The sequence below is a fragment of the Streptomyces sp. NPDC043176 genome (assembly GCF_056436715.1).
In genome coordinates this window covers 113,019-194,339 of sequence record NZ_JBWKCA010000014.1, presented here as the reverse complement: position 1 = coordinate 194,339, position 81,321 = coordinate 113,019, and the positions used below count along the sequence as shown (strand labels likewise).

At 72.4% G+C, this 81,321-nt stretch carries 68 protein-coding genes (1 of these 68 cut by a window edge); 47 read left to right on the top strand and 21 right to left on the bottom strand.

Features of this window, described 5'->3' with window-relative positions; genetic code table 11:
* The first annotated feature begins 144 nt into the window (after positions 1-144).
* The 6 genes from AC067A_RS23675 (at position 145) to AC067A_RS23650 (ending at position 6,731) form a co-directional block, all read left to right on the top strand.
* On the top strand, positions 145-1,143 hold the full coding sequence (locus tag AC067A_RS23675; RefSeq protein ID WP_033204495.1) for an ABC transporter permease: 999 nt from the start codon (positions 145-147) through the stop codon (positions 1,141-1,143).
* Entirely contained in the window at positions 1,140-2,243 is a 1,104-nt protein-coding gene (locus AC067A_RS23670; RefSeq protein WP_479244455.1) for an ABC transporter ATP-binding protein, read from the top strand. Before AC067A_RS23675 ends, AC067A_RS23670 begins: the two co-directional genes overlap by 4 nt.
* A gap of 8 nt (positions 2,244-2,251) precedes the next feature.
* Positions 2,252-3,292 (top strand): ABC transporter ATP-binding protein, encoded by a 1,041-nt coding sequence (locus AC067A_RS23665; protein ID WP_479244454.1) that lies wholly within the window; start codon positions 2,252-2,254, stop codon positions 3,290-3,292.
* A gap of 96 nt (positions 3,293-3,388) precedes the next feature.
* Positions 3,389-4,066, top strand: a complete 678-nt coding sequence (locus AC067A_RS23660) for a trimeric intracellular cation channel family protein (protein WP_479244453.1) — start codon at positions 3,389-3,391, stop codon at positions 4,064-4,066.
* Positions 4,067-4,107: 41 nt separating this feature from the next.
* Positions 4,108-4,977, top strand: coding sequence for a thioesterase family protein (locus AC067A_RS23655; RefSeq protein WP_479244467.1), 870 nt, complete (start codon positions 4,108-4,110; stop codon positions 4,975-4,977).
* Between the two features lie 590 nt (positions 4,978-5,567).
* Positions 5,568-6,731, top strand: a complete 1,164-nt coding sequence (locus AC067A_RS23650; RefSeq protein WP_479244452.1) for a cysteine desulfurase family protein — start codon at positions 5,568-5,570, stop codon at positions 6,729-6,731.
* On the opposite strand, the gene AC067A_RS23645 is transcribed toward AC067A_RS23650, so the two are convergent.
* Complete coding sequence (locus AC067A_RS23645) at positions 6,724-7,392, bottom strand: N-acetylmuramoyl-L-alanine amidase (protein ID WP_479244451.1); 669 nt, start codon at positions 7,390-7,392, stop codon at positions 6,724-6,726. The genes AC067A_RS23650 and AC067A_RS23645 overlap by 8 nt on opposite strands.
* A 61-nt stretch (positions 7,393-7,453) precedes the next feature.
* On the opposite strand from AC067A_RS23645, the gene mnmA reads away from it, so the two are divergent.
* The gene (mnmA, locus tag AC067A_RS23640) at positions 7,454-8,581 is read left to right on the top strand and encodes a tRNA 2-thiouridine(34) synthase MnmA (protein ID WP_479244450.1); all 1,128 of its coding nucleotides are present in this window, start codon (positions 7,454-7,456) and stop codon (positions 8,579-8,581) included.
* 207 nt (positions 8,582-8,788) lie between these two features.
* Here the strand turns inward: mnmA and AC067A_RS23635 are convergent, their stop codons facing one another.
* On the bottom strand, positions 8,789-9,601 hold the full coding sequence (locus AC067A_RS23635; RefSeq protein ID WP_479244449.1) for an alpha/beta fold hydrolase: 813 nt from the start codon (positions 9,599-9,601) through the stop codon (positions 8,789-8,791).
* A 98-nt stretch (positions 9,602-9,699) separates the two neighbouring features.
* Between AC067A_RS23635 and AC067A_RS23630 the strand changes: the two genes are divergently transcribed.
* The 14 genes from AC067A_RS23630 (at position 9,700) to AC067A_RS23565 (ending at position 27,520) form a co-directional block, all read left to right on the top strand.
* Positions 9,700-10,239: an LOG family protein gene (locus AC067A_RS23630; RefSeq protein ID WP_479244448.1), complete on the top strand. Its 540-nt coding sequence runs from the start codon at positions 9,700-9,702 to the stop codon at positions 10,237-10,239.
* A gap of 7 nt (positions 10,240-10,246) precedes the next feature.
* Entirely contained in the window at positions 10,247-10,945 is a 699-nt protein-coding gene (locus AC067A_RS23625) for an SDR family oxidoreductase (protein WP_479244447.1), read from the top strand.
* A gap of 2 nt (positions 10,946-10,947) precedes the next feature.
* On the top strand, positions 10,948-11,988 hold the full coding sequence (locus AC067A_RS23620) for a methionine synthase (RefSeq protein ID WP_479244446.1): 1,041 nt from the start codon (positions 10,948-10,950) through the stop codon (positions 11,986-11,988).
* Positions 11,989-12,020: 32 nt separating this feature from the next.
* On the top strand, positions 12,021-14,201 hold the full coding sequence (ligA, locus tag AC067A_RS23615) for an NAD-dependent DNA ligase LigA (RefSeq protein WP_479244445.1): 2,181 nt from the start codon (positions 12,021-12,023) through the stop codon (positions 14,199-14,201).
* 253 nt (positions 14,202-14,454) lie between these two features.
* On the top strand, positions 14,455-16,569 hold the full coding sequence (locus AC067A_RS23610; RefSeq protein ID WP_479244444.1) for a putative bifunctional diguanylate cyclase/phosphodiesterase: 2,115 nt from the start codon (positions 14,455-14,457) through the stop codon (positions 16,567-16,569).
* A gap of 94 nt (positions 16,570-16,663) precedes the next feature.
* A complete protein-coding gene (gene gatC, locus AC067A_RS23605; RefSeq protein ID WP_015036350.1) occupies positions 16,664-16,960 on the top strand; it encodes an Asp-tRNA(Asn)/Glu-tRNA(Gln) amidotransferase subunit GatC in 297 nt (98 codons plus the stop codon).
* Positions 16,961-16,966: 6 nt separating this feature from the next.
* Complete coding sequence (gene gatA / locus AC067A_RS23600) at positions 16,967-18,466, top strand: Asp-tRNA(Asn)/Glu-tRNA(Gln) amidotransferase subunit GatA (RefSeq protein ID WP_479244443.1); 1,500 nt, start codon at positions 16,967-16,969, stop codon at positions 18,464-18,466.
* 5 nt (positions 18,467-18,471) lie between these two features.
* Positions 18,472-18,705, top strand: coding sequence for a hypothetical protein (locus AC067A_RS23595; protein ID WP_030693796.1), 234 nt, complete (start codon positions 18,472-18,474; stop codon positions 18,703-18,705).
* A gap of 16 nt (positions 18,706-18,721) precedes the next feature.
* On the top strand, positions 18,722-20,233 hold the full coding sequence (gatB, locus tag AC067A_RS23590; RefSeq protein WP_479244442.1) for an Asp-tRNA(Asn)/Glu-tRNA(Gln) amidotransferase subunit GatB: 1,512 nt from the start codon (positions 18,722-18,724) through the stop codon (positions 20,231-20,233).
* A gap of 400 nt (positions 20,234-20,633) precedes the next feature.
* Positions 20,634-22,874, top strand: coding sequence for an MMPL family transporter (locus AC067A_RS23585; protein ID WP_479244441.1), 2,241 nt, complete (start codon positions 20,634-20,636; stop codon positions 22,872-22,874).
* The gene (locus AC067A_RS23580) at positions 22,852-23,418 is read left to right on the top strand and encodes a GNAT family N-acetyltransferase (RefSeq protein WP_479244440.1); all 567 of its coding nucleotides are present in this window, start codon (positions 22,852-22,854) and stop codon (positions 23,416-23,418) included. The genes AC067A_RS23585 and AC067A_RS23580 overlap by 23 nt, the downstream gene beginning before the upstream one ends.
* Before the next feature lie 35 nt (positions 23,419-23,453).
* Positions 23,454-24,098, top strand: a complete 645-nt coding sequence (locus tag AC067A_RS23575) for a hypothetical protein (RefSeq protein WP_479244439.1) — start codon at positions 23,454-23,456, stop codon at positions 24,096-24,098.
* A gap of 160 nt (positions 24,099-24,258) precedes the next feature.
* Entirely contained in the window at positions 24,259-24,456 is a 198-nt protein-coding gene (locus AC067A_RS23570) for a hypothetical protein (RefSeq protein WP_479244438.1), read from the top strand.
* A gap of 7 nt (positions 24,457-24,463) precedes the next feature.
* Complete coding sequence (locus AC067A_RS23565; protein ID WP_479244437.1) at positions 24,464-27,520, top strand: helix-turn-helix transcriptional regulator; 3,057 nt, start codon at positions 24,464-24,466, stop codon at positions 27,518-27,520.
* Here AC067A_RS23565 and AC067A_RS23560 read toward each other — a convergent pair.
* From AC067A_RS23560 to AC067A_RS23550, 3 genes are all read right to left on the bottom strand, one after another.
* Positions 27,404-27,709: a DUF6191 domain-containing protein gene (locus tag AC067A_RS23560; RefSeq protein ID WP_479244466.1), complete on the bottom strand. Its 306-nt coding sequence runs from the start codon at positions 27,707-27,709 to the stop codon at positions 27,404-27,406. The two genes, AC067A_RS23565 and AC067A_RS23560, sit on opposite strands and share 117 nt — an antisense overlap.
* 14 nt (positions 27,710-27,723) lie before the next feature.
* Positions 27,724-28,857, bottom strand: a complete 1,134-nt coding sequence (locus AC067A_RS23555; protein WP_479244436.1) for a PQQ-dependent sugar dehydrogenase — start codon at positions 28,855-28,857, stop codon at positions 27,724-27,726.
* A 98-nt stretch (positions 28,858-28,955) separates the two neighbouring features.
* Positions 28,956-29,966, bottom strand: a complete 1,011-nt coding sequence (locus AC067A_RS23550) for an aldo/keto reductase (protein WP_479244435.1) — start codon at positions 29,964-29,966, stop codon at positions 28,956-28,958.
* A 75-nt stretch (positions 29,967-30,041) separates the two neighbouring features.
* On the opposite strand from AC067A_RS23550, the gene AC067A_RS23545 reads away from it, so the two are divergent.
* From AC067A_RS23545 to AC067A_RS23515, 7 genes are all read left to right on the top strand, one after another.
* Positions 30,042-31,007 carry a 2-hydroxyacid dehydrogenase gene (locus AC067A_RS23545; RefSeq protein WP_479244434.1) on the top strand — a complete coding sequence of 322 codons (966 nt, stop codon included), beginning with the start codon at positions 30,042-30,044 and terminating at the stop codon, positions 31,005-31,007.
* A gap of 524 nt (positions 31,008-31,531) precedes the next feature.
* Positions 31,532-34,369, top strand: a complete 2,838-nt coding sequence (locus AC067A_RS23540) for a putative bifunctional diguanylate cyclase/phosphodiesterase (protein WP_479244433.1) — start codon at positions 31,532-31,534, stop codon at positions 34,367-34,369.
* A 230-nt stretch (positions 34,370-34,599) separates the two neighbouring features.
* Positions 34,600-36,450: an acetolactate synthase large subunit gene (locus AC067A_RS23535; protein ID WP_479244432.1), complete on the top strand. Its 1,851-nt coding sequence runs from the start codon at positions 34,600-34,602 to the stop codon at positions 36,448-36,450.
* Between the two features lie 31 nt (positions 36,451-36,481).
* Complete coding sequence (ilvN, locus tag AC067A_RS23530; RefSeq protein ID WP_030216183.1) at positions 36,482-37,009, top strand: acetolactate synthase small subunit; 528 nt, start codon at positions 36,482-36,484, stop codon at positions 37,007-37,009.
* Between the two features lie 120 nt (positions 37,010-37,129).
* Positions 37,130-38,131, top strand: a complete 1,002-nt coding sequence (gene ilvC, locus AC067A_RS23525; RefSeq protein ID WP_017236010.1) for a ketol-acid reductoisomerase — start codon at positions 37,130-37,132, stop codon at positions 38,129-38,131.
* 269 nt (positions 38,132-38,400) lie between these two features.
* On the top strand, positions 38,401-39,990 hold the full coding sequence (gene serA, locus AC067A_RS23520) for a phosphoglycerate dehydrogenase (protein ID WP_479244431.1): 1,590 nt from the start codon (positions 38,401-38,403) through the stop codon (positions 39,988-39,990).
* 76 nt (positions 39,991-40,066) lie between these two features.
* Positions 40,067-40,657, top strand: a complete 591-nt coding sequence (locus AC067A_RS23515) for a TetR/AcrR family transcriptional regulator (protein ID WP_479244430.1) — start codon at positions 40,067-40,069, stop codon at positions 40,655-40,657.
* Here the strand turns inward: AC067A_RS23515 and AC067A_RS23510 are convergent.
* Together AC067A_RS23510 and AC067A_RS23505 are read right to left on the bottom strand one after the other, a co-directional pair.
* A complete protein-coding gene (locus AC067A_RS23510; protein ID WP_479244429.1) occupies positions 40,629-41,621 on the bottom strand; it encodes an NAD(P)-dependent alcohol dehydrogenase in 993 nt (330 codons plus the stop codon). The two genes, AC067A_RS23515 and AC067A_RS23510, sit on opposite strands and share 29 nt — an antisense overlap.
* Before the next feature lie 110 nt (positions 41,622-41,731).
* A complete protein-coding gene (locus tag AC067A_RS23505; RefSeq protein ID WP_479244428.1) occupies positions 41,732-42,844 on the bottom strand; it encodes a PucR family transcriptional regulator in 1,113 nt (370 codons plus the stop codon).
* 182 nt (positions 42,845-43,026) lie between these two features.
* Here AC067A_RS23505 and AC067A_RS23500 point away from each other — a divergent pair, with 182 nt between their 5' ends.
* The gene (locus AC067A_RS23500) at positions 43,027-43,953 is read left to right on the top strand and encodes a proline dehydrogenase family protein (RefSeq protein ID WP_479244427.1); all 927 of its coding nucleotides are present in this window, start codon (positions 43,027-43,029) and stop codon (positions 43,951-43,953) included.
* 30 nt (positions 43,954-43,983) lie between these two features.
* Positions 43,984-45,615: an L-glutamate gamma-semialdehyde dehydrogenase gene (gene pruA / locus AC067A_RS23495; RefSeq protein WP_479244426.1), complete on the top strand. Its 1,632-nt coding sequence runs from the start codon at positions 43,984-43,986 to the stop codon at positions 45,613-45,615.
* Positions 45,616-45,726: 111 nt separating this feature from the next.
* On the opposite strand, the gene AC067A_RS23490 is transcribed toward pruA, so the two are convergent.
* Entirely contained in the window at positions 45,727-46,608 is an 882-nt protein-coding gene (locus tag AC067A_RS23490) for an alpha/beta fold hydrolase (RefSeq protein WP_479244425.1), read from the bottom strand.
* Positions 46,609-46,723: 115 nt separating this feature from the next.
* On the opposite strand from AC067A_RS23490, the gene AC067A_RS23485 reads away from it, so the two are divergent.
* Positions 46,724-47,269, top strand: a complete 546-nt coding sequence (locus AC067A_RS23485) for a GNAT family N-acetyltransferase (protein WP_479244424.1) — start codon at positions 46,724-46,726, stop codon at positions 47,267-47,269.
* Between the two features lie 256 nt (positions 47,270-47,525).
* Here AC067A_RS23485 and AC067A_RS23480 read toward each other — a convergent pair whose 3' ends face one another.
* Positions 47,526-48,245 carry a hypothetical protein gene (locus AC067A_RS23480; RefSeq protein ID WP_479244423.1) on the bottom strand — a complete coding sequence of 240 codons (720 nt, stop codon included), beginning with the start codon at positions 48,243-48,245 and terminating at the stop codon, positions 47,526-47,528.
* Positions 48,242-48,583 (bottom strand): PadR family transcriptional regulator, encoded by a 342-nt coding sequence (locus AC067A_RS23475; protein WP_017236000.1) that lies wholly within the window; start codon positions 48,581-48,583, stop codon positions 48,242-48,244. Before AC067A_RS23475 ends, AC067A_RS23480 begins: the two co-directional genes overlap by 4 nt.
* A 432-nt stretch (positions 48,584-49,015) precedes the next feature.
* Between AC067A_RS23475 and AC067A_RS23470 the strand changes: the two genes are divergently transcribed.
* From AC067A_RS23470 to AC067A_RS23460, 3 genes are all read left to right on the top strand, one after another.
* Positions 49,016-49,147, top strand: a complete 132-nt coding sequence (locus AC067A_RS23470) for a hypothetical protein (RefSeq protein ID WP_017235997.1) — start codon at positions 49,016-49,018, stop codon at positions 49,145-49,147.
* Positions 49,148-49,237: 90 nt separating this feature from the next.
* Positions 49,238-50,278, top strand: a complete 1,041-nt coding sequence (locus tag AC067A_RS23465; RefSeq protein ID WP_479244422.1) for a 3-isopropylmalate dehydrogenase — start codon at positions 49,238-49,240, stop codon at positions 50,276-50,278.
* Between the two features lie 259 nt (positions 50,279-50,537).
* Positions 50,538-51,626 (top strand): branched-chain amino acid aminotransferase, encoded by a 1,089-nt coding sequence (locus tag AC067A_RS23460; RefSeq protein WP_479244421.1) that lies wholly within the window; start codon positions 50,538-50,540, stop codon positions 51,624-51,626.
* Between the two features lie 3 nt (positions 51,627-51,629).
* On the opposite strand, the gene AC067A_RS23455 is transcribed toward AC067A_RS23460, so the two are convergent.
* Positions 51,630-53,051, bottom strand: a complete 1,422-nt coding sequence (locus AC067A_RS23455) for a cytosine permease (protein WP_479244420.1) — start codon at positions 53,049-53,051, stop codon at positions 51,630-51,632.
* Between the two features lie 134 nt (positions 53,052-53,185).
* Between AC067A_RS23455 and ureA the strand changes: the two genes are divergently transcribed.
* The 8 genes from ureA (at position 53,186) to AC067A_RS23415 (ending at position 62,396) form a co-directional block, all read left to right on the top strand.
* Positions 53,186-53,872, top strand: a complete 687-nt coding sequence (gene ureA / locus AC067A_RS23450; protein ID WP_479244419.1) for an urease subunit gamma — start codon at positions 53,186-53,188, stop codon at positions 53,870-53,872.
* A complete protein-coding gene (locus tag AC067A_RS23445) occupies positions 53,872-55,554 on the top strand; it encodes an urease subunit alpha (protein ID WP_479244418.1) in 1,683 nt (560 codons plus the stop codon). Before ureA ends, AC067A_RS23445 begins: the two co-directional genes overlap by 1 nt.
* Positions 55,555-55,564: 10 nt before the next feature.
* Entirely contained in the window at positions 55,565-56,614 is a 1,050-nt protein-coding gene (locus tag AC067A_RS23440) for an agmatine deiminase family protein (RefSeq protein WP_479244417.1), read from the top strand.
* 12 nt (positions 56,615-56,626) lie between these two features.
* A complete protein-coding gene (locus AC067A_RS23435; protein WP_479244416.1) occupies positions 56,627-57,052 on the top strand; it encodes a hypothetical protein in 426 nt (141 codons plus the stop codon).
* A 96-nt stretch (positions 57,053-57,148) separates the two neighbouring features.
* Entirely contained in the window at positions 57,149-57,694 is a 546-nt protein-coding gene (locus AC067A_RS23430; RefSeq protein ID WP_479244465.1) for a TetR/AcrR family transcriptional regulator, read from the top strand.
* 75 nt (positions 57,695-57,769) lie between these two features.
* Positions 57,770-59,098, top strand: a complete 1,329-nt coding sequence (locus AC067A_RS23425) for an MFS transporter (RefSeq protein WP_479244415.1) — start codon at positions 57,770-57,772, stop codon at positions 59,096-59,098.
* Positions 59,099-59,380: 282 nt separating this feature from the next.
* Complete coding sequence (gene cimA / locus AC067A_RS23420) at positions 59,381-60,997, top strand: citramalate synthase (RefSeq protein ID WP_479244414.1); 1,617 nt, start codon at positions 59,381-59,383, stop codon at positions 60,995-60,997.
* Between the two features lie 43 nt (positions 60,998-61,040).
* The gene (locus tag AC067A_RS23415; protein WP_479244413.1) at positions 61,041-62,396 is read left to right on the top strand and encodes a hypothetical protein; all 1,356 of its coding nucleotides are present in this window, start codon (positions 61,041-61,043) and stop codon (positions 62,394-62,396) included.
* A gap of 45 nt (positions 62,397-62,441) precedes the next feature.
* On the opposite strand, the gene dnaN is transcribed toward AC067A_RS23415, so the two are convergent.
* Positions 62,442-63,545: a DNA polymerase III subunit beta gene (gene dnaN, locus AC067A_RS23410; RefSeq protein ID WP_479244412.1), complete on the bottom strand. Its 1,104-nt coding sequence runs from the start codon at positions 63,543-63,545 to the stop codon at positions 62,442-62,444.
* Between the two features lie 169 nt (positions 63,546-63,714).
* Here dnaN and AC067A_RS23405 point away from each other — a divergent pair, with 169 nt between their 5' ends.
* On the top strand, positions 63,715-64,866 hold the full coding sequence (locus AC067A_RS23405; protein WP_479244411.1) for a serine hydrolase domain-containing protein: 1,152 nt from the start codon (positions 63,715-63,717) through the stop codon (positions 64,864-64,866).
* Between the two features lie 142 nt (positions 64,867-65,008).
* On the opposite strand, the gene AC067A_RS23400 is transcribed toward AC067A_RS23405, so the two are convergent.
* Positions 65,009-65,620 (bottom strand): YceI family protein, encoded by a 612-nt coding sequence (locus AC067A_RS23400; protein ID WP_479244410.1) that lies wholly within the window; start codon positions 65,618-65,620, stop codon positions 65,009-65,011.
* 225 nt (positions 65,621-65,845) lie between these two features.
* Here AC067A_RS23400 and AC067A_RS23395 point away from each other — a divergent pair, with 225 nt between their 5' ends.
* The 4 genes from AC067A_RS23395 to AC067A_RS23380 all read left to right on the top strand — a co-directional run bounded on the left by AC067A_RS23395 (position 65,846) and on the right by AC067A_RS23380 (position 72,372).
* On the top strand, positions 65,846-66,355 hold the full coding sequence (locus AC067A_RS23395; RefSeq protein WP_479244409.1) for a hypothetical protein: 510 nt from the start codon (positions 65,846-65,848) through the stop codon (positions 66,353-66,355).
* Positions 66,356-66,481: 126 nt separating this feature from the next.
* Positions 66,482-70,342 carry an endo-alpha-N-acetylgalactosaminidase family protein gene (locus AC067A_RS23390; protein ID WP_479244408.1) on the top strand — a complete coding sequence of 1,287 codons (3,861 nt, stop codon included), beginning with the start codon at positions 66,482-66,484 and terminating at the stop codon, positions 70,340-70,342.
* A gap of 236 nt (positions 70,343-70,578) precedes the next feature.
* Positions 70,579-72,162: an acyl-CoA carboxylase subunit beta gene (locus tag AC067A_RS23385; protein ID WP_367823041.1), complete on the top strand. Its 1,584-nt coding sequence runs from the start codon at positions 70,579-70,581 to the stop codon at positions 72,160-72,162.
* Between the two features lie 15 nt (positions 72,163-72,177).
* Positions 72,178-72,372, top strand: a complete 195-nt coding sequence (locus AC067A_RS23380; protein ID WP_479244407.1) for an acyl-CoA carboxylase subunit epsilon — start codon at positions 72,178-72,180, stop codon at positions 72,370-72,372.
* A 172-nt stretch (positions 72,373-72,544) separates the two neighbouring features.
* Here the strand turns inward: AC067A_RS23380 and AC067A_RS23375 are convergent, their stop codons facing one another.
* The 8 genes from AC067A_RS23375 to AC067A_RS23340 all read right to left on the bottom strand — a co-directional run.
* The gene (locus AC067A_RS23375; protein WP_017235983.1) at positions 72,545-73,126 is read right to left on the bottom strand and encodes a GTP-binding protein; all 582 of its coding nucleotides are present in this window, start codon (positions 73,124-73,126) and stop codon (positions 72,545-72,547) included.
* Positions 73,107-73,658 (bottom strand): DUF742 domain-containing protein, encoded by a 552-nt coding sequence (locus tag AC067A_RS23370; protein ID WP_479244406.1) that lies wholly within the window; start codon positions 73,656-73,658, stop codon positions 73,107-73,109. The genes AC067A_RS23375 and AC067A_RS23370 overlap by 20 nt, the downstream gene beginning before the upstream one ends.
* 92 nt (positions 73,659-73,750) lie before the next feature.
* On the bottom strand, positions 73,751-74,164 hold the full coding sequence (locus AC067A_RS23365; protein WP_026057603.1) for a roadblock/LC7 domain-containing protein: 414 nt from the start codon (positions 74,162-74,164) through the stop codon (positions 73,751-73,753).
* Positions 74,165-74,171: 7 nt separating this feature from the next.
* The gene (locus tag AC067A_RS23360) at positions 74,172-77,426 is read right to left on the bottom strand and encodes a sensor histidine kinase (RefSeq protein ID WP_479244405.1); all 3,255 of its coding nucleotides are present in this window, start codon (positions 77,424-77,426) and stop codon (positions 74,172-74,174) included.
* 349 nt (positions 77,427-77,775) lie between these two features.
* Complete coding sequence (locus AC067A_RS23355; protein WP_017235981.1) at positions 77,776-78,357, bottom strand: GTP-binding protein; 582 nt, start codon at positions 78,355-78,357, stop codon at positions 77,776-77,778.
* Positions 78,338-78,742 (bottom strand): DUF742 domain-containing protein, encoded by a 405-nt coding sequence (locus AC067A_RS23350; protein WP_024756254.1) that lies wholly within the window; start codon positions 78,740-78,742, stop codon positions 78,338-78,340. Before AC067A_RS23350 ends, AC067A_RS23355 begins: the two co-directional genes overlap by 20 nt.
* 150 nt (positions 78,743-78,892) lie before the next feature.
* A complete protein-coding gene (locus AC067A_RS23345; protein WP_030496942.1) occupies positions 78,893-79,306 on the bottom strand; it encodes a roadblock/LC7 domain-containing protein in 414 nt (137 codons plus the stop codon).
* 9 nt (positions 79,307-79,315) lie between these two features.
* Positions 79,316-81,321: the 3' portion of a sensor histidine kinase gene (locus tag AC067A_RS23340; RefSeq protein WP_479244404.1), read on the bottom strand. It continues 1,921 nt past the right edge of the window; 2,006 of the gene's 3,927 nt are visible here — the last part of the coding sequence; its start codon lies off the right edge, out of view; it ends in the stop codon at positions 79,316-79,318.

Below are 81,321 nucleotides of genomic sequence, written 5' to 3'. Positions count from 1 at the left end.
TAACAGGCTTCCCCGGTCGTCTAAAATTAAGCCCCCCGCCACCCCGCCCCCCCCACCCCCCGCAACCCCCTAGGGCCTGTTCGGGGCGGGGGGGGGGGGGGGGGCCCCCGCCGGGGCCCCCCCGCCCGCCGACCGGCCGACCGCATGCTTGCATACATAATCCGACGGCTCTTCGCAGTCGTCGTGATGCTGCTCGTCGTCACGCTCGTGACGCTCAGCATCTTCTTCCTCATCCCCAAGATGACCGGCAGCGACCCTGCCGCGATGTTCGTCGGCAAGCAGGCGGATCCGGCTTCCATCGAGGCCGTCCGGCAGAAGCTGGGCCTGGACGAGCCGATCCTGGTGCAGTTCTGGCACTTCGTCTCCGGCATCTTCGTCGGCCGGGACTACACCGGCGGCGGCGACACGATCCACTGTGCCGCGCCGTGCTTCGGCTACTCGTTCCGCACCGAGCAGGACGTCTCGACGATGCTCGTCGACGCCTTCCCGGTCACCCTCTCCATGGTCATCGGTGCCGCCGTGCTGTGGCTGGTGCTCGGCGTCTCCACCGGTGTCGTCTCCGCGCTCAAGCGGGGCACGATCATCGACCGCGCGGCGATGATCACCGCGCTGGCCGGCGTCTCGCTCCCGATCTTCTTCACCGCCATGCTGGCGATGCTCGTCTTCCGCACCCAGCTGGGCTGGCTCAACGCCTCGTACGTGCCGATCTCCGAGTCCTTCGGCGGCTGGTTCGGCGGTCTGCTCCTGCCCTGGGTCACCCTCGCCTTCCTGTACGCGGCGATGTACGCGCGACTCACCCGCGCCACCATGCTGGAGGTCCTCGGCGAGGACTACATCCGCACCGCCCGGGCCAAGGGCCTGCCGGAGCCCGTCGTGCTCGGCAAGCACGCCATGCGCTCCACCATGACCCCGATCCTGACCATCTTCGGCATGGACCTCGGCGCCCTCGTCGGCGGCGCGATCCTGACGGAGACCGCGTTCAGCCTCCACGGCCTCGGCGGCCTCGCCATCAAGGGCGTCAGCGAGCGCGACCTTCCGCTGATCCTGGCCGTCACCCTCATCACCGCCGCGTGCGTCGTCATCGCGAACCTCGTGGTGGACCTGCTGTACGCGGTGATCGACCCCCGAGTGAGGCTCGCATGACGGACAAGCTGACGAAGACGGGCGCGGCGGTGGGAGAGCCCGTCGCCACCGGCTCCGCACCCTCCGACGCCTTCCTCGACGTGCGCGACCTGAAGATCCACTTCCCGACCGACGACGGTCTGGTCAAGTCGGTCGACGGGCTCAGCTTCCAGCTGGAGAAGGGCAAGACCCTCGGCATCGTGGGCGAGTCCGGCTCCGGCAAGTCGGTCACCTCGCTCGGCATCATGGGTCTGCACACCGTCGGCCAGTACGGCCGCCAGAAGGCCCGGATCTCCGGCGAGATCTGGCTGAACGGCCGCGAGCTGCTCTCCGCGGACCCGGACGAGGTCCGCCGGATGCGCGGCCGCGAGATGGCGATGATCTTCCAGGACCCGCTGTCCGCGATGCACCCGTACTACTCGGTCGGCAACCAGATCGTGGAGGCGTACCGCATCCACAACGACGTCGACAAGAAGACGGCGAAGAGGCGGGCCGTCGAACTCCTCGACCGGGTCGGCATCCCCGAGCCCGCCAAGCGGTTCGACAACTACCCGCACGAGTTCTCCGGCGGTATGCGCCAGCGCGCGATGATCGCCATGGCGCTCGTCAACAACCCCGAGCTCCTCATCGCCGACGAGCCCACCACGGCGCTCGACGTCACCGTGCAGGCGCAGATCCTCGACCTGATGCGGGACCTCCAGCAGGAGTTCGGCTCAGCGGTCGTCATCATCACCCACGACCTCGGCGTCGTCGCCGAGCTCGCCGACGACATCCTCGTCATGTACGGCGGCCGCTGCGTCGAGCGCGGGCCGGCCGAGTCCGTCTTCTACGAGCCGCAGCACCCCTACACCTGGGGCCTGCTCGGCTCGATGCCGAGGATCGACCGCGATCAGACCGAGCGGCTCATCCCGGTCAAGGGCAACCCGCCCAGCCTCATCAACATCCCGAGCGGCTGCGCCTTCAACCCCCGCTGCCCGTACGCGGACGTCCCCAAGGGCGGCATCACGCGCACCCGGCGACCGGAGCTGACGCCGGCCGGGGACCGCCACTTCTCGGCGTGCCACATGCCGCAGGAGGAGCGGACCCGCATCTGGACCGAAGAGATTGCGCCGAAACTGTGAGCGACAACATGGAACCTCTGCTCAAGGTCAGCGGCCTGAAGAAGCACTTCCCCATCAAGAAGGGGCTTCTCCAGCGCCAGACCGGCGCGGTCAAGGCGGTCGACGGGATCGACTTCGAGGTCTACCCCGGTGAGACCCTCGGCGTCGTCGGCGAGTCCGGCTGCGGCAAGTCCACGATGGGCCGGCTCATCACCCGGCTCCTCGAACCCACGGACGGCACCGTCGAGTTCCTGGGCAAGGACATCTCCCACCTCGGCGTCGCGGGCATGCGCCCGTTCCGCCGGGACATCCAGATGATCTTCCAGGACCCGTACGGCTCGCTGAACCCGCGCCACACGGTCGGCACGATCGTCTCCGCGCCCTTCAAGCTCCAGGGCGTCGAGCCCGAGGGCGGCGTGAAGAAGGAGGTCCAGCGCCTCCTCGGCCTCGTCGGCCTCAACCCCGAGCACTACAACCGCTACCCGCACGAGTTCTCCGGCGGCCAGCGCCAGCGCATCGGCATCGCCCGCGCGCTCGCCCTCAAGCCGAAGCTCGTCGTCGCGGACGAGCCCGTCTCCGCCCTGGACGTCTCCATCCAGGCGCAGGTGGTCAACCTCCTGGACGACCTCCAGCAGGAGCTCGGCCTCACGTACGTGATCATCGCGCACGACCTCTCGGTCATCCGGCACGTCTCGGACCGCATCGCCGTCATGTACCTCGGCAAGATCGTCGAGCTCGCGGACCGCAAGTCGCTGTACGAGAACCCCATGCACCCGTACACCCGCGCCCTCATGTCGGCGGTCCCGATCCCGGACCCCCGCCGCCGCGGCGCCAAGAACGAGCGCATCCTCCTCACCGGCGACGTCCCCTCCCCGATCGCCCCGCCGCCCGGCTGCCGCTTCAACACCCGGTGCTGGAAGGCGACCGACCTCTGCCGGACCCAGGAGCCCCCGCTCGTCGAACTCCGCCCCGGTCAGCGGGTGGCCTGCCACCACCCCGAGAACGCCGAATCGCTCCCCATCCCCGCGGCCCGCGAGTCCCTCGAGGCCGGCGAGACCCCCAAGGCGTGACCCGAAGGCCCCTGCCGCCCCGCGGCCAGGGGCCTTCGCCGTTCCCCCACGAGGCCCGGAGCGGGAGGACGTGGGGACAAGCGTGACAATGGGCGCGTGCTCCACGATCTGTTCAGCCCCGACGTCCAGCACGCCCTGGACCTCGTCGGCATCTTCGTCTTCGCCATCTCCGGCGCCCTCCTCGCCGTCCGCAAGAACTTCGACGTCTTCGGCATAGCCGTCCTCGCGGAGGTCACCGCCCTCGGCGGCGGCCTCTTCCGGGACCTGATCATCGGTGCGGTGCCGCCCGCCGCGTTCACGGACCTCGGGTACTTCCTGATGCCGCTGATCGCCGCGGTGCTGGTGTTCTTCCTGCACCCGGAGGTCGAACGCACGCAGACCGCGGTGAACGTGTTCGACGCGGCCGGTCTGGGGCTGTTCTGCGTGACGGGGACGACGAAGGCGTACGACTACGGGCTCGGTCTGACGTCGTCGGCGGCCCTGGGCCTGGCGACGGCCGTCGGCGGCGGTGTGCTGCGCGACGTGCTGGCGAACGAGGTGCCGTCGCTGCTCCGCTGGGACCGTGACCTGTACGCCGTGCCGGCGATCGTCGGGGCCACGATGGTGGTGCTCTGCATCCGGTTCGACATGCTGAACGCCTTCACCAGCGGCGCGGCCGTCCTGACCGCCTTCGTGCTGCGGCTGTTCGCGATGCGCTACCACTGGCGGGCGCCGAGGGCCTGGAACCGCCGGTCGTCCGCGCGCGAGGAGCCGGAAAAAGCTACCGCTCAGTAATTACCTGCGGTACCGTCGATCGCATGAGCACGAGCACCGAGATGAGCACCGAGACGCGCGCCGAGGCGAGCACGCCGTCGACCGCCGTCGCGACCGGCGAGTTCGACCGCGACACCGCCGTCACCCTCCGGGAACCCGGCGTCTACGACGCGGACCTCTCCGCCGGCTGGACGATCATCCACGCCGTCAACGGCGGCTACCTCCTCGCCCTGCTCGGCCGCGCCCTCGGCGACCACCTCCCGCACCCCGACCCGTTCACGATCTCGGCGCACTATCTGACGCCGTCCGTGCCCGGCCCGGCGGTGATCCGCACGGAGACCGTCCGCACGGGCCGGTCGCTCTCCACCGGCCAGGCGTCGCTCTTCCAGTACGCCGAGGACGGCACCGAGGTGGAACGCATCCGCGTCCTCGCCTCGTACGGAGACCTCGACGCCCTCCCGGACGACGTCCGCACCACCGCGACGCCCCCGGCGATGGCCGCGATCGAGAACTGCTTCAGCGCCGCCGACAACCCGGCCCCCCGGATCCCCGGCTCGTCCGCCATCGCCGACCGCCTCGACCTCCGCCTCGACCCCTCCTGCGTCGGCTGGGCCGTCGGCGCCCCGTCCGGCAAGGGCGAGATGAGGGCGTGGTTCGGCCTCGCCGACGGCCGCGAGCCCGACGCGCTGTCCCTGCTGCTCACCGTCGACGCCCTGCCGCCGACCTCCTTCGAGCTGGGCCTCAAGGGCTGGACCCCGACCGTCGAGCTCACCACCCACGTCCGCTGCCGCCCGGCCCCCGGCCCGCTGCGCGTCTCGATCACGACCCGCAACCTCGCCGGCGGCTTCCTCGAAGAGGACGCCGAGGTCTGGGACAGCGCCGACCGCCTCGTCGCCCAGTCCCGCCAACTCGCCCGCGCCCCCCGCGACTGACACCCACACCGGCGCGGACCCGGCGCGGACCCGACACCGAGGGCCCGCGCCCGCGGCGCGTGCCCGCGCCTGCGTGGCTCGGGTCCGCGGTGCACGCCTCCCGCGCCCACCCCGCGTGGTCCCTGCCCGCGGTGCGTGCCTCCGCCCGCGATGCGTGCACCCCGCCCGCCCCGCGTGGTCCCCGCCCGCGATGCGCCCCCGCGCCCGTGCCGAGGGGCCCCTGCTGCCCCCCCGTGTAGGCAATCGTCCTGCTGGGGCGGGACGGGTGGGCACACGGGACGGCGCCCCCTGCCGGGCCCAGGCTTCCGCGCCTGAGCCCGCACCCCGTGCGCGCCGCCCGAGGAGGCATCCCGAGCGCCGCGCCTGAGCCCGCACCCCGAGCGCGCCGTCCGAGGAGGCACCCCGAGCGCCGCGCCTGAGCCCGCACCCCGCGCGAGCCGCCCGAGCAGGCACCCCGAGCGCGGGCCCCCAGGGGCTCCCCGGCGCCGCGCCCCAGAAGGCACCCGGAGGGGCCCCGCGACGAGGCACGCCCGCGCCCCCGCGAGGGCCACGCCGACCCCGACGCGACGGGCTCGTAGAATCGACCCACCATGGCTTACCTCGACCACGCCGCGACCACGCCCATGCTGCCCGAGGCGATCGAGGCGATGACCGCCCAGCTCGCCGTCGCGGGCAACGCCTCCTCCCTGCACGCCGCCGGCCGACGGGCCAGGCGGACCGTCGAGGAAGGCCGCGAGACGCTCGCCGCGGCGCTCGGCGCGCGACCGAGCGAGGTCGTGTTCACCTCGGGCGGCACGGAGGCCGACAACCTCGCCGTGAAGGGCCTGTACTGGGCCCGCCGCGACGCCGACCCCCGCCGCACCCGCGTCCTGGCCAGCCCCGTGGAGCACCACGCCGTGCTCGACGCCGTCGACTGGCTCGCCACGCACGAGGGCGCCGACGTGGAGTACCTGCCCGTCGACCGGCACGGCCGGGTGCATCCCGAGGCGCTGCGCGAAGCGATCGCCCGCGACCCGGGCTCGGTCGCCCTCGCCACCGTCATGTGGGCCAACAACGAGATCGGCACCGTCATGCCGGTCCGCGAACTCGCCGACGTGGCCGCCGAGTTCGACGTGCCGCTGCACGCGGACGCCGTCCAGGCCGTCGGCCAGGTCCCGGTCGACTTCGCCGCGTCGGGCCTCGCCGCCATGACCGTGTCCGGCCACAAGATCGGCGGCCCCTACGGCATCGGCGCGCTGCTCCTGGGCCGCGAGCACACCCCCGTACCCGTGCTGCACGGCGGCGGCCAGGAGCGGCACGTCCGCTCCGGCACCCTCGACGTGCCGGCGGTCGCCGCCTTCGCGGTCGCGGCCCGGCTCGCCACCGAGCGGCGCGCGGAGTTCGCCCACGAGGTGGGCGCCCTGCGGGACGAGCTCGTCGCCGCGGTCCGCGCGATCGTGCCCGACGCCGTCCTCGGCGGCGACCCCGTCGAGCGGCTGCCCGCCAACGCGCACTTCACCTTCCCGGGCTGCGAGGGCGACTCCCTGCTCCTGCTGCTCGACGCCGCCGGCATCGCCTGCTCCACCGGCTCCGCCTGCACCGCCGGCATCGCCCAGCCCAGCCACGTGCTCCTCGCCACCGGCACCGACCCGGACCTCGCCCGCGGCACCCTGCGCTTCTCGCTCGGCCACACCTCCACCCAGGAGGACGTGGCCGCCGTCGCCGGGGCGATCGGCCCGGCCGTGGAGCGCGCCCGGACCGCCGGCCTCACGTGACCGTCTTCGACGCCTCGCGCACGAGCCGCAGATAGCGGTCCCAGTCCCAGTGCGGCCCGGGGTCGGTGTGGTCCGTGCCCTCGACCTCCACGTGCCCGATGATGTGCTCCCGGTCCACGGGTATCCCGTACCGGGCGCATATCCCGGCCGTCAGCCGCGCGGACGACGCGTACATCGCGGCCGTGAAGCCCCGCGGGCGGTCGACGAAGCCCTCGTGCTCGATGCCGATGCTCCGCTCGTTCATGTCGCGGTTGCCGGCGTGGAAGGCGACGTCGAGCTCCCGGATCATCTGCGCCACGTGCCCGTCCTTGCGGACGACGTAGTGGGCGGCGGCTCCGTGCCCCGGGTTCTTGAAGACCTTCAGGGCGGTCGCGTAACTGCCCTGGACGACATGGATCACGACCCGGTCGATCCGGTAGTCGTCCGGCCGGTCGGCCCGGCGCCAGTTCGCCCGCGCCGCCGCCGTCCACTCGGCGCCCTTGTGGTCGAGCGCGCCGTCGACCCGCTTCTTCTCCATCCCGGGCAGCCGCCACCAGAAACGCGCGAGGTCGTCCCGGGCCAGCGCGGCGACACCGACCACCGCGGCACCGCCGCCGAGCAGCACCGCCCGCCGCCCCACCCGCCTGCCGGACCCGTCCGACCCTTCGTCCTTGCTCCCCATGCCCCAGAGAACGCTTGCTCCCGCGTCCCCGGTTCCCGGCTGCCCGTACCCTGGTAGGGCTATGACTCAGACTCCGCCCCCGCGCCCCCTTCGTGTCCTCGCCGCCATGTCGGGCGGAGTGGACTCCGCCGTCGCCGCCGCCCGTGCCGCCGAGGCGGGCCACGACGTCACCGGCGTGCACCTCGCCCTCTCCGCGAACCCGCAGTCCTTCCGCACCGGAGCCCGCGGCTGCTGCACGATCGAGGACTCGCGCGACGCGCGCCGGGCGGCCGACGTCATCGGCATCCCCTTCTACGTGTGGGACCTGGCCGAGCGGTTCCGCGAGGACGTCGTCGACGACTTCGTCGCGGAGTACGAGGCCGGCCGCACGCCCAACCCCTGCCTGCGCTGCAACGAGAAGATCAAGTTCGCGGCGCTGCTCGACAAGGCGCTCGCACTCGGCTTCGACGCGGTCTGCACCGGTCACTACGCCACCGTCGTCCTGAACGAGGACGGCACCCGCGAGCTGCACCGGGCCTCCGACATGGCCAAGGACCAGTCGTACGTCCTCGGGGTGCTGGACGAGAAGCAGCTGGCGCACGCGATGTTCCCGCTGGGCGACACGCTCACCACCAAGGAGGAGATCCGGGCCGAGGCCGAGCGGCGCGGACTCGCGGTCGCGAAGAAGCCCGACAGCCACGACATCTGCTTCATCGCCGACGGCGACACGCAGGGCTTCCTCGCCTCCCGCCTCGGCAAGGCGGAGGGCGACATCGTCGACGAGGCCGGCACGAGGGTCGGCACCCACGAGGGCGCGTACGGTTTCACGATCGGCCAGCGCAAGGGCCTGCGGATCGGCCACCCGGCCGCGGACGGCAAGCCCCGCTACGTCCTCGACATCTCGCCCGTGAACAACACCGTCACGGTCGGCCCCGCCGAGGCCCTCGACGTCACCGCCCTGACCGCGATCAAGCCCCGCTGGTGCGGCACCGCCCCGGACGGCCCGGGCCGCTACACCGCGCAGCTCCGCGCCCACGGCGGCGAGACGCCGGTGGACGCGGTGATGGAGGACGGCGAGCTGAAGGTCACCTTCGACGAGCCCGTCCGCGGCGTCGCCCCGGGCCAGGCGATCGTCCTCTACGACGGCACCCGCGTCGTCGGCTCCGCCACCATCGCCACCACCGTCCGCCGCACGCCGACCCCGGCGTGACCCCCTGAGCCCACCGCCCGGCACGGCCGGGCGGCCGTCTCACGCCCGCCCGGCGCCCGGCCCCTACCCGTCCGGTGTCCGTCCGGTGCTTGGCCCATGCCCGTCCGGCCGGCCGGCGCCGGACGGTCCTGCGCCCTCACCGTCTCCGGACCGGTGCCGGAGGGCCCTACACCGCCCCTAACGTCTTCCGGTCAGCGCCGGACGTCCCTACACCGCCCCCGCCGCCTCGCGGTCCTCGCAGAGGAACTCCTCCACGACCGGGGCCAGGACGTGCGGCGCCACCTCGTGCGTCTGGCCCGTCAGGGTGCGGTGCCGGGCGCGGGGGAGCGCCGCGGTCAGGGCGCGCGCGGCCTGACGGGTCCCGGCCGGGCTGGCGCCGCCGTCGACCACCAGCACGCGCGCGTGGACGCGGGCGAGGCTCCGCTCGGGAAGCGTCCCGTCACCGAGGACGGCGAGGTCGTACGCGAGGGTGCGGGCCGGATCGGCGACGCCGGGCCGCAGCTGTGTCACCCCGGACGGCAGCCCCGCCGACCCCGCCGCGTCCGCCAGGAACAGGTCGAGCGCCGCCGCCCGCCGTCCCTGGCCGAGGAGCGCGGCCACCCGGCGCCGGCGTTCCCGCTCCTCCGCCGAGTACGGCGGCTCGTACACCGACACCGGCCCCGCCGAAACCCCGGCGGCCGCCGCCGCGAGCGCCAGCGCTCCCCCCGTGCCCGCCCCGTGCAGGGCCGCCCCGGCCCCCGCCACCCCGACGACCGCCGCCAGGTCCTCGATCTCCCGTTCCACCGCGTACGGCCCGGTGTCGCCGCTCGCGCCGCGACCCCTCCGGTCGTACGCCACGACCGAGAAGCGCCCGGCGAGCAGCCCGCCCAGCACCCGCTCGCCCGCGGCCGTGCCCAGCGCGCCGCTCACCAGGACGAGCGGCGGCCCGTCGGCGCCGTACCTCTCGTACGCGATCGGCGTCCCGTCCCGTGACGTGACCCGCCCCCGGACCCTGTTCGGCATGGTGCTCTCCTCGTCCATGGCAGGGCAGACCGGGGGCGTCACCGGAACTCATCGCCGGGAGGCGGGATTTCCCCGAGGAAATCGGAAACCCCTGGTCGGGGCCTACGGTGGAGGCCATGAACATCTGCGTCTTCCTCTCCGCCGCCGACCTCGACGAGCGCTACACGGCCCCCGCCCGCGACTTCGCCCGCCTCCTCGGCAAGTCCGGCCACACCCTCGTCTGGGGCGGCTCCGACACCGGCCTCATGAAGGTCGTCGCGGACGGCGTCCAGGAGGGCGGCGGCAGGCTCGTCGGCGTGTCCGTCGACTTCCTCGCCCACAAGGCCCGCCCCGACGCGGACGAGATGGTCGTCGCCGGGGACCTGGCCGCCCGCAAGGCCCTGCTGCTCGCCAAGTCCGACGCGATCGTCGTCATGGTCGGCGGCACCGGCACCCTCGACGAGGCCACCGAGATCCTGGAGCTCAAGAAGCACGGCAAGCACACCAAGCCGGTCGTCCTGCTCAACACGGCCGGCTTCTACGACGGCCTGAAGACGCAGTTCCACCGCATGGAGGCCGAGGGCTTCCTCCCGCTGCCCCTCACCGACCTCGTCTTCTTCGCGGACGACGGCCCGACCGCCCTCGCCCACCTGGAGGAGAACATCGCCTCCCGCTGATGCGAGCATGGTGACCATGGCTACTCATGTGATCACCGGAGCCGGTTCCGGCATCGGCGCCGCCGTCGCGCGCCGGCTGCACGCGCGCGGGGACGAACTCGTGCTGCACGCGCGCGACGCGGGGCGGGCGAAGGAGCTCGCCGGGCAGTTCCCCGGGGCGCGGACGCTGGTCGGCGACCTCGCCGACCCGGACCGGCTGTCGTGGGCGTTCTCGCACCAGACGATGCCCGAGCGGGTGGACACCCTGCTGCACATCGCGGGGGTCGTGGACCTCGGCCCCATCGGCGACCTGACGCCGAAGACCTGGCACCACCAGCTCAACGTCAACCTGGTCGCCCCGGCGGAGCTGACCCGGCACATGCTGCCCCAGCTGCGGGTCTCGCAGGGGCACGTCGTCTTCGTGAACTCGGGCGCGGGGCTCAACGCGCACGGTGAGTGGGGCGCTTACGCCGCCTCGAAGCACGGCCTGAAGGCCCTCGCGGACGCCCTGCGCCACGAGGAGCACGCGAACGGCGTCCGGGTCACGTCCGTCTATCCGGGGCGGACCGCCAGCCCGATGCAGGCGAAGGTGCACCAACAGGAGGGCAAGGAGTACGACCCCTCGAAGTGGATCGACCCCGAGTCCGTCGCGACGGCGATCCTGACCGCGATCGACCTGCCGAGGGACGCCGAGATCAACGACCTCACCGTCCGTCCGGGGCGGTAGACATGAGCGCGACGACAGACACGACGGACGGCGGCGCGACGGACATGGACGACACGAGGTTCTGGGGCCCGGCCACCGGCGTCGGGTCCCTGCCCGGCGGTGACGCCCGCGAGGCGGCGAGGGCCGCCACCGGATCCTTCGAGGACTTCCCGTTCCTCCCCGAGCTTCCCGCCCGCGGCCCGGGCGCCGACATGATCGGCCGCACCATCGGGATGCTCGTCGACCTCTACGCGCACGTGGAGCCCAGCGGCTGGCGGATCAGCGACCGGCCCGGACGCGACACCAAGCGCGCCCGCTCCTGGCTCGGCGAGGACCTGGACGCCCTGGAGGAGTTCACCCAGGGGTACGAGGGCCCGCTCAAGGTGCAGGCCGTGGGGCCGTGGACGCTCGCCGCCGCCCTGGAACTGCGGGGCGGGGAGGCCGCCCTGGGCGACGCGGGCGCCTGCCGCGACCTCGTCGGCTCCCTCGCCGAGGGACTCCACGGCCACCTCACGGAGCTGCGCAAGCGCGTCCCGGGGGCCCGGCTCGTCCTCCAGCTCGACGAGCCCTCGCTCACCGCCGTGCTGCGCGGCCACGTCCGTACGGCCAGCGGCTACCGGACCTACCGGGCCGTCGACCGCCAGGTCGTGGAGAGCGCCCTGCGGGACGTGGTCGCCGTCCACGACGGGCCGGTCGTCGTCCACTCCTGCGCCCCCGACGTGCCGTTCGCGCTGCTCCGGCGGTCCGGGGTCGCCGGCGTCTCGTTCGACTTCGGGCTGCTCACCGAACGTGACGAGGAGTCGATCGGCGAGGCCGTGGAGGCGGGGACGAAGCTCTTCGCCGGTGTGGTGCCGGCCACCGATACGGCATTGTCGGACCCGGGCGGTAGCGTCATGGGTGTCAGGACGCTGTGGCGCAGGCTGGGGCTGAATCCGGGGACTCTCGCCGAGTCCGTGGTCGTCACCCCCACGTGCGGGCTCGCGGGCGCGTCGCCCGCCTACGCCCGCGCGGCGCTCGCCCACTGCGCCCGGGCGGCGAGATCGCTCGCGGACAACCCAGAGTGACCGGGTTTCGAGGTACGGGAGGACGGACGAAGGTGGCAGTCGAACAGGGGGCCCCGCCCGCCGAGGCACGGGAGAAGCACGCCGACCTCGCCGAGCAGGTCGAGGAGCACCGCTTCCGGTACTACGTGAGGGACCAGCCGGTCATCAGCGACGGCGAGTTCGACAGGCTCCTGCGCGCGCTCGAAGCGCTGGAGGAGGAGTACCCGGAGCTGCGGACGCCCGACTCGCCGACCCAGAAGGTCGCGGGGCAGTACGAGACGGAGTTCACCTCCGTGGAGCACCGGGAGCGCATGCTCTCCCTGGACAACGCCTTCGACGACGAGGAGTTGGCCACCTGGGCCGAGCGGGTCGCGCGGGACGTCGGCACCCCCGACTTCCACTACTTGTGCGAGCTCAAGGTCGACGGCCTCGCGGTCAACCTCACGTACGAGCACGGGCGGCTGACCCGGGCCGCCACCCGCGGCGACGGCCGCGCCGGCGAGGACATCACGCCCAACGTGCGGACGATCGCCGACATCCCGGAGCGGCTGCGCGGCGACCGGATCCCCGAGCTCGTGGAGATCCGCGGCGAGGTCTACTTCCCGATGGAGGCCTTCGAGGGGCTCAACGCCCGTCTGGTGGAGGCCGGCGACAAGCCCTTCGCCAACCCGCGCAACGCGGCGGCCGGTTCGCTCCGCCAGAAGGACCCCAAGGTCACCGCCTCCCGCCCGCTCCACATGGTGGTCCACGGCATCGGCGCCCGCCGGGGCTTCGACATCTCCCGGCTCTCGGAGACGTACGAGCTGCTGCGCGAGTGGGGCCTGCCCACCGCCCGGCACAACAAGGTGGTCGGCTCGCTCGCCGACGTGCGCGAGTTCATCGCGTACTTCGGGGAGAACCGTCACTCCGTGGAGCACGAGATCGACGGCGTCGTCGTCAAGCTCGACGAGATCCCGCTCCAGGGCCGGCTGGGCTCCACGGCCCGCGCCCCGCGCTGGGCGATCGCCTGGAAGTACGCGCCGGAAGAGGTCAACACCAGGCTGGTCGACATCAAGGTCGGCGTCGGCAGGACCGGGCGCGTCACGCCGTACGCGCAGGTGGAGCCGGTGACGGTAGCCGGCTCCGAGGTCGAGTTCGCCACCCTCCACAACCAGGAGGTGGTGAAGGCCAAGGGCGTCCTCATCGGCGACACGGTCGTGCTCCGCAAGGCCGGCGACGTCATCCCGGAGATCCTCGGTCCGGTCGCCGACCTGCGGGACGGCACCGAGCGCGAGTTCGTGATGCCGGCGACGTGCCCGGAGTGCGACACGCCGTTGAAGCCCATGAAGGAAGGGGACATCGACCTCCGCTGCCCGAACGCCCGGGCCTGCCCGGCCCAGCTGCGCGAGCGGGTCTTCTTCCTGGCCGGCCGCCAGTGCCTGGACATCGAGAGCTTCGGCATGGTGGCCGCGGCGGCGCTGACCCGCCCGCTGGCGCCGACCGAGCCGCCGCTCGTGGACGAGGGCGACCTCTTCGACCTGACCATCGAGCAGTTGCTGCCGATCAGGGCCTACGTCCTCGACCAGAGCAGCGGCCTGCCTAAGCGGGACCCGAAGACCGGCGAGGAGAAGATCGTCACGGTCTTCGCCAACCAGAAGGGCGAGCCGAAGAAGAACGCCCTGGCGATGCTGGAGAACATCGCGGCGGCGAAGACCCGGCCGCTGGCCCGGTTCATCAACGGGCTCTCCATCCGGCACGTGGGGCCCGTCGCGGCCGAGGCGCTGGCCCGCGAGTTCCGCTCCCTGGAGCGGATCGAGCAGGCGAGCGAGGAGGAGTTGGCGGCCGTCGACGGGGTCGGCGGGATCATCGCGGCGGCGGTGAAGCAGTGGTTCTCCGAGGAGTGGCACCGCGAGATCGTGCGCAAGTGGCGCGCCGCCGGGGTCACCCTGGAGGACGAGGGCGCCGGGGAGGACGTGGGGCCGCGTCCGCTGGAAGGCCTCACGGTCGTGGTGACCGGCACCCTGGAGAAGTTCACCAGGGATGGCGCAAAAGAGTCCCTCCAGGGGCTCGGAGCGAAGGTGACCGGTTCCGTTTCGAAGAAGACCGACTTTGTCGTGGTCGGTGAAAACCCTGGTTCGAAGTACGACAAGGCGATGCAGCTGAAGGTTCCGGTTCTGGACGAGGAAGGCTTCTCCGTCCTGCTCGAACAGGGGCCCGAGGCGGCTCGGGAGGCCGCGGTGCCGGTCGCCGAGTAGTCGCCCACCGTCCCGCGAAACGTCACCCGTTCGGCGCATACCAGATCGTTACGGGTGGCCGGGTCGCATTCGGGCAAGACAAGGAGAGCGCTGCCCGTCGGAGCCCTCGGCGGCCTAGGGTGGTGACCGTGCGTCTCGTCCCGCACGGCCGCCCGAGGGTTCTGCCCCGCCGCGCGCCGCCGGACGACGGACGGCCGCTTCACCGCGACCCCGCGCACACCCGACGGCACCGCCGCCTGTGAGAGGGACGGGAATGGAACCGACCGAGAGCGCCGCCCCGGTCCCACGGCCACACGGCCGTGCGGTCACCCCGGGCTCCACCTCCCGGCTGCCCGCAGCCGTGGTGGTCATCGCAGCCGTCGTGCTCGTCGCCGGGCTCCAGCAAGCCCTGAGCACCGGTCACGGACTCTTCCCCGGCGGGATCCCCGGCTGGTCCCTCGCCGTCCTCGCCGGCCTGATCGTCGGCCACCTGGTCGCCCTCGGCCGCGACCGCTGGTGGGGCGGCACCGGCTCCGGCGCCGCCCTCACCCTCGCCGTCCTCCTCCTGTACGGCTGGGTCCCCGCCGGCCTCGTCTCGCTCACCGTCGTCACCCTGGTCGGCGCCGCCCGCCGGCACCGCTGGCGCCAGGGCGTGCTGCACGGCGCCACCGACGTCCTCGGCGTCGCCGCCGCCGCCCTCGTCCTCGGCCTCTTCGGAGACGTACCGACCGTCGAAGAGCCCTGGCAGCCCCTCGACTGGACCATCGGGGACCTCCCGGAAGTCGTCCTCGCCGCCGGCGCCTACCTCCTGGTGACCCGGCTCCTCCTGTGGTACACCCTCGCGCCCCAGGGCCGGGGCCTGCCCACCGTCGCCCGCAGCGCCCTCCTCCGGCAGGGCCTCGTCGCCGTCGCCCTGCTCGGCATCGCCCCGCTCATCTGCGTCGTCGCCGCCACCCGGCCCGTCCTGCTGCCGCTCTTCGCCGTCCCCCTCATCGCCCTCGACTCCACCCTCTGGATCGCCCGCGCCCGCGCCGAGGAACAGCTCCGCGACCCGCTCACCGGACTCCCCAACCGCCAGTGGCTCCTGGAACGGGCCTGGACCGCCCTGGAGGAGGCCGAAGGCCAAGGAGCCCGCGCCGCCCTCGTCCTGATCGACCTCGACCGCTTCCGATCGGTCAACGACACCCTCGGCCACCTCGCGGGCGACCGGCTGCTCCTCCAGATCGCCGAACGGCTCCGCCTCGCGCTGCCCCGCGGCGCCGAGGCCGCGAGACTCGGCGGCGACGAGTTCGCCGTCCTGCTGCCCACCGCCGACTCCACCACCAGCGCCCAGCGGGTCGCCCGCCACCTCGTCGCCGAACTCTCCTCCCCGCTCGACCTCGACGGCCTCACCCTCGTCCTGGAGGCCAGCGCCGGCGTCGCCGTCTTCCCCGACCACGCCCTCGACGCCGAAGGCCTGCTGCGCCGCGCCGACGTCGCCATGTACCAGGCCAAGCGGGACCGCACCGGCGTCGAGGTCTACGAGTCCAAGCGCGACTCCAACACCCCCGACCGGCTCGGCCTCCTCGGCGACCTCCGCCGCGCCCTCGACGCCGGCGAGGTCGAACTCCACTACCAGCCCAAGGTCCGCTTCGACGGCCAGGTCGCCGGCCTCGAAGCGCTCGTCCGCTGGGTCCACCCCGAGCGCGGCAAGGTCCCCCCGGACGAGTTCATCGCCATCGCCGAGTCCTCCGGCCTGATGCCGCACCTCACCGAGTACGTCCTGGAGACCGCGCTCGCCCAGGTCGCCCGCTGGCGCGCCCAGGGCCTCCACGTCCCGGTCGCCGTCAACGTCTCGCCGCGCGACGTCCACACCCCCGGCTTCGCCGGCGCCGTCGCCGCCCGGCTCGCCCGCCACGGCGTCCCGGCCGGCGCCCTGCAGCTGGAGATAACGGAGCACGTCCTCCTGGAGGACCCCCAGCGGGCCGCCGACACGCTCAACGGCCTCACCGGCCACGGCGTCAAGATGTCCCTCGACGACTTCGGCACCGGCTACTCCTCCCTCGTCCACCTGCGCCGGCTGCCCGTCAGCGAACTGAAGATCGACCGCTCCTTCGTCGCCCGGCTCGCCGTCGACACCGAGGACGCCGAGATCGTCCGCTGCACCGTCGACCTCGCCCACTCGCTCGGCCTCCTCGTCGTCGCCGAGGGCGTCGAGGACGACGAGACCTGGGAACGCCTCCGCGACCTGGGCTGCGACGCCGTCCAGGGCTGGCTCGTCGCCGCCGCCATGCCGCCCGTCGAGGCCACCGCCTGGCTCCTCGCCCGCGGCGAACACGGCTGGCGCCGCCCCGCCGACATGGTCGAGCCCGTCGATCTGGACCACCCCTCCGGCCAGGTCGTGCAGTGACCGTTCCCCTCCGGGGGCAAACCGTTTCACGGGCAGCGGTGTCGGCCCCATAGGATTGGGCCAACACCATCTAACTCACCCCGTGAGGATCCGCATGCCTGGCATCACGCGCGAGGAGGTCGCCCACCTCGCACGGCTGGCGCGTCTGGAGCTGAAGGGCGAAGAACTCGATCACTTCGCCGGCCAGCTCGACGACATCATCGGCGCGGTCGCCCGCGTCTCCGAGGTCGCCGACCAAGACGTACCGCCGACCTCCCACCCGCTGCCGCTGACCAATGTCATGCGCGCGGACGAGGTCCGTCCGTCGCTCACCCCCGAGCAGGCGCTCTCCGGCGCCCCGGCCCAGGAGCAGCAGCGTTTCAAGGTGCCGCAGATCCTGGGGGAGGACTAAGAAGTCATGACGGACAACATCATCATCAAGCTCACGGCCGCCGAGATCGCCGGGAAGATCGCCGCCGGCGAGCTCACCGCCGTCGAGGTCACCGAGGCCCACCTCGCCCGCATCGAGGCCGTCGACGAGAAGGTCCACGCCTTCCTGCACGTCGACCGCGAGGGCGCCCTCGCACAGGCGCGCGCCGTCGACGAGAAGCGTGCCCGGGGCGAGAAGCTCGGCCCGCTGGCCGGTGTGCCGCTCGCGCTCAAGGACATCTTCACGACCGTCGGCATGCCGACGACCGTCGGTTCGAAGATCCTCGAGGGCTGGATCCCGCCGTACGACGCGACCCTGGTCAAGAACCTCAAGGCCGCCGACGTCGTCATCCTCGGCAAGACCAACATGGACGAGTTCGCCATGGGCTCCTCGACGGAGAACAGCGCGTACGGTCCGACGGGCAACCCCTGGGACCTGACCCGGATCCCCGGCGGCTCCGGCGGCGGCTCCTCGGCGGCCCTCGCCGCCTACGAGGCCCCGCTCGCCATCGGCACGGACACCGGCGGCTCGATCCGCCAGCCCGCGGCCGTCACCGGCACCGTCGGCGTCAAGCCGACCTACGGCGGCGTGTCCCGCTACGGCATGGTGGCCTTCTCGTCCTCCCTCGACCAGGGCGGCCCCTGCGCCCGTACGGTCCTGGACGCGGCCCTCCTGCACGAGGCGATCGCCGGGCACGACCCGCTCGACTCGACCTCCATCGACGCGCCGGTGCCGCAGGTCGTCGAGGCCGCGCGGAACGGCTCGGTCGCCGGCATGCGCGTCGGCGTCGTCAAGCAGTTCCGCGGCGAGGGCTACCAGGCCGGCGTCGTGCAGCGCTTCGACGAGTCCGTCGAGCTGCTCAAGGAGCTGGGCGCCGAGATCGTCGAGCTGGACTGCCCGACCTTCGACCTCGCCCTCTCGGCGTACTACCTGATCGCGCCGTCCGAGTGCTCCTCGAACCTGGCCCGCTTCGACGCCATGCGCTACGGCCTGCGGGTGGGCGACGACGGCACGCGGTCCGCCGAGGACGTCACCGCCCTCACCCGTGAGGCCGGCTTCGGCGACGAGGTCAAGCGCCGCGTCATCCTCGGTACGTACGCGCTGAGCTCCGGCTACTACGACGCGTACTACGGCTCGGCCCAGAAGGTCCGCACCCTCATCACCCGCGAGTTCGAGAAGGCCTTCGAGGAGGTGGACGTGATCGTCTCCCCGACGACCCCCACCACCGCCTTCCCGATCGGCGAGCGCGCCGACGACCCGATGGCGATGTACCTCGCGGACCTGTGCACCATCCCGACCAACCTGGCCGGCAACGCCGCCATGTCGCTGCCCTGTGGCCTGGCGCCCGAGGACGGTCTGCCGGTCGGCCTGCAGATCATCGCTCCCGCCATGAAGGACGACCGGCTGTACAAGGTCGGCGCCGCCGTCGAGGCCGCCTTCGTGGAAAAGTGGGGGCACCCGCTGCTCGAGGAGGCTCCGTCGCTGTGAGTGCCATGGCAAAGAAGGCCAAGAACTTCAAGAAGTCGAAGACCGGCGTCTACGTCTCACTGGCGACCACCGCCTTCGGTGCCGTCAGCGTCGCGAAGCAGGCCAAGCTTGCCCGCAACGACAACGACACCCTGCGGCTGATCGACGCCGCGGTGTCCGCCGCCGCCATCGTTACCGGCCTGGCGATCCTCTACCGGGAGCTCAAGCGCCTGGGCGACGACGACGTCCTGCTGGGCTGAGAGGGAAAGTCTCACCGTGACTGTCACTGAACTGCTGTCGTACGACGCGGCCCTCGCGGCGTTCGACCCCGTCATGGGCCTCGAGGTCCATGTCGAGCTCGGCACCAAGACGAAGATGTTCTGCGGCTGCTCGACCGAGCTGGGCGCGGACGCGAACTCGCAGACCTGCCCGACCTGCCTCGGCCTGCCCGGCTCGCTGCCGGTCGTCAACGCCATCGGCGTCGAGTCCGCGATCAAGATCGGCCTCGCGCTGAACTGCGAGATCGCCGAGTGGTGCCGCTTCGCCCGGAAGAACTACTTCTATCCGGACATGCCGAAGAACTTCCAGACCTCCCAGTACGACGAGCCGATCGCCTTCAACGGCTACCTGGACGTCCAGCTGGAGGACGGCGAGATCTTCCGCGTGGAGATCGAGCGCGCCCACATGGAGGAGGACACCGGCAAGTCCACCCACATCGGTGGCGCGACCGGCCGCATCCACGGCGCCTCGCACTCGCTGCTCGATTACAACCGCGCCGGCATCCCGCTCATCGAGATCGTCACCAAGCCGATCGAGGGCGCGGGCGAGCGGGCCCCCGAGGTCGCCAAGGCGTACGTCGCCGAGCTGCGCGAGCTGATCCGTGCCCTGGGCGTCTCCGAGGCGCGCATGGACAAGGGCCAGATGCGCTGCGACGTGAACCTGTCGCTGCGTCCGAACGGCACCAAGACGTTCGGCACCCGCTCGGAGACGAAGAACGTCAACTCGCTCCGTTCGGTCGAGCGCGCGGCGCGCTTCGAGATCCAGCGCCACGCGGCCGTGCTCACCGCCGGTGGCACGATCGTGCAGGAGACCCGTCACTTCCACGAGGACGACGGCTCCACCACCTCCGGCCGCATCAAGGACAACGCCGAGGACTACCGGTACTTCCCGGAGCCCGACCTCGTCCCCGTCGCCCCGGCCCGCGCATGGGTCGAGGAGCTGCGTGCCGGGCTGCCCGAGCTGCCGCGCGTGCGCCGCAACCGGCTCCGCGAGGAGTGGGGCGCGTCCGAGCTGGAGATGCAGTCCATCCTCAACGCGGGCGCGGTCGACCCGATCGTCGCCACGATCGAGGCGGGTGCCGACGCGGCCTCGGCCCGCAAGTGGTGGATGGGCGAGCTCGCCCGCAACGCCAACGAGCAGGGCGTCTCGCTGGAGGAGCTGGCGATCACCCCGGCCGACGTGGCCCGGGTCTCGGCCCTGGTCGCCTCGGGTGACCTCAACGACAAGCTGGCCCGTCAGGTCATCGAGGGCGTCCTCGGCGGCGAGGGCACCCCGGACGAGGTCGTCGAGAAGCGCGGTCTGAAGGTCGTCTCCGACGACGGCGCGCTGGGCGCGGCCGTCGACGAGGCCATCGCGGGCAACGCGGCGATCGCCGACAAGATCCGCGGCGGCAAGGTCGCCGCGGTCGGCGCCCTGGTCGGCGCGGTCATGAAGGCCACCCGGGGCCAGGCGGACGCGGCGAAGGTCAAGGACCTGATCCTGGAGAAGCTGGGCGTCACCGAGGGCTGATCCCCTTCCCGTGCGCGTATGACGGCGGCCCCGTACCGGAACTCCGGTACGGGGCCGCCGTCATACGCGGCAGAGGGCCGCGCCGCCGGCGCCGACGGGACCAACGCCGACGGGGGCCCGCGTGCCGATGGCCGACCTGTACGACGAGGAGCGCGTCCTCGCGGCCGGCTTCGGCCATTGCGTCACCCCGACCGGGACCTGACGCCTCACGGGGGTGCCGTTCTTCGTCCGGACGCGAACGGCCCGGGGCCGAAGTCCCGGATACCGGACCACCTTGTGACCATCGACACGAAACGGGCAAACGATCACGTTTGCCTGTAAGAGTGGGTGCATATCGGTCACGCGTTCTTCTCGGGCTGCTCCCGTGCAAGATCCATGAACCACCCAGGGAGCACGTCCTTTGGCAGCCATCGCCCGATGGTGCGTCCGGCACCGTCTCGTCGTCGTTCTCCTCTGGCTCCTCGCCCTCGGCGGGGTCGGCACAGGGGCGGTCGTCGCCGGCAGCGCGTACTCGAACGACTACGAGGTCCCGGGGACCGAGTCCGGCCGGGCCACCGCGCTCCTCGACCGGGGCTTCCAGGGCCTCGGCGGCGACAGCGACACCATCGTCTGGCACACCGACGACGGCAGCGTCCGCGCCGACGCCGTCGAGCGGCGCATGACGGCGATGCTCGACGAGGCCGCCGACCTGCCCGGCATCGCGGCCGTCACCTCGCCGTACGGGGACGCCCCGGGGCAGATCAGCGAGGACGGGCGCACCGCCTACGCGACGGTCACCTTCGACGAGCAGGCCGACGACATCCCCGAGGCCCAGGCCCGCGCGCTCGTCGACACCGCGAAGGCGGCGGCGGACGAGGGACTCCAGGTCGAGCTCGGCGGCAGCGCCGTCGCGCTCACCGAGGCGCCCGGCGGGCACGTGGCCGAGGTCGTCGGCGTCGCGGTCGCGGCCGTCGTCCTCTTCCTGGCCTTCGGCTCGCTCGCCGCCTCCGCGCTCCCCATAGCGACCGCGCTCGTCAGCGTCGGCATCGCGTACTCCGGGATCGTGCTCCTCGGCCATCTGATGACCGTCGCCGACTTCGCCCCGATGCTCGGCATGCTCGTCGGCCTCGGCGTGGGCATCGACTACGCGCTGTTCATCGTGACCCGGCACCGCAGGGGCCTCAAACGGGGGCTCTCCGTCGCGGAGGCCGCCGAGAACGCCGTCGCCACCACGGGCCGCGCCGTCGTCTTCGCCGGGGCGACCGTCTGCATCGCGCTGCTCGGCATGCTGATCCTGCGGCTCAGCTTCCTCAACGGCGTCGCCATCGCCGCCTCCCTCACCGTGGTCCTCACCGTCGCGGCCTCGGTGACGCTGCTGCCCGCGCTGCTCTCGTTCATCGGCGCGCGGGCGCTGTCCCGGCGCGAGCGGCGGACGCTCGCCGAGCGCGGCCCGCAGCCCGAGCTCCCCACCGGCTTCGCGGCCCGCTGGTCCGCCTTCGTCGAGCGTCACCCCAAGCTCCTGGGGGCCGTCGCCGTCGTCGTCATGGGCGTCCTCGCGCTGCCCACCCTCTCGCTCCACCTGGGCACCTCCGACCAGGGCAACAACCCGGCCACGGCGACCACGCGGCAGGCGTACGACCTGATCGCCGAGGGCTTCGGGCCGGGCGTCAACGGGCCCCTCACGCTCGTCGCCGGTCTCGACGGCGCCGACGACCGGGTCGCCCTCGACCGGCTGCCGGCCGCGCTCTCCGCGACCCGCGGGGTCGCCTCCGTCTCCCCGGTCACCTACAACGGCTCCGGCGACACCGCCGTCCTGACCGTGGTCCCCGACTCCTCGCCCCAGTCCAAGGACACCAGCGAGCTCGTCGACCGGCTCCGCCAGGACGTCCTCCCGGAGGCCGAGGCCGGCACCTCGCTCCAGGTGCACGTCGGCGGCGTCACCGCCTCCTACGACGACTTCGCCGAGATCATCGTCGGCAAGCTGCCGCTCTTCGTCGGCGTCGTCATCGCCCTGGGCTGTCTGCTGCTCCTGCTGGCCTTCCGCTCGATCGGCATCCCGCTCAAGGCCGCCGCCATGAACGTCGCCGCCGTCGCCGCCGCCTTCGGCATCGTCGTGGCGATCTTCCAGTGGGGCTGGGGGAGCGAGCTCCTCGGCCTCGGCAGCGCCGGGCCGATCGAACCGTTCCTTCCCGTGATCATGGTCTCGGTGCTCTTCGGCCTGTCCATGGACTACCAGGTCTTCCTGGTCAGCCGGATGTACGAGGAGTGGCTGGAGACCGGGGACAACCGGCGGGCGGTCCGGGTCGGACTCGCCGAGACCAGCCGGGTGATCAACTCCGCCGCCGTCATCATGATCTCGGTCTTCCTCGCCTTCGTGCTCTCCGGCGACCGGGTGATCGCGATGTTCGGGATCGCGCTCGCGGCGGCCGTCGCCCTCGACGCGTTCGTCCTGCGCACGCTCCTCGTCCCCGCCCTCATGCACCTGCTCGGCGGGGCGAACTGGTGGCTGCCGAGGCGACTCGACCGGATCCTGCCGAGGATCAGCATCGAGCCGCCCGAGTGCCGCGAGGCCGCCGACATGCGTGCGAAGATCCCCCTGCAGCGTGTGACGGCTCCGGCCGCCGAGGAGAGGAACGACGATGTTCGCGATACCGCTGGGTGACGACGGCGCCGAGCTGCGTCCTCTGGAGCCCTGGCAGGCCGAGGAGCTCCTCGCCCACATGAACCGGGGCCGGGACTTCGTCGGGCAGCACATCGCCCTCCCGGACTTCGTCGCGGACCTCGACTCCGCCCGCGCCTACCTCACCTCGTACGCCGAGAAGACCGCGAACGACACCGGCCGCCTCTACGGCGTCTGGACCGGTGGCACCCTCGTCGGCGGCGTGCTCTTCCGGACCTTCGACGCCGCGAACGGCACCGCAGAGGCGGGCTGCTGGCTGGAGCCCTCCGCCGCCGGCAAGGGCCTGATCACCCGGGCCTGCCGGGTCATCATCGACTGGGCGATCGAGGAGCGGGGGATCCACCGCGTCGAGTGGCTGGCCTCGTCGAGGAACGCGCCGAGCATCGCCGTGGCCCGCCGCCTGGGCATGACGAAGGAGGGCGTGCTGCGGGAGAACTACCTGTACCGCGGCACCCGCTCCGACACGGAGGTCTGGGCCGTCCTCGCCCCCGAGTGGCGCGCCGCGAAGGCGGCGTCCGCCTCTTAAGGCCGCTCTCATGTCGGCCCCCTAGCGTGCGCCGCATGGACATCAAGACGACCGAGAAGACCGAAGAGAACAACACGCCGCGGCCGGAGCCCGAAGCCGCGGAGGCCGCGGGGGGCGCCGTCACGGACCCGCTCGACCGGCCGGACGGCGCCCGGACCGGCGGGGCGAGCGGTGATGCCTCCGGCGACGTGAGCGGCGCTCACGGCGACGGGCCGGCCGACGAGCCCGACGACGACCGGCCCGACGACGACTTCGACGACGAGCTCGACGAGGCGGCGGCCGGGGCGGGGACGGCCGCCGAGGAGACGGGCATCGGAGCCGGCGCCGCCGCCGTGGTCTCCGCCGCCCTCGGCGCCGTCGCGCTCACCGGTACCTGGACCGGCAAGGTCGTCTCCGAGCGCGAGACGCTCGTCGGGCAGATCACCACCTCCCAGGGCGGCTCCACGGCCCAGCAGATCTCCGAGATCTACGGCGACGCCTGGCACAGCACCGCCCTGGTGAACGGCCTCTTCGCCCTGCTCGCCCTGATCGTCGCCCTCGTCGTGCTCGCCCTTCCCCGCCGCGCCGGCCGGGTGCGCGTGGTCGCCGTGGCCGGCGCCGTGCTGGGCGGCCTGGGGCTGCTCCTGTCGGTCGGTACCTACTTCGACCTGTTCCTGAGCCTCCCGACCGCCGGGTCCTGAGGCGGTCCCCGGCTCGCCTAAGGCCCCCCTGGGACCCGTCTAAGTACCTCCGTACCCCGAACATGCGGCACTCGCCCGATGTGGCCGCACCCCCTGGGAAACGAAAGTGGAGGCATCGCAAGAAGCGATACCGAAACCGAGAAGAACCGGGGAGCACACCATGTTCGAGTACGAACTCCAGCGCATGAACCACGCCGAGCTCGTCCGCGAGGCCGCCGCCCAGCGCCTCACGCACGAGGCCGCCGAGGCCGTCGGCGCGACCCTGGGCCTGCGCCTCTTCGGCCGCCGGCACGGGCACCACGGCACGGAGGGACAGGTGGACGGCGGCGACCGCGGCCGCTTCGCCCGGGCCGCGTGACCCCCTTATGAGCGACAACGCGGACGGTTGTGCGATGCTCGGCGCCGTGGAGACCAGGTCAGTCAGCCCCGTCTTCGTCGGCCGGGCCGGCGAACTCACCGCCCTCACCGAGGCGCTCTCCCGCGCGACCGCGGGAGAGCCCCAGGCCCTGCTCATAGGAGGGGAGGCGGGCGTCGGAAAGACCCGCCTCATCGAGGAGTTCCTCGACACGGCCTGCGACCGGGGCGCCGTCGCCGCCGTCGGCGGCTGCCTCGAACTCGGCGCCGACGGACTGCCCTTCGCGCCCTTCGCCACCGCCCTGCGCTCGCTCCACCGCAAGCTCCCCGGCGAACTGACCGCCGCCGCCGACGGCCACCAGGGCGAACTCGCGCGCCTGCTGCCCGAACTGGGCGACCCCGGCAGCCACGAGCCCGCCGACGAGGACTCCACCGCCCGCCTCTTCGAACTGACCGTACGGCTCCTGGAACGGCTCGCCGCCGACCGTACGATCGTGCTCGTCCTGGAGGACCTGCACTGGGCCGACACCTCCACCCGGCACCTGCTCACCTACCTCCTCCGCACCCTCCGCCGCGGCCGGATCGTGGTCGTCGCCAGCTACCGCGCCGACGACATCCACCGCCGCCACCCGCTGCGCCCCCTCCTCGCCGAACTCGACCGGCTCCGCACCATCCGCCGCATCGAGCTCGCCCGCTTCACCCGCACCGAGGTCCACCGCCAGCTCACCGGCATCCTCGCCGCCGAACCCGACCCCGGCCTCGTCGACGAGGTCTTCGAACGCTCCGACGGCAACGCCTTCTTCGTCGAGGAGCTCGTCGTCTCCCACGAGGCCGGCTGCGCCGTCGGCCAGCTCAGCGACTCCCTGCGCGACCTCCTGCTCGTCCGGGTCGAGACGCTCCCCGAGGACGCCCAGCGGGTCGCCAGGATCGTCGCCGAAGGCGGCTCCACCGTCGAGCACGGCCTGCTCGCCGCCGTCGCCCGGCTCGCCGAGGACGAACTCATCGAGGCGCTGCGGGCCTGCGTCGGCGCCAACATCCTGCTCGCCGTCCCCGACGGCGACGCCTACCGCTTCCGCCACTCCCTGGTCCGCGAGGCCGTCAGCGACGACCTGCTGCCCGGCGAACGCTCCCGCCTCAACCGGCGCTACGCCGAGGTCCTGGAGGCCGACCCCGCGCTCGTCCGCCCCCACGAGCGGACCACCAGGCTCGCCACGTACTGGTACCACGCCCACGCCCCGGAGAAGGCCCTCCCCGCCGTCCTCCAGGCCGCCGTCGAGACCCGCAAGCGCCACGCCTACGCCGAGCAGCTCAGCCTCCTCGAACGGGCCATGGAGCTGTGGGACAAGGTCCCGGGCGAGACGCGCGACTCGCTGCGCCCCATCGACTACGCCGACGCGTACCCCGCCTGCGGCTGCGACCCCGAGACCACCTCGCTGCGCTACCTCGACCTGCTCGCCGAGGCCGCCGTCGCCGCCCGGCTCAGCGGAGAGCGGGAGCGGGCCGCGAAGATCTGCCGGACGGCGCTGAGGATCCTCGACAGCGACGAGAACGACCCGCTGCGGGCCGCCTGGTTCTGGACGGAGATGGCCCGGCTCCAGTCCAACCTCGGCCGGGGCGACGGCTGGCCCGAGATCGCCCGCGCCCAGGAACTCGTCAAGGGCCTCCCGCCGTCCGCCGTGCACGCCACCGTCCTGGTCGGCGCGGCCGGCTGGGGCATGCTCCGCAATCCCGGCCCCGAGGCGCTCGCCGCCGCCGAACGCGCCGTCGAGTACGCGCGGTTCGTCAAGGCCGAGCCGATCGAACTGAACGCCCGCATCACCCTCGGCACCATCATGGTGTCGGCCGGCGACGTCGAGGGCGGACTCGCCGCCATGGCCGAGGCACTGGAACGGACCACCGCCCTCGGCCAGTTCCACGAGGCCGCCCGCGCCCATGTGAACCTCTCCTCCTCCATGGAGGCGCTCGGCCGCTCCCGGGAGGCCGTCGAGACGGCCACCACCGGCATCGAACTGGCCCGCTCCCGCGGCCTGCTCGACAGCGCGGGCTGGATCCGCGCCAACCTCGCCGAATCGCTCCTCTCGCTCGGCGCGTGGGACCGGAGCAAGGAGGAGGCCGAGCTGCTGCTCCGCTCCGGGGCGGGCAGCACCAAGCCGGGCGGCACGGCCCTGCTCCAGCTCGCCCACCTCGCCACCTTCCGCGGCGAACCGGCCAGGGCCGCCGAGCACCTCGCCGAGGCCCGCACGCGCTACGGCACCCGCGACCCGATCCCGCAGTACACCCTCCCCATGGCGCAGGCCGAGATCGCCGTCGCCGCCGCCGAAGGGCGCCTGGCGGACGTACGGGGCCACCTCGCCGCCACCGCCGAGACCGGCTTCCCGCCCGGCACCCACCGCTACGGCTGGCCGCTCGTCCTCACCGCCGTCACCGCCGAGGCCGACAGCCGGGGGCTGCCCGCCGCCGACGAGGGCCGCGACGAGGCGCTCGCCGTCGTCCGCCGCTGCGTCCGCGCCCTCGCCGTCCCGGCCCCGATCTGGGAGGCCTACTCCCGGCAGGTGTCGGAGGAGCTCGCCCGCGCCGAGGGCCGGGAGAGCGCCGCGCGCTGGGCCGAGATCGTCGCCGCCTACGAGTCGCTCGAACGGCCGTACGAGCTCGCCCGTGCCCGCCGGCGCCTCGCCGACGCGCTGCTCGTCGAGGGCGGCCACCGGGAGGAGGCCACGGCCCAGCTCCGCGAGGCCCACGCCATCGCCGTCCGCCTCGGCGCCCGCCCGCTGCGCGAGGACGTGGAACTCCTCGCCGCCCGCGCCCGCCTCTCCCTCGCCCCCGAGAAGCAGGCCCCGGCCCCGGCGGATCCCGGGGACGACACCTTCGGCCTCACCCCCCGTGAGCAGGACGTGCTGCGGCTGGTCGCGGCCGGCCGCACCAACCGTCAGATCGCCGAGGAGCTGTTCATCTCACCCAAGACGGCCAGCGTCCACGTCTCCAACATCCTCGCCAAGCTCGGCGTCGCCGGCCGCGGAGAGGCCGCCGCCCTGGCCCACCGCCTCCACCTCCTCGACCCGGTCCTCTGACCCCGGCCGGGGGACCGGCACCGCCCCGGCACCGGGAACCCGTATCGTCACGCGACCCGAGGACAGGTCTATCGGGCCGCGCGCCGGGTCCGCGTCCCCCGGGTCCTCCCGGGTGAGGGCCTGCCGCCGCAGCTCCTCCTCGGCGTGCCTGCGCCCGGGTGCGAAGATCTCCTCCAGTCCGCCGAACACGGTCACCGCCTCCCTCACCTCACCTCCAGCCGGAGGATCCGGTCGTCCCCCGCCCCGGGCGTCCCCCGGGTGTCGGTCTCGCTGGTCACCAGCCAGAGCCGGTCGCCGCCCGCCGGGACCACCGTGCGCAGACGTCCGTACTCACCCCTCAGGAACGCCTCGGGCTCCCCGGAACGTTCCGCTCCGGAAAGCGGCACGCGCCACAGCCGCTCGCCCCTCAGCCCGGCCATCCAGATCGCGCCCCGCGCGTAGGCGATCCCGCTCGGGGAGGCCTCCGAGGTCGGCCACTGGGCCACCGGGTCCACGAACCCGGACCGCCCCGTCCGTCCCTCGGCCTGCGGCCAGCCGTAGTTCCGGCCGGGCTCGATCAGGTTCAGCTCGTCCCAGGTGTTCTGCCCGAACTCGGCCGCCCACAGGCGTCCCTCCGCGTCCCAGGCGATCCCCTGCACATTGCGGTGGCCGTACGAGTAGACGACCGATCCGGGGAAGGGATTGCCCGGAGCCGGTCTGCCCTCCGGGGTCATGCGCAGGATCTTCCCACCCAGCGAGGACCGGTCCTGGGAGAGCCCGGTCCGGCCCGTCTCGCCCGTCCCCGCGTACAGCATGCCGTCCGGCCCGAACGCGATCCGCCCGCCGTCGTGCACGAAGCCCTTCGGGATGCCGGTCAGCACCGGCTGCGGCGCGCCCAGCCGGTCGCCGTCCCCGCCGTCGTACCGCATGCGCACGATCCGGTTGTCCGAGGCGGCCGTCAGATACGCGTACACCCAGCCGTCCCGGACCGCGAGGCCCAGGAGCCCGCCCTCTCCGCCCGGGACGACCCCCGGCACCTCGCCGAGCACGGTCTTCGCGCCGGTCCGCCCGTTCACCCGGGTGATCGTCCGCTCGTCCCGCGAGGACACCAGCAGGTCGCCGCCGGGCAGCTCGGCGACCCCCCACGGCGACTTCAGCCCCTCGGTCAGCGTGCCCGCCACCGTCACCCGCCCGCCGGAGGGCGCGGCCCCGGAACCGGCGGAGGCGGACGCGGAGGCCGACGCCGGGGCCGACGGGGCCGCGCCCGGCCGCTCCTCGGAGCCTCCCGAGGAGCAGCCGGCCACGAGGACCAGCACGGCGGCGCCCCACAGGGCCTTCACAACAGCAGGACGGCTCATGGTCCGGTCCCCTTCGACGAGTCGAGCGGCATCCCTTCACCCTTGATACACCGCTCGACCCGATCGGGTTCCCGACCGCCGCCGATCGCGCGCGGTCTTCAGTCCCAGGAGCCCCGCGGCGCCGGGAGCCCCGCGATCTCCGTCAGATCCTCCGCCGTCAGCCGCAGCCCCGCCGCCCCGGCGTTCTCCACCGCCCACCGCTCCCGCTTGGCCCCCGGCACCGGCACGACGTGCCGGCCGCGGCCCAGCACCCACGCCAGCGCCACCTGCGCCGGCGTGACGTCCGCCCCGTGCCGCGCGGCCACCCGCCGCAGCCCCGCCACGAGCGGCTGGTTCGCGGCCATCATCTCCGCGGTGAAACGGGGGTGGCGGGCGCGCGGATCGTCCGGCTCGAACCCGCCGCCGGGAGTCAGCGTCCCGGTCAGGAACCCGTTCCCCAGCGGCATCGCCGCCAGGAAGCCGACGCCGCGCGCCGCGCACCAGGGCAGCAGCCGCGCCAGCGCCTCCTGGGACCACACCGACAGCTCGGCCTCGACCGCCGCCACCGGGAAGACCTGCTGGATCCGCTCCAGTTGGCGGATCGTTCCGTCGTATCCGTCGCGGCCGGCGCCGGCCGCGCCCCGGCGGGCCGACCTGGCACCCACCGCGCACAGACCGAGCGCCCGCACCTTGCCCGCCGACACCAGTTCGGCCATGGCGCCCCAGGTCTCCTCGACGGGCACCTCGGGGTCGGCGCGGTGCAGCTGGTAGAGGTCGATCACATCGGTCTGGAGCCGCCGCAGCGACGCGTCGCAGGCCCGACGCACGTACCCCGGCCTGCCGTTGGCGACCACGTGCCCGTCGCCGACGAGCAGTCCGCACTTCGTCGACACGAAGGCGTCCGCCCGACGCTCCTTCAACACCCGCCCCAACATGAGCTCGTTGGTGAACGGTCCGTACATGTCGGCGGTGTCGAGCAGGCTCACCCCGGCGTCGAGCGCCGCGTGCACGGTCCGCAGCGAGCGGTCCCCCCGCTGCTGCGAACGGCTGTACGCCCAGCTCATCGGCATGCACCCCAGGCCGATCGCACCCACGTCGAGCGCCGTCGCCCCGATAGTCCTGCGCTCCACCTGCCGGTACCCCTCCCTGTGCCGTGTCCCAAAGTAACCAATGGCGCACGGGATTCTTCGCATAGCCTCCCGGTCATGAGATTCGAAGACACGGCCGCCGACGTGTGGCTTCCGGTTCCCGCGGACGAGGTCGAGGGGCTCCCCGCCCCGGACGCGTCGGGCCTGAACTACCGCTTCTGGGACGGCGGCCCGGAGTTCCCCGCCGACCCGGCGCGCTGCGCCTTCTACGTGGTGCCGTACATGAAGGGCCCGGAGATCGCCGTACGGCCGCTGGCCGCGATGACCTCGCTGCGGGCCGTGCAGACCCTGTCCGCGGGCATCGACCACGTCACGCCCGGCCTCGGCCTGCTGCGGCCCGGCGTCGCCCTGTGCAACGCGAAGGGCGTCCACGAGGCCAGCACGGCCGAGCTCACGCTCGCGCTGATCCTCGCCTCGCTGCGCGGCATCCCCGGATTCGTGCGAGGCCAGGACGCCGAGGAATGGCGGGCGGGCTTCTACCCGGCCCTCGCCGACAAGTCCGTCCTGATCGTGGGGTACGGGTCGATCGGCGCCGCCATCGAGGACCGGCTCGCGCCCTTCGAGTGCGCGCGGGTGTCGCGCGTCGCACGCTCCGCGCGCACCACAGAGCGCGGCCCGGTCCAGGCGCTCGCGGAGCTGCCCGCCCTGCTGCCGGAGGCCGACGTGGTCGTCCTCTCCACTCCGCTCACGCCCGACACCCGGCACCTGGCCGACGCGGGGTTCCTGGCGCGGATGAAGGACGGCGCGCTCCTGGTGAACGTCGCCCGGGGGCCGGTCGTCGACACGTCCGCGCTGCTCAAGGAGGTCGAGAGCGGCCGGATCACGGCGGCGCTGGACGTCACCGACCCGGAACCGCTGCCGGCCGGGCACCCGCTGTGGCACGCTCCCGGTGTCCTGATCAGTCCCCATGTGGGAGGTTCCACCTCGGCGTTCATGCCGCGGGCGAAGCGGCTGATCGCCGGACAGCTGCGGCGGTTCGCGGCCGGCGAGGAGCTGGCCAACGTCCTGCTCACCACCGGCTGAGCGCGGCCCCCTCCGGCATGCCGGAGGGGGCCGGACGGGTGAACCGCGCCCCCGACACGCGCCGCGCGCAAGCCCCCTGGTCGTCACTGAGAGTACTGCGACCCTGTCCCTGAGTGACGGTCCTGGTGTATTGTCCCGGATCGGGGGACTGCGTCGAGTACGGGCTGACGCTGGGGAGCGAAGTGACGGGACATCAGATTCCGAGGGGGGTGACGGGTGAGGCACGGCCGAAAGACCGGCGATCCGACGCGGCGACGCCGCCGGCAAGCCTTCCGCGCCTCGCCGCCGGCCTCACACGATCGGTACCGGACCAGGCCGCGCCCCACCGCGCGCCCCACGCCGCCGGACCGTCCGACACCGGGCCGCCACCGACGGCCGGGCGGAGCGGCGCCGAGAGCCACGGCGGCGCGCTCCCGGACGCGGCTCCCGGCGACTGCGACGGACACGCCCCGGGGACTCTCGACGAGCCCTCGGCGCGCCCGCACGAAGCGGCCGCCTGCGGTGGCGCGACGCCGGAGGATCCGGTGAGCGCGCCCGGGGCGGTCCTCACCCGCCGTCCCATCGGCGGTGGCGGCGGCCCCGGGCACCCGGACACCGAGCGCCCCGGCCCGGGCGCGGTCCTCGCCCAGATCGCCCTCGGCCTGATCTGCGCGGGCTACACAACCGGCGCCTCGCTCGGCTGGGGCTCCCCGAGGCTCGCGCTGTTCATGGGCGACTTCGGACTCAGCGCCGCAGCGCTCACCGCCGCGGTCTCCTGCTTCCTCTACGGCCGCGCCCACCGCGGCAGCGCCCGCCCGGCCTGGCTGCTCTTCGCCTTCTCCTCGTTCATGGCCGCCTCGGGCAACGCGGTCTGGGGCTGGTACGAGGTGGTGCTCCGCGCCGAGGTGCCGGACTCCTCCGTCGCCGACCTCTTCTTCCTGCTCTTCGCCCCGCCCGCCATCGTCGGCCTCCTCGTCCTCGCCAAGAAGCCCGTCACCCGGGCCGGCTGGGTCTGCCTGGGGCTCGACGCCTGGCTCATCGGGGGCTCGCTCCTCACGCTGTCCTGGAGCCTGGCCCTCGCCCGTACCGCCCACTTCGAGGGCGAGTCCGTCGCCCAGGCCGCGCTGTCGCTCGCGTACCCGCTGCTCGACATCGTGCTCGTCAGCATGGTCCTGGTCCTGCACTTCCGGCGCTCGCAGGCGAACCGCTCGGCGACCAACACCGCCATCGCCGCACTCGCCCTGACCGTGCTGTGCGACGCCCTGTTCACCTCGCCGCTGCTCCGCGAGAACTACGCCTCGGGCCAGCTGCTGGACGCCGGCTGGTTCGCCGGCTCGCTCCTCCTCGCCTACGCGCCCTGGGGGGTGCGCCGGCTGCCGGACGGCGCGGCGCCCGCCCACGGCCCCCTGCTGCACAGCCGGCCGGTCGCCGGGTCGCTCGCCGCCCTCACGCCGTACCTCGCCGCCGCGGTCTGCACCCTCGGCATCCTGTACAACGTGGTCGAGGGGCGCAGGGTCGACCGGGTGGTCGTCCTGACCGGCTGCACGGTGGTGCTCGCCCTCGTCGTCCGGCAGGGCATCATGCTCCTCGACAACATCGCCCTCACCCACGAACTGGCCCAGAAGGAGAACCACTTCAGGTCGCTCGTGCAGGGCTCCAGCGACGTGATCATGATCGCCGCGCCGACCGGGATGCTGCGCTACGTCAGCCCGGCCGCGACCGGGGTCTACGGGCGCGAGGCCGAGGAGCTCATCGGCTCCGAGCTGGCGTCCCTCATCCACCCCGAGGACCTCGGCGCCGTCGTCCACGAGGTGCGGCGCTTCCTGGCCGCCTCGCCCGCCGAGGAGCCCACCACCCGGATCGAGTGCCGCTTCCGCTCCGGCCGCGGCGACTGGCTCAACGTCGAGTCGACCGTCAACCGGCACCAGGGCGGCCTGATCTTCAACAGCCGGGACGTCACCGAACGCGTCCGCCTCCAGGCCCAGCTGCAGCACAACGCCGAACACGACCCGCTCACCGACCTGCCCAACCGGGCCCTCTTCACCCGGCGGGTCCGGCAGGCGCTGAGCGGCCGCCGTTCCTCCGACCCCGGCACCGCCGTGCTCTTCATCGACCTCGACGGGTTCAAGGCGGTCAACGACCGCCTCGGCCACCAGGCGGGCGACGACCTGCTCGTCCAGGCGGCCCGCCGCCTCCACGACTCCGTGCGGGCCGGGGACACCGCCGCCAGACTCGGCGGCGACGAGTTCGCCGCCCTGATCCTCGGTGACGGCGGACGCGAGAGGAAGGCCCGCGAGAGCCAGGTCCAGGAGATCGCCGACCGGCTCCGGCTCACGCTCTCCCAGCCGTACCACGTCGACGGCGGCAACGAGGTGCGGGTCGCCGCCTCCATCGGCGTCGCCTTCGCCGAGCCCGGCATGGAGGCCGGCGACCTCCTGCGCAACGCCGACCTCGCCATGTACCGAGCCAAGGCCGCCGGCAAGGACCGCGTCGAGCTCTACGCGCCGCAGATGCAGGCCGAGGTGGTACGGCGCACGGAGCTGGCCGCCCGGCTGCGCACGGCCCTCCACGACGGCGAGTTCGCCCTCCTCCACCAGCCGGTCGTCGACCTCGCCACCGGCCGGATCTCCGCCGTCAGCGCCCAGGCCCGCTGGCGGTCGGCCCAGGGCATCCTCTTCACCCCCGCGGAGTACCTCCGGGTCACCGACGACGGGGAGCGCACCGCGGAGCTCGGCCGCTGGCTCCTGGAGGAGGCGGTGGAGCAGGCCGCCGAGCGGGCCGGGATCGGCCACCGCACGCCGGTCTCCATCCGCCTCTCCGCCCACCGGCTCCTGGACCGCTCGCTGCCGCTCGGCTCGGTCGAGTCCCTGCTCACCCGGCACGGTCTGCCGTCCGGCTCGCTGATCATCGAGCTCGCCGACAGCGGCGCCAGGACCCCGCTCGACGAACTCGAGCAGCGGCTGGTGACCCTGCGCCGCCTCGGCGTGCGGATCGCGCTCGACGGATTCGGCAGCGGACACGTGGCGATCAACGCCCTGCGCAGGCTTCCGGCCGACATACTGAAGCTGGACCGGGGCCTCGTGGAGGGCGTGGTCGAGTCGGCACGGCTCCGCAAGATCACGCGCGGCGTGCTGCGCATCGCCGGTGAGCTCGGCATGCAGACCGTCGCCGACGGTGTCGACGTGCCGGAGCAGGTGATCGCGCTGCGTGCGATGGGATGCGGCCACGCCCAGGGCATGGCCTTCTCGGGCCCGCTGGACGAGTACCGGCTGCGCAGGGCGCTGGTGCGGGACGACTATCCGCTGCCCGGCGGGGTCCCCGTACCGGCCGGAAACCGTCCCCCGATCCGCTCAAATGCTGAGACGCCCGTCCCACCCACTTGACAGTGATGAGGGCCGAGAGGGAGGGTCAGTGCCATGCGCACCCGAATTCTCGTACTTGGAAAGCGCGTCGGCTGAAGCAGGGCCATCGATCAGGCCCCGCTGAGAACGCACCCGACGCGCTCCCCTCGCTTGCCTCACGGCACGAGGGGTTTTTTGTTGCACCGGCTCACTCCAAAGTCGATGCAAACCCCCGCAAAACACCTCGCAAAAACCCTCTGCTTCGAGAAGAGATGCTGATGACCGACCAGGCCACCGGGCACCATCCGCAGCCGCGACCCCGCAACGGCGCGCAGCCCGCCATCGCCGTCGAGCACGTCACGGGCGCGCAGTCCCTCATCCGCTCTCTCGAGGAAGTGGGCGCCGACACCGTCTTCGGCATCCCGGGCGGCGCGATCCTCCCCGCCTACGACCCGATGATGGACTCGCAGCGGGTCCGCCACATCCTGGTCCGGCACGAGCAGGGCGCCGGCCACGCCGCCACCGGGTACGCCCAGGCGACCGGCAAGGTCGGCGTCTGCATGGCGACCTCGGGCCCGGGTGCGACCAACCTGGTCACCCCGATCGCCGACGCGCACATGGACTCGGTCCCGCTCGTCGCGATCACCGGCCAGGTCGCGTCCAAGGCGATCGGCACGGACGCCTTCCAGGAGGCGGACATCTGCGGCATCACGATGCCGATCACCAAGCACAACTTCCTCGTCACCAAGGCCGAGGACATCCCGCGGACGATCGCCGAGGCCTTCCACATCGCCGCCACCGGCCGTCCGGGCCCGGTCCTGGTCGACATCGCCAAGGACGCGCTCCAGGCGAAGACCACCTTCAGCTGGCCGCCGCAGACCGACCTGCCCGGCTACCGCCCGGTGACCAAGCCGCACGCCAAGCAGATCCGCGAGGCCGCCAAGCTGATCTCCGCCGCCAAGCGGCCCGTCCTGTACGTGGGCGGCGGCGTCATCAAGGCCGGCGCCACCGCCGAGCTGAAGATCCTCGCCGAGCTCACCGGCGCCCCGGTCACCACCACCCTGATGGCCCTCGGCGCCTTCCCCGACAGCCACCCGCTGCACGTGGGCATGCCGGGCATGCACGGTGCCGTCACCGCCGTCACCGCGCTGCAGAAGGCCGACCTGATCGTCGCCCTGGGTGCCCGCTTCGACGACCGCGTCACCGGCAAGCTCGACAGCTTCGCCCCGTACGCCAAGATCGTCCACGCGGACATCGACCCGGCCGAGATCGGCAAGAACCGCGCCGCCGACGTCCCGATCGTCGGTGACGCCCGCGAGGTCATCGCCGACCTGATCCAGGCCGTCCAGGTCGAGCACGGCGAGGGCAACAAGGGCGACTACGCCGCCTGGTGGAGCGACCTGAACCGCTGGCGCGAGACCTACCCGCTCGGCTACGACCTGCCGGAGGACGGCAGCCTCTCGCCGCAGCAGGTCATCCAGCGCATCGGCCGGCTCGCCCCCGAGGGCACGATCTTCGCCGCGGGCGTCGGCCAGCACCAGATGTGGGCCGCCCACTTCATCGACTACGAGAAGCCGGCCACCTGGCTGAACTCCGGCGGTGCCGGGACGATGGGCTACGCGGTCCCCGCCGCGATGGGCGCCAAGGCAGGCATGCCGGACCGCACGGTCTGGGCGGTCGACGGCGACGGCTGCTTCCAGATGACCAACCAGGAGCTCACCACCTGCGCCCTGAACAACATCCCGATCAAGGTCGCCATCATCAACAACGGCGCCCTGGGAATGGTCCGCCAGTGGCAGACCCTCTTCTACAACCAGCGCTACTCCAACACCGTCCTGCACTCCGGCCCGGACGACGTCCAGGCGAACAAGGGCACCCGCGTCCCCGACTTCGTCAAGCTCTCCGAGGCCATGGGCTGTGTCGCCCTGCGCTGTGAGGACCCGGCCGACCTGGACAAGGTCATCGCCGAGGCCAACGCCATCAACGACCGCCCGGTCGTGATCGACTTCATCGTCCACGAGGACGCCCAGGTCTGGCCGATGGTCGCCGCCGGCACCTCGAACGACGAGGTCATGGCCGCGCGGGGCGTCCGCCCCGACTTCGGCGACGGCGAAGACGACTGAGCGAGCAGAGCGAAAAGGAAGAGACCCAGACATGTCCACCAAGCACACGCTCTCCGTTCTCGTGGAGAACACGCCCGGCATCCTCGCCCGGATCGCCGCCCTGTTCTCGCGCCGCGGCTTCAACATCGACTCCCTCGCCGTCGGCATCACCGAGCACCCCGACATCTCCCGCATCACCATCGTGGTCAATGTCGAGGACCTGCCCCTGGAGCAGGTGACCAAGCAGCTCAACAAGCTGGTCAACGTCCTGAAGATCGTCGAACTCGAGCCCAGCGCTGCGATCCAGCGCGAGCTCGTCCTGGTGAAGGTCCGCGCCGACAACGAGACCCGCTCCCAGATCGTCGAGATCGTGCAGCTGTTCCGCGCCAAGACCGTGGACGTCTCGCCCGAGGCGGTCACCATCGAGGCCACCGGTTCGAGTGACAAGCTCGACGCCATGCTCAAGATGCTGGAGCAGTTCGGCGTCAAGGAGCTCGTGCAGTCCGGCACGATCGCCATAGGGCGTGGTTCCCGGTCCATCACGGACCGGTCCCTGCGGGCCCTCGACCGCAGCGCCTGAGAGTCATCGGAGGTGGACCGCCGGGCCCCACCGGCGGTCCGACTGACGAGACCCGAAAACCTTCCTCCCGCTCCCCGCCGTACGGTGGGACGCAACACCAGCACCTCAAGGAGATTTCCAGTGGCCGAGCTGTTCTACGACGCCGATGCCGACCTGTCCATCATCCAGGGCCGCAAGGTCGCGGTGATCGGCTACGGCAGCCAGGGACACGCCCACGCGCTGTCGCTCCGTGACTCCGGTGTCGACGTCCGCGTCGGCCTCCAGGAGGGCTCGAAGTCGAAGGCCAAGGCCGAGGAGCAGGGCCTGCGCGTCGTGTCCGTCGCCGAGGCCGCGGCCGAGGCCGACCTCATCATGATCCTGACCCCGGACCCGATCCAGGCCAAGGTCTACGAGGAGTCCATCAAGGACAACCTGAAGGCGGGCGACGCGCTCTTCTTCGGTCACGGCCTCAACGTCCGCTACGGGTTCATCGAGGTCCCCGAGGGCGTCGACGTCGCCCTGGTCGCCCCCAAGGGCCCGGGCCACCTGGTCCGTCGTCAGTACGAGGAGGGCCGCGGCGTCCCGTGCATCGCCGCCGTCGAGCAGGACGCGACCGGCAACGCCTTCGCGCTGGCGCTCTCGTACGCCAAGGGCATCGGCGGCACCCGTGCGGGCGTCATCAAGACGACCTTCAAGGAGGAGACCGAGACCGACCTGTTCGGTGAGCAGGCCGTCCTCTGCGGTGGTACCGCGGCGCTGGTCAAGGCGGGCTTCGAGACCCTGACCGAGGCCGGTTACCAGCCGGAGATCGCGTACTTCGAGTGCCTCCACGAGCTGAAGCTCATCGTCGACCTCATGTACGAGGGCGGCCTGGAGAAGATGCGCTGGTCGGTCTCCGAGACCGCCGAGTGGGGCGACTACGTCACCGGCCCGCGGATCATCACCGACGCCACCAAGGCCGAGATGAAGAAGGTCCTCGCGGAGATCCAGGACGGCACCTTCGCCAAGGAGTGGATGGCCGAGTACCACGGCGGTCTGAAGAAGTACAACGAGTACAAGACCCAGGACGAGAACCACCTCCTGGAGACCACCGGCAAGGAGCTGCGGAAGCTCATGAGCTGGGTGAACGACGAGGAGGCGTAAGCCTTCGCGGCGGTCCTCCCCGTGCCCCGGGGCGCAGGGGGGAGGGGGCCGGACACTGTGTCCGGCCCCTCGCCGCATCGTTGGACACCCCGTCCAACCACGGACGGGTGATCCTTCCAACGAGGCGCATGAAGTGCGCCGACTCAGCACTACACTGCTCAACAACATACGCGTCAGGCCCACAGCGTCGTGCGCTTTCACGCGGCAAGCCCCCTCCACCGCCTGCGGCCGTCGGGACGGCCGTCCGCACTGGACCTGTGAGGACTCACGTGAGCTCGAAACCTGTCGTACTCATCGCTGAAGAGCTGTCGCCCGCCACCGTCGACGCGCTGGGCCCGGACTTCGAGATCCGGCACTGCAACGGCGCCGACCGCGCCGAGCTGATCCCCGCCATCGCCGATGTGGACGCGATCCTGGTCCGTTCCGCGACCAAGGTCGACGCGGAGGCCCTCGCCGCCGCGAACAAGCTCCGGGTCGTCGCCCGTGCCGGTGTCGGTCTGGACAACGTCGACGTCTCCGCCGCCACCAAGGCCGGCGTCATGGTCGTGAACGCCCCGACCTCGAACATCGTCACCGCCGCCGAGCTCGCGTGCGGTCTGCTCGTCGCCACCGCGCGCAACATCCCGCAGGCCAACACCGCGCTGAAGAACGGCGAGTGGAAGCGCAACAAGTACACCGGCGTCGAGCTGAGCGAGAAGACCCTCGGCGTCGTCGGTCTCGGCCGCATCGGCGTCCTGGTCGCCCAGCGCATGTCGGCCTTCGGCATGAAGATCGTCGCGTACGACCCCTACGTGCAGCCGGCCCGCGCCGCCCAGATGGGGGTGAAGCTGCTGGCCCTGGACGAGCTCCTGGAGGTCGCCGACTTCATCACCGTCCACCTCCCGAAGACCCCGGAGACCATCGGTCTCATCGGTGACGAGGCGCTGCACAAGGTCAAGCCCTCCGTCCGGATCGTCAACGCCGCGCGCGGCGGGATCGTGGACGAGGCGGCGCTCTACACCGCCCTCAAGGAGGGCCGGGTCGCCGGCGCGGGCCTCGACGTGTACGCGAAGGAGCCCTGCACGGACTCCCCGCTCTTCGAGCTCGACCAGGTCGTCTGCACCCCGCACCTCGGCGCGTCCACGGACGAGGCCCAGGAGAAGGCCGGCATCGCGGTCGCCCGCTCGGTGCGCCTGGCGCTCGCCGGCGAGCTCGTGCCGGACGCGGTCAACGTCCAGGGCGGCGTCATCGCCGAGGACGTGAAGCCGGGTCTGCCGCTCGCCGAGAAGCTCGGCCGGATCTTCACCGCGCTCGCGGGCGAGGTCGCCGCGCGTCTCGACGTCGAGGTGTACGGCGAGATCACCCAGCACGACGTGAAGGTGCTCGAACTCTCCGCGCTCAAGGGCGTGTTCGAGGACGTGGTCGACGAGACCGTGTCGTACGTCAACGCCCCGCTGTTCGCGCAGGAGCGCGGTGTCGAGGTGCGGCTGACGACGAGCTCCGAGTCGCCCGACCACCGCAACGTGGTCACCGTCCGCGGCACGCTGTCGAGCGGCGAGGAGGTGTCGGTCTCCGGCACCCTGGCCGGCCCCAAGCACCTCCAGAAGATCGTCGCGGTCGGCGACTACGACGTGGACCTGGCGCTCGCCGACCACATGGTCGTGCTGCGCTACGAGGACCGTCCGGGCGTCGTCGGCACGGTCGGCCGGATCCTCGGCGAGGCCGGTCTGAACATCGCGGGCATGCAGGTCTCCCGCGCGGAGGAGGGCGGCGAGGCGCTCGTCGTGCTCACCGTGGACGACACGCTGCCGGCCCCGGTGCTCGCGGAGATCGCGCAGGAGATCGGCGCCACCTCGGCCCGTTCCGTCAACCTGATCTGACGCACGGCTCGTTCCCGTACCCGGCCGATAGACGATCGTCTTACACGATTGTCTAGTGGCCGGGTACAGTGCTGTCATGGGACACAAGGAAGACCTGCTCGAAGGCGCCAAGCGCTGCCTCCTGGAGAAGGGGTACGGGAGGACCACGGCGCGCGACATCGTCGCCGCGTCCGGCACCAACCTCGCCTCCATCGGCTACCACTACGGCTCCAAGGACGCCCTGCTCCAGCAGGCCTTCCTCGCCCTCACCGAGGAGTGGGGGGAGCAGGTCACCGTCCCCGGCGGACCCGGGGGACCCGAGGGCGCCGCACCCCCGCCGGCCGAACCGTACGAGCGCTTCCGCGCGATGTGGGCGCAGCTCATCGGCGCGGCCGAGGCCAGCCGCCCCGTCTGGAAGCTCCAGACCGAGGTCGTCACCCGGCTCGACGACGACGAGAGGCTGCGCCAGGCGATCAAGGAGCCGCAGCGGGAGGGCCGCCTCGGCATCGCCGAGGGCATGCTCGGCATCGACCCGACGGCGGACCCCGAGAAGGCCCGGGTGGCCGGACTGCTGCTCCAGGCCATGGCCACCGGCGTGATGATCCAGTGGATGGTGGACCCGGACACCGCGCCGAGCGCGGACGACCTCACCGCAGGTCTCAGGGTCCTGATGGGGGAGGACAGCTGAGGACCACCTTCGCGCGGGCGTGCTCCTCCTCGACGTACCGCAGGGCCCGCGGCGCCTCGTCCAGCGGATAGGTCCGCTCGACGACCGGGGTGATGCCGCCGTTCTCGGCGAGCTCCCGCAGCGCCGCCAGGTTCTCCCGGCGCGGCTCCGCCGTGAGGACGCGGATCCGGCCGCCGGAGAACCGGGAGAACAGCCGCCCCTTGACGATCAGCCCCATCGGCCCGAAGGCGCTGCCCCCCTCGAAGACGCCCCCGCCGGACAGGACGAGCACGCCGGTGGGGGAGAGGACCCGCCGGAGCTCCGCCAGCGACCGGTTGCCCACCAGGTCGAACACCAGGTCGTAGCGGTCCTGGCCGGCGGTGAAGTCCTGCCGGGTGTAGTCGACGACCCGGTCCGCGCCGAGTCCGAGGACCAGCGTCGCGTTCCGGGCGCTGCACACCCCCGTGACCTCGGCGCCGAACGCCTTCGCGAGCTGCACGGCGAAGGTTCCGACGCCTCCCGATGCCCCGTTGACCAGGACCTTCCCGCCCGGTCGCACGTCGCCGAGGTCCCGCAGTCCCATCAGGGCGGTGTTGCCGGCCAGCGGTATCGCGGCCGCCTGCTCGAAGGTCAGGCCGGCGGGCTTGTGCTCCGTCGCCGTCTCGGGGGCGCACACGTACTCGGCGAAGGCCCCGGGGGCCTCTCCGAAGACCTCGTCCCCTGGGCGGAGCCCGGTCACCCCGGCGCCCACCGCCTCGACCGTGCCCGCGAAGTCGCGGCCCCGGATCCGCTCCTTCGGTCTTCGCGGACCGAGGACCAGCCTGGCCACGTAGGGGTCGCCGCGCATCAGGTGCCAGTCCGCCGCGTTGACGGCGGCGGCGCGGACGCGGACGAGCACCTCCCGCTCGCCCGGCACCGGCCTCTCCACCTCCGCGAACTCCAGCACGTCCGCCGATCCGTACCGGTCCTGCATCCAGGCCTTCATGACGCCCCCTCGGTCGAAACCCCTCGCTCCTACGACGGTAGGACGCCCGGCGGCGCGACGGTATCGGGGACGACCCCGACCCGCCCCTGAGAGGCCGTCAACCCGGAGGCCTACAGCTTGGCCGACTTCAGGGACATGTGGAGCAGCAGGCGGTCCTCGCCGTCGTCGAGGTCCAGGCCGGTGAGCTGCTCGACCCGGGACAGCCGGTAGTAGAGGGTCTGCCGGTGGATGCCCAGGGCCGCCGCCGTGCGGCCCGCCTGGCCGGCGTTGTCGAGGAACACCTCGGCGGTGCGGGCCAGTTCGGCATGGGCGGGGGCGAGCAGCGGCGCGACGACCGGGTCGACCTCGGGGTGGTAGAGCGCCGCCAGCAGTCGGTACGGGCCGATCCCGGCCCACTCGGCGACGGGGCCGAGCGACGGCTGCGCCGTGGCGGCGCGGGCCGCGGTGTTGGCCTCGCGCCAGGCCGCCGGGAGCTCGGTGAGGCCCCGGCGGGGGGTCGCGATGCCGGCGGGCGCCGCGGCGCGCAGCCGGTCGGCGGCGGTGCGGGCGGGGGCGAGGTCCTCGGCCGTGCGCAGCCGTACGAGGACGGCGAGGGACTCGCTCTCCGGCAGCGTGGCGACCGCCGCCGTGCCGGGAACGGACCGGATCGAGGGGACCTCGCCCTGCCAGGGGGTCACGCAGACGAGGGTGTGCAGGCCGTCCGCGCTGGGGCCGAGGGCCGCGCGGAGTGCGGCGACGGCCATGTCGCTCTGCCAGCCGCGCCCGGCGGTCAGCACCGCGAGGAACTCGCGGGAGAGGTCGGCGCCCGCGCGCTCCTCGTCGGCGAGGAGGTCGCCGATCCGGGCGGCGACGTCCATCGCGGCGGTCAGCCGTTCGGGTGAGGGGCCCGGCTCGGCGTCGAGCAGCCAGACGTATCCGAGGACGACGCCCCGGTGGCGTACCGGAAGGCAGATCCGGTCCCGGAACACCCCCGCCTCCGGGGCGGCCGGGATGCGGACGGGGCCGGTGGCACGGGTGATGCCGAAGCCCTCGAACCAGGCGCGGACCGCGGGCGTGGACTTCCGGGTCAGGATCGACCGGGTCCGGACGGGGTCCATCTCGGTGTCGTCGTCGCTGTCGTGCGCCCCGAAGGCGATCAGCCCGAAATCGCGGTTCTCCAGGGTCGCCGGGGCGCCGAGGAGCGCGGAGATCTCGTCGACCAGTTCTTGGTAATCGCCCTTCACCACGCCATTCTCGCACCCCTTCAGACACGTGTATGAGATGCGGCGCACGGATGCGTGACAGCTGTCGATGGCAGAGGATCGGAGCGATCCATAGGTTTCACGGTGGTTCTTCGTGCTGTTCCCGGTTCGTTCCCTTGATCCTGGTACGGCCCCGTTCTCCTCAGCCCCTTCGGAGGTGCCCCGTGCTGGGTCCCGTGATCCTCGCCGCGTCGCGCAGCGACAAGATGCGCCGTCTCGTGTCGGCCGCCCCCGGGACCAAGCAGGTCGTCGCCCGCTTCATCGCCGGTGAGACGGTCGACGACGTCGTCCCGATCGTGTCCGAGCTGAGCGCCCGCGGCCTGGAGGTCACCCTCGACGTCGTCGGTGAGGACATCACCACCGTCGAGCAGTCGTACGCCGCCCGGGACGCCTACCTGGAGCTCATCGGCCGCCTCAAGGAGCTGGGCCTCGGCGCCCGCGCCGAGATGTCCGTCAAGCTGTCGATGTTCGGCCAGTCCCTGGAGAACGGCCACGAGCTGGCCCTCGCGAACGTCCGCCCGGTCGTCGAGGCCGCCGCGGAGATCGGCACCACCGTCACCCTGGACGCCGAGGACCACACCACCCTCGACTCGATGTTCGCCATCCACGAGGAGCTGCGGAAGTCCTTCCCGCAGACCGGCTGCGTCATCCAGGCGTACCTCTTCCGCACCGAGGACGACGCCCGCCGCCTGGCCGCCGACGGCTCCCGCGTCCGCATCGTGAAGGGCGCCTACAAGGAGCCCGCCTCGGTCGCCATCCAGGACAAGCCCGAGATCGACAAGGCGTACGTCCGGATCATGAAGATCCTGATGGACGGCGAGGGCTACCCGATGATCGGCTCGCACGACCCGCGCCTGATCTCCATCGGCCAGGAGCTCGCCCGCCGCGCAGGGCGCAAGCTGGACGAGTACGAGTTCCAGATGCTGTACGGCATCCGCGGCGAGGAGCAGAACCGTCTCGCCGCCGAGGGGCACCGCATGCGCGTCTACACGGCGTACGGCACCGACTGGTACGGCTACTTCATGCGCCGCCTCGCGGAGAAGCCGGCCAACCTGCTCTTCTTCGTCCGCTCCATCCTCACCAAGGGCTGAGCCCACCTCTCACAAGGAGTATCGAGACTCATGGACGCTGTCACCCAGGTCCCCGCTCCGGTCAACGAGCCGGTGCACAGCTACGCCCCCGGTTCCCCCGAGCGCTCCCGTCTGGAGACCAAGCTCAAGGAGCTGGCCGAGAACCCGCGCGAGCTGCCGATGACCATCGGCGGCGTGAAGCGCCTCGGCGGCGGCGAGGAGTTCAAGGTCGTCCAGCCGCACAACCACCAGGCCGTCATCGGCACCTTCCGCGGCGCCACCGAGCAGGACGCCCAGGACGCGATCGACGCGGCCCTGGCCGCGGCCCCGGCCTGGCGCGCGATGTCCTTCGACGACCGCGCCGCGATCATCCTGCGCGCCGCCGAGCTGCTCGCCGGCCCGTGGCGCGAGACGCTGGCCGCGTCCACCATGCTCGGCCAGTCCAAGACCGCCCAGCAGGCCGAGATCGACACCCCGTGCGAGCTCGTCGACTTCTGGCGCTTCAACGTGGCGTACGCCCGCCAGATCCTGGCCGAGCAGCCGCCGGCCAACTCCCCGGGTGTGTGGAACCGTCTGGACCACCGCCCGCTGGAGGGCTTCGTCTACGCGATCACGCCGTTCAACTTCACGGCCATCGCGGGCAACCTGCCCACCGCTCCCGCCCTCATGGGCAACGTGGTGGTCTGGAAGCCGTCCCCGACGCAGACGCACTCCGCCGTGCTCCTCATGGAGCTCCTGGAGGAGGCCGGCCTGCCCAAGGGCGTCATCAACCTGGTGACCGGTGACGGCATCGCCGTCTCCGAGGTGGCCCTGAACCACCGCGACCTGGCCGGCATCCACTTCACCGGCTCGACCCGGACCTTCCAGCACCTGTGGAAGACGGTCGGCAACAACATCGAGAAGTACCGCTCGTACCCGCGGATCGTCGGCGAGACCGGCGGCAAGGACTTCGTCGTCGCCCACCCCAGCGCCGACCGCGCGATCCTGAAGACCGCGCTGACCCGCGGCTCCTTCGAGTTCCAGGGCCAGAAGTGCTCCGCGTCCTCGCGTGCGTACGTCCCGGCGTCCATCTGGAACGACGGCTTCAAGGAGGAGTTCGCGGCCGAGGTCGACGGCATCACCATGGGTGACGTCACCGACCTGTCGAACTTCATCGGCGCCGTGATCGACGAGCGTTCGTTCGCCAAGAACAAGGCCGCGATCGACCGCGCCGCGGCCGACCCGAGCTGCACGATCATCGCCGGCGGCACCTACGACGACTCGGTGGGCTACTTCGTCCGCCCGACCGTCATCGCGTGCACCGACCCGGAGAACGAGGTCTTCAAGGCCGAGTACTTCGGCCCGATCCTGGCCGTCCTGGTCTACGAGGACGACAAGTACGACGAGATGCTGACCCAGATGGAGTCGGTCTCGGACTACGCCCTCACCGGCTCGGTCATCTCCGGCGACCGCGCGGCCGCCGCGTACACGATGGAGAAGCTCCGCTTCGCCGCGGGCAACTTCTACATCAACGACAAGTCGACCGGCGCCGTCGTCGGCCAGCAGCCCTTCGGCGGCGGCCGTGCCTCCGGTACCAACGACAAGGCCGGCGCCCCGCAGAACCTGATGCGCTGGACGCTGACCCGCGCCATCAAGGAGACGCTGGTCCCGCCGACCGAGTACGGCTACCCGCACATGGGCTGACGCCCGCCCGCCTCGTAGAGGCCCCCTGACACCGCCCCCCTCCTCGGTCCCCCAACTTGAGGACGGGGGCGGTTCTCATGCCCCGGCGCGGGTCCCCGGCCCGTCCCCGGTTCAGAGCCCGACACGGCGCTTCAGGAAGTCGGCGATCAGGTCCGCGATCGCCGGGGCGTGGGTCTCCAGGGCGAAGTGGCCCGTGGGGAGCAGGTGGATCTCGGCGTCCGGGAGGTCGCGGCGGAAGGCCTCGGCGCCGGCGGGGACGAAGACCTGGTCGCCTTCGCCCCAGACGGCGAGGAGGGGGACGCGGCTCGTGCGGAAGTACTCCTGGAAGGCCGGGTAGAGGGCGAAGTTGGCGCCGTAGTCGGCGATGAGGCCGAGCTGGATCTCGTCCTGGCCGTCGCGGGCCATCAGCGCGGCGTCGTGGTGCCAGGCGTCGGGGCTCAGGCGGTCGCGGTATCCGGCGGGGACACCGGTCTCGTACTGCCACCTGATGCCGTCGAGGGAGCGGATGGCGCGGACCGGCTCCTCGGTCTCGGGGGTGCGGTTCTCGATGAGGGCGAGGACGGGGGCCCAGGCCTCGGCGCCGAGGCCCTCCTCGTAGGCGTTGCCGTTCTGGGTGACGATCGCGGTGATCCGCTCGGGGTGGGCGAGCGCGAGCCGGAGGCCGATCGGGGCGCCGTAGTCCTGGATGTAGAGGGCGAACCGGTCGAGGCCGACGGCCTCGGTGAACTCGGCGGTCAGCGCGGCCAGCTCGGCGAAGGTGTAGTCGAACTCGGCGGCCGAGGGGGCGGCGCTGCGGCCGAAGCCCAGGTGGTCGGGGGCGATCAGCCGGTAGGTGTCGGCGAGCAGCGGGATCAGGTCGCGGAACATGTGCGAGCTGGTCGGGAAGCCGTGCAGCAGGAGGAGTACGGGGGCGTCGACCGGTCCGGCCTCGCGGTAGGCGATCTCGTGTCCCCGGACGGTGACGGTGCGGTGGTGGGTCGGCAGCACGGACATCGTTCTAACCCCTTATATGCGTGTCACTGGTTAAGGCACGACTCAACCAGGCCATGATTAACCTGTCAATGCGTTTTGAGGGGTTAGGCTACGCCGGTCGTGGGAGGGTGGGCCCATGAGGCCCATGACGGTGAGGACCGCGCCCACCCATGAACTCGGGGCCGCCCGGCTCCGCGCCGTACGCGAGCTGCTCGACACCGCCTTCGAGGGCGACTTCTCCGACGACGACTGGGACCACACCCTCGGCGGCGTCCACGCCTGGACCGAGGACGAGCGGGGCGTCGCCGCCCACGGGGCCGTCGTGCTGCGGCGCGTGCTGCACCGTGGCCGCTCGCACCGCGTCGGATACGTCGAAGGGGTCGCCGTACGGGGCGACCTCAGGCGGCGGGGGCTCGGCGGGGCGGTCATGGCCGAGCTGGAGCGGGTGATCGACGGCGCGTACGCCCTCGGGGCACTCAGCGCGTCGGAGGACGGGGTCGCGCTCTACCGGGGGCGCGGCTGGACGCTCTGGGAGGGCGGGCTCGAAGCGCTCGGCCCCGCGGGGATCGTCCGCCTCGCCGCGGACGAGGGATCCGTCTACCTGTGGCCGGCGTCCGGCCGGGCCCTGCCGGACCCGGCCGGCCCCCTGGTCTTCGACTGGCGCGACGGCGACCTGGTGTGACGGCGACCTGGCGCGACGGCGATCCGGTGTGACGACGATCCGGTGTGGCGGCCATGGGCGAGGGCGGCCCTCGGTGGTGACGGCGATCGAAGGTGAGCCGCCGGCGGCGACCGCGGCCAGCCGCGGCGGCGGCCGATTGTGACCGCGGCCGGTCGTAACCGCGACCGACTGTGACCGCCGCCGGCCGTGACCGCGGCCTATTGTGACCGCGACCGGCCGTGGCGGCGGCCGGGTGGGGCCGGAGTGCCGCGCGGGCTCACTTCCCGCGGGCCGCCTCGACGCGGCCGCGGTCCGTCTCCAGCTTGGCGGTGAGCGCGGCCGTGACGGCGCTGCCCAGGGCGATGAAGACCACCGCGTAGCCCGGCAGGCCGAGGGCGAAGTAGGCGAGGGCGACCACCACGAACCAGGTGCCGAGCAGCGCCTTGCCGCGGCGGCTCAGGAACAGCCACTTGCCGGGGGTCGCCGGGACGGAGGGGCGCGCCCCGGCCGGGCCGTCGGTCGCGGCCTTCGGGCGCTTGAAGTAGCCGTACACCAGCCACTCGCCGCACAGCTCCCAGCCCTCCGGCTCCAGCTCGTCCAGGACCCGGGCGCGCCGCCCGCCCTTGACCACCTCGCGGCGGTACTCCCAGGCGAGCGCGACGTCGGGGGCCCGGCGGCAGACGAACCGGCCGAGGGCGTCCAGCGACTCGACCTCCCACCCCTGGTCGCCGTGGACGGCCAGCATCCGGCGGTCGTTGAAGAGGTCGGCGGTCCACGTCCAGTGCTCCGCCGCGTCGTCCGGCTCCCCGGGGGCCGGGGCCAGTCCGCCGAGGCCCTCCGCGAACCGGGCGGCGGGCCCGAACTCCTCCTCCGGCGAGGTCCCGGTCTCCGCGAGGTGCCCGCGGAGTTCGTCGGTCGTCCGGCCGATCTGCTCCTCGGGCACGCCCGCGGCGCGCAGCGCCTCCGTCAGCTCGGCGAAGTAGGCGTCGGTGGTCATGGTGCGGTTCCCCCTGCGTGCAGTCTCGTCTCTACGGCCCGGTGGAACTCCGTCCAGGCCGCGCCCTCGTCCGTGAGCCGGGTGCGGCCCGCGTCGGTGAGGCGGTAGTAGCGGCGCCCGGGCCCGCGCTCGGCGGCGCGGAACTCGGCCTCGACCAGGCCGGCCTGCTCCAGGCGGTTCAGTACGGGATAGAGCGTCCCGCCCTTGATCTCGCCGAGTCCCGCCCCGGCGAGCGCCTTGGCGATCTCGTACCCGTAACTCTCACCGTCGGTCAGGCAGGAGAGGACGAGCAGGTCGAGGACTCCCTTGAGCCAGCTGGATCTGCGGTCTGCGGCCATGGGCCCATCTGATCACTACCTAGGTAGGAATGCAATCTAGATAGGTGTGGGGATCCAGGCGGTGGCCGGCATCCCGTGGGGGTTCTCGCCGCGCAGCTCCCCGGGAACGCGTCCACGATGCGCTCGAAGTCCTTCGCCCGAGCAGGCGAAATCCCTCGCCGTGCGGGGGTCGATCCGCGTGCTGTGGAGCGGTGCGGCCTGATCGCCGTCTCAGATAGTAGGAAGTCCGAGTAATTGTGGAGACAGATGCGGCGGCCTGCCCTAGCTTTGTAGAAGCCGAACGTCTCGCTACATCAGCGAATGGCGGTCGAGAGCGCGACGCCCCTGTGCAGGTAACCCCTGCGGCGGCGCTCCCCGCCCCTTCCGGCACCTTCGATCATCACTGATCTCCGCACATCCGGATCACCACTGATCTCAAGGAGTCGATCCCCCATGGCCGTTCAGACCGCCCCCCGCGTCCGCCACTCCGCCAACCGCCCCAGCGACGAGGCCCGCCAGAACGCGGCCGCCGCGCTCCAGCGCGCCCTCGACCGCCGCGACAACGGCGGCTCCACCGGTCACTGAAGCGCCCCGGCGCGCCCTCGTCCGGCTGTCCGTTCGTCCACATGGCGGACGGAACGTGTCAGACGATGGGACGAAGAGTAGGGTGCCGACATGTCTCACAGCATCAATCTCGCAGTCATCCCCGGCGACGGCATCGGCCAGGAGGTCGTGGCCCAGGGCCTCAAGATCCTCTCGGCCGTCCTTCCCCAGGACGTGAAGCTGGAGACCGAGGAGTACGACTTCGGCGCCAAGCGCTACCACGCCACCGGTGAGACCCTCACCGACGCCGACCTCGCCTCCCTCAAGAAGCACGACGCCATCCTGCTCGGCGCCATCGGCGACCCGTCGGTGCCGTCCGGCGTCCTGGAGCGCGGCTTCCTCCTGAAGCTCCGCTTCGCCTTCGACCACCACGTGAACCTGCGTCCGTCGAAGCTGCTCCCCGGCGTGGCCACCCCGCTCGCCGGTCAGCCCGCGATCGACTTCGTCGTGGTCCGCGAGGGCACCGAGGGTCCGTACACGGGCAACGGCGGCACCATCCGCAAGGGCACCCCGCACGAGGTCGCCACCGAGGTCTCGGTCAACACCGCCTTCGGTGTCGAGCGCGTGGTCCGCGACGCCTTCACCCGCGCCCAGGGCCGTCCGCGCAAGAAACTGACGCTGGTCCACAAGAACAACGTGCTGACCTTCGCCGGTCACCTCTGGACCGACATCTTCCGGAAGGTCGCGGCCGAGTTCCCCGAGGTCACCACCGACTACCTGCACGTCGACGCCGCGACGATCTTCCTCGTCACCGACCCGGCCCGCTTCGACGTGATCGTCACCGACAACCTCTTCGGCGACATCATCACCGACCTCGCCGCGGCCGTCTCCGGCGGCATCGGCGTCGCCGCCTCGGGCAACATCAACCCGAGCGGCGAGTTCCCGTCCATGTTCGAGCCGGTCCACGGCTCCGCGCCGGACATCGCGGGCCAGGGCAAGGCCGATCCCACGGCCACCGTCCTCTCCGTCGCCCTCCTGCTCCGCCACCTCGGTTACGAGTCCGAGGCCGCCCGGGTCGAGGAGGCCGTCGCGGCCGACCTCACCGAGCGGGGCGACGCCGTCCGCACGACGGACGAGATCGGCGACGCGCTCGCCGCCCGAGTAGCGAGCTGACCCGGGCCGACTGACTGACTGACGACAGCAGCCGCCGGGTCGCATCTGCGCCCGGCGGCTGTACCTGTGCGGCCGCAGGGTGCCACCATCGAACCCTGGACCGTGTTCACCCGTTTCGTGCACCGGTCCCCACGGGCGATAATCGAACGTGGGGCCGCGGCATGCGGGCATGCTCGGACGTCCGCGTACGCCGGACGTCAGCCGCAGACTGAGGTGTGAGCGCGGTCCGACCCACACAACCGGTGAAGGACACGCACTCATGACGACGCCCACCATCGAGCTCAAGCCCTCCTCCAGCCCGCTGTCCGAGGCGGAGCGCGAGGCGATCCTGGCCAACCCGGGATTCGGCCGCCACTTCACCGACCACATGGTCACCATCCGGTGGACCGAGGGCCGCGGCTGGCACGACGGTCAGCTCGTGCCGTACGGCCCGCTGCACCTGGACCCGGCCACGAACGTCCTGCACTACGCGCAGGAGATCTTCGAGGGCCTGAAGGCCTACCGCCGCCCCGACGGCTCCGTCGCCAGCTTCCGCCCCGACGCCAACGCCCGCCGCTTCCAGGCCTCGGCCCGCCGCCTGGCCATGCCGGAGCTGCCCGTCGAGACCTTCGTCGAGGCCTGTGACCTCCTTGTCCGGCAGGACAAGGCGTGGGTCCCGGCGCACGGTGGCGAGGCCTCGCTCTACCTGCGTCCGTTCATGATCGCGACCGAGATCGGCCTGGGCGTCCGCCCGGCCAACGAGTACCTCTTCGTGGTCATCGCCTCCCCGGCCGGCCCGTACTTCCCCGGCGGCGTGAAGCCCGTCTCCATCTGGCTCTCCGAGAACCGCGTCCGCGCCGTCCCCGGCGGCGTGGGCGACGCCAAGACCGGCGGCAACTACGCGGCCTCCCTGCTCGCGCAGGCCGAGGCGGCGGAGAAGGGATGCGACCAGGTCGCGTACCTCGACGCCGTGGAGCACAAGTGGGTCGAGGAGCTCGGCGGCATGAACCTGTACTTCGTGTACGGGAACAAGCTGGTCACGCCCACCCTCACCGGTTCGCTGCTGGCCGGCATCACCCGTGACTCGCTGCTCAGGCTGGCGGCGGACCTCGGCCTGGAGCCGGAGGAGGGCCGCGTCTCCATCGACCAGTGGCAGGCCGACAGCGCGAACGGCACCCTGACCGAGGTCTTCGCCTGCGGCACCGCCGCCGTGATCACCCCGGTCGGCACGGTCAAGTCCGAGCGGGGCGAGTGGCAGCAGTCGGGCGGCGAGCCCGGCGAGGTCACGATGAAGCTGCGCGAGGCGCTGCTCGCCATCCAGACCGGCAAGGCCGAGGACGTCCACGGCTGGATGCACGAGCTGGGCTAGTCGCTACTCCGAAGCAGCCAGGGCTCCCGGGGCCGTCACGGTCCCGGGAGCCCTGTTCGGCGTCAGGACGGCGTACAGCGCGCCGCCCACGATGCCCGAGAGCACGAAGCTGCAGTCGATCCCGCCCGTCAGGGCGAGCAGCGGTCCCTCGTAGAGGGGCGTCGACACCCCGGCCAGGCCGACCACCGCGCCGATCGCCCAGGAGGCGGTGGCACGCGGGTGCCAGCCCGCCGAGAACCAGTAGATCCCGCCGCGCGAGCGGTTGTTGAAGACCTGGAGCGCCTCGGGGTCGTACGTCCCGCCGCACCGCGCGTGCCCGATCAGGGTGATCACCGCCCACGGGGTGCCGATCGCCGTGAGGAGCAGGACGAAGGAGGTCATCGCGGTCTGCGCGTCCGAGGCGAAGTGGCCGAGGAAGACGAAGGCCGTCGCGACCGCGGCGACCACGAGGGTGGCGTGCGCGCGGGTGGCCCGCGGCAGGATCGCGTCCAGGTCGAGCCCCATCGAGTAGAGCATCAGGCCGGCGTTGCCGACGGAGCCGGCGGCGGCGGCGATCAGCAGCGGTACCAGGTACCAGGCGGGCGACGCGGCGACGAGCGGGCCCGCGTAGTCGAGCCCGCCGCGGGACGCGAGAGCGGTGAACGTGCCGAAGAGCTGGGGGACCAGCAGGCCGACGAGCAGGCCCAGACAGGTGGCGCGCAGCACCTTGCGCGGGCTGTGGCGCTCGGGGGAGACGTAACGGGTGTAGTCGCCGAGCAGGGTGATGAACGCGACCGGGCCGCTGAGGCCCGCCGCGACCGCGGAGAGCAGCCAGGTCGGCCAGAACGAGTCGAGCAGGTACGGGGTGTCCGGCACCGCCGCGGTCGTGAAGTCCCCGGCGTAGGCGGCCAGTCCGACGGCGAGGAGCACCGTCATGCCGACCGCGAGGGCCTTGCTCAGCCGCAGCAGCAGCCGGTAGCCGTACACCGCGCCGACCACGGTGCAGGCGGCGAGCAGCGCGTAGACGGTGGCGTGCGCCGCGCCGCCGGTCGGCAGGCCGACCAGCCGGGCGAGGGTCCCGACCATGACGTCGCCGCCGATCCACAGCGTCAGGGCGGTGTAGCCGAGGGAGAGCAGCAGTCCGACCACGGAGCCCACGAGCCGGCCGCGGACGCCGAAGAAGGCGCCGGACGAGGTGGAGAGGTTGGTCGCGGTACGGAGGGACACGAGCGCCAGCGGGGCGGTGACGGCGACGCCGACGACGGTGCCGGTGACGACGGAGGTCACCGAGCCCCAGAAGCCGAGGCCGAAGGAGACCGGCAGCCAGCCGAAGACGATCACCCCCAGGCAGAGGTTGGATCCGAGCAGGATCGAGACGAGGTCGCGGGCGCCGCTGGTGCGCTCGGCCTCGGGGATGGTGTCGACTCCGCGCTGTTCTATCGGCATGAGGACTCCCTGCGGGGGCGGACGGGGAAGTTTTAGAGTGCTGCTCAATGTGAACCACGCGTTGCGGCCACGTCAATCCTTGGAACCACGGCGTTTTACATTTAGAGTGTCGCTCAAACAGGAGGTGTACGGACGTGCGACTGACCCCCACGGAACGCGACCGGCTGCTGCTCTTCGGCGCCGCCGAGCTGGCCCGGGCCCGCCGGGCCCGGGGCCTGCGGCTCAATGTGCCCGAGGCGACCGCGCTCATCGCGGACACGGTCTGCGAGGCGGCCCGCGACGGCAAGCGACTCGCCGAGGCGATCGAGGCGGCCCGGTCCGTCCTCGGCCCCGACGACGTCCTCCCCGGCGTCGCCGACGTGGTCACCGAGGTCCACGTCGAGGCCGTCTTCGACGACGGCTCCCGCCTCGCGGTCGTCTCCGCCCCGATCGGCGGAGGCTCGCTCGGCGCCGGCGCGCCCGGCGCGCTGCTCCCGGGACCCGGGCACCCGGAGACCGAGCCGGCCGTCCGGCTGCTCGTACGGAACACCGCGACGGTCCCCGTCAGCGTGACCTCGCACTTCCACTTCTTCGAGGCCAACCCGCGCCTCGACTTCGACCGCGCCGCCGCCTACGGCCTGCGGCTCGCCATCCCCGCCGGCGCGTCCTTCCGCTTCGACCCGGGCGGCGAGGCCGAGGTGGGACTCGTGCCCATCGGCGGCGCCCGCGTCGCCATCGGCTTCGCGGGCCTGGTCGACGGGCCGCTGGACGCGCCCGGCGCGAAGGAAGAGGCCCTGCGCCGGGCGCGGGCATGCGGCTACCTGGGAATCGAGGACGTCTGATGGACCCGTACGAGTACGCCTCCGTGCACGGCCCCCGGGCCGGCGACCGCGTCGTCCTGGGCGACTCCGGGCTCGTCGTCCGGGTGGAGTCCGACTCCCAGAAGCCCGGCGACGAGTTCCTCGCCGGCTTCGGCAAGACCGCCCGCGACGGGCTCCACCTGAAGGCCGCGGCGGTCCGCGAGACCTGCGACGTCGTGATCAGCAACGTCCTGGTGATCGATGCGGTGCTCGGCATCCGCAAGGTGTCCATCGGCATCCGCGAGGGCCGCATCCACGCCATCGGGCGGGCCGGCAACCCCGACACCCTCGACGGCGTCGACGTCGTCGTCGGCACCGGCACCTCGATCGTCTCCGGCGAGGGCCTCATCGCCACCGCCGGAGCCGTCGACACCCACGTCCACCTCCTCTCGCCGCGGATCATGGAGGCCTCGCTCTCCAGCGGCGTCACCACGGTCATCGGCCAGGAGTTCGGCCCCGTCTGGGGCGTCGGCGTCAACTCGCCGTGGGCCCTGCGGCACGCCTTCGGCGCCTTCGACGCCTGGCCGGTCAACATCGGCTTCCTGGCCCGCGGGTCCTCCTCGGACCCGGCGCCGCTGGTCGAGGCACTCGCCGAGGGCGGGGCGTCGGGCTTCAAGGTCCACGAGGACATGGGCGCCCACACCCGGGCCCTGGACACCGCCCTGCGGGTCGCCGAGGAACACGACGTCCAGGTCGCCCTGCACAGCGACGGCCTCAACGAGTGCCTGTCGGTCGAGGACACCCTGAAGGTCCTGGACGGCCGTACGATCCACGCCTTCCACATCGAGGGCTGCGGCGGCGGACACGTCCCCAACGTCCTGAAGATGGCCGGCGTGCCGAACGTCATCGGCTCCTCCACCAACCCCACCCTGCCCTTCGGCCGCGACGCGGTCGCCGAGCACTACGGGATGATCGTCTCCGTCCACGACCTGAAGACCGACCTGCCCGGCGACGCCGCCATGGCGCGCGACCGGATCAGGGCCGGGACGATGGGAGCGGAGGACGTCCTGCACGACCTCGGCGCGATCGGGATCACCTCCTCCGACGCGCAGGGCATGGGAAGGGCCGGCGAGACCGTACGCCGGACCTTCGCCATGGCCGGGAAGATGAAGGCCGAGCTGGGCCCCCTGGAGGGCGACGGCGCGCACGACGACAACGCGCGCGTCCTGCGGTACATGGCCAAGCTCACCATCAACCCGGCCATCGCCCACGGCCTCGCCCACGAGATCGGCTCCATCGAGGTCGGCAAGATGGCCGACATCGTGCTGTGGCGCCCGCAGTACTTCGGCGCCAAGCCGCAGATGGTCCTCAAGAACGGCTTCCCCGCGTGGGGGGTCACGGGCGACCCGAACGCCGCCACCGACACCTGTGAACCCCTCGTCCTCGGACCGCTGTTCGGCGCCCACGGGGCGACCGCCGCCGACATCTCGGTCGCGTTCGTCGCACAGGCCGCCGTCGACCTGGGCTCCGACGCGATGCCGACCCGCCGCCGCCGCGTCGCCGTCCGCGGCACCCGGGGCATCGGGCCCGCGGACCTCCTGCTCAACTCCCGGGTCGGCGACGTCCAGGTGGACGGCCGCACCGGCCTCGTCTCGCTCGACGGCTCCCCCATCCGCTCCGAGGCGGCCGACTCCGTCTCCCTCAACCGCCTCTACTTCCTCTAGGACCTGACTCATGACCTTCCGCATGCCCGCCGAGTGGATGCCGCACGAGCGCACCTGGATGGCCTGGCCCAGCCCCAACCCCACCTTCACCGACGAGGAGGAGCTCGCCGAGGCGCGCACCGCCTGGGCGTCGGTGGCGCGGGCCGTCCGCCGCTTCGAGCCGGTCACGATGGTCGTCGCGCCCGGCGACGCCGAGTCGGCCGCCGCGCTCCTCGGTCCGGACGTCGATCTGGTCGAGCGCGAGCTCGACGACGCCTGGATGCGGGACATCGGGCCCACCTTCGTCACGAACGGCACCGAACTGGCCGCCGTGGACTGGGTGTTCAACGGCTGGGGTGCCCAGGACTGGGCCCGCTGGGAACACGACTCCAAGATCGCCCGGCACGTCGCGGACGTCGTCGGCGTCCCCGTCCTCTCCTCCCCCCTCGTCAACGAGGGCGGCGCGATACACGTCGACGGCGAGGGCACCGTCCTGCTCACCGACACCGTCCAGCTCGGTCCCGGCCGCAACCCCGAGTGGACCCGCCAGCAGGTCGAGGCCGAGATCCACGCCAAGCTCGGCACGACCAAGGCGATCTGGCTCCCGCACGGCCTCGCCGGCGACTACGGCCTCTACGGCACCCAGGGCCACGTCGACATCGTCGCCGCCTTCGCCCGCCCCGGCACGGTCCTCGTCCACAGCCAGCAGGACCCGAACCACCCCGACCACGAGCGCTCCCGGATGTACGTGAGCATCCTGCGCGGCCAGACCGACGCCCAGGGCCGCCCCCTGGAGGTCATCGAGGTCCCGGCCCCGACCGTCCTCAAGGACGAGGAGGGCGACTGGGTCGACTACTCGTACATCAACCACTACCTGTGCAACGACGGCGTCGTCCTCTGCGCCTTCGACGACCCCCACGACGAGCTCGCCGCGGAGATCTTCCGCCGCCTCTTCCCCGAGCGCACCGTGACCCTCGTGGACGCCCGCCCGATCTTCGCCGGCGGCGGCGGCATCCACTGCATCACCCAGCAGCAGCCGGCGGTGCGGGAAACCGCCTCGCCACGGCCGCACGCCGTGTGACAGCGTGCGGCCATGAGCACGCACCCCTCCGGCCGGTACGCCCTCACCTTCATGTACTCCGTCGCCGACGACGCCTGGTACGTGGAGCTGGACGAGGTGTCCGGCCGGCGGCAGCTCGCGGTGGGCGTCGTGCCGGACGAGGATCCGGAGTGCGAGCCGACGGTCCGGTTCCTCGGCGAGCGGGAGATCCCGTACGACGTCATGAGGTGGTTCATGGACGCGATGGCCGAGGAGGTCCGCACCTCCCGGGCCTGGATGGCGCTCCGCCCCGGCCTGGTCGAGGTGATCCACGGCCTCCGGCAGGAGTACCTGGGGGTGATCGCCGACGAGGACGTGCCGCCCGTGCTCGCCGAGCTGCGCGGCCGCGTGCCCGGGGCCGACCTCGCCGACGTCATGCTGCACGCCTTCGGGCGCGGGTCCGACGGCCGCATCCTGTAGAACGTACGAGTGAGTCAGAGCAGCGATCCCGTCCCGTCCTCTCCCCGCCGGCGCAACCAGGCCGCCCCGCCCCGTGAGGACGTGCTCGCGGCGGCGATGGACACGATCGCCGAGCGCGGACTCGACGGGCTCACCATGGCGGGGCTCGGCCGACAGGTGGGGATGAGCAGCGGGCACCTGCTCTACTACTTCCGCACCAAGGACGAACTGCTCCTGCGGACCCTGGAGTGGAGCGAGGGACGGCTCGGCGCCGAGCGGAGCGCGCTGCTGTCCCGGCCCGGGACGGCGCGCGAACGGCTCGACGGGTACGTGGACGTCTACGTGCCCGACGGGCCGCGCGATCCGCACTGGACGCTCTGGCTGGAGGTCTGGAACCGGTCGCAGAACGCCGACGGCGACGCCCGCGCCCGGCAGGCCGCCATCGAGGGCGCCTGGCACCGGGACCTGGTCGCGATCCTGGCCGAGGGGGTCTCGCGGGGGGAGTTCCGGGCGGTCGACCCGGACCGGTTCGCCACCCGGATGCGCGCACTGCTCGACGGCTTCAGCGTGCACGTGGCCGTCGGCATCCCGGGCACGGGTCGCGATCAAGTCCTGGCGCATGTACGGGAGTTCATCGCCGAAACGCTGATCTCGCGACCGTAACGCACGCAAGTACTCCCGATCGTTGCGCGCTGCGCCCTTGTTGCCCCTACGCGATCTCCGGCACGGTTCCGGACCATGGGACGAGAGCACTGGAAGAAGATCTGGGTCGGCTCCGCCGGCAACATGGTCGAGTGGTTCGACTGGTTCGTGTACGCGAGCTTCGCGACCTACTTCGCGGGAGCCTTCTTCCCCGAAGGCGACGACACCGCCAAGCTCATGAACACCGCCGGCATCTTCGCCGTCGGCTTCTTCATGCGCCCGGTCGGCGGCTGGCTCCTCGGCCGGGTCGGCGACCGCAAGGGCCGCAAGGCCGCGCTGACCCTCACCGTCACCCTGATGTCCGCCTCCGCGCTGCTCATCGCCGTCGCGCCCACCTACGCGGTGGCCGGCTACGGAGGCGCCGCCGTCCTCCTGCTCGCCCGCCTCCTCCAGGGCCTCTCCGTCGGCGGCGAGTACGCCGCCAGCGCCACCTACCTCACCGAGGCCTCCGCACCGCGGCACCGCGGCTTCGCCTCCAGCTTCCAGTACGTGTCGATGACCGCCGGCCAGGTCCTCGGCCTCGGCCTGCTCATCGTCCTCCAGCGCACGATGTCCACCGAGGCCCTGCACGCCTGGGGCTGGCGCGTCCCGTTCGTCGTCGGCGCCCTCGGCGCGGCCGTCGTCTTCTACCTGCGCCGCACCATGCTGGAGACCGAGGTGTACGAGGAGACCGCCGGCGACGGGGTCGCGCGCGGAGAGCGGGGCACCCTCAAGGCCCTGTGGGCGCACAGGCGGGAGGCCTTCCTCGTCGTCGCGCTCACCATGGGCGGCACCGTGGCGTACTACACGTACACCACCTACCTCACCAAGTACCTCTCCAACTCCGCCGGGCTGCCCAAGCAGACGGCGACCCTGGTCTCCTTCTGCGCCCTGATCGTCTTCGCCTGCCTCCAGCCACTGGCCGGCGCGCTGTCCGACCGGATCGGCCGCCGCCCGCTCCTCATCTCCTTCGCCGTCGGCTCCACCGTCCTCACGGTGCCGATCCTGGCGACGCTGAAGCACGCGGGGTCGTTCTGGCCGGCCCTCGGACTCTCCCTGCTCGCCCTCCTCGTCGTCACCGGCTACACCTCCATCAACGCGTGCGTGAAGGCCGAGCTCTTCCCCACCGGCGTCCGCGCCCTCGGCGTCGCCCTGCCGTACGCGATCGCCAACGCCCTCTTCGGCGGCACGGCCGAGTACGTGGCCCTCTGGTTCAAGGACGCCGGCGTCGAGTCCGGCTTCTCCTGGTACGTGGCCGGCTGCGCCGCCGTCTCCCTGGTCGTCTACCTCGCGATGCGCGAGACCCGGGACATCGACCTGGGCCGGGTCGGGGCCGACGGCGACGGCGTCCCCGGACAGCGACGCGACGGGCTGCCCGTATCGTGAGACCCCCGTCCCGCTGACCCGCGGGCTGTGTCAGACTTCCGGCGTGCTTGCTACCACGATGATTATCGGCAGCAGCGCGCCGGTCCGCAGTGGCCACTGAATCGCGGCACGACCCCCGCGGCAGTGGACACCGTGCCCCAGACCCGCGCGCAGACCTCTCGCACCCGCGAGGGGTTTTTTCGTTTTCCGGCCCCACCCATGCCGGAAACGGACGACGCGTGAGAATGGGGGCAAGTGGATCCAGACCTTCCGGAGCCACATCCGACAGGAGCCATCACAGTCATGACCACGGAGAACGCCGAGCGAGCGCCCCTCGACGACAGCTTCCATGTCTTCGACACGACGCTGCGCGACGGTGCGCAGCGTGAAGGCATCAACCTCACCGTCGCGGACAAGCTGACCATCGCGCGGCACCTCGACGACTTCGGCGTGGGCTTCATCGAGGGCGGCTGGCCCGGCGCCAACCCGCGCGACACGGAGTTCTTCGCCCGCGCCCGGCAGGAGATCGCGTTCAAGAACGCGCAGCTCGTCGCCTTCGGCGCCACCCGCCGGGCCGGCGGCAACGCCGCCGAGGACCCGCAGGTCAAGGCACTCCTCGACTCGGGCGCCCCGGTCGTCACCCTGGTCGCCAAGTCCCACGACCGGCACGTCGAGCTGGCCCTGCGCACCACCCTCGACGAGAACCTGGAGATGGTCCGCGACACCGTCGCCTTCCTGACCTCCCGGGGCCGCCGCGTCTTCGTCGACTGCGAGCACTTCTTCGACGGCTACAAGGCCAACCCCGACTACGCCAAGGCCGTCGTCCGCGCCGCGCACGAGGCCGGCGCCGACGTCGTCATCCTCTGCGACACCAACGGCGGCATGCTCCCCGCCCAGATCCAGGCCGTGGTCGCCACCGTCCTCGCCGACACCGGCGCCCGCCTCGGCATCCACGCCCAGGACGACACCGGCTGCGCCGTCGCCAACACCCTCGCCGCCGTCGACGCGGGTGCCACCCACGTCCAGTGCACGGCCAACGGCTACGGCGAGCGGGTCGGCAACGCCAACCTCTTCCCGGTCGTCGCGGCCCTGGAGCTCAAGTACGGCAAGAAGGTCCTCCCCGAGGGCGCGCTCGCCGAGATGACCCGCATCTCGCACGCCATCGCCGAGGTCGTCAACCTCACGCCCTCCACCCACCAGCCGTACGTCGGCGTCTCCGCCTTCGCCCACAAGGCCGGACTCCACGCCTCGGCGATCAAGGTCGACCCCGACCTCTACCAGCACATCGACCCCGAACTGGTCGGCAACACCATGCGGATGCTCGTCTCCGACATGGCCGGCCGCGCCTCCATCGAACTCAAGGGCAAGGAGCTCGGCGTCGACCTGGGCGGCGACCGCGCCCTCGTGGGCCGGGTCGTCGAGCGGGTCAAGGAGCGCGAGCTCCAGGGCTACACGTACGAGGCCGCCGACGCCTCCTTCGAGCTGCTGCTCCGCGAGGAGGCCGAGGGCCGCGCCCGCCGCTACTTCCGTACGGAGTCCTGGCGCGCGATCGTCGAGGACCGGCCCGACGGCACCCACGCCAACGAGGCCACGGTGAAGCTGTGGGCCAAGGGTGAGCGGATCGTCGCCACCGCCGAGGGCAACGGCCCCGTCAACGCCCTCGACCGGGCGATGCGGGTGGCCCTGGAGCGGATGTACCCGCCGCTGGCCAAGTTCGAGCTGGTCGACTACAAGGTCCGCATCCTGGAGGGCCGCCACGGCACCGAGTCCACGACCCGGGTCCTGATCACCACCAGCGACGGCAACGCCGAGTGGTCCACGGTCGGCGTCGGCGAGAACGTCATCGCCGCCTCCTGGCAGGCCCTGGAGGACGCCTTCACGTACGGACTCCTCCGGGCCGGGATCGACCCCGCCGAATAGCCCCGGCATGTTCCGTTCGTCCTGGTTCGGGTAGTTTCGAACCATGAGGACCAGGGCGCTGTCCACGGGGTCCGCCCTCGGCGGGCTGGTACTGCTGCTGCTCCTGGTCCTGGCCCCGCTCGCGGGCGCCAGGGCCACGGGCGTGCCCGACGCGGCCGCCGCGCTGAGACAGGGCCCGGTCTACGTCGACCCGGGAGCCACCGGGCAGCTCTCCACGGCCGACGCGAAGGCCCTCGCCGCGAAGATCGAGGACGCCGACAAGCCGCTCTTCGTGGCCGTCCTGCCGGCGAACGCGCAGTTCCCGCCGCAGGGCCTCATCGACAACCTGCGGGCCCAGACCGGTGTCGCCGGCCTGTACGCGGTACGCCTCGGCGACCGCTTCGACGCGGGTGTCGACCCCTCCGTGATGTCCCCGGCCGCCGTCGACAACCTCGTCACCTCCGTACGGCAGCCCGACACCGACGCGGCCACCCAGCTGAACGCCTTCGTCGACCAGGCACTGCCCGCCATGCGCGGCTCCGCCCCCGCCTCCTGGGACTCCGCCGGCTCGGACTCCGGCGTCCCGGTCGCCGGGCTCGTCACCCTCGGCGCGGTCGTCGTCGCCGGCGGCGCGGGCGCCTACGCCGTCGTCCGCCGCAAGCGGCTCCGCAAGGAGGCCGAGGAGCGGGCGGCCCTCGACCGGCTGCGGGTCGTCGTCGACGAGGACATCACCGCCTTCGGCGAGGAGCTGGAACGCCTCGACTTCCATCCCGCCGAGGCCGGCGCCGACGACGCCATGCGGGGCGACTACGAGCGGGCCCTCGACTCCTACGACACGGCCAAGTCCCGCATGGCCTCCGCCGACCGCCCCCACGACGTCCGGGGTGTCACCCAGGCCCTGGAGGACGGCCGCTACTCCCTCGCCGTCCTCGCCGCCCGCCGTGAGTCCCGGCCGCTGCCCGAGCGCCGGCCGCCGTGCTTCTTCGACCCGCGCCACGGCCCCGCCGCGGCGGACCGCAACTGGACCCCGGCCGGCGGCGCCCCGCGGCAGGTCCCGGTCTGCTCCGCCGACGCGGCCCGCCTCGACGACGGCCTCGACCCCCTCGCCCGCACCGTCGACACCGACACCGGCCGCCGCCCCTACTGGGAGGCCGGCCCCGCCTACGGCCCCTGGGCCGGCGGCTACTTCGGCGGCGGCATGCTCCCCGGCCTCCTCGTCGGCACCATGCTCGGCTCCATGCTCTCCACCCCCGCCTACGCCTCCGAGTACGGCGGCGGCGACTTCGGATCGGGCGGCGACTTCAGCGGCGGCGACTTCTCCGGCGGCGACTTCGGCTCGGGCGACTTCGGCGGCGGAGACTTCGGCGGAGGCGGTGACTTCGGCGGAGGCGGCGGCTTCGACGGCGGCGGCGGGTTCTGACCGCAGGGCCGCGCGGGCCGGCGCGCACCGGATCCGGAGACCGGCTCAGACCAGCGGCTTCACCGACATCAGGAGGTGGCGGTGGGTCGCTTCCGGACCGTCGGTGAGGAGGGCACGCTGCCCGGGGCCGAGGAGGCGGAAGTGGATCTCGGGGGCGTCCAGGGAGGTCAGGGCGTCGAGGAGGTAGGCCGGGTTGAACGCGACCGTCAGGGACGCGGCGCCGGTGAGGGTGGCGGGGAGGTGCTGGGAGGCGACGTCGTCCTCGTAGCCCGCCTGGAGGTGGAGGCCCTCGGGGGAGAAGGCGAGCTGGACCGGGCTGTCGCCCTCGGCGACGACGGCGACCCGCTTGACGGCCTCCGCCAGGGGCGCGCGGTCGGTGATCGCGAGGGCGTGGTCGCCCAGCGCGAAGAGCTTGTCGTGGCGGGGGAGCCGTCCGTCGAGCAGACGGGTGGTGGTGCGGGTGCCGGTGCTCTCGAAGCCGATCGAGCCGGCGTCGAGGGCGAGCCGGGCCGGGCCGGCACCGGCCAGGGAACGGGCGATCTCGGTCAGGCGGCGGGCCGGGACCACCACGTCGGCGGGCTCCGCGGGGGCGTCGGCCCCGGGGTGCCAGTCCAGGGTGCGGACGGCGTACCGGTAGCGGTCGGTGGCGGCGAGGGTCATGGTCGTGCCGTCCAGGGCCAGGCGTATCCCGGTGAGGACCGGCAGCGAGTCGTCCCGCCCCGCCGCCACGGCCACCTGGGCGACCGCCGAGGCGAACGCGTCGCCGTCGACCAGGCCGCGCACCTCGGGCAGGGCGGGCGCCGCGGGGTAGTCGTCCAGCGGCAGCAGCGACAGGCCGAAGCGGGCGTCCCCGGAGGTCACCGCGAGACGGCCGCCCTCCACGGCGAGCTCCGCGTGACCCCGGGGAAGCACCTTGCAGATGTCGAGGAGCCGCCGCCCGAGGACGAGCGCCCGGCCCTCGACGGCCGCGTCGGCCTCCACCTCGACCCGCGCCGAAGCCTCGTGGTCGAGCCCCGAGACCCGGAGCCGGCCGTCGGCCGCCTCCAGGAGCAGCCCGCCGAGCACGGGCATCGGGGAGCGGGCCGGCAGGACGCGCGCGGCCCAGGCCACGGCGTCGGTCAACACGCCGCTGTCGATACGGATTTCCATGTCTCCGACGCTAGCCGCCGCCACTGACAAAGGCGTTGACCGGCGATTTCGGTCGTCCCTCGGAGAGAGCGGCGCGGGCGGGGGTGAACGGGGGCGCGCGGGAAGGGAATCACACACGGGATCGTCCTGTTGTTCGATCGTGACAGCGACGCACAGGGGGAAGAGAACCATGACCGACGTCCACGGCACGGTGGAGCCCGGTTTCGAGTCCGTACGCGAGGTCTTCGCGGGGATCGCCGCCGACGAGGCGCGGGACGGCGGAGCGCAGCTCGCCGTCCATCACCACGGGCGGCTCGTCGTCGACCTCTGGGGCGGTGACGGCGTCGACGGGGACTCGCTGCTCGGGCTGTACTCCTCGTCGAAGGGGGCCATGGCCCTGGTGGCGGCCCTCCTCGTCCAGGACGGCGTCCTCGACCTGGACCGCACGGTCGCCTCCTGGTGGCCCGAGTTCGCGGCCGAGGGCAAGGGCGGCCTCACGCTCCGGCAGCTGCTCGCCCACCGCTCGGGCGTCATCGGCGTGGACGGCGGCTTCTCACTGGAGGAGCTCGCCGACGACCGCCGGACCGCCGCCCGTCTCGCCGCCCAGCGCCCCTTCTGGGAGCCGGGCACCGGCCACGGCTACCACGCCCTGGTCATCGGCGCCCTCGTCGGCGAGGTGATCCTGCGGGCCACCGGCCGGACGACCCAGGAGCACTACGAGGAGCGGGTCCGCGCCCCGTACGGGATCGACTACCACCTGGGCCTGCCCGAAGAGCTCGAACCCCGCTTCCGTCCGGTGCTGCCGCTGCTGCCCACCCCCGCCGAGGAGGCGTTCCTCGCCGCGAACCCGGTCGCCCCGGACAGCCTCATGGGCATCTCCTTCAACCTGCACGCCGACCCGCCGTTCGACAACCTGGACTACGGCAACTCGCGTGCCGTGCGGGCGAAGGCGCCGCTCTCCGGGGGCGGCGTCGGCACCGCGCGCGGGCTCTCGCGGATGTACGCGGCGATCGCGGGCGAGCTCGACGGCCGGCCTCCGCTGCTCGCGCCCGACACCCTCGCCGAGTTCGCCCGGGTCCACTCGCGGGGCACCGACCTGGTCACCGGCGAGGAGAACGCCTTCGGCCTCGGCTTCGTCCCGCTGGCCACCCGCTACCCGTCGCTCACGCCGGCCGCCGTGGGCCACAGCGGCGCTCCCGGCTCCCAGGCCTTCGCCGACCCGGCCACCGGCCTCGCCTACAGCTACACCCGCCGCCGCTTCGGCTTCCTGGCGGGCCCGGGCGCCCCGGAGAACGACCGTCTGATCCCGGCGGTCGTGGAGGCGGCGGCGAAGGCCGCCTGACGCGGGCCCCGGCGCCGGGCGGGCCGCCGGGCGGGGACGGCGCCCCGGAAGGCCCGCCAAGCGGTCCCGTGAAACGCCGAGCGCCCGCCTTCCGCTGCTGCGGAGGGCGGGCGCGCTCGTGTGTCCGGAGGGGTTTCCGGGGTCAGGCGGCGTTCTTGATCGCGGAGATGTCGAAGTTGAGCTTGACCTTGTCGCTGACCATCACGCCACCGGTCTCCAGTGCCGCGTTCCAGGTCAGGCCCCAGTCGGAGCGCAGGATCTCGGCGGAGCCCTCGAAGCCGACGCGCTCGTTGCCGTAGACGTCCGTGGCGGCGCCGTTGAACTCCAGGTCGATGGAGAGCGGCTTGGTGACGTCCTTGATGGTCAGGTCGCCGGTGATCCGGTACTTGTCGCCGCCCAGCTGCGCGGCCTCCGTGGAGCGGAAGGTCATCAGCGGGAACTGCTCGGCGTCGAAGAAGTCGCCGCTGCGCAGGTGGCCGTCGCGGTCGCCGATGCCGGTGTCGATGGAGGCGATCCTGATGTCGATGGAGGCGGTGGAGGCGCCCGGGTCCGAGCCGTCGAGCTTCAGCGCGCCCTCGTGCTCCGCGAAGGTGCCGCGGACGTTGGTGACCATCGCGTGGCGGACGGTGAAGCCGATGCTGCTGTGGGCCGGGTCGATGCTGTACTCGCCGGTCAGGGCGGCCAGGGCCGGGTCCACCGGCAGGGTGGCGACGGCGACGGCGGACTCGTTGTTCCTGCGGGTGAAGAGACCCATGACGTGCTCCTTGTCGGTGTTTGTTGAACCTTCAACGAGAATGACTGTAGCCCTATTCCGTTCAACTTTCAACATCTATCGGAAACGTTCACCCGGGCGGCGCCGCGGCGTCACGGACGCCCTCTGGCGGACGCGCGTAGAACTGCGGCACCATCTCCCTGCGCGACGAGCACCACCTGCACAGCCGTCCCCACCCGACACGGTCACCAGCAGGAGGCATCCCCCGTGAAGCTCCGCTCCGTCCTCACCGCACTCGCCCTCGTCCTCGGCGCCCTCTTCGCCCCCGGATTCGGCGCCCTGTCCACCGCCACCGACGCCCACGCCGTCACCAAGATCAGCCACGCCACCGCGACCTCGATGTTCCGGGCCTCCGGCATCACCTGGTCCTCGTCCGGCGGCTGCTCGGACCGCTACAACTCCACCTGCACGTCCTTCGAGCAGCTCAACCTCGCCACCGCCCAGGGCGCCCAGACCCTCAAGAGCGCCAGCGGCTGCGCCCTCAACATCACCGGCGGCACCGAGACCGGACACGCGAGCGGCACCTACTCGCACTGGAACGGCTACAAGCTCGACTTCAGCAAGTACACCTGCGTCGGCAGCTACATCAAGAACACATTCACCTACATCGGGCTGCGCGGCGACGGGGCCCCGCAGTGGAAGTCCGGCGCCGGCAACATCTACGCCGACGAGGGCAACCACTGGGACGTGACGTTCTACAACTGCGGCGGCTGCTGACCGCGCTCCCCCAAGAAGCCCCCTTCGGCGGCCACTTGGACTAACCGAAGGGGGTTCTTGGACTGGAGGGGGCCGTGCGGCGCGATCCCGTTGACGGTGCCGCCGGGGCGCGGCTGACTGGTCCGCATGTCCCTCCCCCTCTCCTCCAGACTCCGCGCGGTCTGCGCGCTCGCGGCGGCGTCGGCCACCGTGCTCGCCCTGACCGGACCGGCCCTCGCCGACGCGGGCGCGGTGGCCACCGTCCCGGCGGTGACCGCCGACGCGTCCGCCGTCATCGGCTCCGCCGAGCTCTCCGTCGCCGTCGCCGAGGACTTCCCCCGCGTCCTCTCGTACACCGACCGCGCGACGGGCGGCCGGCTCCTCGGCAGTACGGCCCCGGTGGCACAGCTGGTCCTCAACGGCACCGGCCACACCGTCCGGGCCAAGGGCGCCCCCGTCCTCACGCCCACGTCCGCCGCGTACACCCTCGCCTTCCCGGACCTGCCCGGCGTCGAGATCGACGCGACCCTCGGCGTGGAAGGCCGGACCACCACGTTCCGGGTGACCGCCGTCCGCGACACCGAGGCCTTCCGGGTCGGCACCCTCGACATACCCGGCCACGACCTGGTCTCCGTCGGCTCCTCGGACGGCGACGCCGCCACCGCCTTCACCCGTCTCGACCCGGACTCCACCCGTACCGCGGACGTCTTCGCCCGGATCACCGACGCCACCGCCGCCGAGGCGAACCCCGTCGGCGCGAGCTACGCCCTCGTCAGCACCGGACGACTGGCCGCCGCCGTCGAGTCCAACTCCAGCTACGACAAGCCCGCCGGGGCCTCCGCCCGTGACGGCGCCCGCTTCTGGCACCAGGCCCGCCGCAGCGGCACCGAGACCCGCGTCGGCGTCTGGTCGGGCCAGTGGACCTACCGCGGCGCGGGCGCCCCGGAGCCCGCGACCGGCGACGGCCTGCCCTGGGCCAAGGTCGTCGTCACCCCCGACGCCAACGCCGACGGCGCCGTCGACTGGCAGGACGGCGCCGTCGCCTTCCGGAGCATCGGGATCAAGGCCCCCGGCAGCGAGGAGACCCCGGACCGGGTCGTCGCCCACATCCCCTTCAACTTCGCCTCCCAGGCCACCCACCCCTTCCTGCGCACCCTCGACGACGTCAAGCGGATCTCCCTCTCCACCGACGGACTCGGCCAGTTCGCCCTGCTCAAGGGGTACGGCTCCGAGGGCCACGACTCCGCCCACCCCGACTACGGCGGCAACTACAACAAGCGGGCCGGCGGCCTCGACGACCTCAACACCCTGCTCAGGGAGGGCGGGAAGTGGGGCGCGGACTTCGGCGTCCACGTCAACGCCACCGAGGCGTACCCCGAGGCGGAGAACTTCAGCGAGACCCTCGTCGACCGGACGAAGCCCGGCTGGAACTGGCTCAACCAGAGCTACTACATCGACCAGCGCCGCGACGTCACCAGCGGTGACCTCGCCCGCCGCTTCCGACAGCTCCGCGACGAGACCGACCCCCACCTCTCCACCCTCTACATCGACGTCTACTACACCCACGGCTGGATCGCCGACCAGACGGCACGGGCCGTCCAGGCACAGGGCTGGAACATCGCCACCGAGTGGTCCGAGAAGTTCGAACGGGCCTCCCTCTGGTCCCACTGGGCCAACGACCTCGACTACGGCGGCGCCACCAGCAAGGGCCTCAACTCACGGATCATCCGCTTCATCCGCAACGGCGAGAAGGACGTCTGGAACGACCACCCCGTCCTCGGCCAGACCGCCCTCGTCGACTTCGAGGGCTGGACCGGCGAGACCGACTGGAACGCCTTCTCTGCCAACGTCTGGCAGCGCAACCTCCCCGCCAAGTACCTCCAGCACCAGCGGATCACCCGCTGGGACGGCGACGACATCACCTTCACCGGAGGCGTCCGCGGCACCGTCGAGAACGGCCGCCGCACCTTCTACGAGGACGGCCGCAAGGTCCTCGACGGCGACGCCTACCTGCTCCCCTGGAACGGCGGGAAGAAGCTCTACCACTACGACGGGTCCGGCGGGACGACCACCTGGGCGGTCCCCGCGGGCGTCCGCTCCTACTCCGTGTACAAGCTCACCGACAACGGGCGCGTGCGGACCGGCACCGTGCGGCCGGTGGACGGGCGCATCACCCTGGACGCCGTCGCCGGGCAGCCCTACGTCCTCTACCCGGCCGCTGCCCCCGCGCAGACCGCCCCGCGCTGGGGCCAGGGAACCCCGGTGAAGGACCCGGGCTTCAACGACGCGACGCTCGCCGGCTGGAGCAGGACCGGCACCGTCACCCGCGACACCGACGCCCAGGGTCGCAACAGCGCGAAGCTCACCGGCACCGCGACGGCCTCGGTCCGCCAGCAGATCACCGGGCTCGTCCCCGGCCGGCGCTACACCGCCTCCGCCCTCGTCGAGGTCGAGCCCGGTGCCACCCGGCCCACCACCCTGTCCATCGGCGGCCGGGCCGTCACCGTCGAGCGGTCCTCCCTGGAGGACCGGGTCGCCGCCTCCGACTGGAACGGGACCCGCCTCCAGCGCGCCAAGGTCACCTTCACCGCTCCGGCCGACGGCTCCACCCCGCTCCGGATCCAGGCCGCAGCCGGCAGCGCGGCGACGGTCAGGATCGACGACGTGCGCATCGTGGCCAACGACCCGGCCACCCGCGCCGGGACCGTCGTGTACGAGGACTTCGAGGCCGTCGACCAGGGCTGGGGCCCCTTCCTCAAGGGCGACGCCGGCGGCACGACCGACCCGCGCACCCACATCGCCCGGCTCCACGCCCCCTACACCCAGGCCGGCTGGAACGGGAAGCCCGTCGACGACGTCCTCGGCGGCGCCGAGTCCCTCAAGTCCCACGACGAGAACAGCGGCCTGGTCTACCGCACCGCGCCCTGGACCGTCCCGATGAAGGACGGCCACCGCTACCGCGTGGAGTACGACCACCAGTCCAGCCACGCGGGCGCGTACGAGTGGATCACCGGCTACGACCGGAGGGACGGCACCGGGACGAGCGTCGAGACCCGCCGCACCCCGATCGGGCAGCAGCGGACCACCGGGCACTTCGCCGAGACCGTCACCGCCGGCTGCGGCGACACCTGGACCGGCCTGCGCAAGCGGGCCGACGCCCCCGACGGCGCCGACTTCGTCCTCGACGCCTTCACCGTCACCGACCTCGGCCCGGCCGCCGAGCGCGCCGCCTGCGGCACCCTCACCCTCGCCGCGCCCGAGACCCTGGAGCCCGGCCGCCCCCACCGGGTCACGGCCACCTTCGCCAGCGACGAGGCCGCCGACGCCACCGGCGCCCTCGCGACCCTGCGGCTCCCCGACGGCTGGACCGCGCAGCCGGCCGAGCCCCTGTCCCTCGGCACGGTCGCGCCGGGCGGGCAGGCCACGGCCACCTGGCAGGTGACACCGCCGGCGGACGCCGCCCACCGGCCGTACACGCTGGGAGCCGACCTCACGTACGCCGTCGGCGACGGCACGCGGAAGCTGACCCGGACCACCACCGTCCGCACCCTGCCCCCGCCGCCCACCGCCGACAGCTGGGCGAGCGACCTCGACTGGGCCTCGGCCACCAACGGCTGGGGACCCGTCGAGCGCGACCTCTCCAACGGCGAGACCGGCACCGGGGACGGCTCCCCGCTGCGCATCGGGGGAGTGGCGTACGCCAAGGGGCTGGGCAGCCACGCCCCCGCCCGGATCCGCTACCACCTGGGCGGCCGGTGCTCCTCCCTCACCGCCGAGGTCGGCGTCGACGACGTGCAGACCAGCCGGGGGAGCGTCCGGTTCAGCGTCCTCGCCGACGGCACCGAGAAGGTGAAGTCGCCGGTGCTCAAGGCCGCCGACAGCGCCTGGCCGCTCACCGCCGACGTCACCGGCGCCTCCTACGTCGAGCTGGTGGTCGACGACGGCGGCGACGGCAACGGCAACGACCACGCCGACTGGGGGAACGCGCGCTTCCACTGCGCGGGCTGAGCCCACCCCGGCGCCCGGAAGGCGTTATGGTCAGGCGGTCGCTCTCCCGGCACCCGGGAGGCGGCCGCCTTTCCGTCGCGCGCGTCTATGTGGGACCCCTACAAACACGAGGGGTGTCTGGCTGTCGACTCGCTCGGGGCAGGTGATGGTTCTGTCCAGCCCCACCAGGATTCGACACGCGAGACTGTGCGGAGTCGACGGCGGAGTTTTCTTGCAGGACTTCGTAGGGTCGGTACATGACCGTTGTGGACCAGATCCCGAGTGAGCCCGCTGACGCCCGTGGCCGAGTGGCCGAGCTGCACGTCCTGCGCGAGCAGGCGCTCCGCGGCCCGAGTGACCGCGCCACCGAGGCCCAGCACGCCAAGGGCAAGCTGACGGCGCGCGAGCGCATCGAGCTGCTCCTCGACCCTGGTTCCTTCAGCGAGGTCGAGCAGCTGCGCCGGCACCGCGCCTCCGGCTTCGGCCTGGAGACGAAGAAGCCGTACACCGACGGTGTCATCACCGGCTGGGGCACGGTCGAGGGCCGCACGGTCTTCGTCTACGCCCACGACTTCCGGATCTTCGGCGGCGCGCTGGGCGAGGCCCACGCCACGAAGATCCACAAGATCATGGACATGGCCATCGCGGCCGGCGCCCCGCTGGTCTCCCTGAACGACGGCGCCGGCGCCCGTATCCAGGAGGGCGTCTCCGCCCTCGCCGGCTACGGCGGCATCTTCCAGCGCAACACCCGCGCCAGCGGCGTCATCCCGCAGATCTCGGTCATGCTCGGCCCGTGCGCCGGCGGCGCGGCCTACTCGCCCGCCCTCACGGACTTCGTCTTCATGGTCCGCGAGACCTCGCAGATGTTCATCACCGGCCCGGACGTCGTCAAGGCGGTCACCGGCGAGGAGATCACCCAGAACGGTCTCGGCGGCGCCGACGTCCACGCCGGCACCAGCGGCGTCGCGCACTTCGCGTACGACGACGAGGAGACCTGCATCGCCGAGGTCCGCTACCTCCTGTCGATGCTCCCGCAGAACAACCGCGAGAACCCGCCGACCGTCGCCTCCGAGGACCCGGCGGACCGCCGCTCCGACGTCCTGCTCGACCTGGTCCCGGCCGACGGCAACCGCCCGTACGACATGCACAAGGTCATCGAGGAGCTCGTCGACGACGGCGACTACCTGGAGATCCACGAGCGCTGGGCCCGCAACATCATCTGCGCCCTGGCCCGGCTGGACGGCCAGGTCGTCGGCATCGTCGCCAACCAGCCCCAGTCGCTGGCCGGTGTCCTCGACATCGAGGCCTCCGAGAAGGCGGCCCGCTTCGTGCAGATGTGCGACGCCTTCAACATCCCGATCATCACTCTTCTGGACGTCCCCGGCTTCCTCCCGGGCGTCGACCAGGAGCACGGTGGAATCATCCGCCACGGCGCGAAGCTGCTGTACGCGTACTGCAACGCGACCGTGCCCCGGATCTCGCTGATCCTGCGCAAGGCGTACGGCGGCGCCTACATCGTCATGGACTCCCAGTCCATCGGTGCCGACCTGACGTACGCCTGGCCCACCAACGAAATCGCGGTCATGGGCGCCGAGGGCGCCGCCAACGTGATCTTCCGCAAGCAGATCGCCGAGGCCGAGGACCCCGAGGCCATGCGTGCCCGCATGGTCAAGGAGTACAAGGCCGAGCTGATGCACCCGTACTACGCGGCGGAGCGCGGCCTGGTCGACGACGTCATCGACCCCGCCGACACCCGCCAGGTGCTCATCCGGTCCCTCGCGATGCTCCGCACCAAGCACGCCGACCTGCCGTCCCGCAAGCACGGCAACCCGCCTCAGTAAGAGGGAGTCATCCACGTGACCACGCCTGCCCACCTCCTCCGCGTCGAAAAGGGCCACGCCGACCCCGAGGAGCTCGCCGCCATCACGGCCGTGCTCCTCGCCCGCGCGGCCTCCCAGCCCGCCGAGAACGCCCACCACGGCCGCACCACGGCCGGCTGGCGCCGCCTGGAGCGCGAGCACGGCTTCCGCGCCCCCCACAGCTGGCGCTGACCCCGCAGTACGCCGAAGGGCCCCGCACCGACACCGGTACGGGGCCCTTCGGCCGTCCGGGCGACGCCTTCCCAGGGCGCCCCCGCGGGCACGTCCGCCGCGGGGAGCCCCCGACGCGCGAGAGGCCCCGCACCGTGAAGGTGCGGGGCCTCTCGCGTACGACCGTCAGGGACTACCGCAGGCGGGCCATGAGGGCGTGCTCGACGAGCGTGATGAGCGCGCTCTTGGCGTCCGCGCGGTGGCGGGCGTCGGTGGTGATGATCGGGGTGTCGGGGCCGATCTGGAGGGCCTCGCGGACCTCCTCCGGCTGGTACGGCTGGTGGCCGTCGAAGCCGTTGAGGGCGATGACGAACGGCAGGCCGCTGTTCTCGAAGTAGTCGACCGCGGGGAAGCAGTCGGCGAGGCGGCGGGTGTCGACGAGGACGACGGCGCCGATGGCACCGCGGACCAGGTCGTCCCACATGAACCAGAAGCGGTCCTGTCCGGGCGTACCGAAGAGGTACAGGATCAGGTCCTGGTCCAGGGTGATGCGGCCGAAGTCCATGGCGACAGTCGTCGTCGTCTTGTCGCCGGTGTGCGTGAGGTCGTCGATGCCCGCGGAGGCGGACGTCATCACGGCTTCGGTACGCAGCGGGTTGATCTCCGAGACGGCGCCGACGAACGTGGTCTTGCCCACGCCGAAGCCGCCCGCCACCACGATCTTCGCGCTGGTGGTTGAACGGGCCGCGCCGCCGCTAGAGCTTGCGAAGTCCACTGAGCACCCTTTCGAGCAGTGTCACGTCTGGCTGACCGCCGGCGGCCTCGTCGCCGCCCGGCTGGTGGATGGCGACGAGTCCGGCCTCGGCCAGGTCGGCGACGAGGATTCGGGCGACGCCGAGGGGGATGGAGAGAAGGGCCGAGATCTCCGCGACCGACTTGATCTCGAAGCACAGCCGGCAGATCCGCTGGTGCTCGGGCAACTGCCCCTGCAGCCGGGCCGGATCGGCCGTCGTGCTGACCAGCGCCTCGATGGCGAGCTGGTAGCGCGGCCGGGTCCGGCCGCCGGTCATCGCGTAGGGACGCACGAGCGGGTTGTGCCCGCCCGAGCCGCCCGCGGCGGACGAAGCGCGCGAGGCGCTCGGAGAGCCCGCCGCCGTGGACGGGGCGTGGGGCTGAGGGTAGGGCTGTGCCGCGCCCTGTCTGCTCGGGGAGGAGGGAAAGTTGAACCGGTTGTGCGCGGTGTCGCCCAGCGGCGCCTGGTGCGCGTCGTAACCGTTGTAAGGGCTCGCGCCCGGTGGTGTTCCCACGTTTCCTCCTCCGACTGCCTCGCGGTCCATGTCCCTTGGAACCGCGCCACCGCACCCTACGGTGCGGTGGCGCGAAACGCACTGTCTGTCTGTTAGTTGAGAAGACTTCCCTGAAGCTCCGCCCGGAGATCAGGGGTCAGTACGGTGCCCGCGCGGTCCACGAGCAGGGCCATCTCGTAGCCCACGAGACCGATGTCGGCCTCCGGGTGGGCGAGGACGGCCAGCGAGGAACCGTCCGAGATCGACATGATGAAGAGGAAGCCGCGCTCCATCTCCACGACGGTCTGGTTGACCGCACCGCCCTCGAAGATCCGGGACGCACCCGCGGTCAGCGAGGTCAGTCCCGAGGCGACGGCCGCCAGCTGGTCGGCGCGGTCGCGGGGGAACCCCTCGGACATCGCCAGCAGGAGTCCGTCGGCGGAGACCACCACCGTGTGCGACACCCCGGGGGTGTTGTCCACGAAGTTGGTGATCAACCAGTTCAGATTCTGCGCCGCCTGGCTCATGCTCACACTAACGCTCCTGGTTGTAGGTACTGCCCGGGCCGAGGCCCGATCCGTTCGTGTCCGTTCCCGCGCTGCGTCCCTGCTGGACGCCCCGGCGCAGGTTGCTCAACCTGCCCCGTACGTCCTCGGGAGCGCGGGAGACCTGGGGGCCGCCCTGCGGTGTCTGCTCCGCCGTGCCCTCGACCAGGTTGGCCTTCGGGACCCGCCGGGGAAGACCGGACGAGGTGACCCCGCCCGCCTTCGGATCCTTGAGCTTCCCGGCCCGCTGCCAGCGCTCGTCGTTGGTCGAGCGCCATGCGTCGGAGCCTTCGGCTTCGTTCTGCTGCTGCTCCGGCTGCGCGGGCTTCGGCTGCTGCGGCGCCTGCTGCGGCACCTGCCGGCCCTGCGGGGCGACGCTGCCGCGGCGCGGCAGACCGGCGTCGGTCAGCGCGTGGCCGGCATCCGGGGCGGGGCTGGGAGCCGGGCCCGGACGGTCGAAGCCTACGCGGTCGTGGGCCTGTTCGGGAGCGCTCGGAGCAGATTCCGATTCCGCTCCGTATTCCTGGCCGTAGCCGGTCTGGTAGGCGCTCTGATCCGGCCACTGTGCCTGGTGAGACTGGGGATCGAACGAGTTGTCGTACTGCTGGTGTTCGGTTCCCGGGGTCTCGTACGAGGCTTCCGCATAAGTCTGCTGCGGGTACGCCTCGTAACCCTGCTGCGGGTACTCGTAGCCGTCCTGCTGCGGGTAGCCGGCCGCGTACTCCTGGCCGTACTCCTGCGCCTGCTGCGGCTGCCCGTAGTCCTGCGCCTGGTACTGCTCCGCCGGGTACTCCTGCGGCTGCTGCGGCGCGTACTCCTGACCGTACTCCGCGGCCTGCCGGGGCTGCTGCGCGTACTCCTCGGCCTGCTCGGCCTCGTCGCGGAACAGCGGCCGGTCACCGGACTGCGCCTGGGCGCCCAGGGCGGCCCGGCGCTCCTCGCGGTTCAGCGAGCGGTTGACCGGGTCGAGCTGGAGCTCCTCCTCGGCCGGCTGCTCGTAGCGCGAGTCGTCGAAGCCGAGGTCGGCGGCGGTCAGCATCTGCTGCTGCGGAGCGGCCTCGAAGGCGTTCTGCTGCTGCGGAATGATCTGCGAGACGGTGAAGTCGTCCTGGAGCGGCTGCTCGCCGCCGCCGCCGTGGGTGATGGCGTCCGGCAGCATGACGAGCGAGGTCGTCCCGGCCTGCTCGCCCGAGGGGCGCAGCTGGACCCGGATGCCGTGCCGGTCGGCGAGGCGGCCGACCACGAAGAGGCCCATGCGCTGCGAGACGGCCGCGTCCACGGTCGGCGGGTTGGCCAGCTTGTGGTTGATGTCCGCGAAGTCCTCGGCGGTGAGGCCGATGCCCTTGTCGTGGATCTCGACCATCACGCGGCCGTCGGGGAGACGGGTCGCGGTGACGCGGACCTTGGTCTGCGGGGAGGAGAACGTGGTGGCGTTCTCCAGGAGCTCGGCGAGCAGGTGCACGAGGTCGGTCACGGCCTGGCCGTGGATCTCGGCCTCCGGGACGCCGGCCAGCTCGATGCGCTCGTACTGCTCCACCTCGGAGGAGGCGGCGCGCATGACGTCGACCAGCGGGACCGGCTGGTCCCAGCGGCGGCCGGGCTCCTCGCCGGCGAGGACGAGGAGGTTCTCGCCGTTGCGGCGCATACGGGTCGCCAGGTGGTCCAGCTTGAAGAGGTTCTCCAGCTGGTCCGGGTCGGCCTCGTTGTTCTCCAGGTCGGTGATGAGGGTCAGCTGGCCCTCGATCAGCGACTGGTTGCGGCGCGAGAGGTTCGTGAAGATCGCGTTGACGTTGCCCCGGAGCATGGCCTGCTCGGCGGCGAGCCGGACGGCCTCGCGGTGGACCTGGTCGAAGGCGCGGGCGACCTCGCCGATCTCGTCCTGCGTGTCGATCGGGATCGGCTGCACCCGGGTGTCGACCCGGCCGGGCTCGGTACGGGAGAGCTGGTCGACCAGCATCGGCAGGCGCTGCTCGGCGATGCCGAAGGCGGCGGTGCGGAGCTGCTGCATCGAGCGGCTCATCTGGCGGGCCATCATCCCGGCCAGGATGAAGGCGGCGAGCAGGGCGATCACGACGATGCCGCCGTTGACCCAGGCGTCCGTCTTGGACTCGTCGGAGATCCGCACGGCCTCGGCCACGGCCTTGTCGACGAGGGCCTTCTCGACCTCGGTGTAGCCGTCGAACTTGGCGGTGGCGACGGCCATCCAGGTCTCGGCCGTGATGCCCTTGGACTTCAGCGCGGCCAGGCCGTCGGGGTCCTTGGCGGTGCCGATGGCGGAGGCGACGCCCGAGTAGACGGAGCCGTCCTTGCCCTTGGGCAGCTCGACGCCGGCGGCCTGCATCTGCTTGGCGCCCTCGGCGGCCTTGCCGGCCATGACCTTCTTCAGCAGCTCGACGTCCTCGGGCATACCGCCGGAGCTGAACTCGCCGAGGGCGATCTGCTCCAGGTAGTTGTACGAGTTGAACGCCACGGACTGCTGGGCGAAGACGGTCTCCTGGCGGCTGGGCCGGACCAGGAGCTGGGTGCCGATGGAGCGCTGGAGGGACTCGGCGCCCTTGGCCAGCTGGACCGCGTAGACGCTGCGGCCGTAGCTGGTGACGTTGCCGGTGCCCAGGCCGAGCTCGTTGGAGAACTCGGTGAGGTAGTGCTGGACCGAGGTGTACCCGAGCTGGGTGTTCACCGGGTCGAGGGAGCGCGTGTACGCGGCCTTGCGGAGCGCGTCGAGCTTGGGCTCCTCGTCCCTGAACAGGCGCAGACGGCGCTCCAGGCCCTGGCCCGAGGGCAGGTTCTTGGCCGCCTCGTCGAACTTGGCGCGGGCGGCGTCGGTGGCGGCGTACGCCTGCGTCACCTCGTCGCTCTTGCGGTCCTCGGCGGTCTTCGCGGAGAGCAGGGGCGCGGCGGTCAGGTCACGCTCGTTGAGCAGCGCGGTGCTGTACTCCGAGGCGGCGCGCACGATGAGCGCTGTCTTCTCGGCGTCCTGCGCCTCCTGCCAGGTGTCGATGGACCCCTTGACCTGGAAGCCGCCCATGACGAGGCCGACGAGCACGGGTATGAGGAGGATCGCGTTCAGCCTGGTCGGCACCCGCCAGTTGCGGGGCGAGAGCTTGCTGGTGCTGCCCGCCGCGGCGGCCGCGGCGGGCGGCGGCGTCACGGGCACGTCCGCGGGCGACATCGCCGCGCGCGACGGCGGGGTGAAGTTGCCCCGCGCCTCCTGCTCCGCGGAGCTTTCCTTGCTGCGCCTCACTCGACCAACAACCTCTCGGCGTCGGCACCTACGTTGTGCCGGTGTTTCGTTCAGGGCCGTACTACTCGGGAGTTCATGAATTGCAGCACGTGAAGGGGGTCCCTTCCAAACAGTGGGACAGACCCTCTTCTCGCGATCCGGACCGCGCCTAAAACGGGCATAAAGAGCGAGCCCCGCCAAATGGCGGGGCTCAGGTGAGCGCAGTGACACCGATCGGATGCGTCGGGTGTCCGGGGCGCCCCAATTCTCTGTCGAAATGTTATGAACGCGAGGGCCGTCGTGTCGAAGGACACAGACGGCCGCCGACAGAGGCATATGACAAGCGCCCTCGCCGTACCCCTGCGCCGTCCTACTTGAGCCGCGCCATGAGGGCGTGCTCGACGAGCGTGATGAGCGCGCTCTTGGCGTCCGCGCGGTGGCGGGCGTCGGTGGTGATGATCGGGGTGTCGGGGCCGATCTGGAGGGCCTCGCGGACCTCCTCCGGCTGGTACGGCTGGGCGCCGTCGAAGCCGTTGAGGGCGATGACGAACGGCAGGCCGCTGTTCTCGAAGTAGTCGACCGCGGGGAAGCAGTCGGCGAGGCGACGGGTGTCGACGAGGACGACGGCGCCGATGGCACCGCGGACCAGGTCGTCCCACATGAACCAGAAGCGGTCCTGTCCGGGCGTACCGAAGAGGTACAGGATCAGGTCCTGGTCCAGCGTGATGCGGCCGAAGTCCATCGCCACCGTGGTGGTCGTCTTCCCACCGGTGTGCGTGAGGTCGTCGATGCCCGCGGAGGCGGACGTCATCACGGCTTCGGTACGCAGCGGGTTGATCTCCGAGACGGCGCCGACGAACGTGGTCTTGCCCACGCCGAAGCCGCCCGCCACCACGATCTTCGCGCTGGTGGTCGACCGGGCCGCACCGCCGCTAGAGCTTGCGAAGTCCACTGAGCACCCTTTCGAGCAGAGTCACGTCCGGCGTGCCGCCGGTCTCTCCGTTGCCCGGCTGGTGGATGGCCACCATGCCGGCCTCCGCCAGGTCGGCGACGAGGATCCTCGCGACGCCGAGCGGCATCGAGAGGAGGGCCGACACCTCGGCGACCGACTTGACCTCGCGGCACAGGTGGCAGATCCGCTGGTGCTCGGGCAGCAGCGTGGCGAGGTGTGCCGGGTCGGCCGTGGTGCTGACCAGCGCCTCGATGGCGAGCTGGTAGCGCGGCCGGGTCCGGCCGCCGGTCATCGCGTAGGGACGCACCAGCGGCTGGTCGCCCTCGTATCCGTACTCGTCGACTGAGGCGCCGTACGGATCGTGAGAGGCGGGGGGCGGGGTCATGAATCCTCCGGGCGTGACAGCAAACTCTCTGCCGTCTGATGGGGCCGGTGGGGGGCCGGGTGGGGCGGCCGAACGGTGACGGGGCGGTACGGAGGGGCGTACCGCCCTGTCGGTCAGTCGTTGTGGATGGCTGTCCGGTGTAGGGACCGGCTAGTGCAGCAGGCTGCCCTGGAGCTCCGCGCGGAGGTCCGGGGTGAGCACGCTGCCGGCCCGGTCGACCAGCAGCGCCATCTCGTAGCCCACGAGGCCGATGTCGCACTCGGGGTGGGCGAGTACGGCAAGCGAGGAACCGTCGGAGACCGACATGAGGAAGAGGAAGCCGCGCTCCATCTCCACCACCGTCTGCGCGACGGGTCCGCCCTCGAAGATCCGGGACGCGCCCGCGGTCAGCGAGGTCAGTCCGGATGCGACCGCCGCCAGCTGGTCGGCGCGGTCACGGGGGAATCCTTCGGACATGGCCAGCAGGAGTCCGTCGGCGGAGACCACCACCGTGTGCGACACCCCGGGGGTGTTGTCCACGAAATTGGTGATCAACCAGTTCAGATTCTGCGCCGCCTGGCTCATCGCGTTCAACTAACGCTCCTGCTGATGGTTCGGACCGAGGTGGAAGTTACCCGTGGTCGAGTTGTTCGCCTGTCGGCCCTGCTGGATGCCGCGGCGCAGATTGGTCAGCCGGCCGCGGACGTCGTCGGGTGCACGCGAGACCTGAGGGCCGGCCGTGTGGGCCTGCTCCTGCGCGGTCCCGGGTACGAGGTTGGCCTTCGGCACGCGCCGGGGGAGGCCGGAGGTGGTGACGCCGCCGGCCGCGGGCTTGCGCACCCGCTCGGCCTGGCGCACCAGCTCGTCGTTGGGCGAGGTCCGCCAGGCGGCCCCGCCGTTCTGTCGGCCGTCGGCGGGCGCCTGGGCGGACTGCTGGGGGACGACCGGGGTCTGCGTCGTCTGTGCCACGTCCGCCGGCGCCTGCTGCTGGGCCTGCTGGGCCTGGTCCTGGTGGAACCAGTTGGTCTCCAGCGTGTCGTACAGCGGGGTACGACCGTCACCCGAACCGGCCGGCGGCAGGGCCTCCGGACGGCGCGGCTGCTGGAGCGCCGGCTGCTGCGGTCCGGACTCGCCGCCGGTCTGCCGGCGCGGGGCCGGAGCCTGCGGCTGCTGCGGAGCCTGCTGCTGGGCCTGCTGCGCCTGCGGTACGTAGGGCTGCCGGCCGAACTGCTGCTGCTGGCCGCCCTGGTACCCCTGCGGAGCCTGCTGGCCCTGCTGCGGCGCCGCCTGCGGGGCACCGAAGTCGGGACGCGGGAACTGGCCGGTGGAGCCGGGGCCCTGCGGCGCGTCGAAGTCCGGGCGCGGGAACTGGCCCGTGGAACCGGGACCCTGCGGAGCGCCGAAGTCGGGGCGCGGGAACTGCGCCGTCGACGCCGGGTCCTGGACACCGCCCTGGTAGGCCTGCGGGGCCGGCCGGCCCTGGAGGGGGCGACCCTGCTGCGGTGCCGCCTGCGGGGCGCCGAAGTCGGGGGCCGGGAACTGGCCGGTGGAGCCGGGACCCTGCGGGGCCGCCGGAGCGCCGAACCGACCGGCCGCCTCCGGGTCCTCGTGGCCGCGCGGGGCGTCCAGCGGGGACATCTCCTGCTGCGGGCGCCGCACCGGCTGCTGCGCCGGGTCGTTGCCCCAGCTCGCGGCCTGCGGGCGCTGCGACTGGGGGTTGCCCCCCGGCAGCTCGGCGCGCGGGAAGTCGTAACCGCCGGACTGGCCGCCCTGCGGGGCCTGGCTCTGCGGGGCCTGGCCCTGCGGGGCGTGCTGCGGCGCACCCGGACCGGCCGGCCGGCCGGCCTGGCCGGCACCCTGACCGCCCTGACCGCCCTGGTTGCCCCACACGTCCGTACGGGACGGGATGGCGCTGGCCGCGCCGCCGATGAGACCGCCGCCACCGGGGCCCGGGCGCAGCGCGTCCGGGTTCTGCGGGGCCTGCGGCGTCTGCGGCAGCTGTCCGGTCTGGTCGAGCTGCGCGTTCTGCGGCTGCGGGGTGCGCGACTGCGGAGCGCCCTGCGGAGCGCCCTGCGGCGCACCCTGCGGAGCGCCGTCACGGCCGGGCAGCGCGGCCCGGGGACCGCTCGTACCGACCTGGCCGCGCGCGGCTCCGGCGCCGATCCGTCCGGCCGCCGCCGACGGCGCGCCGCCCGGACCGCCCGGACGTCCGCCCGCGGGGCCACCGGCCGTGCCGGGGCCGCCGGGGAGCCGGCCGCCCGGGGCGGAGGCGCCCTGAGGCATCGCGCCCTGGCCGCCCGCGCCCGGCTTGGGCATCGGCTTCTTGCCGCCCTGGGCGACGTCGACCGGGAGCATGACGAGCGCGGTGGTGCCGCCCGAGTCCGAGGGGCGCAGCTGGATGCGGATGCCGTGTCGCAGGGACAGGCGGCCGACCACGAACAGACCCATGCGGCGGGAGACGGAGACGTCCACGGTGGGCGGCGAGGCGAGCCGCTCGTTGATCGCGGCGAGGTCCTCGGGGGAGAGGCCGATGCCGGTGTCGTGGATCTCGACGAGCACGCGGCCGTCGGGCAGCGCGTGACCGGTGACCCGGACCTTCG

What these genes read in the sequence shown, in the direction of transcription:
- AC067A_RS23675 (WP_033204495.1), top strand. Translation starts at nt 145, where the DNA reads ATGCTTGCATACATAATCCGACGGCTCTTCGCAGTCGTCGTGATGCTG.
- AC067A_RS23670 (WP_479244455.1), top strand. Translation starts at nt 1,140, where the DNA reads ATGACGGACAAGCTGACGAAGACGGGCGCGGCGGTGGGAGAGCCCGTC.
- AC067A_RS23665 (WP_479244454.1), top strand. Translation starts at nt 2,252, where the DNA reads ATGGAACCTCTGCTCAAGGTCAGCGGCCTGAAGAAGCACTTCCCCATC.
- AC067A_RS23655 (WP_479244467.1), top strand. Translation starts at nt 4,108, where the DNA reads ATGAGCACCGAGACGCGCGCCGAGGCGAGCACGCCGTCGACCGCCGTC.
- AC067A_RS23650 (WP_479244452.1), top strand. Translation starts at nt 5,568, where the DNA reads ATGGCTTACCTCGACCACGCCGCGACCACGCCCATGCTGCCCGAGGCG.
- AC067A_RS23645 (WP_479244451.1), bottom strand. Translation starts at nt 7,392, where the DNA reads ATGGGGAGCAAGGACGAAGGGTCGGACGGGTCCGGCAGGCGGGTGGGG.
- mnmA (WP_479244450.1), top strand. Translation starts at nt 7,454, where the DNA reads ATGACTCAGACTCCGCCCCCGCGCCCCCTTCGTGTCCTCGCCGCCATG.
- AC067A_RS23635 (WP_479244449.1), bottom strand. Translation starts at nt 9,601, where the DNA reads ATGGACGAGGAGAGCACCATGCCGAACAGGGTCCGGGGGCGGGTCACG.
- AC067A_RS23630 (WP_479244448.1), top strand. Translation starts at nt 9,700, where the DNA reads ATGAACATCTGCGTCTTCCTCTCCGCCGCCGACCTCGACGAGCGCTAC.
- AC067A_RS23625 (WP_479244447.1), top strand. Translation starts at nt 10,247, where the DNA reads ATGGTGACCATGGCTACTCATGTGATCACCGGAGCCGGTTCCGGCATC.
- AC067A_RS23620 (WP_479244446.1), top strand. Translation starts at nt 10,948, where the DNA reads ATGAGCGCGACGACAGACACGACGGACGGCGGCGCGACGGACATGGAC.
- AC067A_RS23610 (WP_479244444.1), top strand. Translation starts at nt 14,455, where the DNA reads ATGGAACCGACCGAGAGCGCCGCCCCGGTCCCACGGCCACACGGCCGT.
- gatC (WP_015036350.1), top strand. Translation starts at nt 16,664, where the DNA reads ATGCCTGGCATCACGCGCGAGGAGGTCGCCCACCTCGCACGGCTGGCG.
- gatA (WP_479244443.1), top strand. Translation starts at nt 16,967, where the DNA reads ATGACGGACAACATCATCATCAAGCTCACGGCCGCCGAGATCGCCGGG.
- AC067A_RS23595 (WP_030693796.1), top strand. Translation starts at nt 18,472, where the DNA reads ATGGCAAAGAAGGCCAAGAACTTCAAGAAGTCGAAGACCGGCGTCTAC.
- AC067A_RS23580 (WP_479244440.1), top strand. Translation starts at nt 22,852, where the DNA reads ATGTTCGCGATACCGCTGGGTGACGACGGCGCCGAGCTGCGTCCTCTG.
- AC067A_RS23575 (WP_479244439.1), top strand. Translation starts at nt 23,454, where the DNA reads ATGGACATCAAGACGACCGAGAAGACCGAAGAGAACAACACGCCGCGG.
- AC067A_RS23570 (WP_479244438.1), top strand. Translation starts at nt 24,259, where the DNA reads ATGTTCGAGTACGAACTCCAGCGCATGAACCACGCCGAGCTCGTCCGC.
- AC067A_RS23565 (WP_479244437.1), top strand. Translation starts at nt 24,464, where the DNA reads ATGAGCGACAACGCGGACGGTTGTGCGATGCTCGGCGCCGTGGAGACC.
- AC067A_RS23555 (WP_479244436.1), bottom strand. Translation starts at nt 28,857, where the DNA reads ATGAGCCGTCCTGCTGTTGTGAAGGCCCTGTGGGGCGCCGCCGTGCTG.
- AC067A_RS23545 (WP_479244434.1), top strand. Translation starts at nt 30,042, where the DNA reads ATGAGATTCGAAGACACGGCCGCCGACGTGTGGCTTCCGGTTCCCGCG.
- AC067A_RS23535 (WP_479244432.1), top strand. Translation starts at nt 34,600, where the DNA reads ATGCTGATGACCGACCAGGCCACCGGGCACCATCCGCAGCCGCGACCC.
- ilvN (WP_030216183.1), top strand. Translation starts at nt 36,482, where the DNA reads ATGTCCACCAAGCACACGCTCTCCGTTCTCGTGGAGAACACGCCCGGC.
- AC067A_RS23515 (WP_479244430.1), top strand. Translation starts at nt 40,067, where the DNA reads ATGGGACACAAGGAAGACCTGCTCGAAGGCGCCAAGCGCTGCCTCCTG.
- AC067A_RS23510 (WP_479244429.1), bottom strand. Translation starts at nt 41,621, where the DNA reads ATGAAGGCCTGGATGCAGGACCGGTACGGATCGGCGGACGTGCTGGAG.
- pruA (WP_479244426.1), top strand. Translation starts at nt 43,984, where the DNA reads ATGGACGCTGTCACCCAGGTCCCCGCTCCGGTCAACGAGCCGGTGCAC.
- AC067A_RS23490 (WP_479244425.1), bottom strand. Translation starts at nt 46,608, where the DNA reads ATGTCCGTGCTGCCGACCCACCACCGCACCGTCACCGTCCGGGGACAC.
- AC067A_RS23485 (WP_479244424.1), top strand. Translation starts at nt 46,724, where the DNA reads ATGAGGCCCATGACGGTGAGGACCGCGCCCACCCATGAACTCGGGGCC.
- AC067A_RS23480 (WP_479244423.1), bottom strand. Translation starts at nt 48,245, where the DNA reads ATGACCACCGACGCCTACTTCGCCGAGCTGACGGAGGCGCTGCGCGCC.
- AC067A_RS23475 (WP_017236000.1), bottom strand. Translation starts at nt 48,583, where the DNA reads ATGGCCGCAGACCGCAGATCCAGCTGGCTCAAGGGAGTCCTCGACCTG.
- AC067A_RS23470 (WP_017235997.1), top strand. Translation starts at nt 49,016, where the DNA reads ATGGCCGTTCAGACCGCCCCCCGCGTCCGCCACTCCGCCAACCGCCCC.
- AC067A_RS23465 (WP_479244422.1), top strand. Translation starts at nt 49,238, where the DNA reads ATGTCTCACAGCATCAATCTCGCAGTCATCCCCGGCGACGGCATCGGC.
- AC067A_RS23460 (WP_479244421.1), top strand. Translation starts at nt 50,538, where the DNA reads ATGACGACGCCCACCATCGAGCTCAAGCCCTCCTCCAGCCCGCTGTCC.
- AC067A_RS23455 (WP_479244420.1), bottom strand. Translation starts at nt 53,051, where the DNA reads ATGCCGATAGAACAGCGCGGAGTCGACACCATCCCCGAGGCCGAGCGC.
- AC067A_RS23445 (WP_479244418.1), top strand. Translation starts at nt 53,872, where the DNA reads ATGGACCCGTACGAGTACGCCTCCGTGCACGGCCCCCGGGCCGGCGAC.
- AC067A_RS23440 (WP_479244417.1), top strand. Translation starts at nt 55,565, where the DNA reads ATGACCTTCCGCATGCCCGCCGAGTGGATGCCGCACGAGCGCACCTGG.
- AC067A_RS23435 (WP_479244416.1), top strand. Translation starts at nt 56,627, where the DNA reads ATGAGCACGCACCCCTCCGGCCGGTACGCCCTCACCTTCATGTACTCC.
- AC067A_RS23430 (WP_479244465.1), top strand. Translation starts at nt 57,149, where the DNA reads ATGGACACGATCGCCGAGCGCGGACTCGACGGGCTCACCATGGCGGGG.
- AC067A_RS23425 (WP_479244415.1), top strand. Translation starts at nt 57,770, where the DNA reads ATGGGACGAGAGCACTGGAAGAAGATCTGGGTCGGCTCCGCCGGCAAC.
- cimA (WP_479244414.1), top strand. Translation starts at nt 59,381, where the DNA reads ATGACCACGGAGAACGCCGAGCGAGCGCCCCTCGACGACAGCTTCCAT.
- AC067A_RS23415 (WP_479244413.1), top strand. Translation starts at nt 61,041, where the DNA reads ATGAGGACCAGGGCGCTGTCCACGGGGTCCGCCCTCGGCGGGCTGGTA.
- dnaN (WP_479244412.1), bottom strand. Translation starts at nt 63,545, where the DNA reads ATGGAAATCCGTATCGACAGCGGCGTGTTGACCGACGCCGTGGCCTGG.
- AC067A_RS23405 (WP_479244411.1), top strand. Translation starts at nt 63,715, where the DNA reads ATGACCGACGTCCACGGCACGGTGGAGCCCGGTTTCGAGTCCGTACGC.
- AC067A_RS23400 (WP_479244410.1), bottom strand. Translation starts at nt 65,620, where the DNA reads ATGGGTCTCTTCACCCGCAGGAACAACGAGTCCGCCGTCGCCGTCGCC.
- AC067A_RS23390 (WP_479244408.1), top strand. Translation starts at nt 66,482, where the DNA reads ATGTCCCTCCCCCTCTCCTCCAGACTCCGCGCGGTCTGCGCGCTCGCG.
- AC067A_RS23385 (WP_367823041.1), top strand. Translation starts at nt 70,579, where the DNA reads ATGACCGTTGTGGACCAGATCCCGAGTGAGCCCGCTGACGCCCGTGGC.
- AC067A_RS23365 (WP_026057603.1), bottom strand. Translation starts at nt 74,164, where the DNA reads ATGAGCCAGGCGGCGCAGAATCTGAACTGGTTGATCACCAACTTCGTG.
- AC067A_RS23350 (WP_024756254.1), bottom strand. Translation starts at nt 78,742, where the DNA reads ATGACCCCGCCCCCCGCCTCTCACGATCCGTACGGCGCCTCAGTCGAC.
- AC067A_RS23345 (WP_030496942.1), bottom strand. Translation starts at nt 79,306, where the DNA reads ATGAGCCAGGCGGCGCAGAATCTGAACTGGTTGATCACCAATTTCGTG.